At 33.3% G+C, this 83,287-nt stretch carries 72 protein-coding genes; 64 read left to right on the forward strand and 8 right to left on the reverse strand.

All coding sequences use genetic code 11. The annotated features are described in order from the left end of the window. Nucleotides 1-284, reverse strand: a 284-nt coding sequence (locus tag BUA76_RS16125) for a Crp/Fnr family transcriptional regulator (protein ID WP_143149930.1), incomplete at its 3' end; no start/stop codon positions are given. A 447-nt stretch (nucleotides 285-731) separates the two neighbouring features. On the opposite strand from BUA76_RS16125, the gene BUA76_RS16130 reads away from it, so the two are divergent. After that, nucleotides 732-1,103: a response regulator gene (locus BUA76_RS16130; RefSeq protein WP_072885827.1), complete on the forward strand. Its 372-nt coding sequence runs from the start codon at nucleotides 732-734 to the stop codon at nucleotides 1,101-1,103. A gap of 57 nt (nucleotides 1,104-1,160) precedes the next feature. Here the strand turns inward: BUA76_RS16130 and BUA76_RS16135 are convergent, their stop codons facing one another. Next, nucleotides 1,161-1,517, reverse strand: coding sequence for a response regulator transcription factor (locus BUA76_RS16135; RefSeq protein ID WP_072885828.1), 357 nt, complete (start codon nucleotides 1,515-1,517; stop codon nucleotides 1,161-1,163). Nucleotides 1,518-2,053: 536 nt separating this feature from the next. Here BUA76_RS16135 and BUA76_RS16140 point away from each other — a divergent pair. The 21 genes from BUA76_RS16140 to BUA76_RS16240 all read left to right on the forward strand — a co-directional run bounded on the left by BUA76_RS16140 (nucleotide 2,054) and on the right by BUA76_RS16240 (nucleotide 24,438). Then, nucleotides 2,054-2,884, forward strand: a complete 831-nt coding sequence (locus BUA76_RS16140; RefSeq protein WP_072885829.1) for a helix-turn-helix domain-containing protein — start codon at nucleotides 2,054-2,056, stop codon at nucleotides 2,882-2,884. A gap of 317 nt (nucleotides 2,885-3,201) precedes the next feature. Next, nucleotides 3,202-3,747 carry a peptidoglycan-binding protein LysM gene (locus BUA76_RS16145; protein WP_072885830.1) on the forward strand — a complete coding sequence of 182 codons (546 nt, stop codon included), beginning with the start codon at nucleotides 3,202-3,204 and terminating at the stop codon, nucleotides 3,745-3,747. A gap of 546 nt (nucleotides 3,748-4,293) precedes the next feature. Beyond that, entirely contained in the window at nucleotides 4,294-5,313 is a 1,020-nt protein-coding gene (locus BUA76_RS16150; RefSeq protein ID WP_072885831.1) for a PDDEXK nuclease domain-containing protein, read from the forward strand. A 171-nt stretch (nucleotides 5,314-5,484) separates the two neighbouring features. Then, nucleotides 5,485-5,697, forward strand: coding sequence for a hypothetical protein (locus BUA76_RS16155; protein ID WP_072885832.1), 213 nt, complete (start codon nucleotides 5,485-5,487; stop codon nucleotides 5,695-5,697). Between the two features lie 85 nt (nucleotides 5,698-5,782). Continuing rightward, on the forward strand, nucleotides 5,783-7,882 hold the full coding sequence (locus BUA76_RS16160; RefSeq protein ID WP_178337353.1) for a tetratricopeptide repeat-containing sensor histidine kinase: 2,100 nt from the start codon (nucleotides 5,783-5,785) through the stop codon (nucleotides 7,880-7,882). Next, nucleotides 7,879-8,514: a response regulator transcription factor gene (locus BUA76_RS16165; RefSeq protein ID WP_072885834.1), complete on the forward strand. Its 636-nt coding sequence runs from the start codon at nucleotides 7,879-7,881 to the stop codon at nucleotides 8,512-8,514. The genes BUA76_RS16160 and BUA76_RS16165 overlap by 4 nt, the downstream gene beginning before the upstream one ends. Before the next feature lie 131 nt (nucleotides 8,515-8,645). Continuing rightward, the gene (locus tag BUA76_RS16170; RefSeq protein ID WP_072885835.1) at nucleotides 8,646-9,416 is read left to right on the forward strand and encodes a hypothetical protein; all 771 of its coding nucleotides are present in this window, start codon (nucleotides 8,646-8,648) and stop codon (nucleotides 9,414-9,416) included. Between the two features lie 9 nt (nucleotides 9,417-9,425). Next, nucleotides 9,426-9,983, forward strand: a complete 558-nt coding sequence (locus BUA76_RS16175; protein WP_072885836.1) for a TIR domain-containing protein — start codon at nucleotides 9,426-9,428, stop codon at nucleotides 9,981-9,983. 41 nt (nucleotides 9,984-10,024) lie between these two features. Next, complete coding sequence (locus BUA76_RS16180) at nucleotides 10,025-10,993, forward strand: caspase family protein (protein WP_072885837.1); 969 nt, start codon at nucleotides 10,025-10,027, stop codon at nucleotides 10,991-10,993. Nucleotides 10,994-11,016: 23 nt separating this feature from the next. Further along, nucleotides 11,017-11,346 carry a WW domain-containing protein gene (locus tag BUA76_RS16185; protein ID WP_072885838.1) on the forward strand — a complete coding sequence of 110 codons (330 nt, stop codon included), beginning with the start codon at nucleotides 11,017-11,019 and terminating at the stop codon, nucleotides 11,344-11,346. Nucleotides 11,347-11,391: 45 nt separating this feature from the next. Further along, complete coding sequence (locus tag BUA76_RS16190; RefSeq protein ID WP_072885839.1) at nucleotides 11,392-11,802, forward strand: TIR domain-containing protein; 411 nt, start codon at nucleotides 11,392-11,394, stop codon at nucleotides 11,800-11,802. Between the two features lie 153 nt (nucleotides 11,803-11,955). Next, nucleotides 11,956-12,444, forward strand: coding sequence for a hypothetical protein (locus tag BUA76_RS16195; protein ID WP_072885840.1), 489 nt, complete (start codon nucleotides 11,956-11,958; stop codon nucleotides 12,442-12,444). A gap of 370 nt (nucleotides 12,445-12,814) precedes the next feature. Further along, nucleotides 12,815-13,897 carry an NAD(P)H-dependent flavin oxidoreductase gene (locus BUA76_RS16200; RefSeq protein ID WP_072885841.1) on the forward strand — a complete coding sequence of 361 codons (1,083 nt, stop codon included), beginning with the start codon at nucleotides 12,815-12,817 and terminating at the stop codon, nucleotides 13,895-13,897. 914 nt (nucleotides 13,898-14,811) lie between these two features. Next, the gene (locus BUA76_RS16205; protein ID WP_083573251.1) at nucleotides 14,812-17,052 is read left to right on the forward strand and encodes a TonB-dependent receptor domain-containing protein; all 2,241 of its coding nucleotides are present in this window, start codon (nucleotides 14,812-14,814) and stop codon (nucleotides 17,050-17,052) included. Between the two features lie 57 nt (nucleotides 17,053-17,109). Beyond that, nucleotides 17,110-17,781, forward strand: a complete 672-nt coding sequence (locus BUA76_RS16210; protein WP_072885843.1) for a phosphatase PAP2 family protein — start codon at nucleotides 17,110-17,112, stop codon at nucleotides 17,779-17,781. Nucleotides 17,782-17,890: 109 nt separating this feature from the next. After that, on the forward strand, nucleotides 17,891-18,592 hold the full coding sequence (locus tag BUA76_RS16215; protein ID WP_072885844.1) for a response regulator transcription factor: 702 nt from the start codon (nucleotides 17,891-17,893) through the stop codon (nucleotides 18,590-18,592). 15 nt (nucleotides 18,593-18,607) lie between these two features. Continuing rightward, nucleotides 18,608-19,897: a sensor histidine kinase gene (locus BUA76_RS16220; protein WP_072885845.1), complete on the forward strand. Its 1,290-nt coding sequence runs from the start codon at nucleotides 18,608-18,610 to the stop codon at nucleotides 19,895-19,897. Between the two features lie 172 nt (nucleotides 19,898-20,069). Beyond that, nucleotides 20,070-21,929, forward strand: coding sequence for an LTA synthase family protein (locus BUA76_RS16225; protein WP_228408500.1), 1,860 nt, complete (start codon nucleotides 20,070-20,072; stop codon nucleotides 21,927-21,929). Between the two features lie 68 nt (nucleotides 21,930-21,997). Continuing rightward, nucleotides 21,998-22,786 carry a phosphatase PAP2 family protein gene (locus tag BUA76_RS16230; RefSeq protein ID WP_072885846.1) on the forward strand — a complete coding sequence of 263 codons (789 nt, stop codon included), beginning with the start codon at nucleotides 21,998-22,000 and terminating at the stop codon, nucleotides 22,784-22,786. Between the two features lie 10 nt (nucleotides 22,787-22,796). Then, the gene (locus BUA76_RS16235) at nucleotides 22,797-23,855 is read left to right on the forward strand and encodes a sulfite exporter TauE/SafE family protein (RefSeq protein WP_072885847.1); all 1,059 of its coding nucleotides are present in this window, start codon (nucleotides 22,797-22,799) and stop codon (nucleotides 23,853-23,855) included. Between the two features lie 241 nt (nucleotides 23,856-24,096). Continuing rightward, on the forward strand, nucleotides 24,097-24,438 hold the full coding sequence (locus BUA76_RS16240) for a response regulator transcription factor (RefSeq protein ID WP_228408501.1): 342 nt from the start codon (nucleotides 24,097-24,099) through the stop codon (nucleotides 24,436-24,438). Between the two features lie 234 nt (nucleotides 24,439-24,672). Here BUA76_RS16240 and BUA76_RS16245 read toward each other — a convergent pair whose 3' ends face one another. Continuing rightward, entirely contained in the window at nucleotides 24,673-25,857 is a 1,185-nt protein-coding gene (locus BUA76_RS16245) for a GAF domain-containing sensor histidine kinase (protein WP_072885849.1), read from the reverse strand. A 270-nt stretch (nucleotides 25,858-26,127) separates the two neighbouring features. Between BUA76_RS16245 and BUA76_RS16250 the strand changes: the two genes are divergently transcribed. Beyond that, nucleotides 26,128-26,793: a hypothetical protein gene (locus BUA76_RS16250; protein ID WP_072885850.1), complete on the forward strand. Its 666-nt coding sequence runs from the start codon at nucleotides 26,128-26,130 to the stop codon at nucleotides 26,791-26,793. An 833-nt stretch (nucleotides 26,794-27,626) separates the two neighbouring features. Continuing rightward, on the forward strand, nucleotides 27,627-28,262 hold the full coding sequence (locus BUA76_RS16260) for a hypothetical protein (protein WP_072885852.1): 636 nt from the start codon (nucleotides 27,627-27,629) through the stop codon (nucleotides 28,260-28,262). Nucleotides 28,263-28,348: 86 nt separating this feature from the next. Here the strand turns inward: BUA76_RS16260 and BUA76_RS16265 are convergent, their stop codons facing one another. Both BUA76_RS16265 and dinB read right to left on the reverse strand, forming a co-directional pair. Next, nucleotides 28,349-31,405 carry a DNA polymerase III subunit alpha gene (locus BUA76_RS16265; RefSeq protein ID WP_072885853.1) on the reverse strand — a complete coding sequence of 1,019 codons (3,057 nt, stop codon included), beginning with the start codon at nucleotides 31,403-31,405 and terminating at the stop codon, nucleotides 28,349-28,351. A 14-nt stretch (nucleotides 31,406-31,419) separates the two neighbouring features. Continuing rightward, a complete protein-coding gene (gene dinB, locus BUA76_RS16270; protein ID WP_072885854.1) occupies nucleotides 31,420-32,562 on the reverse strand; it encodes a DNA polymerase IV in 1,143 nt (380 codons plus the stop codon). Nucleotides 32,563-32,623: 61 nt separating this feature from the next. Here dinB and BUA76_RS16275 point away from each other — a divergent pair, with 61 nt between their 5' ends. The 11 genes from BUA76_RS16275 to BUA76_RS16325 all read left to right on the forward strand — a co-directional run bounded on the left by BUA76_RS16275 (nucleotide 32,624) and on the right by BUA76_RS16325 (nucleotide 46,850). Beyond that, nucleotides 32,624-33,403 carry an XRE family transcriptional regulator gene (locus BUA76_RS16275; RefSeq protein WP_072885855.1) on the forward strand — a complete coding sequence of 260 codons (780 nt, stop codon included), beginning with the start codon at nucleotides 32,624-32,626 and terminating at the stop codon, nucleotides 33,401-33,403. 479 nt (nucleotides 33,404-33,882) lie between these two features. Then, nucleotides 33,883-34,245 (forward strand): DUF6876 family protein, encoded by a 363-nt coding sequence (locus BUA76_RS19555; protein ID WP_072885856.1) that lies wholly within the window; start codon nucleotides 33,883-33,885, stop codon nucleotides 34,243-34,245. 246 nt (nucleotides 34,246-34,491) lie between these two features. Further along, nucleotides 34,492-34,959 (forward strand): hypothetical protein, encoded by a 468-nt coding sequence (locus tag BUA76_RS16285; protein WP_072885857.1) that lies wholly within the window; start codon nucleotides 34,492-34,494, stop codon nucleotides 34,957-34,959. A 6-nt stretch (nucleotides 34,960-34,965) separates the two neighbouring features. Beyond that, on the forward strand, nucleotides 34,966-41,607 hold the full coding sequence (locus BUA76_RS16290; protein ID WP_072885858.1) for an FG-GAP-like repeat-containing protein: 6,642 nt from the start codon (nucleotides 34,966-34,968) through the stop codon (nucleotides 41,605-41,607). A gap of 8 nt (nucleotides 41,608-41,615) precedes the next feature. Continuing rightward, nucleotides 41,616-42,335 (forward strand): hypothetical protein, encoded by a 720-nt coding sequence (locus BUA76_RS16295; RefSeq protein ID WP_072885859.1) that lies wholly within the window; start codon nucleotides 41,616-41,618, stop codon nucleotides 42,333-42,335. Nucleotides 42,336-42,475: 140 nt separating this feature from the next. Beyond that, entirely contained in the window at nucleotides 42,476-43,168 is a 693-nt protein-coding gene (locus BUA76_RS16300) for a hypothetical protein (protein WP_072885860.1), read from the forward strand. Nucleotides 43,169-43,254: 86 nt separating this feature from the next. Then, complete coding sequence (locus BUA76_RS16305; protein WP_072885861.1) at nucleotides 43,255-43,845, forward strand: hypothetical protein; 591 nt, start codon at nucleotides 43,255-43,257, stop codon at nucleotides 43,843-43,845. Continuing rightward, nucleotides 43,846-44,430, forward strand: a complete 585-nt coding sequence (locus tag BUA76_RS16310) for a hypothetical protein (RefSeq protein WP_072885862.1) — start codon at nucleotides 43,846-43,848, stop codon at nucleotides 44,428-44,430. It begins immediately after the preceding gene. A gap of 7 nt (nucleotides 44,431-44,437) precedes the next feature. Further along, complete coding sequence (locus tag BUA76_RS16315; protein ID WP_143149931.1) at nucleotides 44,438-45,022, forward strand: hypothetical protein; 585 nt, start codon at nucleotides 44,438-44,440, stop codon at nucleotides 45,020-45,022. A 185-nt stretch (nucleotides 45,023-45,207) separates the two neighbouring features. Next, the gene (locus tag BUA76_RS16320) at nucleotides 45,208-45,660 is read left to right on the forward strand and encodes a hypothetical protein (protein ID WP_072885864.1); all 453 of its coding nucleotides are present in this window, start codon (nucleotides 45,208-45,210) and stop codon (nucleotides 45,658-45,660) included. A gap of 959 nt (nucleotides 45,661-46,619) precedes the next feature. Further along, a complete protein-coding gene (locus BUA76_RS16325) occupies nucleotides 46,620-46,850 on the forward strand; it encodes a helix-turn-helix transcriptional regulator (RefSeq protein WP_072885865.1) in 231 nt (76 codons plus the stop codon). Nucleotides 46,851-47,028: 178 nt separating this feature from the next. Here BUA76_RS16325 and BUA76_RS19465 read toward each other — a convergent pair whose 3' ends face one another. After that, the gene (locus tag BUA76_RS19465; protein ID WP_262484281.1) at nucleotides 47,029-47,163 is read right to left on the reverse strand and encodes a hypothetical protein; all 135 of its coding nucleotides are present in this window, start codon (nucleotides 47,161-47,163) and stop codon (nucleotides 47,029-47,031) included. An 884-nt stretch (nucleotides 47,164-48,047) separates the two neighbouring features. Here BUA76_RS19465 and BUA76_RS16330 point away from each other — a divergent pair. From BUA76_RS16330 to BUA76_RS16455, 23 genes are all read left to right on the forward strand, one after another. Further along, nucleotides 48,048-49,001 (forward strand): zincin-like metallopeptidase domain-containing protein, encoded by a 954-nt coding sequence (locus tag BUA76_RS16330; RefSeq protein ID WP_072885866.1) that lies wholly within the window; start codon nucleotides 48,048-48,050, stop codon nucleotides 48,999-49,001. 354 nt (nucleotides 49,002-49,355) lie between these two features. Then, nucleotides 49,356-49,661, forward strand: a complete 306-nt coding sequence (locus BUA76_RS16335) for a hypothetical protein (protein ID WP_072885867.1) — start codon at nucleotides 49,356-49,358, stop codon at nucleotides 49,659-49,661. A gap of 377 nt (nucleotides 49,662-50,038) precedes the next feature. Beyond that, nucleotides 50,039-50,506, forward strand: a complete 468-nt coding sequence (locus BUA76_RS16345) for a thermonuclease family protein (protein WP_072885869.1) — start codon at nucleotides 50,039-50,041, stop codon at nucleotides 50,504-50,506. A gap of 170 nt (nucleotides 50,507-50,676) precedes the next feature. Continuing rightward, nucleotides 50,677-51,426, forward strand: coding sequence for a ParA family protein (locus BUA76_RS16350; protein WP_072885870.1), 750 nt, complete (start codon nucleotides 50,677-50,679; stop codon nucleotides 51,424-51,426). After that, nucleotides 51,426-51,899 (forward strand): hypothetical protein, encoded by a 474-nt coding sequence (locus tag BUA76_RS16355; protein WP_072885871.1) that lies wholly within the window; start codon nucleotides 51,426-51,428, stop codon nucleotides 51,897-51,899. The genes BUA76_RS16350 and BUA76_RS16355 overlap by 1 nt, the downstream gene beginning before the upstream one ends. 114 nt (nucleotides 51,900-52,013) lie before the next feature. Next, complete coding sequence (locus tag BUA76_RS16360; RefSeq protein WP_072885872.1) at nucleotides 52,014-52,556, forward strand: hypothetical protein; 543 nt, start codon at nucleotides 52,014-52,016, stop codon at nucleotides 52,554-52,556. A 103-nt stretch (nucleotides 52,557-52,659) separates the two neighbouring features. Next, a complete protein-coding gene (locus BUA76_RS16365) occupies nucleotides 52,660-53,880 on the forward strand; it encodes a hypothetical protein (RefSeq protein ID WP_072885873.1) in 1,221 nt (406 codons plus the stop codon). A gap of 912 nt (nucleotides 53,881-54,792) precedes the next feature. Continuing rightward, nucleotides 54,793-55,014, forward strand: coding sequence for a hypothetical protein (locus BUA76_RS16375; RefSeq protein ID WP_072885875.1), 222 nt, complete (start codon nucleotides 54,793-54,795; stop codon nucleotides 55,012-55,014). Nucleotides 55,015-55,558: 544 nt separating this feature from the next. Further along, a complete protein-coding gene (locus BUA76_RS16380; RefSeq protein WP_072885876.1) occupies nucleotides 55,559-56,197 on the forward strand; it encodes a hypothetical protein in 639 nt (212 codons plus the stop codon). A 3-nt stretch (nucleotides 56,198-56,200) separates the two neighbouring features. Next, the gene (locus tag BUA76_RS16385; protein ID WP_143149932.1) at nucleotides 56,201-59,311 is read left to right on the forward strand and encodes a DUF5712 family protein; all 3,111 of its coding nucleotides are present in this window, start codon (nucleotides 56,201-56,203) and stop codon (nucleotides 59,309-59,311) included. Between the two features lie 4 nt (nucleotides 59,312-59,315). Beyond that, the gene (locus tag BUA76_RS16390; protein ID WP_083573253.1) at nucleotides 59,316-60,974 is read left to right on the forward strand and encodes a type IV secretory system conjugative DNA transfer family protein; all 1,659 of its coding nucleotides are present in this window, start codon (nucleotides 59,316-59,318) and stop codon (nucleotides 60,972-60,974) included. 53 nt (nucleotides 60,975-61,027) lie between these two features. Continuing rightward, nucleotides 61,028-61,591 (forward strand): GNAT family N-acetyltransferase, encoded by a 564-nt coding sequence (locus tag BUA76_RS16395; protein WP_178337354.1) that lies wholly within the window; start codon nucleotides 61,028-61,030, stop codon nucleotides 61,589-61,591. After that, entirely contained in the window at nucleotides 61,584-62,480 is an 897-nt protein-coding gene (locus tag BUA76_RS16400) for a helix-turn-helix transcriptional regulator (protein WP_072885879.1), read from the forward strand. Before BUA76_RS16395 ends, BUA76_RS16400 begins: the two co-directional genes overlap by 8 nt. Before the next feature lie 446 nt (nucleotides 62,481-62,926). Continuing rightward, the gene (locus BUA76_RS16410) at nucleotides 62,927-63,223 is read left to right on the forward strand and encodes a hypothetical protein (RefSeq protein ID WP_123855574.1); all 297 of its coding nucleotides are present in this window, start codon (nucleotides 62,927-62,929) and stop codon (nucleotides 63,221-63,223) included. A 2-nt stretch (nucleotides 63,224-63,225) separates the two neighbouring features. Next, entirely contained in the window at nucleotides 63,226-63,510 is a 285-nt protein-coding gene (locus BUA76_RS16415; RefSeq protein ID WP_072885882.1) for a hypothetical protein, read from the forward strand. A gap of 16 nt (nucleotides 63,511-63,526) precedes the next feature. Then, on the forward strand, nucleotides 63,527-66,016 hold the full coding sequence (locus tag BUA76_RS16420; RefSeq protein WP_072885883.1) for a VirB4 family type IV secretion system protein: 2,490 nt from the start codon (nucleotides 63,527-63,529) through the stop codon (nucleotides 66,014-66,016). After that, nucleotides 65,997-66,497 carry a hypothetical protein gene (locus tag BUA76_RS16425; protein WP_123855577.1) on the forward strand — a complete coding sequence of 167 codons (501 nt, stop codon included), beginning with the start codon at nucleotides 65,997-65,999 and terminating at the stop codon, nucleotides 66,495-66,497. Before BUA76_RS16420 ends, BUA76_RS16425 begins: the two co-directional genes overlap by 20 nt. A gap of 1 nt (nucleotide 66,498) precedes the next feature. Continuing rightward, nucleotides 66,499-67,311, forward strand: a complete 813-nt coding sequence (locus BUA76_RS16430) for a type IV secretion system protein (protein WP_072885885.1) — start codon at nucleotides 66,499-66,501, stop codon at nucleotides 67,309-67,311. A 6-nt stretch (nucleotides 67,312-67,317) separates the two neighbouring features. After that, on the forward strand, nucleotides 67,318-68,001 hold the full coding sequence (locus BUA76_RS16435; protein ID WP_072885886.1) for a hypothetical protein: 684 nt from the start codon (nucleotides 67,318-67,320) through the stop codon (nucleotides 67,999-68,001). Continuing rightward, nucleotides 67,991-69,067 (forward strand): conjugative transposon protein TraM, encoded by a 1,077-nt coding sequence (gene traM, locus BUA76_RS16440; protein WP_072885887.1) that lies wholly within the window; start codon nucleotides 67,991-67,993, stop codon nucleotides 69,065-69,067. The genes BUA76_RS16435 and traM overlap by 11 nt, the downstream gene beginning before the upstream one ends. A 7-nt stretch (nucleotides 69,068-69,074) precedes the next feature. Beyond that, nucleotides 69,075-69,752, forward strand: coding sequence for a DUF4138 domain-containing protein (locus tag BUA76_RS16445; RefSeq protein ID WP_072885888.1), 678 nt, complete (start codon nucleotides 69,075-69,077; stop codon nucleotides 69,750-69,752). A gap of 11 nt (nucleotides 69,753-69,763) precedes the next feature. Continuing rightward, the gene (locus BUA76_RS16450) at nucleotides 69,764-70,336 is read left to right on the forward strand and encodes a conjugal transfer protein TraO (RefSeq protein WP_072885889.1); all 573 of its coding nucleotides are present in this window, start codon (nucleotides 69,764-69,766) and stop codon (nucleotides 70,334-70,336) included. 11 nt (nucleotides 70,337-70,347) lie between these two features. Next, a complete protein-coding gene (locus BUA76_RS16455; RefSeq protein ID WP_072885890.1) occupies nucleotides 70,348-71,814 on the forward strand; it encodes a hypothetical protein in 1,467 nt (488 codons plus the stop codon). A 1,580-nt stretch (nucleotides 71,815-73,394) separates the two neighbouring features. Here BUA76_RS16455 and BUA76_RS16465 read toward each other — a convergent pair. Beyond that, nucleotides 73,395-74,285 (reverse strand): lytic transglycosylase domain-containing protein, encoded by an 891-nt coding sequence (locus BUA76_RS16465; protein ID WP_072885892.1) that lies wholly within the window; start codon nucleotides 74,283-74,285, stop codon nucleotides 73,395-73,397. Nucleotides 74,286-74,683: 398 nt separating this feature from the next. Here BUA76_RS16465 and BUA76_RS16470 point away from each other — a divergent pair, with 398 nt between their 5' ends. The 6 genes from BUA76_RS16470 (at nucleotide 74,684) to BUA76_RS16495 (ending at nucleotide 82,807) form a co-directional block, all read left to right on the forward strand. Then, entirely contained in the window at nucleotides 74,684-75,691 is a 1,008-nt protein-coding gene (locus BUA76_RS16470; RefSeq protein WP_072885893.1) for a hypothetical protein, read from the forward strand. A 610-nt stretch (nucleotides 75,692-76,301) separates the two neighbouring features. Continuing rightward, complete coding sequence (locus BUA76_RS16480) at nucleotides 76,302-78,233, forward strand: ATP-dependent nuclease (RefSeq protein WP_143149933.1); 1,932 nt, start codon at nucleotides 76,302-76,304, stop codon at nucleotides 78,231-78,233. After that, nucleotides 78,226-80,145 carry a UvrD-helicase domain-containing protein gene (locus BUA76_RS16485; RefSeq protein WP_178337355.1) on the forward strand — a complete coding sequence of 640 codons (1,920 nt, stop codon included), beginning with the start codon at nucleotides 78,226-78,228 and terminating at the stop codon, nucleotides 80,143-80,145. Before BUA76_RS16480 ends, BUA76_RS16485 begins: the two co-directional genes overlap by 8 nt. A 102-nt stretch (nucleotides 80,146-80,247) precedes the next feature. Next, nucleotides 80,248-80,421 (forward strand): hypothetical protein, encoded by a 174-nt coding sequence (locus tag BUA76_RS19315; protein ID WP_178337356.1) that lies wholly within the window; start codon nucleotides 80,248-80,250, stop codon nucleotides 80,419-80,421. A 115-nt stretch (nucleotides 80,422-80,536) separates the two neighbouring features. Next, nucleotides 80,537-81,142, forward strand: a complete 606-nt coding sequence (locus BUA76_RS16490; protein WP_072885897.1) for a recombinase family protein — start codon at nucleotides 80,537-80,539, stop codon at nucleotides 81,140-81,142. A gap of 1,326 nt (nucleotides 81,143-82,468) precedes the next feature. After that, nucleotides 82,469-82,807, forward strand: a complete 339-nt coding sequence (locus BUA76_RS16495) for a hypothetical protein (RefSeq protein WP_143149934.1) — start codon at nucleotides 82,469-82,471, stop codon at nucleotides 82,805-82,807. A gap of 77 nt (nucleotides 82,808-82,884) precedes the next feature. Here BUA76_RS16495 and BUA76_RS16500 read toward each other — a convergent pair. Next, nucleotides 82,885-83,287 (reverse strand): Crp/Fnr family transcriptional regulator (locus tag BUA76_RS16500; RefSeq protein ID WP_143149935.1); only part of this gene is annotated, 403 nt, incomplete at its 5' end.

The raw sequence follows: 83,287 nt of genomic DNA on the forward strand, positions 1-83,287 counted from the left end.
TCTGATTTAGATACCTTCATAACGGTACATTCTGACATTGCAACCGCATTCACTGGATATTTTTCATCAATAAACAGGAGTAATTCGCATACACTCTCACCAGTAGAATGAATACCTTGAATAAGTTCTTTGCCATCTTCACTTAAATGGTTTAGTTTGATATGTCCTGAAATTATTTGATAATAATACTTTGGTATTTGCTGTTCTTGAAATATATAATCGTTTGTTTTAAAAGTAATAATTTCGCCTCCGTAAGAGTTAAGTAAATCATGATTAACGAGCATAGAACAGTGTTTATTTTACTTTAAAATTAGCAAATTTAGATAAATACTTTATGAAGTATTACATTGCTAACTTATAAACAGCTATAAGAAAAATGATATTATAATACTCTAAATTGAATAGGATCCAATCCGTCGAACTTAAGAATTGCGATATTTTCAATTCATTATATAATTTATCACCCTATGTAGAATATTGTGTCTAAATTAGTATTATAATATTTTTTAAATTTGCTTTTTTCCAGCTGTATAATTTATAAAGATAAACAATAATGTATGGATAAAAGTCCTTGGTAATATAGACAGCTATTATTTCAAGCTATTATTAAATAAATAAATCGCTTAGAATATAATCGTCAGCTGGGAGAAAAAATACAATTTCAAGTATGACAAAAAATATCATAAAACAATTTTAATTAGATTTAGCGAGATTAATTAACATATTTAAGTATGAAGGATATAAAAATTATTGTTTGTGATGATAATCAGGACAATATGGACATCCTAAAAATTCTTCTTGAGTTAGGAGGATATAGTGTAATTACAGAAAATGATAGTACTTTGCTTATGCAAAGAATTAAGGAAGAATGTCCTGATATTCTGATATTGGACTTATGGATGCCGAACCTATGTGGTGATGAAATCATTAAAATTATACGTTCAGATGTTAATCTAAAAGAATTACCCATCATTGTAGTTTCTGCAAGCCAGGATGGAGAAAATGTTGCTATAGGGACAGGAGCCGATTATTATCTCGGTAAGCCTTTTGATATTGATATGTTGATTAAAATAATTAAAACAATATCAACTACATTATTATGAAGTCAGATTATACAGTTAGAGTAAGCATATGACTTTATATAATATCTTAAGATGCTATCAGTGAAGAATACCCTGAATCCGTTCCAAAACATCGTCAATATCAAATGGTTTTGCAATAAAATCATCAGGTTGGCAGAGCTCTTTCATTTGAGTTAAATGTGCATGAGCACTCATGATAATGACAGGAATTCCTAAGTTATTCTGATCTTTTTTAACTTCCTGGCATAGATCGATCCCTGACCCGTCAGGAAGCATAACATCAAATAGATAGAGGTCGGGCATTACGGTAACATCTCTGCCAGAAAACTCACCGACAGTTCCAAATGATTTGACTTCATAATTTTCAGAGGATAGAACAATTTCTAAAATTTCCCTAATTGATTCATTATCTTCTACTATATATATTTTTCTCACTTTATAAAATTATTTATGGTCCGTGTACCAGACTAGCGGTAAGTTCTTTAAGATATGCCGCAAATAATTGTTTTATAATAATTACGTTCATTTTATGGATTGAATTTAATTGAAAAAAATTATAAATTCAACCATAATGAAAAAATTATGCTAAACGGTCTATCAACTCTTACAAAGTCATAACTCAATGGTAATGTCATAAAAGTAGTTGTATAATATAAAAAATCTCTTCGAAATAAAGAGATTTATACACACTGCAATTAATATTATGATGAATTGCGTGCTAAAAATACGCCTTTTATTTTTAAAAGTATAGGAATCTAGTCATAAAAATATCGACAAATAAATTGTAATTAGGCAACATAACCAATTCATTTTATGATGTAAGTTAAGTAGTTGATTATAAATAATAAGGAACAATAAAGCAGTAGAAGTATGGCTTATTATTTGATATCAACTTGCGTTCTGAAGATCTAATTTATATTGAGTTAGGATAGAGAGCAGTCTACTTATTAATTATGTAATAGGGAATAAATATGTATGTTATTACTGATCAATTGAAAGAGGATGGATTTAGTACTAACCGCCTCGACTACATTTTTAAAAGAAACAACGGTATTAGAAAGATAAACACCTTAGAGTATTACTCTATTTATATCATTTTAGAAAATGTTAGGATCAATGTTGAGGGTCAGGTCTTAGACATACATGCAGGAAATATGGTATTTGTTGGTCCTCAAAAAAATATTGAATTCAGTAATTGCAATGGCAATAATATCCTTGCTATTGCTTTTTCGTCAAGCTTTTATGAGCGGTCACTAAAGGACAGTTTGCTTTTGAATTCACAAATTTTCTTCAATTACAGATCACAAATTTTTATATCCCCTTTGCTCCATATTGATGAAATGAGGGTAATATTTTTAGACAGGATGGAGCGATTTAAAAACAAAGACAAAACTCTTTATATTTCTGCTGCTCATAATGCGATAGAACGGCTTATCCTCGATGCTTTCTCTCATATTACAGATGAAGATGTGAAAAAGAATGTCCAGTTTGACTATCTATATTACGCTAACAGATTTAAAGTTTTACTACAACGTGATTACAAGGAATTTAAAAAAGTCTCACACTATGCCAACGAGCTGAATATCAGTTCAAGAAAATTAACAGAGATGACTGAATATATATTAGGTAAAACTGCTAAACAGATTATCATCGAAAAAATAGTGGATGAATCCAAAAGACTTTTACAGCATTCTGATTATACAATTTCTCAAATTTCCTATGAATTAGGGTTTACCAATGAAGGTAATTACACCAATTTCTTAAAAAAACATACAGGTAAAAGCCCTTCCATGATACGGTAAATAGATATTTGCCATAAGGTCCTAAGATGGGTTATAAAGATGTTTGAGGCTTCTAATGTTAGAACTCTCTAGCTTTGCACGCTTCTTTCCGTGGCTTTACAACAATATGTTCACTTAGAAGTTTGTAAACTGGAATTCATAAGCATATTATACTGACCTGAAGCTGGAGGTTAAATGTACTTTCGAAATGATACGTGTGGCGATTTCACTACACGAACTTCCATGTTCCACTACAGAGAAACTTTTTTTGCCGATGTACATTTGTAATGTTCAAAAGAGAACAATTAAATAAGAATAAAAAATAAAACAATATCATTATGAAAAAGCAAATTGCCATCGCAGCCTTAACTATCGGAGCATTCGTATTAGGAACCAACACTATTCAGGCTCAGAATACCACCGCAACTACAACGGTAAACATTACCCTGAACGATGTCATCTCCATTGATGCGGGAAGTACTGCAATCGGAAATACGGTTGACTTTAACTATGCTACTGCAGCAGATTATAATTCTGATCAGACGATTACTAAAGCCAACTCTTTAAAAGTTACTTCAACTAAGAATTTCAATGTAAAAGTAAAAGCAGGAGGTGCTAATTTCATGAATGGAACCAATTTGATTCCTGTAAATGTTTTAACCATCAAAGCTTCTGCAGCTGCCGGAACCATGGGAGGTACAAAAAACGCTGTTGTTTTATCTGCAGCTGATCAGACTTTAGTGGCAAATGCTCCGCTTGGAAGTGCCTTGACACTGAATCTGGATTATACTATTCCAGCTGCTAAATCATCTTCTTCTGATATTTTAGGTAAACCGGCCGGAACTTATACGCAAACAGTAACGTATACTGCAACAGCATTATAAATAAATTTTTCATATTAATATTTTGTGATTTGGTGTTCAAAGGCTTCCTACGGGAGGCCTTTGCTCTTATGTATTGATAACAATATAGAGAAAAATCAACATCCGGGAATAATTGTCTATCAGCTGTAATGTAGAACCTATGTTTAGATATTACTATTCATAAAAGGGCGCCATTTTCTATTGAATGGTATTGTACAGGAAAGTCTAATGAAGGGAATAGAAGTGTGAATTATTTGTTTCTATCTCCTTTTATGTCTAAAGTTTAGGAAATTTTTTTAATAAAACCTTATCTTTAAAAATCTCAAAAACGATATTTAAAAAATTTAATAAGCTAAATTAGTAAAGATCTAACCAGAGAATTTATGAAGGGGAAATATAATGGGGGTATTTTACATTAATGGAAATATATACGGGAAATTTTAACCATAAAATATTCTATAAAATTTAAATATCTTTGAAAAGTCAATCTTTGCATACTTCATAACAGGAATTATTTTTCTTTTTATAATTTTATCAATTCTTGAAATTAAAGTTATATAATTAAATATGTCTGTAAGCAAAGCCATAATAAACGACATAAAAAGTATCATTGTAGAGTCAAAGGATAAAGCAATCCGCACTGTTGATCATCATCGCACTATGATGTATTGGCGTATTGGCAAGCGTATTTTTGAGGAGGAACAAGAAGGAAAGCACCGTGCGGATTATGGTAAGTTTTTGACTAAGTATATTTCTGAAGAGTTGGAACCGGAATATGGTAATGGCTTTTCAAAAAGACAAATTGAAATTTTTCGTCAGTTTTACCGCACATTTCCAATTGCGAATACAGTGTATTCGCAATTGAGCTGGAGCCAATACAAAATTCTTATCAGACTTGACAATCAGGACAAAATCGAGTTCTATGTTGCAGAAACAATAAAGAATAATTGGACAGTCCGTCAGTTGGAAAGACAGATTTACAGTAGCTTATACGAACGACTTTTAATAAGTAATAATAAAGAAGGAGTATTAGCAGTAGCAAGAAATGAAAAGCAGCCATCTGAAGCCAAAGAAATCATCAAAGACCCTATGATTTTGGAATTTCTAGGATTAAAGAGGGAGAATTCTTATTACGAAAAAGACTTGGAAAGTGCTATCATTACACATTTGCAAGATTTTTTGTTGGAGTTAGGAAATGGCTTTTCATTCGTAGCAAGACAAAAGAGAATACATCTTGAAGGGGATGAATTCTTCGTAGATTTGGTTTTTTATAATAGATTATTACAGTGCTTTGTCATAATCGAAATTAAAACACGTAAGCTTACACATCAAGATATCGGACAATTGCAGATGTATGTTAATTATTATGACCGCATAGAAAGACTGTCACACGAAAATCCAACTATTGGAATTTTGCTATGTGCTGATAAAAATGATGCCGTTGTAAAATTTACATTACCAGAAGGCGAAAAGCAGATTATTGCTAGTCAATATCAACTCTATTTACCAACAGAAAAACAGTTGTTGGAGGAGTTAAATAAAGAATTAGAAAATTTTGAGGAAAAAGGAGATAAAACACAAATTTAAATTGTGAGATATTCCTCAAGTAACATTAAAAAGTCCCATAAAACGATTTAATATGCCATTCTTATAATAATAATTAAATATCCTCATTTGTGAGGATAAGAAAATACTTTTTTCTAACGATATTATTTAGAACTCCATTAATGACCTTTGTAAAACATAAAACAAATCATTATGGAAGAAAAAAACAATTTAGAAAAAGAGTTTGAAACTAACGAAAACGGTAACAACTCTAATGATTCAAGAGGAGAAAATGAAACTTCAAAAACACAAGAATCAACACCTCCCACAACACATGTAGACCCACCTCCCACAACTTCTCCTGAAGGGGCTGGTGAGATTATTAAACCAATTGGAGGGAGGGAAAGAAATCCTAAAAAAAGATAATTCTTCTTAGAATCTAAAAACTGAGGGTTTTGCTATATTTACATAGTAAAGCCCTTAACAATTTTATATGTACAAGATTTTTGTAATGACAACTATCATTTGCTTTGCTAATGTAAAAAGCCAGCAAAAAAACGTATTAGATAGTTTAATTGCTTTAGCACAATCTAAGACAATACAGGATACAATTAAAGTAGATGCTTTCAATGAGCTCTCTTGGGAATTAAGGAAAACTAATTTTAGTAAAGCAAAATACTATGCTTTAAATGCCTATAAGATTAGTAAAAAAATAAGCTATCCAAAAGGCGTTGTTACAAGCTTGAATAGACTTGGTACCGCTTATATTTTTAATAAACAATTTTCACTTGCCGAAAAAGAATATTTGAAAGTCTTACGCTTAGAAAAGCAATCTGGAAATAAATATGGTATTGGCCGAGCCAACAATCAACTTAGTGAAATATACAGAAATAAAAAAGATTTATCTAAGGCGCTTTCGTATGGATTAGATGCGTTGAATATATTTGGACAGCTTAAACAACTATCATTAGAGGCTTTGGTTTCTAATAATGTAGGACTTATATATCAGAATATGGGATCATATGAACAAGCTAACAAATACCTATTAAAGGGACTTTCACTAAGGGAACAATTGAAAGAGGAAAAAAATATAGCACATAGCTATACGAATTTAGGCATTCTGTATTTAGTAATGAAAAATTATGAAAGCGCTAAAGAATATTTTCTTAAAAGTGAAAATTACTTTATTAAAATCCATGATGATTACGAACTCTCGAAGATCTACAACAATTTAGGAGTTGTATATTTTGAAACCGGAAACAATACTTTATCACATGAGTACTATGATAAAGCAATGAAATTAAAGATTAAATTAGGTTTAAAAGATACAAATTCAGAGATATACAATAATCTTGGTGCTCTTTATTATAAAAAAGGCGATGACCAACAGGCTATTCAGAAGTTTAAAAAAAGTATTGATATACAGAAAAAATATGTTTCTAAAAGTGGGCTTAAAGAAGCGAATATAAATTTAGGACATATTTACTTTCGAAATCAGGAATATGATAAAGCTATAAAATATTATAAAAACACCTTAGAAAGCTCAAAAAACGCACAAAATAAATCAGAGAAATTAAAAGCTTTAGATGGATTGTATCTGGCATATTCTGTGAAACAAGATTATGATTCTGCAATACACTACTCCCAACAGTACAATTCATTAAGAGATAGTTTGGAAACTGACTATAAGAAGGCTGTAGATTATAGAGAAAAGTTTGCGAGAATACAGAAAGAAAATGAACTTTTACAAAGAGATAAGAAAATTTCAATAGTAAATATTAAAAATTTAGAACTTAAAAATCAAAATAATAACATATTGATATACACCTTATCTACCATATTTTCTTTATTCGTATTATTATTTTTTCTTTGGACAAAATGGAAAGTTGAAAGACAAAAGAAAGAAATAGCATTAAAAGATAAAGAATTAGAGGAAAAAAAATTAGAGCAACTAATTAAAAATCAAGAAATCAAATCTTACAATGAAATGTTGAATACACAGGATCAAGAACGTAAGAGAATTTCACAGGATTTACATGACAGGATAGGAAGCATACTATCAGTTGCCAAGGTCTATTACAAATCTGGAGAAGAACAGCTTTTACAAAATAAGAATTTTGATCTTGTGAGTTTCCAGAAAGCAAATGAGTTGATAGATGAAGCTTGCCAAGAAGTCAGAAGGTTATCTTATGAAATGTCCTCTGGTGTACTCACTAAATTCGGATTGCTTTCAGCCGTTGAAGATTTAGTAATTACTATTGAACAAACTAAGAAGATAAAGATAGAATTCATAGCAGGTGATTTAGAAAATAGACTAGAAAACAATATTGAAATCCAAATATATAGAATCATTCAAGAGTTGATGAATAATATTTTAAAGTATGCCGAGTCAAGTCATGTAACTATTCAAATATTAAAGCTTAAAAATAAAGTAAATGTTCAAGTAGAAGACAATGGTATTGGCTTTAACACTAATGAACAATCCAATGGCATGGGGTTACAAAATATAAGGTCTAGAGTCAGCTCATTAGCAGGTGAAATAGATATTGATTCTGTAATTGGACGTGGAACCTATGTGAATATAGAAATACCTATAAATAGTAATATATGATAAAGATTATTATTGCTGATGACCATGAGATAGTTCTTGATGGTTTGGAATTAGTCATTAAGAATGATCCTAATATTGAGATTGTTGGACGTGCACTGACAGGAACGGATGTTATTTCAATAGTTAATACTAAAAATGTAGATATTGTTGTACTTGACATCAACATGCCTATTATGGATGGTATAGAAACAACAAAGTTTCTCAAAAAAAATCATCCTGAAATTAAAATACTTATTCTTAGTATGCATGAGGAAATTAGTTTTATAAGAAGTATCTTCAATGCAGAAGCTAATGGATATATATTGAAAAACAAAGGAAAAGAGGAGTTATTGAGCGCTATATATAGCATTCATAATGGAAAGGACTATTTCTCGGAAGAAGTTACGCAGTCAATTTATGCAACATTAAAATCAAAAGATGTAGTAGGAGAAATTAAACTTACTGAGAAGGAAAAACAGGTTCTTACTTATATTGGGAATGGATACACAGGTCCTGAAATTGCTGATAAGCTAAATATTGCTAAGACTACCTTTGAGACCCATAAAAGAAATCTTATAGAAAAAACGGGTGTTCGGAATTCAAATACTCTTATCAAATTTGCAATTGAAAATGGATATTGTAATCCTATTTAATTTTAAAAGCTGCTTCTCGAGCAGCTTTTTTTATCCTCAAAAGTAAGGATGAAAAATCCTTAAAACTGGGGAAACCAACTGTAATATGGCTATTTAACTTTGCATTGTAATCAAATTATAAAAATATTACAATGTCTTTACAAATAAAATATTCAACAGAAATTGCCAAGGAGCTTGGTAAGATTGCAGTTTATCTGCCAGGTGAAATCATTGAGGTAGGTGATATTATTAAATTTCCATATGGTAAAACCAGTTTTTTAAAAAAAGAAGCTCCACTTGGTACTTTTACAAAAATTTCTTCTCTCAAAAATCTTGATGTTAAGTATTCTGAAGATGATAGTTTAGGAAATAAACATAGTTACAAATTTTCGAGTAAAAACTCTGTCAAGAGTATTACATCAGCAAATTCACAGATTGAAGTTGTAGATGAATTACCGAGTGCATATGGTGAAATAACATTACAATTTACATCGGAAGGTTCTATTTACTTCCATGCTCTTGAGTGCTACAAGAAGCAAATCGGTGACATCACAAAACTTGAAAATGAAATCATTTCAAAAAGTAAGGTTCTAATATGGGATAATACTTATCTCGTAACTTCTGTAACCTATGCATCAAATGCTTTAATAATGCAGTCAAGATCAAAAAACTCTGAAATTACTTTAGCAGGAAACATCAATGGATTAAAAACACAAGGAATCGACATTGGGGTTTCCTCAGAATTAAATATTAAGAATCAGAATGGAGATTTTTTTATAAAAGATTGGTCACAGAATGTTAGTGTTTTTATGGAATTAATGAAGTTTGAAAAAGAAACATTCCAAGTTATCAACAAAAATTTTAGCCCAAAAGAATCTAGAGACAGATTGATTCCTGTCCAAGTAAATAGTTTAATTATATAAGTTAAAAAAATGTTCTACACAAAAAGTTATTTGAGAGATCTCTCAAGAACCGGAAGAAAGGGTACAAAAACCTTTTCTGCAACAGTAAATGAAAGTAAAAATAGTATGTCCTTTGACATTTTCTTGTCTCATAGCTATCGAGATAAGGAGTATATAGAAGGTTTATTTTTAGAATTATCATCAAAAGGATTCAAGGTTTATGTGGACTGGATAGTTGACTCACATCTTGACAGAAAAAATGTAGATAAGAAGACTGTTGCCTTAATACGAAACAGAATGAAGCAGTCAAAATCTCTAATTTATGCAACTTCCGAAAATGCTTCAACATCAAAGTGGATGCCTTGGGAATTAGGCTATATGGATGGAGAAACTAGCAGATGTGCCATTCTTCCAATTACAGATTATGAAAACTCTTCGTTTGAAGGTCAAGAATTTTTATCTGTTTATCCGTATGTCACAAAAGAATCTGTAAAAGGTCTTGTAACAGGAAATATTTCTACAGAAGAAATATTATGGTTAAATGAAAACTCGAGGAGCTATCAAAGTTTAAAAGAATGGTTAAGATAAGAAATGAACAAAAATTACAAATTATTTAAATACTAAATATAATGAGAAGAAGGAGAGCAAAAGCTGTTGTTGTAGGTGTCAATTATTATAAATCCGATAATGTTAAAAATCTTTTTGGGTGTGTAAGTGACGCGTATGAAGTAAAAACCGTATTAGAAAGAGATGCCGATGGAACAAAAAATTTTGATGTAGTATTAGAAACTGCTGTAGATGAAAATTCAGCCATTGATCGAAGAAAGTTAAAAGATCTTATTTTAGATGTATTCAATGAAGATAATCCAGAAATAGCGTTATTCTACTTTTCAGGTCATGGCTATTTAGAAGATTCCGGAGGCTATCTTGTAACTTCTGACTGTGAAGACGGAGATCAAGGACTTTCCATGACAGAAATCTTAGGATATGCTACTGCTTCAAAAGCTTTAAATAAAATTATAATTTTAGATTGTTGTCATAGTGGCAAGATGGGTAGTCCTGGTGCTGAAACATCTGTTACAATCTGTGAAGGGATGACTATATTGACTGCTTCTACAGATAAACAATATGCATCAGAAATTGACGGATCAGGCTTATTTACTAAACTTTTTGTTGATGCATTAATGGGTGGGGCAGCTAATATTTTAGGAAATATTACACCAGGTAGCGTATATGCCCATATCGATCAATCTTTAGGCGAATTTGGACAGCGTCCAATGTTTCGAACCAATGTAAAAACATTTATTAGTTTACGAGAAGTAAATCCTTCCGTTTCACTTTCTGATTTGAGGAGAATCACTGAACTTTTCCCAGCTAGAGAAGAGCATTTATTAGATCCTTCTTATGAACCGACCAGTGATAATGCAGATAAAAATAATTGCGAAAAATTTGAAATTATGCAAAGTTATAACAGAGTTGGGCTCGTAGTTCCAATTGATTCGGATCACATGTATTATGCTGCCATAAATTCCAAATCTTGTAAACTTACAGCATTAGGTGAACATTATTGGAACCTTGTAAAAAATGATAGAATTTAAATTAATATATAAACTAAAATAATATGAAAATTATTTTAAACACAGATTCTGTAGAAGAACTGAATCAGGATATCAGAAATAAAATCTCAAAAGATCTTAAAACTTGGGAAAAGAAAACTGACGGTAATGGGTATACATTGTATTATCATTCAACAAAATCAGGTCAGTGGGATGATGAATTATTTGTGAAGCCCTTTTTAAATATTGAAAAGAAACAAATTAAGTTTTGTATCACTAAATCTGATGGCGAAATAATTGATTTTGAACCATCTTTTGGATACTTACTAGGGAGATTTACGGAAATATTGTTAGTGAATTTTTCTGATCGATTTAGTAGTCTTGAATTTAAATAATCAAATCCTAAAAAATAATTAAACAACTTTTTAAAATAAATAAATATGGCAAACCCAAGAGCATTTATAAGCTTCGATTTTGATAATAACTCCGGTGAAAAAATGTATTTTAGCGGTCAATCAGTAAACTCCCGTACTCCTTTCAGTATTGAGGATTGGTCTTCAAAGACAGCATTAGCACAATCAACATGGCAACAAATCATTGAAGATAAAATGAAAAAATGCAATATGATGATTGTTTTAGTTGGTAAAAACATGAGTACAGCAACTGGTGTTAACAAGGAAATTCAGATGGCAATTAAAAATAATGTCCCTTTTTTCGGAGTATATGTCGATGGAGCAGATTCTTCATCAACATTACCTGTAGGCCTAGCTAGAAATAGAACCATTTCCTGGACATGGGAGGGCATTGCATCTGCAATTTCTCAGATGATGAAGGAAGGTAAAAATCTTTAAATTGGCTTTCAATAAATTCTTAATAACCTCTCCGGAAAATTGAGAGGTTATTGTTTTTTTTCAACTAAATTTCATGAGATATTGTTATGAAATTTTGACAGCATATTTTTGCGACAATTAAAAATGTATTATTAATAATTACAAATAATTAATATGATTCTAGGAATAACAGGTCATCAAGATTTAAAAAGTTTTAATTTAGATTGGATTAAATTCACTGTAAATAATTTCCTAAAAGAGAATGATATTATAAAAGGATTATCCTCTTTAGCAATCGGTTCAGATCAACTTTTTTGTAGACAATTAATAAAAAAGAATATCCCTTATGATGTAATTATTCCATGCGATAATTATATATCTACTTTTAAAACTCTAAAAGATTCGGAGTCTTTCTTAGGTTTATTAAACATGTCAAAAGGTATTTACACACTTAATTTCGATAAGCCTAGTGAATCTGCATTCTATTCAGCAGGTATCGAAATAGTAAATAAAGCCAGTGTAATAATAGCGATATGGGATGGAAAGCCAGCAAAAGGTTTGGGAGGTACCGGAGATATTGTTAAAATTGCATTACAGCAAAAAAAGAGTGTTTATCATATTAATCCAGTAAATGAGCAATCTAAATATTTGATTAGTCCATAAGTTTATAGTAGGAAGGTAAATGTTTTACTTATATTTAAATAAAATTAAAACCATGATAAAGTATCAATTCACAATTATAGCAATATTTTCAGTTGCTGAGGGAGGAAAAAAAGAGATTGCTAAATTTGATTCTACGCAGTAGATAAAATATAGTTGAAATTATTAAGAAAGTTATCTGGAAGCCTATTTTAGTTCAGGTAATTACCTTTCTAACCCTATACAAGCAACTGATTAATTGAACTTTAACTTAAAATAAAAGCGCTCTTTTGAATGCTTTTTATTTAAGTTATTTCTGTTATATTGCCCAATGATCAATATAAATTTTAATAAAGTTCGTCTCAAAAAACGATAATTTAGAAATGTTACCCTTATGAATAATCAGTCCATGAAGTGGAATAATAATCTTACTCGGATATTTGATATAGAATATCCAATTGTTCAGGCTCCTATGTTTGGTGTAACAACTCCTGAAATGGTGGCCGCGGCAGCAAGAGCCGGAGCATTGGGCTCTTTGTCCCTCGGTGATCTGCCGGCTGAAAAATGTCTAGAACTTATTCGTACAACGAAAAGATTAAGCGACAAGCCATTTGCCGTAAATATTTTCGTTAATCCTTTACCGGAAGACACTGAAGAATTAAGGTTGCAATACCTTGAGACCAAAGAATTTCTTAAAACGATTTCTGATAAAAATCAGATAGAGGTCGACTATCCTGACTATGAAGATATTAAGTTAACTGATTATCATGACCAAGTGAATGCAATAATAGCTGAAAATTGTAAAATTGTCAGTTTTACTTTTGGTGTTCTTGATCCGGCAAGTATTGCCCTGTTTAAAAGCAATGGAACCGTACTGATAGGAACAGCCACTTCTATTGAAGAAGCCCTTGTTTTGGAAAAAACCGGAATTGACATTGTTTGTGTACAGGGTTATGAAGCAGGAGGCCATCGGGGGAGTTTCATTGAGGGTAAAATCCCGGAGATCGGCGGTATTTCACTTCTGTCACAAGTATATGACCATGTGAATGTTCCATTAATTTATGCCGGAGGAATTTACGATGCCAAAACCCTTTTGGCGGCCCAGCTGTTGGGTGCACAGGGGTTTCAAGTGGGAAGTCTCTTGTTGGGTTCAGTTGAAAGCGCTCTGCAGGAATTTGAAAAACGAATATTAAATAATGCCTCAGAAAAAGATATTGTACTTACGAAAAGCTTTTCAGGACGCTATGCAAGGGGCTTGCAAAACACTTTTACGAATACTTTGGACAATAGTAGATATATATTGCCTTATCCTTACCAAAACAAGATTACCGGACCACTTCGTGCCACGGCAAAAATCCAGCAAAATCCTGACTTTGTAAGCATATGGGCAGGACAATCAAAATCATCATATAGTACAGCCTCCACAACAGATATAATTTTAAATTTGGTTGAAAAAACAGAGAATTACAATAGATAATAGCCTTTAAAGCCAACAAAGCTTTGAAGGATCGAAATCTAAAGTGACAAACAATCCCACAAAACGATGGCTGGACCAGGACCGCAACTGGCCTGGGTAAATTCCTAAAGTGAAAGAAACTGGCAATGCATCCAGTTGATCAGTCGGACCAAGAACTGCGATAACTTCACGGATGAGTTTTGTAGGAAGTCAAACCGGCAATGTATCCATTTAATTATTTACGGAACGATGGCTAAGTCAGAGTTGCTAATGGCTTCGGAGTTCTTGAAGAAATAGAGTTGCAGTGAATACAAATTAAAATGAATATTAAGAAAGATAATTAATTGCTGAATGTTAGTTTATCTGACTGATGATTTAATTGATTATATTAGTTATTTAACTTGTATAATTAATATACACTTATATGTTTTGATGCCTGATCCAAATTGTTATCTGTTTACATTCTAGAACTTTTGTATATTTAAAACAATCGCTAATTGGAAGTATAACATGTAAAGTTTATTTCAAAGTATTTAGCAATTCTAAAAAATTAAATTATGAAGCTATCTCAGGATAAATGTGCTGTAATTGAATCTATTACTACTAATTATTTTAAAAATCTCAGTAAGATCCAAGATATTAAGATTTATAGTTCATAGAGTTTGTAGATCTCATTTTTTATCCTGAATCATCGATCATTTAAACTCTATTGATATTGAGGAGTTTTCTATGAGATTAGAAGAAAGCATTGTTGAATCAAAACATCCTGATCTGATCATTGTTGAATTTAATGTGATACATAAGTATATTAAGTTTTCAATTAGCTTTTAGAATCTAAGCAGTCATTTATTATTTTATGGAGAAAAGGTAAAACTTTCTGAATTCAAAATTAATTCAGAATTGAGTTTCATTTTTGTCCTTTAATAAACTTCATTGTGAGACAATTGTCAATTCTTTTAGCTTTATTTCCTGCCACCTTTATTAGTGCACAGATTGTAAACCCAAAAACTGCAGAGAAAAAAGTAACGGATACTGTTAAGGGTAATGGGATTAAGAATATCCAGGAAGTTACTATTATCGGTAGGAAAGCAGTTGTTGAAAATAAGGTTGATAAAATTGTTTACAACGTCGCCAATGATGTAACTTCTCAAAGCGGAGCTGCAATTGATGTTTTAAGAAAAGTTCCGCAGATAACGGTTGATGCAGAAGGAAATGTAGAATTACAGGGGAATCCCAACGTGAGATTCCTTATAAATGGCAAACCTTCCAGTATATTTGGAAACAGTCTTGCCGATGCACTGGCTTCTATTCCCGCAAGTCAGATTAAGAGTATTGAGGCTATAACAAGCCCTGGAGCAAAGTATGATGCCCAGGGAACAGGAGGAATTATTAATATTGTCCTGAACGAAAGCAAAGTAAAAGGGATCAATGGACTAGTCAATGCTTCTGCAGGAACACGATTTCAAACAGGTTCTTTAAATTTGAATTTCAGGAACAAGACCTTTAGCCTGAATGCTTTTTTCAGTGGAAATGCCCAGTTGAAATCAAGAACCCCTTTTTCGCAGGACCGCTTTTCTTATGACCATTCACTGCAGACCCAAAGCAGATTATTACAAAACGGTTATACTGATTTTCAGAGGCATGGCTATCGTACGGGACTCGGTTTCGAGTGGTTAATTGACAAATCAAATACATTAAGCGGCTCTGTTTCTTATAATGATTTTGCCAATAAAAGTATTGGGCTGATCAATCAGGAGCAAAATATTAGTGATTTTTCCAATTCAAACCAGCAGTCAATTCTTGGCTATCGGGTTTCGGACAACCGCTTTTTAGTTAATTCCATCGATGCAAATTTAAGTTACAGAAAAATATTTAAAAAAGATGGGCAGGAACTAACCATGGATTATATAATGAGTTTCGGTTTACCTAAAAGTAATTATTTACAAACCCAGAGCCTGGCTGGAGCGCTGATCCCTTACAATGGTATTTCTGGAAGCAATCCGGGAAGAGATACCAATTATAACTTATCAATAGATTATGTGCAGCCTATCACTGACAAGGTTACCTTAGAAATGGGCACAAAAATGATTTTTCAACATATTACAAACAGAACTGGCGTTGATGTGTTAGATGCTTTATCAGGCCAGTATGAATCAGATCCTTATCAATCCTACCAGTTGAAATACGATATGGGGATTTATGCGGCTTATTTTACATCTTCCTTCAAACTATTGGACTGGCTGGATGTAAGAGCCGGTGTCCGTTATGAATATACAACCGTTGGAATTGATTATCAGGATACGGATATTCCTTCCTACAGCCTGCTGGTTCCTTCTCTAATTCTATCCCATAAATACGATAGTGGAGAAATACTGAAACTTGCTTATACCAGAAGGGTAGAGAGACCCGAATATGCTGAACTCAATCCATTTCTAAATTTCAGTGATCCCCATAATATTACAACAGGAAACCCTATGTTAAAGCCTGAAATAGGCGATAATATGGAGCTGGGCTACAATAAAAATTTTGAGAACGGCGCCAATATTTCATTAACGCTCACAGAACGAATCAACAGTCAGGATTTAAAGCAGATCACTACCTTTTACCCTGTATATGCGGTTAACGAAGCAAACTATACCAATGTATCGGTAACTTCACGAAAGAACATTGGTAAGGAATATAATTCCGGTGGTATTTTATCAGCCTCACTACCGATTTTTAATAACAAATTAAATCTGCGGGGAAATATGATGCTTTTCCACCGGTATATTGTCAGTGATTATTTTGGGAATATTGATATGGGGCTTCGCTACCGGTTAAATTTAAACATGAATTACCGATTTACGAAGGACTTTATCATAGAAGTATTTGGGAATTATAATTCAGCGGCAAAAAATATCCAGGGTAAAAATCCCCAGTCAATTACCTACAGCATTGCAGGGAGGAAAGAGTTCTGGGATAAAAAAGCGAGTATAGGTATTACCACGACAAATCCTTTTAATAAATATATCAAACAGGTAACGACTGTGAATACCAGTGATTACAGTTCGTATTCTGTACGAGAGTTGCCTCTCCGCTCTTTCGGAATAAGCTTTAGCTACAAGTTTGGAAAAGATTTCAAAAAGGACAAAGATATCAGTAGTGACTATCTGAATGAGGCTTCACAAGGTAGCTGAATTCAAGAGTTTTTCAGTGTCAGGGGTTTATATTGTGCAATGATTAATTAGTAAAGTATGAAATTGATAAATTTTCTACAGATCAATAAACGGCTTTTGTTCCGGTCTTCGCTTGTTACGCTGTTGATCATATTTACTGCATTAAGCTTTTTCGTACTCCTTGAACCACCGGAATACCTTGACATTCATATTTCCGAGGAAATACAGGAAAAGCAAACTCCGGACCTTGATACAATCATGATCTGGATCAGTTGGTTAGGAAGAATACCGGTATCGGTTGTGATGGTCGTTTTGATTGCACTCTTCTTTTATTTTTTGCATTTAAAAAAAGAGGCTGTACTTATTTTATCGACCCTTCTATCGGGAATATTAGGATTAGGGCTAAAAATGCTGATCAACAGGCCGCGTCCGTCAAAAGATTTGGTTGTTCTTTTGGAAGATACGAAATACCAAAGTTTTCCGAGCGGTCACGTTTTATTTTATACCGTTTTTTTCGGTGCATTAATATTGATTATTCTTCGCTTAAAAAAGATAAAATATAAAATAAAGATTTTTCTTGTGACCTTATGCCTTTCTATTATTTTTTTCGGAGCCGTTTCCAGGGTTTATCTGGGCGCACATTGGTTTACTGATGTCCTGGGTGGATTTATTCTTGGGGTTTTGTGTGTTTTTTTAATGGGATATTTTTACGTTAAAAATGATACAAATGTTTCCCGAAATGTAGATTAACTATTCAGAATTTCTGTGAGATCATCTCTTACCTTTATCATATAATTCATTAAATATTGATAGAGAAAAATTTTACCCTGGATTAAAATTAACACCGTACATTTATGTAATGAAGATTCTAATTATTGAAGATGAAATTGAACTCTCAGGCAGTATTGCCGAATATTTATCCGGCGAGGACTACCGGTGCGAATTTGCATCAAACTTTGCACAGGCTATGGATAAAATCGGGATGTTCGAGTATGACTGTATTGTTCTGGATATTATGCTGCCTGACGGTAACGGCCTAAAAATTCTTGAAGAACTGAAAAGTCAGGAAAAGCAGGACGGCGTAATTATTGTTTCGGCTAAAAATTCGCTGGAAGACCGGATTAGTGGATTGCAGATGGGAGCTGACGATTACCTTACAAAGCCTTTTCATTTATCTGAACTCATGGCTCGTATTTATTCGATCATCAGAAGAAAGCAGTTTAACAACTCGAACATTATCAGGCAAAATGAACTGCAGATCGACCTTCCTGCAAAGACCGTTTCTATCAAGGATCAACCGGTCATCCTTACCAGGAAAGAATTCGATCTTTTAATTTATTTTATCGGTAATAAAAATAAAGTAATTTCTAAAGGTACCCTGGCAGAGCATTTATCCGGAGATATTGCGGATATGCTTGACAGCCATGATTTTGTCTATGCTCATGTAAAGAACTTAAAGAAAAAACTGTATGATGCAGGCTGCAGACATTATCTCAGAACCGTGTATGGGACAGGATATAAATGGGTACAGGATTTTGATAATTCAGAGCAGTCATCTTAAAAAAACATTTTACCCTTGAAACCGCTACTTCATAAAACCACCGGTCCGTTCCTTATCTATGTCCTGATTATTCTTATTATCAGCATTCCTGTTTATTATCTTGTCATCGATCAGATATGGAAAGCTGAACTTGATGAACATAATAAAACGATTGCACAAAAAACAGCTTATGAATTTAATCATTTAAGGCTTAATGATAAAGAACTATTGGCGAGTATCAATCTCTGGAAACGGATACAGCCTGAAACAGATATCAGAGAGCTGAGAGGAAATTCGTTGCAACCGGACATTTATACCACGATAGAGAAAACAAAACCATTTGATCCGGATCAGGAAATTGAAAGGTATCGCTGCTTGCAGACCATTGTCTATCTGAATAATAAGCCTTTTTTATTTACCATACAGACCAATATTGAAGAAACAGAAGAAACAGTGGCAGTGATTGGCCTTATTACAGCTTTTTTCTTTATCATTATTGTTTCAGGCCTATTGATCTTAAATAGAAGACTCTCTAAAAGCATTTGGAGGCCATTTCGCAGTACCCTGGAAAAACTCAGGCATTTTAATTTATACCACCATGATAACCTTTCTTTTGAGAAAGCAGATATCCTGGAATTCGAAGAGCTGCATCAATCACTAAGAGTTCTAATCACTCAAAATGTATCGGCTTTCAAAGCTCAAAAAGAATTTACGGAAAATGCTTCACATGAACTGCAGACGCCGCTGGCGATCATGAAACAGAAGCTGGATCTGCTGTTACAGAGCGAAGATCTTACAGATATGCAATATGATATTGTGGAAGCCGTGCACAAGGCACTTTTACGCAGTTCAAGAATAAATAAAAACCTTCTGTTACTCGCCAAGATTGATAACAGCCAGTTCAGCAAATCAGAAGACATTCCTTTAATTGTTCTTGTTCAACAAAGTCTTGAGTTGCTGGATGAGCATTTCCGGGAAAAAGATCTAAGTATTTATCTCGATGTTAGTGCTAAAATTCATACAACCGGAAACGTTGATTTAACAGAAATACTCATTAATAATCTACTTATTAATGCAATTCGGTATACTCCCAGCCATGGTAATGTATCGGTAATCCTTAATGAAAGAGTTTTAGAAATAACAAATTCCGGTGATCGTGCATTGGACCAACATTTCTTATTTAAAAGGTTTCAAGGCAGTAATGCCCGGGGCGGAACCGGGTTAGGCCTTGCTATCGTGAAGGAAATTTGTATTTATCAAAATTGGACTATTGACTACCGGTTTGAAAAGGGAAACCACATTTTTACCATCACTCACAAATTCTAAATTAATTCAAAATTGAACCTGTTCTTTGCTTTTAAAAAAGAAGACCATGGTTGCACAAATAAAGCCCGGCAAATTTTTTCACCAGATTATTAACGGAAGATTTTCGGCATTTTTTAGTGCTCTGATACTCTATCTCTCCTTATCTTTTGTTATAAGGATTATATTTCTGGTCATGTCTTTCAAGGATATCGATTCAAGCCTCTTGTATATTATAAGGGCATTTTTCACCGGTTTTCTTTTTGATCTTTTAACAGGACTGCTTTACCTATGCATTTATGGGCTCTATTTATTTCTGGTTCCCGGGAGGTTTATAGGCTCCTTGTTTGATAAAACTGCGACGTATCTTTATTTTTTTCTGTTTTTTATCCTGATGTATTTCAGTCTTTTGGCTGAAATCCCGTTTTGGGATGAATTTGGGGTAAGATTTAATTTTATTGCTGTTGATTATCTCATTTATACCTATGAAGTAATAGAAAATATTAACCAGTCTTATCCGTTACCCTTGATTATAATCCTGCTCACAGGACTAGTTGCATCTACATTTTTCCTTTTTGGAAAATTAAAGGCCTTTCAGAGGACTTTTTCCGGTAAGATTTCTTTTACAGAAAGAATGTTTTACTTTATTCCGATTGGTATCATCACTTTACTTCTTGGCATCTTACTAAGGAACAAGCAGGCTGAATTCAGCAACAACCTTGTGATTAATGAACTTGGAAAGAACGGAGCCTTTTCTTTTATTTCGGCCTTCAGATCAAATGAACTGGATTATAACACCTTTTACCCGAAGCTTCCTGATACAGAAGCCTTTGCATTGGTTAAAAGAAATCTGTTACAGAAGAACCAGACCTACAACTCGTCTGATCCCGCTGACTTCTCAAGATTTACCCGGGGCGCCGTTGAAAACAAACCCAACATTATCCTGATCGCCATTGAAAGCTTCAGTGCTGATTTTCTTTCTGCATTTGGCAATACGGAAAACCTTACTCCGAATTATGACAGACTGGCCCGGGAAAGTATTTTTTTTACCAATCTTTACGCTACCGGTACCAGGACAGTAAGAGGAATGGAAGCCCTCACTTTATGTATACCGCCAACACCGGGCAACAGCATTGTAAGAAGACCGGATAACGGCAATTTGTTTTCCATTGCCACCGTTTTGAGAGAAAAGAAGTATCATCCTTATTTCATTTATGGCGGAGATGGATATTTCGATAATATGAACAATTTTTTTGGCGGACAGGGATTTGATATCGTAGACCGGAACCGTGGAAATCCTCTGTCTGATGATATTAAAACTACGAGATTTGCCATCCCTGATAATGAAGTGGGCTTTGAGAACGCCTGGGGTATCTCAGATGAAGACCTGTACAGGCAGTCTTTAAAGTATGCTGATAAAAGCAGCAGGGAAAGCAGACCCTTTTTCCAGTTTATCATGACAACCTCCAATCACAAACCTTATACCTTTCCTGAAGGAAAGATTGATCTTCCACAAGGAGATAGAAATGCAGCCGTAAAGTATACCGACTATGCGCTGGGGAAGTTCATCGCCGATGCAAGACAGAAAGCCTGGTTTAAAAATACGGTTTTTCTGATCGTTGCAGACCACTGTGCGAGCAGTGCCGGCAAGTGGGAAATCAATATTGCAAGACACCATATTCCTGCCATTATTTACAATAGTGGAGAAAAACCTGAGCACATTAATAGCCTGGCCTCACAGATTGATCTGATGCCCACCTTATTCGGCTATCTGAACTGGAGCTATACTACCAGTCTTTACGGCAGGGATATTAACCTAACTGAGCCGCGGGATCAGAGGGCATTTATCGGGAACTACAGAACTTTAGGCATGCTCAAAGACAATCTCTTTACACAGATTGATGACCGGAAGCGGGTAAAACAATTTACGGTTTCGGGAGAACAGCAGGCATTATCGGAAGTTAATTACAAAAATGATGATCTCGTAAAAGAAACGATCTCATATTACCAGACTGCCAGTGAAAGATTTAAAACCGGAAAAATGAAAGAGCATTAATCTGCTGTACAGGCTTTTAATAATAGTCAAATCTAAAAACGATTTCTTATCATTAATCATTTACATTTATGAAATTTTTATCAGCCCTTTTGGTATTTATAATAAGCTTTCAACAATTATTTGGTCAGGATCTTCAGGATCCTAATAAGAGGCAGGATTCAATTCAAGTGTTACATAAGATAAGTTCAAGTCCGGAAGAAGACGGCAGACTCCCTTATAAAAGGCTTATTGTACCTGCGGTCTTAATTTCCTATGGCGTTGCAAGCTTAAGCATCAAAGATCTTAAGGATCTTAATGAGTCTACCCGGTTTGAAATCAGTGAACACCGGCCAGATCATATCCGGTTGGATAATTATACCCAATTTGCACCGGGAGTCCTGGTATATGGATTAAATGCGATTGGCATAGAAGGAAAGCACAACTTAAGAGACCGCAGTATTATTTACGGGACTTCCTTACTAATTAGCAGTGCAGTTACCTTTCCTGTAAAGCATATGGTTAAAGAAGAAAGACCCGATGGGTCCAACAGATTATCTTTTCCGTCCGGACATACGGCAATGGCATTTGCCTCTGCACAGTTTATGTTCAGGGAATACAAGGATACAAATTTTCTGCTGGGTATTTCAGGGTATTCTTTGGCTATTTTTACAGGTATCTATAGAATGCTGAACAATAAGCATTGGTTGGGAGATGTAGTTGCCGGTGCAGGAGTCGGTATTTTATCTACCGAACTTTCATATTGGCTGTACCCCAGGATCAATACTCTTTTATCCGGAAAAAATAAGAAGGGCCAAACGATGATTATGCCATACTACCAGAAAGGTAATGCAGGAATTGGCTTTGTGAAAAATTTTTAAAAGATTAATTATGCTTTTCAATGTTATTTTGCTGTTTGCAGGAACTATTGCGGCTTTCTGGATCAGCGCCATATGCGGCGGCGGAGCAAGCCTGATCCTGATTCCTATTCTCAATTTGCTGCTTCCGGCATCCGTTATCCCATTTTCTCTTACCATAGGAACATTTACCAGCTCTGCTTCCCGAATTGTGGTTTTCCGCAAATCTATTAGGTGGAAAATCTTTCTATGGTTCGTTCCCTTTTCTATTCCTGCAGTACTGTTTGGTGCATGGCTTATAAAATTTGTGAATCCAAATTACCTGCAGATATTCGTCGCGTTTTTTCTGATCCTGAATCTTCCGGAATTATTTAAATCAAAAAAAGCAGTGCAGAAAGAACAAAAAGAATATCCGAAATATGTATTGGTTATTATCGGTTTTTGTGCAGGATTCGTATCCGGGATTACCGGTGCGATCGGACTGCTTTTCAATCGTTTTTATCTAAGATTCGGATTAAGCAAAGAAGAAATTATTGCTACCCGTGCCGCTAATGAAATCTTCCTGCACTTTATTAAGCTTATGATCTATATTGCCATCGGTCTATATTCCTCAACGGCTTTATGGCTCGGGTTAACAATTGCGGTGGCCGCCTTCATCTCTTCCTACACTGTTAAATACATCCTACCTTATCTTAGCGAATTTTTATTTCGGAAGATTGGTTATGGGGCAATGGTCGTTTCAGGTGCCATATTGTTAGTAGGAACTACCCAAAAAATTGTTACTCAGGACAAGATATTTTTTACAAATATCAGAAGAAACCATGAAACGGAATCTATTATTTCCTGGAGGAATACCGATTTTGTCATTGAATTTGCTTTTGATGATGGCTTTGAAGTGGAAAGGCCTATTACATCAAACGAACTTCCCAGGCATTTAAAGGAGAAGTATGATCAGCTGGAAAACCATTATGACCATATTGCACTTGAAAAAGTCTTTACTGTTTTAAAAGAGCCGGAATACGAATTGTATTGCTACAAGTACGGAATTTTATATAAATTTATATGGAGTGGTGAAAAAGATGGTACTAAATGAAAGGTTATTGATCACTCTTATTTCTCAATTGTACTTTTAGATGTCTGTCAAAATCTCAAAAGATGATAAGAAAAGATTCTAGTTAAAAATTCAAAACTACTTTATAAGAGTGGAAAGATTGATTATTATTTATGCTTCCAAATGAAATATCTGATGAAATTGGATTTTATAATCGTTCATAAATATTTTATAAAGCTTAATTGGTAAAAATTGATGACTTACATGACTGAGAAAGATATTCATTGTTGAAGATGATCAAGGAATCAGGGAAATATTAGAAATCTTTTTGACTTCTGAAAATTATGATGTTGAGTCATTTGGCTCGGTAAGTGAATTTATTCATAGGGATAGTACAGTGACTCCTGATCTTTATTTGTTTGATGTCATGCTGCCTGATGGCTCGGGCATTGCTCTATGCCAACAAATTAAATGTAATACACATTATGTAGGCGTTCCTGTAATTATAATGAGTGCTCATGCTCATTTAGGCCATATCAACGATATTTGTCAGCCCGATGATTTTATTTCAAAACCTTTCGATATTGAAAATGTACTGGAAAAAATTGAGAACATTTTTATATAACAGGTTAATTCTATCTACTGAATAGTATGATTTGCTTATATAAGACCTTAATATATTCAGGAATTCTTAATTCATGTTTCGAAATTTAGAGAAATATTTTTTTAAAAGTGTTTCATTTGGGCTATTCTTTTTGATTGAATAGAAAACATTATTTTACTTAAGTGCTTTGCTTCATACATGTATATTGATTGTAATTCAAAGATTCTCTTACTTTATTAGATATTGCAAGATATTTTATTGATTAAATTGAAACGTAAAACAAGTTTCTTTATCCGTTGAGTTAACTAAAATCCGGCCATTATGTGCATTGGCTATTTTGCTTGCAATATATAAACCTAAACCAAGTCCCTCTCTACCTTTATGTACTTTTCCCCTGGAAAAAGGCTTGAATAACTGTTTTTCTGTTTCGGCAGAAATTTTTTCTCCTTTATTGATGACACATAACTCGAAAAAATTTGATTCGCTTTTTGCAATTACATGAATTGGATATGCTTTTGATCCATGGGTTATGGCATTTCCCAAAAGATTAGAAAATAATTGCGCAATGCGTTTATAATCTCCATTAATTGGGTAATTTAAATGGAAATCTGTTAATATTTCTCTTTCAGGATGTACTATTTTGAGTTCGGTTATGATCTGATGAAGCGTTTTTTGAAGATCAGTATCATTCTCATAATTTAATGTAATTCCGCCTCCTAAACGTCCGCTGGCAAAATCAAGGATATTGTCAATTAGGCCCCTCACACGGATAGTGGAATCCTGTATAATTTTGGCTAATTTTAGGTTTCTTTCATCTAAAGATGTTCGTAACATCAGCTGCGATGCATTGGAGATCGCATTTACCGGATTACGAAGGTCATGTCCCAAAATAGCGATAAACTGCTCTCTTATTTCTGCATTGTTTTGCTCTTCTTCCAATTTAGCCTGTGTCTCGCTTAAGTTTTGAATGGATTCCAGATGAAATGTAATTAGCTCAGCAAACAGTTTGAACATATCAATAGTCTTCTCGTTATTGATTAGAGCAGGATTAGGGTCGATGGCACACAGTGTTCCGAAAAAACTTCCGTCTGTAAAAAAAATAGGAATGGAAATATAGCTTTGCAAACCATATATTTTAGGGGTATGGTGATCTGAATACATTTTATCTTTAGCAACATGATCAATAACAATCTCTTTTTGTTCGTCTCTTACCTGCTGACACAAAGTAGTCTCCACTTTAAGTTCTCCTCCCACTCCAAGTCCGAAATTGATTTTATCATTAACTGCACATGCAATCCAGCGGTCTTTTGTAACTCTTGCGACTGCCGCAAAACCCATTCCAGTTGCACTGCAGATCACTTCAAGTATTTTTTTTATAACAGGAATCCTATTAATTTGTTCTATATCATTTTGGAAATGTATATCTTTTATATCATTCATATAATTGATGGATGTAGTCTTATGCGGCTCAAATGAGCGTAATTATTTTAATGATTAAAGATATTAAATAATTTAGGGTTATTTGTGATAGTACAAAATATAGATACTAAATTGGTGAGTTATAAAATTCTCAAAAAAAAATTATAATTATGATAATAGGATTAGATATTGGCGTTTCATCTACGAAAGCCATTGCATTTAACCTGGAAGGTAATGTTTTAGCAACATACAGTATATCTTATTTTAAATCTCACAAAACGATAACTAACAATGCTTCCAATAGATATATTTAAAATCATAAATTCTGATGAATATAATAATTTAAATAATTATTTAATATCAATTGAAAATTTCTTAAATATTGAGTTGAAAAAAATTAGCGATAACCAAGAAAAATTAACAGGAGTGCAAGAAAATGTAGAAAATAATAATTATTCGAACGAAATTGAATTGTTTAATGAATGGCGCTATTATTATGGGACAGTATTCACTAGCAATTTTAGGATTACACTTTTAAGTCTAATAATTTCCTCACTTGAAAATATATTAAAGGATATTTGTTATCAATATAAAATAATTAAATATTCTTCTTTTGATATTAATGACCTAAAAGGAAATAGTGATATTGAAAAAGCTAAAGTATATCTGACTAAAGTTTCAAATAAAAACATTGGAAAAATTCCTAAATGGTCAGAAATAAATGATTATAAATTTATAAGAAATAAATTTATTCATCAAAATGGAAGAGTCTCTAGTAAATCAAGCGATGTGGCTCAACTTAGGACAATTTCAGCTAAATACCAGGGTATCAAACTATTTGAAAAAAATGATGAAATAAGAATTTGGATAAGTGATAAAATTTTTTGTAAGAACGCACTAAATGATTCATATAGTTTTATAAGCAACCTCATTGATGCTTTAAGAGATGATCAATAAGTCCTTATAATTGTACATTTCAGAATCAATCAAGTCTAAAATGATTAAAAATTAGATATTTGTAAGGCTTTTTAATAAATATAAGTAATACCCAATGAAATCATTTTTTATCCCTAATTACACTAAACTTGTTGAGAAAAACTATGAAAATTTAAAAAACTACTTTTTGCATCAACCACGCTATTTTTTCCATTAACAAGTTTAAGAAATGAGATTTTTACAGAATTTACAGCTTGAATGATTTCAAACGGCAATTTTAGGAACAAATCATTTTTTAGAAAGGATGATAAAGTTTGCTTTAATTGAAAAACATACTTTGGGCTTAGATTATTCAAACCATGAAACATATAATCAAAAAACTTTAGGAGCTGTTGATTATGATATCCATTTTTTTGATCCTGTTTTGTGTACTGATTAAATGAGTGAAGAGTATAAACAGTATATGTAATAGTTGCTGAATGTTTGGTGTGTTTTGTAAAATTTAGATATACTAAAAAGTTTCACAAAACGCTTATATGAAATATTAGGAGTAATAATTTTTATTTGATGGTTCAATCAAAGAATAATCATATACTAAAAGAGAATAATCTAAATCTTTAAAAGATCTAAAGATCTGCAAGAAAGTTATCATTGTTTGTTTATTTCAATATCCAAAATATATACTTTTCTGTAATATTATTTTGCTGAATGTTTGGAGTGTTTATAAATAACATTTTTAACTTATTATTTATCAGAAAATATTGATTAAAAAAGTTATATAACCAATATATTCAATTTATTCATTATTCCTTATATCATAAAAAGTATATATATTTGATTAAACTTTATAACCGATGAAAAAAATAATTCATATTAGTACAAGACATGAAGAGCTTGGAAACTGTAATTCAGATGAGTTATGTAAAATAATTTCAATGATCAATCCAGAAGTTATTTTTTTAGAATCTTTAAACAATACTTATTCTGCTTATTCACAAGAGACATTTAAAAATTTTGGAGTTTATCACAATAAATTAGAAATTCAAGCCCTTCAAAAATACAGTAAAATTGGAACTTTTAATTATGTTCCTGTACTTAAAAATGATATGTTGAAAGCATTTGATGAGAAATATGCGTTTGTTTGCAGGAATGTAGAATTTCAGAAAATACTTGATCTCTATAACTTGGAAGTTGAAAATGGCGGATTTAAGTTTTTAAATAGCGAAAATTGTATACAGCTTCATGAAAATATGCGGAAATTTGAAAACAAAATTTTAAATAATTATGAATTGAGTTTAAATGCAGATACAGCTATTGATATTTATGAAAACGAAATGCTAAGCAATATTTATCAGTATTGTAAAAACAATCATTTCAACGATGGTATATTTATATGTGGCTCTGCGCATAGGAAGTCAATTATTGAGAAGACTGTAAATAATTCTCTAAATGAAAAATTTGAAGTTAGATGGGAAACATTGGAATTGTAGATTTATGGATTCCTATCAGCTTATACCCCCAAAACGATAATTATAATTCTAAATAAAATTACACTCACAAAATGATCCGGTTTATTCTATAATCTCATTTTCTGCCTTGGCAGACCAATCTCCTGTTCTTGTGGATAGGGCTTTCTTTGCGTCATGCTTATATCTTCACGAAGCATTCCTGCAACCTCCAGTGATTTGGACCTGTCCATAGAATATCGAGGGTCCGGAATAAAAGGCATCTTGGCCATTTTATGAATGGTGATCGTCGGAAAATGAAAGTCTACTTCGACAGTCCCCAATAGCAGATAGCATCCGCCGCCCTGAAAAGGATATTCTTCCAGACAATTGGGAAAATGCGCCGTGTCAAAATATTCACCTTCAGCATCAATCCAGGTTCCAAAGAACATAGCTCCTTTTTTAGTAGGAACGTGCTTTCTGGAGATCAGATATGCCAGCATCTTAACCTGTTGTTTGTGAAATTTGGTAAGATCTTTCGCCATCACACTGCCCCGGTATTTTGTCTGTAATAAATCAAATGGGCTGAACGATACAGGGAAACCAAGGATCTCAATCTCGTCAAAGGCATCTTCAAACGGATCTCTTTCGATGGCAGGAAGCTGATATTCTTTCGTGGCTTCTTCAAGCAGGGTTAGCTGCCTGTTATCCGGTCTGTGTCCTGCCATCAGAAACCGGGCTTCAATGAGAAGCTCATGCTTTTGTTTTCCGGTAAACCTGAAAGCACCGATAAATATCAGGATCTGCAAGGTTTCAATACCGATAGGAATCCTTTTGAAAAAATTCTCCAGAGAAGTAAAGTTTCCATGATCTTTTCTTTCTTCCGGAATCATCTGTGCAATCCTTCCTTCCAGTCTCTCAATATGCATCAAACCCAGATATACATCTGTACCATACACTGTTGTCTTGAACTCACTGAGGTTAACACATGGATTATGAATGATAGCACCGGACATTTTCGCTTCATGGACATAGACCTCTGTACGGTAAAATCCACCCCCGTTATTAATGGCACAAACCATAAACTCAATAGGGTAGTACACTTTCAGATATAAGCTCTGGTAGCTTTCGACCGCATAAGAAGCCGAGTGTGCTTTACAGAAGGAATACCCGGCAAACGATTCGATCTGCCGGTATACTTCTTTTGACAACTGTTCGGGATGCCCCAATTCCTTACAGGATTCAAAAAAATGGTCCTTCACTTTCTGTAATGCGGATAGTGATCTGCCTTTGCCGCTCATGGCCCTGCGCAGAACATCGCCGTCAGTTGCGGAAAGTCCACCGAAGTGCAAAGCTATTTTGATGACATCTTCCTGGTAAACCATAATACCATAGGTTTCCCCTAGTTCCTGTTCAAAGACATCATGAAAATATTCAAACTTGTCGGGATTATTATGCCTGAAAATATACTCCCGCATCATCCCGCTCTGCGCTACACCCGGGCGGATAATGGAAGAGGCTGCTACCAAAACCTTGTAATTTTTACATTTTAATCTTCTCAAGAGCCCCCGCATTGCCGGACTTTCGATATAAAAACAGCCTATCGTCTTACCTATGCTTAGGAATTCATTGCACCGGGCTTCATTTTTGGAGAGGGTCGTGTCTTTGATGTCCACGGTGATTCCTCTTTTTTTCCGGATCAAATCTACCGTATCTTTGATGGTCCCCAAACCTCTCTGTGAGAGAATGTCAAACTTTTCAAGACCAATGGATTCTGCAGTATGCATGTCAAACTGGACGATCGGAAAGCCTTTCGGCGGCATCTCCAAAGCTGAATAATTCGTAATTGGTTCTTCAGATATCAGGATCCCGCAGGAGTGCATGCTTCTCTGGTTAGGGTATTTCTCCAGCATTTTTCCGTAATAATGCACCGATCTGAAAACGGAATTGTTATCATGCTGATCCATTGGCTTTCCGGCTAGGACATCCAGTTCGTCCTTCGGTAGGCCAAAGGCTTTTCCTACCTCCCGGAAGATCGACCGGTATTTGAATTCTACATTGGTCCCGCAGAAAGCCACATGGTTTTTGCCGTATTTCTTGAAAATATATTCAAGGATAACGTCCCGGGTTTGCCAACTCCAGTCAATGTCAAAATCAGGCGGAGTTTTACGATTGAGATTTAAAAAACGCTCAAAATACAGATCCAGTTCCAAAGGACATATATCGGTGATACCGATACAGTAACTCACAATAGAATTGGCACCGCTGCCACGGCCGACGTGCATAAAGCCCATCCGATTGCTGTATTGGATAATATCCCAAGTGATCAGGAAGTACCCACAGAAATTAAGCTGGTCAATAACTTTCAATTCCTTATTAACCCTAGCGACCGCATCGGAATTTCCATCGGGGTATCTTTTCTTCAGCCCTTCAAAGGCCAATTGTGTCAACAGCTCAAAATCCTGTTCCTTACTGTCGGTAAAATATTTTTTGTTCTTAGGAGTGGAAAAGTCGAAATCAAAACTGCAGCTGTTGACCAGGTATTTTGTATTCTCAATGATTTGGGGATAGGGCTTATAGGAATTCAGAAGCTGTTTTTTGTCGGTAAAGGTTTCTGTGCTTGTACAGTAATCCCTTTCTGAGAGTTTACTGATCAGGGTATTTCCATCGATCGCCCTTAAAATCTTATGCAGCTCGTATTCTTCCGTACCGTCAAAAGTTACGGGGTGTAGGATAACCATCTTTGTAATCCATTTTTTCATTTCAGGTCTTACTAAAAGATTCAGTTCATCCTGTCTGATCCCGATAAACTCATTCTCACGCAATATTTCAGGCATGTTGTTCAAAGGATAGATTATATAGGTATGCTCAAATGATGGGTTTATTCTGGGAATAGCGATGTTGTCACAGTTGTAACCGGTCAATAGCCTGTTAATTTCAGTGATTCCCATAGCATTCTTAGCCAGGCAGATATAATACAGCTCATTTTCCGCTCTGATTTCTGCACCGACGATGGGTTTGATATGATGCTCCTGGCACAGTCTATAAAAATCATATATCCCCGTGACCGTATTGATGTCGGTCAAAGCCAGTACTTTAATATTCAAATCCACGGCCTGCCTCACCAAATCCTCTAGGGAAATAGTGCCGTACCGAAGGCTGTGATAAGAATGGCAGTTGAGAAACATAGGATGAAGATATTTTATTTTAGAAAACCGGATGCTCTTCCCACACTCGATGCCCCGAACCTGTTCTTGATCCTGTCCATGGTTTGGTATAAAGAGATCAGTTCTTCAGTATCCTCGAACAGATCCATTTGATGACAGCCATGAACAAGACCGGTAAAACGGACCCCGATTAACCGGATTCGAATTCTCCGAGTATATACTTTATTGAACAGTTCAAGAACAACACGAAGTAGGGTATGATCGGCAGAGGTATACGGGATCCTGCATTGCTTAGTTTCCGTATCGAAATTGGAATACCTGATCTTAACGGTTACCGTTGAAGTCAGCCACTTTTCCTGCCGCAGCTGAAAGGAAAGCTTTTCCACCATTCCGGAGAGGATGCTTCTGATCTGTTGTACATCGATCGTATCCTCTGAAAACGTATCTTCGGTGGATATGGATTTCCTTTCGGAATAGGGAACTACTGGCGTGTCATCAATACCATTAGCCTTTTTCCAAAGTACCGTTCCATTTTTTCCAATCAGTTGCTGAAGCACTTCCACAGGCATTTCAGAAAGTGTCTGTATGGTTTTTACGCCTAATCTTGAAAAAAGATTAAACGTCTCGGTCCCAACCATCGGAATCTTCTTGATGGACAGCGGATTTAAGAAGTTCCGGATATGAGGAGCACTGACCTCTAATCTTCCTGTCGGCTTTGATTCACCCGTTCCGATCTTGGAAACGGTCTTGTTGGTAGAAAGAGCAAAGCTGATCGGTAGCCCCGTATTTTTAGTGACGGCATCGACAATTCCATTGGTCCACTGATAACATCCGAAGAACTGGTCCATTCCGGAAAGGTCAAGGTAAAATTCATCGATACTGGCCTTTTCCAATACCGGAACTTTTTCCTGAATCACTTCGGTCACCAGATGTGACATATTGGAATAATATTCCATATCTCCTTTAATGACCTTTGCTTCAGGACATAATCTTAATGCCATTTTAATCGGCATCGCACTTCGGACACCGAAATATCTCGCTTCATAAGAGCATGAGGCGACGACCCCACGGTCCCCGCCACCTATAATGACAGGCAGTTTCTCCAATTCGGAGTTCTTCAGCCGTTCACACGAGACGAAAAACGTGTCAAGGTCCATATGTGCAATTGCTCTTTCCATGGTACAAACTTAGTCACGTTTTTAAACAAAAGTTGTATATTTGTTGTCATAAATTATGACAATGTCGATTTTTTCAGATAACATCGTGTTTTTGAGAGGTCAAAAAAATCTGTCTCAGCATAAGCTGGCGGAGGAACTAATTTTGACCCGCTCAAGATATGTCTCTTATGAATATGGGGCAGCAGAACCGCCTATAGAGGTGCTGATAAGGATCTCCAAATACTTTAACATCAGTATTGATCTCCTAGTCACGGTGGACATCAGGAAGTTTCCTTTGGAGGAAATGGTCAATCTTCCCGGAAATAAAATCCTGTTACCTGTTGTAGTAGATCCAGAAGGAAACAATTATATCGAAATTGTCCCTCAGAAAGCATCAATGGGTTATCTGAAAGGATACAGTGATCCTGAATTTATTGAAAGTCTTCAGAAAATGCAGCTGCCCTTCTTAAAGAACGGGAAGTATCGGGCATTTTTAGCGGATGGCGATTCCATGCCACCTTTTGCCGACCAGTCGATTATTATCGGGGAGTATGTTGAAACACTGGAGAACCTGAAGATAAACAAAGAATATATTTTTGTTACCAGAGAAGGCATCACCTACAAAACCTTTCTGAAAAGAACCAAAAAGTCTATTATGGTATCAGCGGACAATTCATTGTATGAGCCGTACAACATTGCCCTCGAAGATATTGCTGAAATCTGGCGTTACGTCAGAGGCATACTTCCCCAGGATTATAAGCCCCACACACTTCCTGACGAGACCAACCTAAAACATCTGGTTGAAGAAGCAAAAAGAAGCATCAGCAACCTGGAAAGCAGCATTCTGAAATTAAATCATTAATACCCCAAACATTCAGCAAAAGATTCTTTGTATTTAACAAGTATAATTTTCCTTATATTTAGAATGATCTGCTTTGCTCAATATATGTTTATTAATTTTAAAAGAAATATTTACTATAACTGTAGATATTGCTTATTAATATTGCTGAATACTTGGTGTTGCATTTTAAAATAAATTAGTTATATAACTAATTTATTCAAAATAATTAATTAGTGTTTTATAGTACAATTAATATTTTTATTATTTATTGATATTTTCATAAATTCGCAGAATAACATTTACGGAAAAATTAAAGCATTTGCTTTTCTTGTCAAGGAAACTGGTAATTTCAAATGAACACAAGAAATATGCAATGCTCATGCTACGGCGTGGGCGTGTTTATTTGTGTTCGGGTATACCAGTGCCTCTTGACAGTAAACATAGCTTCACGCTTTTTTTATTACCCGTTAATAAAAATCTAACTAACCATCAAATCAGGCATGACAAAAAGAATTAAAAGAAGAAATTCCGCGAATGAATTATATGATAATTATACTTTTCCTCAAAAGTTAATTCAATATCGAAATGGGATTCATATAACAGAGGGGATTTATGATATTGTCCACAATGAAAACTTTTCCCAAATCATAGACATTATTTGCCGACATAAGAAGAATTTCGAAGTAGAAATTTGGAAGTTTTCTAGACAACATGAGAACAGGTTTACTTTAATGGCAAGTAATACACTGAATATTCCTTTTCTTAAATTGGAGAATATAGAAGCAGATTTCTATTTTGATGATCTAATCTTAATAAAAAAGAATAGGTTAATATGTTTGCCTATAGAAGAAAATCTGTATTAAGCTGTCTTATATAAAAATATGGGGTTTTTACGGATTGACAAAACTTTACCAATTAATTAGCTTAGCTCCCTTTAAAATAATTTTAGTTTTTAAAAATGGCAAATGTTGATCAAACCAATTATTTTATAATTGATAGAAATTATATTACGACAACTATTGTCGTGGCAGTCAAATACCTTTGTCTTCTAAATACTAATTACTTCCCCATAATAACCATAAAATAATAGTAATATATATAATTTAAACATGAGAAAAAAAGTATTTTCGCTATTATCTCTTTTAATAGCCTTTTTGGGATTCTCCCAGACAACAGTGTATTTCAAATATGACGAAGCAGGAAACCAACGATATCGAGGTCCTGATATTAATGGTAAACAAGCGTCTAAATCAGTTACAAACCCCGAATCGAAGAGCGCTTCTGTAAATCAACCATTCCTGGTTGACGAAAAGACATTCTGGAAAAATGTTCGATTGTACCCGGTGCCGGTCAATGACATGCTTACCATCGATTGGACTGATGAATTAGACCAGCTGATCGAATCAGTTTCGCTTTATCAGCATAGTACTGTGCACTGGAAATTTCAGCAGCAAAATTTACCAAGTTTAAATAAACAGCTTAAAATTAATATGACAGGCTATGACTGGGGCGTTTATGTTATACGCTTCACCTTAAAGGACGGAAGAATTTTCAGCAAAAACATCACCAAAAGATAACACAATATGAAATTATATACTAAAAAGAAATTCCTCTCGTCCATTGTGTTTTTGATTATTTCAATAATGGGCACCGCACAAACAACCCCTTTGCCGAAATTTCATGATACCAAAGGAAATATTGACGTTGATGGAAGCGGGCAACTTCAATTTTCACTACCAATCGCTCTGCCGCCCGGGGTCAAAAACGTTACACCTCAAGTAAGTCTTGTTTATACAAGCGGCGCATCCAATGGCATCGCCGGGTATGGATGGAATATAGCTGGTCTTTCCTCTATTTCAAGAACCGGAAAAAATATCGAAAAGGATGGTGAAATGAAAGGGGTTCAATTAGATTATTCTGATTATTACATTTTCGACGGCCAAAGGCTTGTACTGAAATCGGGAGAGTATGGAAAAGATGGTGCAGAATACGTCACTGAAAAATTTTCAAATACAAAAATTAGATCCCTCGGCACAATTGCCGGCCAGACGTGGAAAGGACCGGAATATTGGGAAGTCACCTTTGCCGACGGTTCACAGGCCTGGTATGGAGCATTGGGTTCCGGTGATAGTAATGGTCGAACTCCTTTGGAATATAATATTGTAAAGTGGAAAGATGCACAGGGTAATTATATTACCTACAATTATATGCAGTCCGCAGCAAGCAATGTGGCGGTAGTATCTTCCATTAAATGGGGCGGAAATGAAGTGTTAAACAAACCACACTTTAATGAAGTTCTGTTTAACTATAATTCAACAACTACAAGAAGTCTGGTAGAGCAATCGTACGTCACTGGCATTTCCTTTATTCAGGATAAGCTATTAAATTCTATTGTGGTTAAAACCAATAATTCTCAATACAAAAAATATGAAGTCATTTACAAATCTGATGACACCAGGTATCAGTTTGTCGATAAAATACAGGAATACAATGCAGATAATGAACCTGCTAATCCGGTAGAATTTACATCACCGCTAAACTACTCTACTCATAGCAATATCAGTTCGCCAGGATGGCCTAACTTCACTAATTTTGTATTGAGTGGTGATTTCAGTGGAAGAAATACTACATCTTTCATTACAAACGGAAATCCGTTAGGAATTGGCCCCAATGGTTATTATTTAAGTTACGACCCTGTTATTTCTTCGACGGAATTCTACCTGGGAACAGAGAATATTTTTACAAATGGTGCTGCGATCACTATAAAAGATGCGAACGGTATTGTAGGCAGCAGACAGGGAATTGTATCATACTCAATTAACGGAACAACGAACGATTTAACCGTAAAATACTATCTTGTTGATTTATCAAAGACTATTTATGGACAATCACAGGCAAATTATCAAAATGCACTGAGCTTGGTATCGACTAAAGTAATACCTGGGAATTTATGGAATGAAGACGAACAGGTTTTTACGCCTAGCCCCTATAATATTCATAGGAAAAAAACAACAATCAAAAGAGTTATCCCTTACGATGTTGATGGGGATGGAGTACAGGAAGTTCTGATTGAAAAAAATATCAAGACCACCGATACATGGTGCTACGGTCAGGATCTGGAGGCTAAGTCAGAAAACTTGCTACCTCCAGCCGGAACCTGCGAAACTATAAGTTTTGATGAGAGTAAATATATTGTTGTTAAACAGCAGGATGATACCTTTCCATTTTTTCAATTTAACCTTGATAAAAGTGAAAACCTTATATTCGGCGATTTTAATGGAGATGGAATAGATGATATCGCAAAATCTTTCCTTACATCAGGAACTGTTGTCAATGGAGAATCTGTGCCCGTCAACATTTTACGTGCCTACAATATAAAAAAGAATGATCAGGGAAATCTTGCACTATCAGAAGTTTATTCTGATGATTACTACGGGCTTTCGTCCCAGGTGCAAATAGGTGACTTTAATGGTGACGGCATCTCGGATTTATTTGTGAGAACGAACACGAACGACCATTATTTTATCAATTTAAGTACCGGGAAAAATTTTGTAAAGCTTCCTTATTTTAATGATTTCATAGCAACTTCGAGTTATACCAGTTCTCAGGCAGGCAATTATTTGACGGCGAAGGTCTTGGATATTAATAAAGATGGAAAATCGGATATTGTAAATTTCAGTACATATTATAATATTTCATCTCCAAATGCTCATACCTCTATTGTTATGTATGTGAGTGAGAACCATGGTTATCTGAACGGAAGAGTTCAATTTGAGTCTAACGAGTTGGTGACCTATGGTAATAGCGGAGCATATATTTACAGAGAGGTTTTAGGAATACGACAAAATGAGTTTTATATTTATTCGCCGTCAAACACACCTGGCGAAGGGACACTCTTTCCGTATGAGCATTACTCAAATCTTCGCAACAAACCAATCGATAAAGTTAAACAGGCAGGATTTACAACATTAATTGGCTATTCTAATTCCTTTTCAGCTACACAAAATGGTTATTACAATACCGTGCAACCCGTACAATATCCTTTAATGGAACTAGGGACAGTAAATTCAAATGTAGTTACCCATCTCAGTGAAAGTGATAATCAGCCAAATGTTTCTAGAATAAAATTGTTCCGCTACCGTGGACTTGTTATAAACCTTCACAATAAAAAGTCTGTTGGTTTCAGACAAATGGCAAGTTCTTCATGGAATTCAAAAATTTATCCTACGAATAATTTCGTTACCACGTATATATGGTCAGGAACAGAAACCGATCCATTAAAAGAGGGGGTTCCCGTTAAGGAATGGTCTATCAGAACCAATGATGAAAGTAAAGTGTTTCCGTCAGATCTCTCTGAAAACAACCCCCAATTGCTAAGCTTTAAATCCACAACCTACCAAATCGATAAGCTCGTGAATGGTCAGGTGATGGCAACCATTCCCGCTGCCGACAAGCCAAAAGTTATTACGGCGATTCTTCCAAAAACAAGCAGAGGGAAGGATTTCCTGACAGGAGCTGTCGCAGAAAACACAATAACATATGGAGACTATTATCTGCCTTCACAATCTGTGGCTAAGATCAATACCTCTTATGGAATAACGACATCCACTTATCAATATAGCCATAATGCGGCAGCGTCAGGTGCAAACTATTACATTGGCCGTTTGGTGTCGAAATCAGATCTTATTCAGGCGTATGGTGATAGCAAAAACAGTAAGCAGGAATACACCTATCAAAATAATCTTATTAAAACAATAAAAACCTGGAACAGGGATAATACTGCCTATAACCTGGATACTTTTTCTTATGACGACTTTGGAAACGTCACTCAAAAGGTTTCAGGTAACAGCATTAATTCGCAAACGATAACTTCAGGTTATGGATACGATTCTAAAGGTAGGTTTTTAATCAAACAAACCGACAATCTAAATTTAGAGACAAACACAATTTATAACGATTTGGGTCAGGTGTTAACGGAGACTGATCCATTTGGTATTACTGTTAACAATACATATGATGCATGGGGTAAAATATTGACTTCCTCAAGCAATGTTGGAGGAACGACTTCCTACCAGTATGAAAGAGAAGACAATTACAATAGTATTTTTACTCAAAATGACCCTGATGGAGACGTTTCGAAGAAGTATATCAACGTGCTTGGACAGAATTATAAAACGTCCGTTAAAGCGTTTGCGCAGGGACAGTATGTCTCTCGCCAGTCGCAGTTTGATGGGATAGGCCGGAAAATAAAAGAATCGGAACCGTATTTTGAAGGACAAAACGTCAGCCAGTGGAATGCCTTTGTTTACGATGATACGGTATATCCGGCAAAAATAACAGCTACCGCATTTAATGGTAAGCAAACGACGACTACCGTTTCAGGTTTAACAACTACCATTAAGGAAATCAACGGATATGCGAGAACCACTTCCAAAACCGCCGATGCATTAGGCAATATCATTTCCACCACCGACAAAGGAGGTACAATACAATTTTCCTATAATGCTGCAGGTGAGCAAATCCAGGCTAAGTACGCTGAAAATGCAGTTACTACCAAATACGATTCCTGGGGAAGAAAAGTCGAGTTTAATGATCCTTCCAATGGTGTGTATACCTATAAATATGATCCGTTTGGCAGATTAAAACTAACCGCCAGTCCAAAAGGTATCAAAGATTTCACGTACAATGACTACGGCCAATTGGTTTCTCAATACGAATTTTCAGAAATTGATGGTGGCCAGACAACCGACAAAACGATTTTGTTCAAATATGATCCTAAAGGATTACTTACTGAAAAATCGGGATTTGTTAAAGGAAAAGCATTCATCTCTGTTTTTAATTATGATGAAAAAGGAAGGCTTATATCATCTGTAGAAGATAGCAATGAAAGAACCTATGCTTATGATAAAGTGCAATATGACAATAAAGGAAGGGTTGTTTCCTATATTAAATCGTTAAAATCTCCGGGCGGAGCTTCCAGCGTTGCAGTGGAAAATGTATATAGTGCCTGGAATGGAGAGCTTTATCAGATCAAAAATCAAAATTCAGGTAAAGCTTTGTGGGAGCTGAAGGAAGCCAATGCAAGAGGCCAGGTACTGAAGTCAAAACTGGGAGCAGCGGAGATCAACAATTCGTATGATGCGAATGGATACCTGACTAACATCAACCACTCATCTATTGCGCATCCGGGAATCCTGCAAATATCATATGCATTCAATGCAATTAAGAATGAACTGGTGAGCAGAACAACCGGCGGCGATTTAAACATCACAGAATCTTTCGATTACGATGATAACAACCGGCTTGTTAACTGGACAGATCCGGTAACAGGAATCAAGCCTTCCGCCAATAGAAATACATACGATGTCAAAGGAAGGATTCTTGAAAATGACCAGGTTGGAACGATAAAGTTTGAAAATTCCGCTACGGTATATCAGGCAACATCGATGGAATTGAATAGCAATGGAGCGGAGAATTATAACAAGGACCTGATCCAGAAAATTGTCTACAATGAAAACAATGATCCGGTTTACATCAACGGGGAGAGAGGAGATGTTCTCTTCCAGTACGGCTTGACCGATATGAGACAAAGGGTAACTTACGGAGGGCAGGCATCATCTGATGTATTTCCTGAAAATGAAGAATGGCAGGGCAAGTTTACCAAGTACTACAATGAAGATGGAAGTTTTGAGGTAATCGTCAATAACGAGGCCGGTGGAACAGAAAAGCATATTTTATATATCGGCGGCAATCCATATGAAGCAAATATTGTATATTTGAAAGAGTACGATAATGAAAAAGGAGCTTTCAAATTCCTGCATAAGGACTATTTGGGAAGTATTCTCGCCATAAGCGATGAAGCAGGAAACAAGCTTGAGCAAAGGCATTTTGATGGTTGGGGAAATCTGACGCATCTACAAGTAGGAAACGGTGGTATAATTGTCGGTAAAGAAAACGTTAGAAATTTCATAGCAGAATCCGGAGGCCTACTTATTGACCGTGGATATACAAGCCATGAACATTTCTTCGATGTCGGGATTATCCACATGAACGGCAGATTGTACGATCCGCTGTTGAGAAGATTCCTGAATGCCGATGAAAACATACAGGATCCTACCAATACCCAGAACTACAATAAGTACGGGTATGTAATGAATAACCCGATGATGTACAGCGATCCTAGCGGAGAGTTCTGGGCGTGGTTTATCGGTGCTGTAGTGGGTAGCTATTTAAGCGGAGTTCAGGCGAACAACGGAAATTTCAACCCTGTTAAATGGGATTGGGGTTCTACCTGGACTGCGGTTGTGGGAGGAGCATTTGCCGGAGCTGCTATTGGTGGTGCGATACAGAATATTAGTGTATCCGGAACCAAGTTTATCCAGAATTCTGTCGTAGGAGCAGTGGGAAGTATTTTCAATGGAGTGGCGACCGGGCAAAATGTTTTTAAAAGTGCATTAGTAGGATTATCGGGAATTAATGCGTCGTTTAGCTTGGGCAGTAATAGCATTGCCTCTAATGACGGAATTAATGCTGGATATAGATATATAATTTCTCCTGAAGAAAGCTTAGGAGGCGGTTGGGAAGATCTAACAAAAAGTATATTACTAAATTATGTACAAACTAATTTTTGTCCAAACTGTTCATATGGAACACTCCAACGAATGGCAGGACTTAAGTTTGAAGCGGCTTTTAATGCTATAATGGGATTAGATTTAGCTTCTTTTAATTATTTGAGTAATGATCAAAAAATTGCAGGAATGTATAAAGGTAGATCAAGAGGAACTATTCCAGACGGAGTATATGATTTAGTGCGAGACGAAGTAGAGTATAGAAAAGATAATTTTAGAATGGGACCTTTTAATATTAGAATTCCAATTCCTACAGGATTGAATACAAAAAGGTATTCTCGTGTCCAATACGCGGAAGTAAAAGCGATGGATGGGACATTATATACCAGTTCCAATCAAGGTCAATTATCTGCAATGATTACTTCTATGCATACCAATAATGGCGTTTATAGTTATGGTGGTCAGTTTTTAATAGGAACGACGTCAGATACGGTTATTTCTCCAAGCATATATACATTGGGAGCCAGTTTTGGAAAAGGCAAAACTATCAGTATTATTCATATGACTAGCCAATATAGAATGATCTCCGGAGGTATGCAAATTAGGTTTACCCAAGGCTGGATGAGTAGCCCAACCAGTACAACTTATCTTAAATAATTTATAGCATGAAGAATATATTCTTGATCCTTTTAATTTTGGAAATTAATATTATGATGGCACAAAACAGTTTTAAGGTTTTAACAAAAAAAGAAGAACAAGCAAATTATAACCTAAGAGACTTAAAATTTTACAAAATGTCTTCTTATAATGAAAGTATTGCACATTTTATTGATGAAAACAATTTACTTGTTCAGCCGAATGTTCCGGCAGCTGAAAATTCTCTTATACTCAGTATTTCTGATTTTGATAATAATAAATTTCCTCTACTTCCAGAAAATGATAATCCATATTACAGATATAGAGAATTTATGAGTAAAGAAGGGTTTACAATGGAGAATATGTTGAAGATGCTGGATGAGTTGAATTTCAATTATCAGCCAGAAACATTTTATACAGATGCAGAAAAATTTGTTAAAACACTTTCTTTAGATGATAAAATGAAATTTTTTATTCCTACACTGTATTTTATTGGCGAAGATTTACACAAACTTTGCCCTAACGCAGAGTGGCAATTTAATACTTTAAACTATTTTCAGCCCTTTTCTGATGTCGGTCTCTATTATGAGAAACGGAATTTTTCTTTCTATGATTTGAATTTATTATTAGAGGAGAAATTTTTAAATAATAAGAATATATCTTTTAAACATATTTATCAAAAAGTCGAGAAGAAACTAATGAAGGATAAAGAGCTATGGTGGGATTATGGAAATGTTAAAGGAGACTAAAAGAAATTTATTGGAATACAACCAAAGCAGGAAAACTCCTGCTTTGGTTTTTTGTGAATATATAAAAATGCCTTATGCTTAAAAGTATCCCAAGCCAGATGCATTAACAGATTATTTAATGAATATTTAAAATTGAAATAATGAGAAATATTTGGTTTACAATATATTCTTCTACTAAAGATGATTATAAATACATTGGATTAAATGATTATAGAACATTGCTTGAAATGTTGCTTATATCTGCAGTTCAGGATAAAATTAATAGAGAAAAAAAAGTACAAAAGATTATGCTTGATCTGTTTCCAGATCTAGAGAATGATAAGGTGGAATATTTTAGAGAGCTTTTCTACAAAAAGAAACCTTATGATGGAATTATTAATATTTCTATTTCTACAAAAGATATAGATTGGAATCGTCTTTTAGAGCAGGAAAGGAAAGATTTTTTAATAGAAAAATGGAAAGTGCTTTTTAATAATCTATCTGATGACTATTTTGTAACGGATAAGTCTGAAGTTATCTCCTCCTTGGAAGAACTCAAAAATAAGGATTGGAAAATTATTAATTCACCATTTAAGAAAAAGCTTAAATATAATAAAGAGAGCTATTCAGTGGTAATAGATATCACAACACAAAGAGCGCAATTAGCCTTAAAGAGGATTTCAGATGAACAGTGGTTTCCACTCAGAGATTACGACGCATCCAAGATTCACACAGATGCTAATTTCAAAGAATTCGAATTAGAGGGAGATAAGTTAACACTTGTTTATAAAAATATTTTCAATACGATGTTCGAATCTCCGGCTGTGTTTGACTTAAGAGAAATTATAAAATAGAAATTTGTAGAACAAAGTGGGATTAATCCTCCTTTGTTTCTTATTTTGAAAGATCAAAATAATGTATAGTAAAAAAACTTTAAACCATGAGTTGGAAAATTTATTTAGTAGTTATTACTAACGCTGTGTACTCGAATTTGGCAGAACTGCCAGAAAAAATTGGTGTCGGACATTTAAATCCGAAGAAAGAAGTATCTATAATGGAAGCTCAATACCTAGACAAAGGAATGTCAATAGGAAAATATGAAGACAAGATCATTATTGTAAGTTCTCCGCTGGTATTTGATTTATTGGAGAAGAAAGATTCGGAGGTTAGAAATAAATTATTTAAAATATTTCCTAAATCAGAGATTGCTGTACTAACAACAGGATATGTTAACGGTTATAGTATTATAAAAGATGGCATAACATTAAGAACCTATGTGATAGCTGACTTAAAGAGTTTTGTCAATTATGGTCAAAAATTGGCTGAAGAGATTGAAGCTTATAATGAGATCTCTAGTGATAAGGATCTAATGAATATGATAAGGGAAGAATCGCCTGAAGATCTAGAAGCTGTCATTAATGAAAATGTAGGAGAGTCAACCGTTTTTAAATTAACAAAAAGATACTTTAATCAACGAATCGATGAAGAAGGTTCGGCATTTGAAAATATAATCTTAACACATTATGAATAGATGAAGAAATTAGTTAGCTCATTATTTTTTCTTAGTGCGATTTTCTTTAGCAAGGTATTTGCACAAGGGACGTTAGAATGTCCGGAGATTGAATGGAAAAACGGTAGTGCAGCAGCGAAGCTGATAATGAAAAGTGATTTTTACTACGATGCGCTCGATGCGTGGTCTCCCTTTGGAAGTGATACTGGCAGTGATACTTACTATTTATATTGTGACTGGAGGAAAAAGAATCCTAATGAAAATGTTCGCAAATTTCTGGATGAGGAGCTGATTAGCTTTGAATATCCAGGATTTGATATTTATTTGGATGGAAGCAATACCGAGCGATTAAAAACTATAGTAAGTACTATGCGTAATAACTATGTTGATTTGAATTATATTGACGAGATAGTAATTTCTTTGGCCTTTTCTCAATTATTTTTAGAAGGTCGGATTGAACCAGAAGTAAAAAAATGGGCTGAAGCAGCGTTCAGCAGAGAAGCTGTATTTCTTGATTTTTGGGGCGAGGGGAAAGATGACGCAAAGGAGAGAAAAGAAAGAGAACAGAGGATGAATCAACTTTTAAATGATTTACATAAAGGCTAAATATAATATGAAGAATATAGCAATAATGGTATTTTCTTTTGTTCATCTTGCCTTATTCGGACAGACATCAAGTGAACAATTGAAGAAGTTGTTTCTAAATTTAGATCTAAAAGGAAACTTTCATGATGTAATAAAAGGTTCTCCCTTAGCTTTTGAATATGGAATTAGTCGAGGCGTACCATTGCATGATGCAAATGGTAAGATCTTTTATAATGATAAGTCTAATTATTTTGCCAACTTCGCTGAAAATCCAATAATTGAATCTAAAATTAGGTACGGGATCATTTCAATTGCGCAACAAAGTCAAGAAATTCAATCCGGTCATTTCTCTATACATGAAACAGTTTGTTTTTCTAGTGAGGATGCTATGATGAAGGAATATTATAAGTTAACCGGCTTGTTTGAGGAGTTTGCATATAGGGTGAAGACATCAATGATTCTCAAAGAGAATGATGATATAAAGCTTGAAGATACTGAGATTTTGATAAAAACAGAGACTGGAAAAGCAACATTGCATATCAGCTACCATTTTCCTGACGGATGGCAAGAAAGAGAGGAATATCAACTGGTGTTTATTTATAGTAATTATTGATTGATCTAACAAATAGATGTTCACACAACTCATAAAACCGGTTCTGAAATTTCTTCCATCCTTTACGAGAATTTTTTTGTTTCTAGGATTCTTGACCGATACCAAATAAAACTATTCTAGAACAGCATTAATTTAAAACGAAGCAGTATTTTGCCTGCACTATCTTTCTATTTAAAGATGAGTCTATGAGAAATATATTAACAGCGGTGCTTGTTATTTTAAGTTTGGTAATGTGCGGCCAAAAAAATTTTAAAAAGGCACCAGCACGAAGCAAAGAAGTAAATATGGAAACAACGGAAAATATAGAAATTGATAAACTGATTTCACAGCTACGAAATTCCATGAACTTGTATATGGAGGAAGCTTCTCCAGGATATTCTGAAAAGGATATTGATGAATGCATATTAATATTATCAGAATATTCCAAAAAGATGATTAAAACTCATTCAAAAGAAGAAGCTATGTTACTTGTAAGGAGAACGGTATTACAACTCAATACATTGAATCAGAAATGTGGCAACTCTCTGATTGAGACAGATGAAAGGGAGCGGATTGCAGGGATAATCATTTTAGTTAGTCACAAAATGGGATATAATTCAATGGATGACGATATTACAGAAGAATGGAGAGAATGGTAATAATTATTTTATAACATAATAAGGAGCCTTTGGTAATGGTTTGTATTTTACTTAATTGCTGAATGTTTGGTGTTTTTTTAATTTAGTTATTTGAATATATTGGTTATTTAATAATATATTTTAACAAAATCAGATTAAATGATCTGAGTGCCAATTCTAAATTTAGAATTAGTACATTATTCATATAGACTAATTACCGGACTGAAATAATAACATTTGTATTCGAATATAAGGGATAAATTGATGCAAAACAAAATGTCCCATTACCACAGAACGGGTCGTATTTTCACGAATAATGTTTAAAAAATATTTAATCGCATAAAATATTTTTTAAGTTTTTTAAAAAAATAATTGTATTTTTGTATCAGAAATCGTGACAATTGCAGTTGCCACGATTCTGAAAACAAAGATATTACACAATAAATGGTAGTATCAAAGTTGCAAGAGTTCCAATAAGTGCTAAAGTTGTTTGAAACTCTTTAAATACATAAATTTTTCTTAAGTTTTTTAAAATTTTCATTTTATATGAATTTTTAATTTGAGGAATATATACACAGAGGGGTGCTTAAATCTCTGGATAGATTCAAATAATATACGGTCTATTTTCAATATGATCACGTCATGTTGAAAGCACAAAAAGTTTAAATCATAACTATTTATGGTTTTACAAAATTTAAAACTACCATCAGTTTGGCGACGACGGGTAGTTTTTTTACTTATACAAAGATACGAAATATTCCCCTTGGCTATTTTTGGCTAGCTTTGATTTTGCAAAGATAAGAAGCGTTTTCCGGGTTTGCAAAAAGGTGAAATTTTCTATTAACTTTACAAAGATAATCCGATTCATTCTGAAATCAAAAAGCATTAATTTTTAAATTAAGCTTCTCATGAAACCAGCTAACGTAGCGTTTTATGGTATCCCATAATTTTTTTTCCATGATCTGTTTTAACTTTATAGCATGGACATTACAAAGAAAATTCTTAGATTGCTGAAAGAAGGAAATACACAACAGCAGATTTCAGATATTTTTAAATACCAAGGTATAAAGCCGAATAGTTTATGTACGATAGAAAAATATTTGAAGCAAATAAGGGAGGATTATAAAGCAAAATCGTTATTTCATTTAGCATATATTCTCATTGAAGAGCAATACAATTTCGAAGATGATGAAGAAGAGACAGAATTTTGAACTTTTATGTCTTTTTTCTTTTGATATTCCCTAAAGGCCAATCTACAATTACCCATTTTTTGTTTGGATTTTGTTTTAAAGGTATTTGATACGACGGAATCTCTAACGTTTTAATGTATGAATTTTAAAGAGCAGCTCTCCGGTTATGAAGAACTGCTCCTGGACAGATTTATTTGTCCTAATCTTCTGATTCCATTCCGAAATTAAATCCGAAGAAATTAAGATTGGCTTTAAACTTCCTTTTTTTAAGGATTCCCATACCCATCAGTACTATAATTCCTGCAAAGCCGAGTGCTAAAAATGAACTGGTCATATATTTATAATTAGTATTAATATTTTTTAGAAGTAAAGTATTCTTTATTTATTCGTTGTAATAATACACTCATATGATAAAAAAGTAATGCATTCCCGCATAAAATAAAAAAAGTCCCCCGCTTAGCGAGAGACTCTGTCTTCACAACGAAGGTAATGTTTTTTAATATACCAACCATCTTCATTTTTAGCATTAAGATATTTTTAAGATTATAATGTTATTAATATGTAAGATCTAAAGGTGGTTTTTGGTCCTCTTTTGTACAAATTAGTCCGGGAGAACAATTCTTTTTCCTGATCAGTTCCTGCACCGGGGAAAACTTCTTCCGGCTCCCAATCGGACAAAACCTAAAACGTCCTCCCCTACTCACAACAGTTTAAGTTTTGGAGTTTATTTATGTGATGGCAGTCCCGGTTAAAAAGCGAAATGCAAGTATATTGGCATTCCTTCCCGTTGATAAAGAACATTGCTGCGCTTTAAATTCGCTTCTATTATTACTGATGGACGTACGATTTTCTTGGTGCAAATTTGAAAAATTCTATTGTTAAAAATTCTTTGCTAATCGTTTTTTTGGGAATCCATTTTTTTGCAAAAATAAACCCACCACAAAAAAGCGACCCCGACACCCAGCGGTAGAACCTCCCTATTTTCATCACTATAATTTTTCACGAGACATTGGCACAGAAAAGCGAATCCTCAGTAACGAAGCAAATTAAATGATCAGCGTTCTTTGACATCACCGGGAATAGACACCAAAACACAGCATTTATTATGCTTTTAATCAGAACTACCATCTTAGAGAGAAAGCAAATTTTCCTCGAAAACAAATCAAATTTATATTAAATAAAATAGTTATTTAACTAATATAATTTAAAAAAATCATTATGAAAACAGCAGCAATCAAAAACAGAGAAAATGCAGCGAATGAGCCTAAACAAGATAAGTTCATTGCTAAAATTTTAGAGAATATTGATAAAGTCAATGTAAATGAATGGGAAAAATACACAAACTTAGAAGAAGCTTATCCATCAAACCTTTTTACTGGTCATCATTATAAAGGCTTCAATGTTTTAGCTCTTTTTTTTGATACAATGGCCAACGGATTTTCTACTTCCAGATATGCAACATTTAATAGTATATCTAAAGCAGGTGGAAAACTTAAAAAGGGAGCAAAAGGATGCGTGATTGAATTTTTCAGCTTTATTTATAGGCACAAAGAAACTAAAAAAAACTATGATATTGAGCAGGTCAATAATATGACCCCTGAACAGAGAAAGGAAATAGACAAATTACCTTGTTTAAAAAATTATGTCGTATTTAATTCTGAGTTAATCGAAAATCTCCAAGAACTTAATTTTACTGTTGATCTGGACGACGAATCTCAATTTGATGAATTTGGCGATCTTGCCAACTGCGAGTATTTTATTTATCAAATTATTGAAAACGGAAAATTAGATATTAAATACAGCAAATCCTCTATAGCTTTTTATTCGCCAGCAAAAGATTATATTTCAATGCCTGAAAAGAGATATTTTGTTTCTGTAGCAAAATACTATTCAGTTTTGTTTCATGAAATTATACACTGGACTGGACACCGTGACAGACTTAACAGAGACTTAAAAGGAAGCCAGAACTACGAAAGCTATTCATTTGAAGAACTAATTGCTGAAATGGGCGCGATGCTCAATTGCTTGCAATATAATGTAACGGGCGAATTTATAAACTCAGTTCGCTATTTGAAATATTGGTGTGACAGAAATAGTCATGACAGAGAAAATGCGATAAGAAAAGCATTCACTGAATCAAAAAGAGCAAAAAAATATTTAGAAAGTCTCTAACAACAGGATATAAAATGATTTATATTAGTTATTTAATTAATATAACTAATATAAAATTTAGAAATTCGTGCATTAAAGTTATAATTATTACATTCTGAGAACTGCAGAAAAAAGAAGATAGAATTAATAATGCCCCTTCGGGGGCATTCTATTTCGAATGTCTTTAGCAGCCCTTCACATCTACTAAATAATCTTTCGGGACAAACGGATTGCATTATGTCATAACTTTTGAGAACAAAATTTTCGCCATTATGCAGGGTTTATATTGCTCTTCCTAGCAAATTAGCAAGCAATATAATTATACTAGTTAAAATAGTTATTTAATCATTATAACCAAATAATAAAATAATCATTATGGATCAAATATTTTTTAAAACCGGTTTTATTTTTACAACTAACGCAGTGAATGAAGCAATGAAGGAATTTCCTCAATTTGCAGAATTCTGCATAAATTCATTAGAAAGACACAGAAGTCAGGATTGGGGAGACTTAAATGACGAAGATAAAGAAATCAATAATTACGCTCTTATAAATAAAGAAAGAGTTTTAAGCAGATATGATTTACCGGCAAATAACCAATTTCCTAATCACGTCAAAATTTATATTATTACTGAGTGGCATCAAAGTGAAACAATAATTCTTTTCCCTTGTGAATACTAATAGTTATATAACTAAAATAACTAAATATTTTTATGAAAGTCAATATTAAGTCATTAGAAGATTTCAAAGGTATGGTTTGTAACCATAAGATTACGAATTCATTTATGATTATACAAAGCGTATCCAATTATAAAGATTCCATACTTTTAAATTGTTTGGTAAAGGTAAAAGAAGAAAAAGAAACTTATTTTGCTAACGTATCTTATTCTGTTAGCGAAGTAATTCTAACTTACGTCTATATTCAAGATATTATAAAGGAGAGACAGCAAATTATAGGTGTCCAATTGGAATTATTTTAAAGCTATATGCAGTTTTTTCATTTCATAAATTTCTATCTAAATAACAAAATATTAAATTTATAAAATCAAAATCAAACTATGAACATTAAAAAAGGATTTTATTTTTCTGCATTGATCTTTTCAAATTTATTTTACGGACAGATCGTAGCTAAAGTAATAGGCATTAAAGATGGAAATACAGTTGTTGTGCTGGATGATAATAACATTCAGAATACTTTAAGACTTGCAGAAGTAGATTGTCCTGAAAGCGGCCAGCCTTTCGGCAAGAATGCAAAACAGTTTACAAGCTCACAAGTATTTGGAAAATCTATAAAATATTATCCGATAAATTTGGATCGCTACGGTAGAACTGTAGCTAAAGTTTATTATGAAGGAAAATATTTATCTGAAGAGTTAATTAAAGCAGGTTTAGGCTGGTGGTATTATCGTTATTCTGATGATATGAATCTTGGAAAACTTCAAGATATTGCAAAAAATAAAAAGATAGGTTTATGGTCAGATACTAAAATTGTACCTCCATGGGAATTTAGGAAGTCAACAAACTAGCCTTTCATCTTATAAAAAAAATTATTAATTAAATTAGTTATATAATGAATATAATTAAATAATTTATTTAACTTTAACCCATCAAAGAAAGAAAATGGTCATTAAGAAATAGTACAAAAATAAAACGCACTAAATAATGAAATCAATAAAGAAAAAATTGATATTAATAAATGAAAATAATTAGTATAATCACAGAGAAGGGCGGAGTAGGAAAGACAACCACTTCTATACATTTGGGAGCCTCATTTGCCGAATTGGGCTTGAAGGTTCTCTTAGTGGATTTTGACGAGCAAAGAAACTTGTCAAAAGGTTATAAAATCGAAAAATCGTTTCCTTATAATGTAAAAAACTTTCTTGATAAGACAGGGCAGTTTCGATTAACTCAAAAATTGGAAAGCTTATTTATTCTTTCCGGAAGCAGAGAAATAGCAGCTGATGATTATGAGAGAACACAATTAAGAGAACGCCTTAATTATCTGAACGAAAGATTTCCAATTGATATAGTAATTATTGACTGCCCACCCAGCCCACTAAGCGGAAAAATGAAGTTAGGAGAAATTGCATTGTCCAGTAGTGACTATGTCATTTCCCCTATTGAAGCAGAAGAATATTCTATTGATGGGATTAATGAATTACTACCCGAAATATTGAGGATTAAAAAAAATTACAATTCTAATTTGAATTTTTTGGGTTTTTTCTTTAATAAAGTAAATACATGGAGTAAAAGGTATAAAAAATATTCACCATTGGCCCATCAAGAAGGGAAGGGCTATTTTCTTAACACTATTGTAAGAATTGATGAAAGTGTTGAGACAGCAAAATCTGAGGGAAAGACCGTTTTTCAAGTTGCCCCGAAATCAAGAGCAAGTGAGGATTATAAAAGTCTTGCAGAGGAAATTAACACTAAAATATTTTTATAATGAGCGGAAATATATTTCAGTTAGATGATTTTGATGATGAAATTAAAAATATCAAATCTAATGATACAAAAAAACAGTTCTTAGAAGATAATGAGATTCAAAAAATTTCATTGAATATGTACAAAGATGATTGGGAGGATCTTCTTAGATATCGTACATATGTTATTACTGATCAGAAAAAAGATTTTTCACAAGCAGAAGCATTTATCTATGGCCTTAAATTACTTGATAAGAAATATAAAATCAAAAGAGGGCAGGAAAAGATTTCTTTGGATAGAGGACGAAGAGAGGGAGAAAAACGGGAAAAAAAATCCAGTTCTATAGACTTGCCGTCGGAATGGTTAAATTTTATAAATGATTTTCTTTATCATAAAAAAATGAATGAGGGGATAATCAAATATTCCAGATTAGATATGATTTCAGAAATGATTAGTCTGATCAAACAAAAAAACAAAGAAATTCCTTGGAATTAATTGATAGCAGAATTAAACCTGAAGATCTTTTGTAGACCTGAGATATTAACCAATAAGTTAACGAATAAAAAAGTAAAATAATGTTAACTAGGGAGAGATTTTAAATTAATTATCATGGCCAATAAAAATTTTAGATACGAAGCCGTTATAAAGCTTGCAAGTGGTCCTGCGGTACAATATCATAATATTAACACTGGACTGAAAAAATTTCATGTTTTTGTAAAAACCACATACAAGGATCAGTGGATTTTTTGGAAAGCCAGGAGAATTGCTACAAAAGAGATTGTAGGCACTTTTACTAACGATACAGACATTCAAATAAAGGCCGTTAGGGTTTATCTGCCTAAACAGAGAAACAATGGAAATTCTGGCTTTTTTATGCGTGTTCCATTTTCAAGATATAATGCAATAATTAATCGGAATTTATTTTTCTCAGATAAAGTTATTGTAGAAGCTGCAGAAGACTATTTAGTAATTAATGAACTAATTTTTAATAAAGCTATTAATAATGCTATTACGGAATTAACTGCTTATTTTGCTGAAAAAGGTCATAAAATAGCTAATGGAGAAATAGCTATTTCAGAAATTCAGATTGAAAAATTATTAATTTCAAAAGGTAAGAATAAAGGTACAGAACCAATGATTGATTATCCATAAAAAAACCCAATCACAATAAATATGATCAGGCTTTTTGTTGAGATTATTATCTCTTTGCATTACAAAGATACAAAAAATGGTAAAATAGATCACAAGAAATATAATGAAGAAAAACTTTTTAGATAAAATAAAAGCAATAGACAATAAAGAAAGTAAAGAGCATAAAATCTCTGGTAAAAATATTATCTATTATGACGGGAGTAAGCCTAAAAATGTAGTTAAAAATTTTGATGCAAGTAAAGATAAGCCGGAGTACGTAAATCTTTCAAATTTACTGTATAATGATATATTTAAGGATTCTCCTGACTTACTCAATGTTCCCATCGAAGCAATTAGGGTTATTTTTATTTTGATTCATCAATCAAAATCTGTCAGTTTTAATCAACCACGAGCGCCATATACTCCTTCTTTGTTTGAAGAGGAATTTCTTACGAAGGATAATAGTTTTGCAAGCTTCGACATACCTACTGGGCTTATCTCGCCATCAAGAGACACAAAAAGAATTGAAAAGGCTTTACTTTTATTGATGCAAAATACAATAAGAACTGTAGTATCAAAGAATGCAAAAAACGAAGAAGTTAAAAGCTTAATATCATTTATTGAAAAGCCAAAATTTACCCGGGGAAGAGTATATTTAGAGGTTAGCAGTTATTGGTTAGAAAAAATGGCAAATATCGAACATTATAATCCTATTATATTTGATCTTGCGTATAATATTCCAAATACTCAGCAAATATTTTTTGCGATTTGGCTTCGCTCTATTCCAATGTATCAGGAAGCTGTATTTAAAAAAGAAACCTACAAGAGTTGGACACAAATAAATATTGATACTTTACAGAAAAAATTTGGACTGGAGGGAAAAGATAGAGATTACATTAGTGAAAAATTCTTAAAGCCAATACAAGCAAAGCTTTTTGAATTTAATGATCGGAGTTTTGCATTTCAGTATGATAAAGGTAGTTATTATATTACTGCTTTGGATGTTAAAGCTAACAAAATCATTGAAAATTTAAAACCGGAAAATGCTTACAGAACGAAGGTAAAATATGCAATTAACTATTTACAGCGTAGACATAAAGTAGATAAAGACAGTTTAGATCATATTGAAACCATATATGCCAACAGTATTTTAGATAAAGAGTTAATGGAGACTGCTTATTCCAATTTAAAAAAAGTGGTTAAAAGAGAGCAGATGAAAATGACAGACTTAACAGGACTGAAGTTTTTGGCAAAGTGGCAGGAAGAAATTATAACGAGCTATAAGCAAACAGCTAATTATAAAAACTTCCCAAAAGGATATCCTAAAGTAATTACGTCTGAGTAATGCTGAATGTTTGGGGTGTTTTAAAAAAATAGGTTATCCGTCCGAGTTAATATGCTGAATGTTTGAAGTTTTTTTGCTGAATGTTTGGGGTGCAATTACTGAATGTTTGGGGTAAAATGCCATAATTTCATAAAAAATGTTAAAATATCAAATTGGTTGCTGAATGTTTGGTGTGTAAAAATGGATTTTCAAAACATTTCTAATGATATGAATATAAAAAACTTACAATCTCCCTTAATGTGAATTTTATTTACTGAATGTTTGGGGTATATATACTGGTTTTTTGCTGAATGTTTGGAGTCTAATTGCTGAATACTTGAAGTTGATTTGCTGAATGTTTGAGGTGCGAATCTCTTGAAATGCCGATAAATAAAGGCTTTGTGACGAATCTAAAAGTATTAATTAAAGATAGTTTATAGTTTATAATAAAAGGAAAGATAGTGTATAGATATAAATAGTCATAGATATTTACAAAAAAGTCCAAAGAGATAATAGACCTTCTTGCGAAATCCACTGAAAAAATAATTTGGCTACTGTGTAAAATTAAGAGCTGTTGCAATTATTTTAACTACATAAGAAATATTTAAAATATTAAACTTTTTCAGCAATTTATCCGTTATAATTTTTAAATTTGAATGAAATATGTTTAAACTTTTTAATAATTTTTCCTCGTCAATTTTGAGCGACTTTAAAGAAATATTAAAAGAATATGTTAAGAGATTTCAGGAAAACCGCAATAGAAAAAAAGGACAGTAAAAACTTGGAAAAGTTTTTGGGGAAAAAGTCAAGAAAATTTTATCTTGAGACACATTATGAGAAAAATCAATTGTACCAATATTTATATTTTTTGCGATCAAAAGGAGCAGACATAAATTCTTTTTTTGATCAGAAAATTGAACAAAAAAAAGACCTATGAAAAAAATACTAGTGTTATCAGTATTGAGTCTGTTTATGGTTTATACAATTCTCTCATTATTCATTGAAATCCCGGAAGTATTTAATAATATTTTCTACGCAATGGTTACTATTTTTGCAGGTTATTTTATAGTTTTTCATTCTGATATTGGAAGAGGGATAAAAGAAAAATTTCAAGAAAATAGCAGTAAAGTAAATTCTAAAAGATATAAAAACTAGCTTACCAAATTTTTTAAAAAAAAGGCAATATTTTTATATAATTCTTAATATTTAAATTTTACTGTTTAAATATTTTTTTGCTGAATGTTTGGTGTCTTGTAAGATATTGTAAAGCAGGAAAAAATAATTAATAAAAGCATTTTTTCTTAAAGCCTGTTGCTTCTGCCAGCATTTTGAGCAAATACAAAGCTATTTTAGTCCTTGGTTAGACTTATATGCAAAAGAGAATTGTAGAAAGCTTCAAGTTCCATGTTGATTATCTCTTTGGACTTTATAAAACTATTTATCCCGAAATTTTTCGGGTGTGCATGGCATAGCCATGTTCCAAAAATTTTGTTAAACTATTTGTTTTTTGATAAGCAAGAGGAAACCACGATATAAAAATCGTAGTTTGTATCTGTTTGTTTTATAGGTAGTTATGTTGCTGCATATTAGATAGGTATACTGAAAGTATACTAAGTTATTTATTAAATCGTTATAATATATATAAATTATTGTAAAATAGCATTTTAATAGTATATTAGTAGTACTAAAAACTTACACTATGCTTAAAAATACAATAAAATTATCTGATGATACAAAGGATTTATTAGACCAAATTCAATTAAAATTTGGGCTTAAAACTTATGATACAACCGTAAATACATGCTCACTTTTTATAATTAGAAATGAAATAAATCTGAAAGAAGATTACATCGGTGATTATAGAAAGGGCCTTGTTGATCTAGAAAAAAGATTAACAGTAAGTTTCAAAGAGCATGAAGATAAAATGAAATTAGATAATGCATCTGTAAGGAAATGGATGGGTGGAATTGAAAAAGATTATCTTAAACCGTTAATACAGAAACTTAGCATATTGGATAAAATTTCAGATTTAGGAATTAATAATATTTTACAAGAAAAACAAAATATTCCTAAAATTGAAAACCCCTTAAATTCTCATTTAGAGAAGCCTTTTTCTTCCAGTTCCGAAGACCAGGAAAATACTGAGAAATTGAAAAATGAATTGCAGGATAAAGATCAAAAATTTAGGGATTTATACAATAAATATGAAATCCAAAAACAGGCACTGTTTAAAATTTTTAACAACTCAAAAGTAGAGTCTGGGGGGATGCTTTCAAAGGAAAGGATTGTTATAAATTTGACATATGACGAATGGGAAGAATTAAAAAGAACACAGTAAGAAATGCATGTTAAAATAGTTTCTCACGATGCAAAGAAGTCACAATCTGCATCTAATATAATGCAGTATCTGGATAAGGAAAATGAAAATGAAAAATTAAAAAATGAACACCTTATTTTAGAAGGCAAAGAGAATGAAATCAATCCTAATTCTGTAGAATATTTTTTCAATCAAGACTACAATCCGTATGATCTGGAAGACCCAAATTCAAAGATTAACGTATTTGAAGCTGCAGACAATTTAGACAAAAACAGAGGCACTCAAAATCTTTCTTCCAGTAATTTTTATATGCTCAATATCAGTCCTAGTCAGCAGGAATTGGAGCATATGGAAAAGATAGCCATTGAAGAGCTAACAAACCGGGGACTGATCTTTGAAGATATCCGAAATATTGAAACCGCATTAGATTTTTATAATGAGCAGAAAGATCAATTAATGAAGCTGCAAATGAAATTATTTACTCAGGAGGTTATGGAGCAATATGCTTCTCAGATGGATAGAGAGATTTACGCCAATCAGGAAGCGCTTCCGACAGATGCAGAACGAAAATTAATGAAGGCCGAAATTGAAGAAAGATTTACGAAATTTTTAGAAGATAAAGCCATAAAAAGTGAAATCCTGCAACCGGATGTAAACTATCTGGGAGTGAGTAAGTTTAATGAAAAACAGGAATATCCACACGGCAAGATATTTACTTTTTATTCTTCCGATATTGAGAAAAAAATCGATCTGTTTGTGCCAGAAGGAAAGTATAAAATTGAAGATGAACAGCTTTTTATTGACGAAGAATATTATTCAGATAAGTATAATACAATAGTTGAAAGAGAAAATTTCAGGAATGAAAAAATAGAAATTCCAGGTATAGCAGCCAAAAGTACTGACTATTTTACAGATTATGTGAAAGAAGATAAAGTGTATCTTATGCATCAATGGGATGAATTTGATAAGGAACTTAAACTTTATTTTGATAGCAATGAAATACAAATGCGTGATGGTGTTTGCTATATTCCTGAAAGTATTTATAACGATAAGCTTTATGAGGCAAAAAGCCAGTTTCTGAGTAAAAAATTTGCAGAAATTAAGAAATCCATGCAGGAGGAAAATATAAAAGAATCGGGTTTTGATATTTCAAAAGAAATCGATCAAAATGGAGAAGAATTTTATTTGAATCCTGACAAAGTTCCTTCAAAGGATGATCTGAAAAAAATCAATATTAAAACTTCTGTATATTTCAATAATTACCTTGTTGAGAAGAAATATATACCCAAGAAAGAAAGTTTTAAAATTTCGGATTGGGAAACTAAAAAATCCATTAAAGCAGAAGTCCTGGCAGAAAGTGAGAAAGCAAAATTATTGAAGATAACTGATGAAAGAATGCCGGAACCAGTTCAGGTCTGGGTTGGGAATTTCGCCATTGTAGATAAAGAATCTAATGATCTGGTAAAAGATGAAAATGGAGATATTCAGATCTTATCTGATTTTTACGAGCATAAAATACAGGAAATATTAAAATTAGAAACAGCACAAAAATTACAGTTCATTGATTTCAAGGAGATTGAAAGTCAAAAACCAAAGTTTGTTAAGAACGAAGAAAGTATTTCTTTTACATTTGATAATACGGGATTAAAAGACCCGTTAAAATTTAATATCCGGACAGAAGAGCTAACTGTTTCAGCGAATGGCAGCTATACTATTGAAAGAAATCTTTTTGATCATAAATATGAAAAACATCTAATCTATCAGGCCCAGAAGGAATTTTCTAAGGATTTCGAAAAAATTAAAGAATCAGTACATAAAGAAATGATTCAAGCTAAGGATTTCCAAAAAGATAAGGAAATAGAACAGCGATTCAAAAACTTTTTAGTGGAGAAAAATGTTCTTAGGGAGCAATCTAAGAATGATAATTTTAAAGTTGATGCTAGGATATTGGAGACTAAATATCAGTCTACATACATAGCTTATAAGCGTGAGAACAGTCTCGAAGAAATAAGGCTTTGGGTAAATAATAATATCATATGCAAATCAGAAAAAGACGGTATTTATTTTAAAAACGAAGCCGAGATTACTAAAATATTAGATAAAGCAATTCAGAGAGACACTGCCCGCAAACAGCTTGTAGAGATTTACTTTTCCAAAGTTGAAACTGAGGATAAGAAACATAAAGAAGAGAGCTATAAGAGTTTTAATTTTTATAATGATGTCCCTGGCCTTAGTGAACCCGTTAAAATTTCCTTTAAAGAATCTGATCTAAAACAGGATGGCGGTAAGTATTTTGTTGAGAAACATAAGTTGGATTATAAATTGGAAAATGCCGTAAAATTTGGCATTACAAAAGAGTTCGGGAACGTCAAGGACGATATCAAAAATGAAGTCTGGAAAGAGAAAGGGTTTGATACTACCAAACGCAAGATCACAGGCGAAGACCTGATGTATTATGCAAAAATTGAGACTGAAAGAAAATACAGCCATAAAGACAAGGCAGTTATCAAGAACAAGCCTATTCTTACTAAGATCAAAGAATATCAGCAAAGCAGGAACCCATTAAATAAAATGAAGATTGCAGATTTGGAAAGCCAGCTTTTACGAGATAAATATACAGGAGAAGTTGTCAATGAAGGTGTAAAGAAAGGAGGAATGAACTATCATTCCCATATTGTGGTCTCCCGGCACGATAAGACTAGTATTAATCCCAAGGATAAAGTTTCCATGTCACCGAATGCCAATCAAAAAGACGGACAGATTAACAATGGAGCTAAGGTTGGATTTAACCGTGATGAATTTGCCAAAATTGTTGAAAAGGTTTTTGATGAAAAATTTGAATACGAAAGACCGGAAAAGGAAAAATACGCAGTTCGGAACCAAATGAAAAAAGACCTATCGAAAAAAGTGGCTGACCGGACCCGGGGAGAAATCAAAGGAAGGATTAAACAGGAGATTATGAAACAGACAGGCATGAACACGGTAAGAAATGAACTTAATCCTTCACAGAAGATTAGGAATGAACTTAAGCCCCTGCCAATTCCAACGAGTTTTCCAAAAAGCAAGTTGGATGCAGTAATTAAAATCGTCAAAATGGCAAAAAATTTAATCGTAGACAAAGGAATGCACTATTAATAATATGAATTTACCAGAGTTTTTAAGCAAAGAGATTATTGTCATATTTCTTATAATATACGTAGTTGTAGGGCTGTTAGGCTATATTATCTCGTCATTTCGCGGGAACAAAGGATTAATAAGCTTTTCGCTTATTTTGATATTTGGGGCAGTGATACATCATTACTTCCCATATTCATTTATTGAAAAACTTCTGCCCTTCGGTTTTGCTCCGGCTCTAATATTGGGACTACTCATAGGTCTTTCCAATTACGAACCTAAAGCACAGCCTATAGTTGATGTAGAATTAAATCTTAGAGGAAGAAAGAGGATTATCCGAAATATTTTCGCAGGGATTGGAGTTTTCGGAGCTTCCCGAAGTGGTAAAACGGCTTCTGTGATTTATTCGCTTTTAATTCATTTTGCAAAGTGGGGATTCTCTGGTTTAATCTATGATTATAAAAATGGAGAACTGACAGAAATATGCGTTCCCCTTTTTGGAAAAAGGTTAAAGATTTTTGCTATACACCGTCCTGATATCAGTGTCAGGCTGAATCCTATTAACCCGAAATATTTGGATGATGAAAAAGAGGTGTCTGCTGTTACGCAGGTAATTTTAGATAACCTTGCCGGTTCAGAGAAAGGGGAGAACGGTTTTTTTTATGATACTGCAGGAAGTTTATTAAGTGCCATAATCCTTAGATTTTCACTGCACTATCAACACTACTGTACTATTCCCCACGTTATTGCTTTTATCCTTTCTGTTGATTTTTCTTTAAAAAAAGAGGAACAGCAAAGCAAAGGTTTGCAGGAAGAGGCCTATGACACGTTTTTAGGATTGAAGAACTTTCTTATTGCTGATAAAAGAGTAAAAATCCAGGCATCATCATTTATTTTAGGGCTTGCATCTGAAAAACAAACTGCTGCAGTTGTTTCAACTTTGGCCAATGCTTTAAGAAAAATTTCCTTCCCTGAATCTTTTTGGGCATTGACTGGTAATGATATTGACCTAAATCTTAATTCAAAAGAAAATCAAACCGTTCTTTCAATCATGAATGATCCAAAATCCGAAGAAGTAATCACTCCTTTTTTGGCCACAATTATTCATACCATTACTAAACAAATGATGGTCCGACATCAGGAACCTGCATTCATCCTTTTGGACGAGGCTCCAACCATCAAATTAAGAAATATGGCCCGAATCTCTGCTACAATGGCCAGCTTTAAGATAGCAACTATCTATTGTGCACAGGACATTTCGCAAGCTGTAATACAATATACAAGGGATGGATTTAAAGCGATCCTGGCCAACTTATCGACCTTGTTCTTTGGTAGAGCCAATGATCCGGACACGGGTAAATTTTATGAGCAATATTTTGAACCTAAGAAAATTAAGACTCATTCAAGAACTACAGGACAATCTTCTTCCTCAAAAACCGTCAGTGAAAAAGAAGTTCCGAAAGTTCGTTCCCATGAGTTCACCAAATTTACACCGGGTAAATTCGCATTTATATCTGGTGGTAAGGCTGAACTGATTAAGTTTCCAAAGTATAATATCGAAGTAGAACAACTTCCGGAGAAGGAAAACTTAAAGTCAAAAATGATTGATAATTACATGCATATCATTGATGAGATCAACCTTTTTGCTGAACAAATAGGAATTTCAAGAGAAAGAAAAGTTTAATATATTAAACTTTTATATATTTGTTTACCAAACATGAAAGAATAATTATGAGAATGGCTGAAAAAAAAGACAAAATTGATGTTGTTAATATATTAACATCTGCTTTTATTAATGTCTTAATACCGAATTCAATAAATTTTGTCGTCAAGAATGATAAAAAACGCCGGGAGAGATTAAGATCTTTAATGGAGTTTCAGTTTGATATAGGTTTAGAACTTGGTCATATCTTTATTAGTGATGATTCTAAAGGCTGCATTATATTTATCGATAAATGGAAATCAACGCTTAAACGTATCATTTTAGAAGTTAAGCTCTTATTTGCTGTAATTGGAATCGAAAATCTTTTTCAGGTATTGAAAAGAGAAAATCTTATTAAATCTTATCATCCGAAACAAGACTTTATACATTTATGGCTGATGGGCGTTGCACCAGAAGCCCAGGGAACTGGAGTAGGTAGTAAGCTGCTCCAGGAAACTCTTCAATTTTATGAAGGAAAACTTATGTATCTGGAAACAACGACGCCGGAAAACCTAAGGTTTTATAAGAAAAACGGCTTTATTATTTTCCATGAAACTTTTGAATTAGATTATCCATTATATTTTTTGAAATATGTTTAATACTCAAATTGAAATCAGTACTTTTATTTATATCCTAATATTTGCAGGACTATTAATTGTTGCTTTTATACAATTGATTAATGTATGGAACAAACGAGATCGAAACTATTATCTTAATTTTTGTGCATTATTATTTTCAGGAATAGTTTATAATCTGATCGAAGGTCTACTCCCGGATCATCAATTTGGTATTGATATCCTGGCACAAAATATCCTGGCTTTTACCGTTGGTTTAGTCGTAGCCTTCCATTATCTTTTTTATTTAAAGAAGATCTACAATCTTAAGTTTTACGAAAAAATTTCTTTTGCATCCATTGGGATGGCTGCATGCATGGCCCTTATTGTATTATTTATATTACCCTATACGGTAACCAAATCATTAGAGGTTTCAAGAGTATTTTTTCTAGGATTTTTCTTCATCGTTCTTTTATTGATGATAATTGTTGTTATTAAAGATCAAATAAAAAAAATTAAAGAAGAAAAATCTGCAGTATTAAAAATTCATTATTTCATAGGAATCATTGGATTCTTAGGGCTGCTATCACTACCATTTAATATACTTGTTTTCGGAGATAACCAAGTAATAGAGCAATCCTCTTTTAGTGTTGGATTTTTCTTCCTTACAATAGACTTTTTCCTATATGGATTAAGAAAAAAAGAACTGAAAAAAAATATCCCTATTGCAGAGCTTTCAGCACGAGAAAACGAAATCTTAAAAATTTTGTTAGAAAATCCGGAATTGAAATATGCCGAGATCAGCGAGCGATTAAATATTTCAGAAAAAACGTTATCTACTCATCTTAATAAGATTTATAAAAAAATCGGGATTAGAAGTAAGAAAGAAATCAATGAAATGAGTAAATCTACGCGAGAAAGTATAATTTCTTAAATTTCCACAATATATATTAAAGCCTGATTATCAGGCTTTATTTTTTGTAAAATAATCCTTATTCAGTACCCTTATTTATTTAAGGAGAAGAATAAGGGTTATTTTTTTTCGTCTGCTTTTTTTATGCTATAAGTTTGAAAATCGAAATTCAAATCAGGTAAAAATTATAGTTAGATGGAAGAATCAAGAAATAAAATTGACAGAGTATTATTGATTATTTTCTTATCAATAGCATCCTCAATCTTATGGGGAATATTCGTAATGCTTCTATTTTATCTAGTTTTTAATTCTCAATTTTTTTCCAGTCTTATCCAGGATTTTAATCGAGAAAAAACTGCATTATTTTTTATTGGAGTAGGACTCTTATTAATTTCAGCAATAACCACTACATCTATTTTACTGAAAAAAATCAAAAATTATAATGACTAAAAATAAAAATTATGAAAATGTTGAACAAAAATTTTTGTCAAAAGGCAAGTCTGACTTTGTTTTTACTTTCCGCAAGTTTTATGAATGCACAGGATTTAGGTCTTGCTTCCGGAGGGAATAAGATTTTAGCTGAACTGGTTAAGGCATTCCCTATTGTTGCCGCTATCGCTTTAATCTGGGTCGGATGGAAGGCGTTGAATGAGTACAACGACAGTAAAGATGTTTTGGCAGCTTTAAAGATTGTAGGATGGTATTTACTGGCAGTATTCTTTATTATTGGGGCTTATCAGGTAGTTAAAAATGTGTCTTTATAACAATGAAAGAAATCAGGAATTATAAGAACATCAGGAGAAAGCCACAAATACATGGCTTTTCTCCTAATGCTTTTTATTTATTCATTGGGATTGCAGGGATGTCTCTAATGACCCTTACCATGGGTTTTAGTTGGGTTAAGATTATATGCATTTTAATTATCAACGCCTTAAGCCTTGTGTTTACAAAATTGGTGATGAGTAATGACCATATTATGAAAAAATTATTCAATGAAAAGTTTCCTAAAGAAATTTCACCATTGACAAGAGACAGATCAAAGAAAAAATAATATTAAAATACATTCTATGGAAAATTATGTGTTAGGGGAGCAAGGAAATTTCGCATTAGGTTTTAGGTTCCAGATGCCGGAGAAATATTCCCTGGGAGAGAATGATTTTGACTTATTAAATGATTACTGGAATAAGGCACTGAGAGATTTGCCAACCGGAACAATCTTTTTTAAGCAGGATATTTTTTCAGAAGATAAATTTGATGCAAAGCAATTTCCGACAAGAAATTTTTTAGAGCGAAAAACCAAGGAATATTTTGATGGGATGGACTACATTTCCCATCAAACGAATGTATTTTTTATCCTGCCCAACACTTCTATACAGTTGTCTAAATTAAAAAATCCTATCCGTCCGCCACAGAAACGAATGTTTGCGGAATTTGACGATAAGATTAAAAATTTTATTGCTTCGGTTGGCCAGGTAATAACTTATCTGCGGTCTGTTAAATTAAGTGGTAATAATCATTTTAAGATTCAACCCCTTTCAAAGGAATATCTGAATACGTACTATGAATACATCAACAGTGGATTGAACAAGGATTATAGTGTAGATATCCGCAATGAATGGGATTTTTTGAAAATAGGAAGCAAATATGCGTCTATCCTTAAATTTCCGCAGGAAAACAAGTTTCCTGAGAAACTAAGATCCTGCAGAGCTGATGCCGACCTGAGTAATGACAAAATCAAATTTTTCAGAAATTACGGTGATAATTTCAGCCATGATTTAGGATTTACCCACATCTACAATCAAATAGCAGTACTGGATGATAACAAGTATCACTACAACCAGGCCCAGAAGAATCATGACGACCTGTATAAGTTCAGGAGGTTTGATAAGACGAATGAATATTGGGCTGAACAGACGGGTGATATGCTTAAAGAAATGGCAAAACATTCTGATACGGAGAGAATTGTCCGGGCACATAATAACATCGTAATTTTTGCCAATACTGAAAATGATCTTAATAACAGAATTGATACTGTTACTGAACGCTTTAAAGATATTGATATTAAGCCAGAAAGGCCTTTCGGGGATAACCTTACCGCCTTATATGAATTTTCCTATCCATTAAATTCACATTTATTTGTTGATGATCATTATTACATTGCCAATTTAGAAGTGTTTTCGTCTTTTCTTACCTGTACAGGAAAATATAACAATGACAAGGAGGGCTTAAGACTCAATTCAAGATTGGCCGGGATGGTTCCGGTAACCGTGGATGTTTGGGATGAAGATAAAAATTATGTTGACGCAAGAAACTTTTTTATACTGTCGCCAACAGGCGGTGGAAAGTCTTTTACAGCCAATCATATCATTTCACACCATTATTCAGATGGAGCGAAACAGGTCATTATTGATTTAGGGGGTTCTTACAGAAAACTCGAAGCCTTATTCCCTAATGATATTGCCTACATCACCTACAAAGAAGGAGATAATTTAGGGGTTAACCCTTTCGAATTGCGGTCAAATGAAATCCTGACTACTGCCAAAATCGATGAATTGGTCGAATTCATCGGGGTACACTTCCGCAGGGATGGAACATTGTCAGAACAGGAAAGAGCTGTCCTGAGAAGAGTGGTAGAATTGTATTATAAGAACATCAAAAGAGGACATTCCCTGCCTTCGTTTATCAATTCATTCATCATCGACAAGAACGATATCATAGAACATCTTGAAATACAAAAGGAATTCTTTAATGCAGATGAATTTGTATTGCTCATGAGTGAATTTGTGGATGGCGGAGCTTACTCCTTTTTATATGACGAGAGTAAACCAACGTTTGGAACTGAATTGTACGAGAAAAACATTATTGTCTTTGAGTTGGATGCTATCCGGGGAAATAAATTATTGCTGTCTATCATGCTGCAGCTTATTTCGACTACGATTGATAAAATGATCTGGCAGGACAAATCTACCCGGGGCGTGATTCTATTTGATGAAGTTGCGGAGCAATTAAAATGGGCTGGAATGTTACGGCGAATCCAATGGTTTTACCAGGCTATCAGGAAGCAGAACGGGAGTATTGGAATTGTATTGCAATCCATTGCCCAGCTACCTAAAAATGAACTTTCTGATGCTATTATTGACAATACTCAGATCTTATATGTTTTGGGAGCCAAAGACTATAAAGCCATACAGGAAAGGTTTAATCTTTCAGATCACGCCTATTACCAAATGTCTTCAATTAAAAAGAATTTCAGCGGAGAAAGGAAATATTCACAATTGTTCCTGCTTCGTGGCGACACGCACCAGGTTTATAACCTGGAGGTTCCCCCGGAGGTTTTTTGGGCCTACCAAACCGACGGAGCCATGAACACTCTGCTGATGAAAGCTTATGATATCACAAAAGATATGGAAACAGCCATTAAGATTATGATTGAAAATCAGCCAAAATTTGAGCAGATCAGAGACGATTTAAAGGGAAGAAAAATAGACGAGGAAGAATCCATCAATATTATTAAAAGAATTACAAAAAATTATGAATATGAAAAAGAAACTTTTTAATCTGGTTTTGATCTTACTGCCGTTTTTGGGTTTTGCCCAAATCGGAGGGAGCGTTGTGTTTGACCCTACCCAGGCATCAAACATGAGTACTCAGATTGCCAATACTACCCAGCAGATCGGCCAGTTGGAAAAATCGTTGGAATATATGAAGAAGGCATCTGAGACCCTGAATAAAGTAAACGGGTACGTACGTGATGTATCTACTGTTACGGAAATAACTAATATGTACAAAGAATCTGTTTCCATCGCTTCAAGAGTTCGTACGGATGCCCAGAGGATTAAAAATCCCAACACAAGAAAAAGAGTGTTAACAAACGTTTCGCAACTCCTAACATCGCTTACGTCCGGAGTTGCTTTTGTAAACAAGATTCTCACGAACGATTTTTTTAAAATGACTGATAAGGAGAGGCTTGAACTGCTTAATACTGAGCGTAGAAAGATACTAATTAAGAAATCAAAGTTAACCTCTTATCTCAATTAAAATGGACTTTGCATTTATAAATGAACTGACTAAGCAGCTATCAAACTCTAATATTTTTCTCTATTCATTTTCAGGAGCAAAAGTGTTGGCCTTTGCCTTACTGATGTTTAAAATATTAGAAGCTTTTACCAAAGATTTTGATAGCAAAGACCCCAAAGTTGGCAATATAATGACTCTTTTCGGGTACGGATTAATCGTAATGAGTTCTGATTGGATTATGTTATCCATTGAAAATGTTTTTGCTTCTGTAGATACTACTATGGACGCCACTTCATCTGATTTATTTGAGAATCTGAACAACCAAGTCTCTACAAAATTGGATAATATTTTCGCAGGGTGTGAGGATGTTTTTGACTATATGGGAGCTTTTTTCGCCAATATTATCATTATTGTTACCCTGCTATTCACCTGGTTAATAGGTGGATTATGCAAATTGGCAGATATGAGTATTACAGCTGCATACTTGATTCAGCGGGTATTTATATTAAAATTATTGCAGTTCCTGTTTCCTTTGGCCGTAGCATTCTCAACCTATAGTGAAACCAGTAAACTTTTCTCAGGATGGATATTGAGATACATCGGGATTTTTATCCTGGGTATCGGCTACATCGGAATCATCAATATTACCGAATTGCTGCAATCAACTATTCTTGCGCAATTTGATACCGGAGGGGGAAATTATGGAATGATGGGGAACACGGTAGACGGAACAGTTTTCAGTGCCGGAATCTTAGTGGCTATGATCGTCACCTTTACCGTTAAGATCAAACTTTTCGGAGTGGTTACAAGTTATATAACAGGAATGTTTCAATAATTAAATATGAAAACAGGAGAAGATTTTTTTACGGTTTTAAAGAAAAACAATACTACCGTTTGGGTAGTTGGGTTTGTGGCCATACTAAGCATTTTAGGCTCGCTTTTCTTTGCTTTTACAGTATATAAAGACAGCACCAATAATATTTACAGCATCAATGAAAAAGGAGAACTCATTCCTTTAAAAAAATTGGAAATACAGAATGCTGAATTGATTCAGGCCAAGGCTAATCTTGAGCTTTTTGTAGATCAATATTATAATCTAGACGCATTTTCCATGAAGCGAAAACGGGAGCGTGTTTTATGGTTAGTTGGAGATCAGCCGACAATAATAATTAAAGACCGGGCGAACAAAGGCTATTTTGATGAATTTTTATCCATAGCCGGACTTACTCAAAATGCTGAAATTCTGCAACAAACTTTAAAAATAACTAAAGAAGTGCCTTATACTGCAGAGTTTGTCGTAAGAATCCAAAGAGTTAATGGAGGGGTATCGGAATTTTATAACAGTACGATAAAATTGAAAATGGAGAGAGTAAATAGAAATTTTCCTTATAACCCTTATGGATTGTTGATCACCCAATTTTCCGAAAGTCTGCAAAAAGTAGATGTAAAGTCAGAACCTGCCGTAGAAGAAATTAAAGCGTCAGAGGAAGAAACCAACCAAAACCCTAAAGAAAATGGAAAGTAAAACGGAAAATATTAAGAAAAAGAGCAAGTTTGATCTGAAAAATATTTCTACGGAAGATAGAAACAAATATTTTGCTTATGGAGTTTTTGGCCTTGCCATCTGCGGAATTCTAGCCTATGGAATTTCCAATTATACTTCGGATGATACAACAGAAGAAGTGGTAGAGTTCAGTAATCCGGAAGCTGAACAAAGTAAGTACAATTCAAAGTTAGAAGCTATCAACCCGAAAAGTCCGCAGCAAACTTCAAATGCTTTAGAAAATACTTTTACACCCTCGGAAGAAACCCAGGCAAATACTGATGTTGATTTTCAAACTTTGGATAGGCAACTTTCAGAACTGGGGAGCGGAAAGAATGTAATTAATAATGAGCCCAAACCTACTCAATCAGGAGCAACTTTAGGTCCATCCAATTCGCATGATGTATATGGAAATTATAGTATGTGGCAGGATAAGGAGCCTTCAAACAGTAAAATTGGGTATTCTTCAAAGAAAAATACAGTATCGTCATCACCATCACTCAGTTCAACATCTAAGCCGTCTTATTCAGAAGTTACCAGTTATCAGCCGGAGCAGACCTATAAAGAGCCTTCGTTTTCAACGTATACAGAAAAGCAGCCTGTCAGTATAGCCCAGGTAAAATCAAAGCTTATTTCACAAGGTGAGGCATCAAATAACAGAAGTATTTCTTTTGTGATTTTAGAAAATTTCATTTTGAAAGGTGAGACTATTTCTAAAGGAAAATCATATGCAGTCGGTTCTATTCAATTGGAAAATAATAGGATATATGCTAAAATACATACCATTAGGGCAAATGGTAAAATGTATAACGTTTCCGGAAAAATCGTAGGATATGACGGAGAGGACGGTTTGCCATTGTCTGTAAATGAAGGAAATGGAGGAACCAATGCCGGAGAAGTTTTAAAAGATGAAGCCGGACGGTTAATAAATAGTGTGCCCGTTGTCGGCGGTATGATCAGCAGGGCAACGAGTGGAGGAACAAGAAATAAATCGAACAAAATCTCCCTTTCAGGGAATATCGAATGCCAAATAATAATTTATAAATAATAACAAGATGAGAAAGTTTGCAATTTCAATTTTCATTGTAGGTAGTGTTTTATGCTACTCTCAAACGAAAAGGAAAAAAAGCTACAAAAAGCCTATAAAGAAGACTTATGTAAAGAAAAAGGCTACTACTAAACCTGTCGCCACTGCTGTAATAGATATACCAGTACAGGAAGAAGTACAACCCGAAATAGTTACAGAACCAGCAGTCGTTGAAGAACCAAATGTAGCTGTCGTTACAGCTGAGAAATCGGATTATGAAAAAACAGCAGAAAAGCTGTTGAAACAAAAAGGATGGATTAATAATAGAAATTCATTCTTAATACGGGGCGTTGAAGGATTTGTAAAGGGTGTTTATTCAGGAAACGGAAAGATTTTCGTAATGCTTGAAGTCTCAAACCGTAGTAATATTAATTATGATATTCAAAATATTTCATTCATTACAAGTCCAATAAAAAAGAAAGGAATCGATTTCGATACCGAAGAAAAAATATTTCTACCGATCTGGTCAAACCAACCTGATTGTATAGGAAAAAGAACAAAGCAAAAGTTGGTTTTTGTCTTCGATAAGTTCACCATTGGAGAAAACAAAACGCTTAATGTAGTTATTAATGAAAATGAAGGCGAACGAAACTTAAAACTTGAAATTAAGCCAGCTTATATTTTATCAGCTGAATATATCAACTAAAAAATCACATTATGGAAAGACGAATTTTAATAATACTATTCCTTTTTGTAGAGCTTTGTTATAATGCCCAGGGAAGAAAGGCTAACCAATCAGGAGTTCACGCTCAGTATGGCTATATTGCTTCTAACGACACCATAAAAAGAGGTTCTTTCATGGCCATTGCAGGATATAATCATGTTTTCGGAGATAAAGGATTTTTAGGCAAAGTAGAAGGTTTTTACCAAGATACAAAAGTGGGTTATACGGATGGTCAGGTTTTACCTTATCAAAAGTATGGACTTAACGTTTCGGCAGGCTATAGCTATGAAGGCTTATATCCTGTTTTTCTAAATGCTTATGTTGGAGCTTTTGGGGCCTATGAAAATGTAAATGATGGAAATCAGAAAGATCCGAAGTATAATGCTCAAATCCCGGCCAAGGTAAAAGGATTTGTGTATGGACTTTCGGGATCTGCAGAAATTGAAGTAGTCCTGGCAAGAAAACTATCTCTATTAGTGAACTACACTCAGTTTTATGATCTTAAGAGTGATTTTTCAAAATCAAATTATGCCTTTTTTGGAGGAATCAAATATTACATCAAATAAAATATAATATTATGAAAAATTTATTGTATTTAATCATTGCTTTTTTCAGCATAACACTGAGTTTAACTTCCTGCGAAGATGATGGAGAGTGGAACGATATCAATGGTGGGCAGTTCGGATTTAAAATCGAAAGAGACGATTATTTCATAGAAAAATCCGTAGGAGAAGCCAACCAAATGAAATATAATGTTGTAACTAACTATGACTTTGCATCAGTTCCAATAAAAATTAAATATACATCTTCTTTAAATGGCACCCTTAAATTAGGCTCTGAGATCTTGCAGCCTAATACAGAATATGCGTTGACGACTAAAGAGAATATCTTAACGTATGTAGGAAACGTTGCGGGAACCCATGAGGTAAAAGTTACAGCAATCAATGATAAAGGAGTTAGTAAGGAAGAAATTTTTAGCCTTAAATACGGAGTTTCTGAATTTACCCATACTTTCACCGGAGGTACAGCAGATATTTATCAGTCAGATGAAACACCTTACTTGATGAAAATTGTTCCGAGTTCAGGCCAGCCCAATACAGGATATGAAATAAGATTCAATTCCTATAATGGAAACATCAAATTAAATGGAGTTGCTGTTCAGACAGGACAGTTTTATCCTTTGCCGAACATTGATAATTTTACTGTTATTCTTGCAACAAACCAGGTAGGACAAGGAGCATTAGATTATACTATCAAGAATGCAACAGTTCAGTCGAACTATAATATTCAACAAACTGTAATTGCAAGAAAAATTGTTATTGAATCTATGAATATTAATTCTTTAAATGTCTTACCAAATACTCAAATGAGCTTAATCGGAGTTATCAAGAAAACGCCTGTTACTGCAAATACCACCATCAAATATAAAACATGGATTAGTGCATCAAGCAATAATAATACAGGCGGTATTCAAAATACAAATAATGCTTATACTTCATATGCATTAGGAGCCAATGGTGCGTTTAATATTAATTTCAACGCAGTACAGACAGGAAATTATACCTATAATATCCAGGTACAGGACGAATACGGGAATGAAAGTGACGTGAAATCATTTAATGTTGTAGTAGCCCCCGAAATTACCTTTGTAGGTGCATTAGCAATGGAGGTTGATTACAGATATCAATTAACAGGATTTAGCGACGTTAAAACATATCTGAAAGGGTTCAAACGATCATTTAAGGCTGTAGCCGGAGGAAATGCTACTATAATAAAAATAGAATATAATATTACTTTTAACCATGCGGGTCAGCTAGCTTATAATTACAATTTTTCAGAGAATGTAACCAATGGAACCAATACCTACGAAGTTACAGATGCTACATTTAGCACAGGTAACGTACAAATGGCTTATGTTTCATCAAATCAAATTGGAAATCCACCAATATCAAATTTACAGGGGAAAATAAAAGCCACTTCATCTACAGGGGCAGTACTTGAACAAACAATAACCCCTACTTATACTTTCAATCAGGGACTATAATCCACTGCTTTTGAATAGTAGAGGCTGTTGCATTTTGTGACAGCCTTTTTATTTATTATTAAAATTAGAATACATCTATTTGGCACCGGTAGAAAAGTGCCAATTATTAAAGTTAATTTTTTTAATAAAATGTACCAATTTATTATCCTAGATGAAACTTAAACCAATGAAAACAACATTAATCACAGTAATGATTATGGTATCCAGCGATAGTCAATTTTTCGGCCAGTTTAGTTATAGAAGCAGTATCTGAAAATATTTTGCCCAAATATGAAAATCAATTCACAGAATATCAACATTTATTAAAAAACATTGATAAATATTTAAATATAGAGTGAGCATTGTATTATTCTTAATCCGATGCTTTAAAAATAAAATAATTTGGTATTTGAACTTCTACTCTCTTTTTCAATGTTACTGAGTACATAATTACGGCTGCTAATACAAGTAGCGTTCCCACTATTACGACAGGGTGGGGTTTGAATTGTTTAATAAAATCTTTCATATTATATAATTTCTTTTTTAATAAATAGTTCCATTTTTCCAAAAGTACAATCAGCTTTTACGAAAATCGTTTTTGCTTAATTTCTTCCAGAACAAATAGAAAAAAACTTCAGCTCTTTCGAAAGGACACCTTTTTTCACTTCTCTTTAAATACCATGAATAAAGGATTTGCAAGTATATTGCATAGTTTCTAATAAAGTTGTGACGCACTCAAAGCATAGTCATGAGTTATAGATAAATTTTCAAATTATAGCCTGCTCCGCAAGATATCTCCACCTTTGAAACGTCTGTTATATTAAAAATATCTTGATGTATAACACAAAAAAAAGCCCCTCGCTTAGCGAGAGACTTTGTCTTCGTAACGAAAGTACGAAATCATCCAATACGAACCAAAAGCATTGATTTTAAAATTAAATCCCACTATAACACTAATTAACTCTTCTCTACTTTTTGCTTATGTTCTAATACCTTCAAGAGAATATTTTTTCACTTTTAATAAAAAAGAGTAGTAGAACTACTCTTTCTTCTCTTTTCTCAATTTAACAATAATAGTAATGAGTTCTACTACTTTCACTACTATATCTAATAGTTGATCAATTTGTTCTAAGCTGTTGTTTTGCATAATTTTTATATTTAAACACTGATCAGGTTTTAGCCCTCGCTAAAAGCTGGATGCATTACAGGGTTTAAGACGTCCAAAACAATCACGCTTTTATTCATCGGTGATACAACCATTCTTTTGGCCCAATTTTGTGTACGACTTTCCGCAAAATTTTAAACTAAGGAGCAACGAACGGCCAGCGTTTTGAAAAAACGAGGAGACTTAGGAAGTGACGGCCGGAAAATTTCACCGGAGGACAATACGATAAGAGTTTAAGATAAAATGAATACCTTTTTAATGGGTGAATGCATTTTAAAGGTATAATGGCTTATCGCTTATTGAAAAAAAAATTTGTTAAACAACAAATTTTTTTCAGATGTGATTTTATTTGCATTACAAAACAACGCAATATTTGCGTACGAAGTTCTTTTAAAACCAGGAGTAATAAATTTTGGAAAACTGTACTTAAATGATTTTATTTATTTATAACATATACAACTGAACCTTTAGGCACCAATGAAGTAGTAAATTGTGGATTGGCAAATTTTAGTAAATCATAATTAAAATTCTTTCCTAAAGCTTCTAATGTTGTAGTTTCATTAACTTTTATGATCTGCATATCTTCAAAAGAATAGCGGAAATAGGAGGGCTTAATATTATGATATTTGTAGAAGTTAAAAAGGTAGTTTACAGCAATGAATGAAGGTACGTATGCTTGTGTTTCTTTTGGTAAAAATGGTCTAACCTTCCAGTAATTTTTACTCCCGGCTTTTTTAACTGCTTTTCTCACATTCCCCAGCCCACAATTATAGGCAGATATTGCCAAATTCCAATCGCCTAATTGTAAATATAAATCCTTTAAGTATCTAACTGCAGAATCTGTATTTCCTACTGGATCGTAAAAAATATTAATGTATTGATTTTGTTTAATTCCATATTGTGAACCGGTACTGGTCATAAACTGCCAAAGGCCTTTAGCTCCTGCCCATGATTCTGCTCGTGGATTTAATGCGCTTTCAACAACTGCTAAATATTTCAATTCTAAAGGCATTCCATATTGTGCAAGTTTTTTTTCAAATAATGGAAAATAATAAGCAGACAGTCCAATTATTTTTCCTGTCCATTTATAAGACAAATATTTTTTTACGTATGTATATGTTATAGTATTATATTCAATAGGCAATGGAGTATTTAGATTTAAGTACTCAAATCTGTCCTTAAATACTTTTTCCTCCACATTCTCAGTTATATCATTATCATAACCTAAACCTTTTAAATAAGATTCATCATATCTAATAAACTTTTCCTGGGATTTAAAAGTTATAGTAGTAATTAGCAATAACAATATGATTTTTGATAATATCATAAATAAATTTTTAAATCTTTTGTAATAATGCTTTAAGATAATTGATATTTTGGCTTTTAAGCTTTATTATCTATTGTTTCTCATATTTATTAACCGATCATTTTGCGAAAAGAAAAACAAAAATACTCTTCTGGTTGCTTTCTCTTTTCTAGAGCTTAATCTAATACTTATAAAATGCTATAGTAGATCCTCTATTTTATTATGTACCGATGATCATGCTTTACTTTTTCTCCATATACTTCATTTTTCAATATTATGAATGATCGTGGGAGCTTTCATGGTTATTTTATTTATATATTAATAACAAATAAATTAATAATTTTATTTTTTAAAGAAATATTAATAAATAATTTTATACAAAATTGTTATCGCTAAGTTTTTAATATTAACATATAATAATGTGTGCAATCTATTATAAAATAACCTATACAAAAGTTCCTGGACTTCCGAAAAATTTTCATGATGATTATGGTTTAGGATACGCTTATGAAACAGATGAATATTACGTTCATTTCTATGGCCATAATAAAAATTTTTATTCGATTCAGGCGTCACTTGCTTTAGCAGAAAAGAAATCTACATCGCAATATCATAGTTTATCAGAATGGGTTACATATTATTTTGGCGCGACAGATATAAATCCAATAAAAAATTCAATTGGACGAACAATTCAAGGTGTTTGGAGACCTGCATTGTATTATACCAATGATATACATCAGGGATTAAAAACAAACGAATCTGAAAGACGTTTATCACAACAAGCTTTAAAAATACTTCTTGAAAAATTAGATGATTTATTTTTATATATTGAGCCAACTGAAAGCTCAATGAGTACTTATAGCCATAAAACAAGAGAATTATTAATTTTAGCTTGTACAGAAGTGGAAAATTTTTGGATGTATTATATGCAGATTTCTAATAATCCTTCAGAAAGAAAAAACTATAATACCAAAGACTACGTTAAATTAAAAGAAAAATTACATTTAGGGGATTATAATTTTACTTTAAAAAGTTATCCTCATATACATGATATAAATCCATTTAAAGATTGGAATGAAAATTCACCAACCAATAGTTTAATATGGTATGATGCCTACAATAAAACAAAGCATAATAGGACTAATAATTTTTGTCAAGCGACCTTACTTAATGCTTTAACCGCAGTAATTGGAAATATTGTTTTATATATTGTTAAGTACGGTCCATTTTCGATTCTAGAAGAGAATGGTACTTTTAATAGTATTATAAATCAGCATTTTAGTTTTGAATTAAAAAATCCCTTAATCGAAACTTTCTATATACCCAAAATTAAAGATTTTGCAAATGGTGGAGAAGGAATATTTCCTTTAGATGCTTATAATTATAAAATCATATTGCCATATGAAATGAAGCAACTTGTTATTTGATAACACTATTTCCCTGTAGAATTTTATTATGATGTCCAGATATTGGTATTTCATTAACCATATAGGCATGACAGGTTTTTATAACTGCATTTAAATAATCTTCTCCATTCAAACCTTTAAAAAAATGACAAATAAAGGGAGAAAACCCTTAAAAAGCCAAAAAGACCTGGAAAAAATTTATTTTTTCTGCTGTTATTCTTATGCAAATGGGCTGATTTATGCATTTTACCCTCCCGACACTTCCGTCCTGCGCCCACTTCTTATGTATTCAGCAAATTGCTTTGGGATTTCGTTCCTCTCTCTTTTCTTTAAATAAGTTTATGCAGCTCCCCGTTGTCAAACCAAGACATTGCGGATTTTTAGAGAGAGCACTCCGGGATAACTAATTTTATTTCTATTTACATTCTCTTTCACCTCTATTTTTCTGATCCTACTTTTGTCTATCGGATAACTTCGACTTTCGTCTAATGATGTACGAGGAAAACACCGTTGAGTAGTAAATAAAAAAGAGCCCTTTTCTATAACAATACAAAGATAAGTAATTTAAATTTGTATTGTGTTCATTAGATTTCTTTAAATCGGTTTTCTTAAAAACAATCTTAATATTATCTTGAGTACTAAAATATTAGTACATTTATATGAACCATTTAGACTAATAATGTATTTGAACACTCTCACAATTAGCAATTTCAGGAAAATTCAGCACCTTGAGATCTGCTTCAATAAAGGGGTAAACCTTTTGATTGGTGAAAATGATGCTGGTAAAAGCTCAATTTTAGATGCAATACGCCTAGTCACGGGTGTACACAGCAACGATTATTTCAGGGTATCAGATGATGATTTCTTTACAGACGGCAAAATAAGGAGTAATGACCTGGAGATCATCTGTGAATTTCGGGGTTTATCTAATACAGAAGCAGCGGCATTCCTAGAATGGATTAGTATTGATGAAACGGAATACTATTTAAAAGTTACGCTACGAGCTAAGAGGAGGGATAAAGGCAATTCTATCTACGATATATATAGCGATGTACGAGCAGGCGAAAATGAGGAAAGTGGTAGTTTAGGTTGGGAAGCAAAAAATAAACTTAGAGTTACCTACCTAAAACCCCTCCGTGATGCTTCCTACGAACTTGCAGCAAGACGCGGTTCTAGGTTATCCCAGATTTTAGGTGCACATGAAATATTCCAGCAAAAGCCAAACGTTGTACATGCTCTTGTCGATTCCATGAACAAGGCAAATTCAGAAATTACAGACTACTTTAAGAATCAAGAAGGCAGAATCGTTTCTGACACAATTAATAAAACCTATTTAAAAGAAATATCTTTAGAAAATAACCCTCTAAGTGCAAAATTCAAAATCACTGATAGTGAATTGGGTAGAATCTTGGAAAAACTTGAACTTATCGGATCATCGATTTCAGAGGAATCAAATATTGGTCTTGGTAGTAGTAACCTATTGTTTATAGCGGCAGAGATGCTATTGTTAAAAAAAGATAGCAGTTACAATGGTCTAAAACTTTTGCTGATTGAAGAAATTGAAGCTCATATCCATCCACAATCGCAGATTAATTTAATTGATTTCTTGAATAGACATTGTGATGAACTTAAGTTTCAAAACATCATCACAAGCCACAGCAATTCGCTTGCGTCAAAGATTGACCTTAATGATCTTATTATCTGCAAAAACGGAAAAGCCTATTCACTTCACAATTCTAATACGAAACTGGAAAAAGGGGATTATGCTTTTTTATCCAGATTTCTGGATGATACAAAAGCTAACCTATTCTTTGCTAATGGTGTTTTGATGGTCGAAGGGGATGCAGAAAACCTGATTCTTCCAACTTTGGCAGAAAAAATTGGCTTACCATTGCATAAGTATGGTATTTCGATTGTAAATGTTGGGAGTACAGCATTGTTCAGGTATTCCAAAATATTCCAAAGAAAAGATGGAGAACAGATAGGAATTAGGGTGTCTTGTATAACCGATCGGGATATTCCGCCTAAAGCGGCAGGCCGATACACCTATGAAGTACAACGAAGAACAGGTGATTTAGAAGTTATGAACTTACTTAGAGATGGCAGAAGAACTGAAGAGGACTATTCACCTGTAGAACTTGAAAAGAAGATAGATGCTAAAAAAAATAAATATAGAGGTGGCGATGTTGATGTCTTTATTGGTAACACTTGGACATTGGAATACGAACTTGCCAATAGTGTATTATCAAGTTTAATCCATAAGTCTATTAAAATAGCGATCAAGATCGGAGATGGAGGAAAACCATTTTCTCACATAGATTATCTTAATGTATGTAGGTTATGTAAAACAGAGATAGAAGAATGGAGACGGAACGATTTATCTGATGAAGAGATTGCAGTTGAGATCTATGCTCCATTAGAAAGGAAATTAGCATCAAAAGCGGTTACCGCACAGGTATTTGCATTTCTACTGCGCCGGGACAAGACCGATAAGGCAGTCATTTGTGCTGATCCCTATCTACAATATCTTGTTAATGCGATTAAATACGCTGCCCATGTTTGATATTACAAAAATCAAATTAACAGATGAAGAAATTCTTCAAGTTGAAAAGAAGTTTGGCTTCAGCTTTAACGAGGGACAGCTCAACTTTTTGAAGCATTGGAATAGTGTGGACATTCAAGCGTGTCCCGGAAGTGGCAAAACAACAACCCTTGCTGCTAAGCTGTTGTTGCTATCACAAAAGATCCCAGCGACATTTTCTCAGGGGATATGCATCATCACGCATACGAATATTGCAGCTGAAGAAATCAAAGAAAAACTTGGGGATTCGGCGAGGATCTTTTTTCAGTATCCTAACCATTTTGGCACAATACAATCGTTTGTTGATAAATATCTTACTATACCTTACTATAAGAAGCTGTATAAAGCTTCACCTAAAATTGTTGATGAATATGCTTATAATGACGTTATATCTAATCTGCATGAGTTAGTAGTTTCGGGAGCGGTAGATTTACTGGAGAAAAAAAATATTTTCTTAGGCGATTTGGTTTATAATAGGCACAATTTTGATATTTCAAAAAATATTAATCAGCTAGAAAAATTTTCAATAAAAGGTCTTAAACCCGATACGTGCGAAAAGTATTATCAGAGGATGCTTTCTGCAAAAAACAAAGTGTTATCTTATGGATATTTAACTTATGAAGAAGCTTATTCACTTGCATTTAAATATATAAGAGAATTTCCGTTGATCTTGGATGTCCTTAGAGAAAGGTTTTCAATAGTTTTTGTGGATGAAATGCAGGATATGGAGGATCATCAAAGCGCATTGATAGCTACACTATTCGAAAAATCAACGACAATTCAGAAGATCGGGGATACAAACCAGTCCATATTTAGTGCAAAGGCTAGTGAAGATGAAAATCAATGGCAACCAATAATCAGCAACGATATTCAACTAAAGATATCTAACCGTCTTCCTACAAATATTGCTGCCTTGGTGAAGGATATCTGTTGTAAACCACAGGAAATGATTGGTCGGCCGACTCTAGCACCTATCAGACCAATTGTATTTGTATATAATGATGAATCAATTCTGAACGTAAAGGATGAATTTGCGAAAAGAGTTCTAAAAGATGGATTGGCATCTTTCGGTAGTATTAAAATTATTGGCTCCCGTGTAGGTCCCTCCAGGTTGAACATATCTTCATATTGGCCTGACTATAATAAGGTTTATGAAAAAGTCCAATTTAAAAACCTTGATTCCTATCTTAATTTTCTATCTGTGAACTTACCTTTTGAAAAAAATGTGAAAAAGTTAAGATTAATGTTTTTGAATATAATCTGCGATTGCCTTAAAATTTGTAAAATAAAAAATCCTATAAACGAGAGTTATTTCACAGCACTTTCCTTTATAAAATATATTAATGATATAGGTCATGAAGACAAAATCTTAAAAATGGACATGAGATTTGCCGACTGGATTATTAAGCTTAAGCAATCAATTTCGATAAAAAGAGAATTTATTGCTGTAATAAAAGGAATTATTAAATTCTTTAACGGGACTATATGTGAGGAAGTTATTCAGTTTTACAGGGATAGTGAGATTGCTGTAAATGATGCAAAGCCTGAGAATAAAATATATAATTATGTTCAGGGTAACAGTTCAGTAGACATACATTTTGATACCATACATGGGGTGAAGGGTGAGACGCATTCTGCAACTCTATATCTAGAAACTTATACCCGCGCCTATGATATAGGAGGAAAAATTCTCAATTTTATTATAGCCGATGAAAGAGCTAAAAACAAACTGCGGAGAGACAAAGCCTGTTACAGAAGGTTGCCACATGCTTACGTAGCATTAACAAGAGCAACACATTTGCTCGCAATCGCAGTTCATCAGGATAGGTTTCTCCAACAGCACCAGGAGTATTTTAAGGTTGAAGCAAATGGATGGGAACTTGTATTTGTCTGATTCCTTAAAAGTATCATATTCTAAAAGATTAGAAACGATCTAAGTATTAAACTATCAGATTATGTTCAGCTTCTAAAAAAGATTAATATTCAATTTTTAATTATGGACGATGGACAAACCTTAGGAAGATCAGGTATCGCAACACAAGGTCAGACCATGATCACCGGCTACAGATTCAGTATCAGGGGAGAATTATGTAGCTTCGGCAGTAAAGTAAATTTACAGAAAGAGAATAAAGTGTTAAAGGATTGGTTTATAAAAACGGTAGTATTATGAGACTTTATAAGTGATCGAGTCCGATCACTATATTTTTATTTTTATTTTCTCAAAATCTCATATCATTAAACAAAGTTTCATAAATTTATAAAGTATGAGTTTAATGTAACTAATTATGAAAATAGGATATGCCCGGGTTTCGACCAAAGATCAAAATTTAGATTTACAAATTGAAGCTTTAAAAAAAGAAGGTTGTGAGAAAATTTATCAAGAGAAAATTTCGGGTGCAACAAAGAATCGCCCTGAACTTGATAAAATGATTGAGCAATTTAGAGAAGGTGATGAATTGTATGTTTGGAGATTAGACAGATTAGGTAGAAGTTTAAAAAACATTATTGAGCTTGTATTAAGTCTAAGTGATAAAGGAATTATAATAAAGGGGCTCGTAGATGGTGTAGATACATCTACAATTAATGGTCGTCTATTTTTAAACCTCATGGCTTCCTTGGCTGAATACGAAAGAGAATTAATCAGAGAGAGAACTAACGCTGGATTGCAATCTGCAAGAGCAAGAGGAAGACTTGGAGGAAGACCTAAGGGTTACACAGCAGAAACAATATCAAAACTAATACTTCTACGTTCAATTTACAAAGATCCAACAATGCGGCCAGAAGATATCTATAAGCCTTTGGGACTGACTAGGGCGACATTTTATCGTTATGCTAAAATTCTGGATCATCATACGGATGAAGAAATAAAGAATATGAAAGCTAAAAAATAAATATTTCTTTGAATGTTTTAAAGTCTATTATAATTAAATATTATTTTCTATCAACTGATTTAAAAAATAATGATAAAAAAAAATATATTATTTTCAATGAAAAATATTGTTTAACAATATAATGTAAAAAAATAATCTCAATAAGCCCTTAATATACAGTGGTTTTTGAAAGATTTTGAAAATCAATTATAATACACTGTTTAACTAAAAGCACAAGTATAATGCATTTTATTTTTTTTAATGTATTGAAAGCCTTTATATAAGCAGGTTTGAAGTTAATGTGGAAAACTATTATTGTTTAAATACAGTATATTATGATTTTGCACTTTAATTTACAGTCCGAATTAACTACTTTTACAATTACAAAAAAAGCCAGGAAAGCCCTGGCGGTAACTTAAAGCAGATGTTATGACTATATCAGACATCTGTGAGCTTTTAAAGGCTTTTTCTCCCATTCTTATTGTAGTGCTACCAACACTGATAGGAAGAAAGAAGCGATAGCTTACAGAGAACCTCCTTCGGGAGGTTTTTCTTTTTGGCTTATTTTAGGCTCATTTAATACGTCAAATTTATAATATTTTCGTGCATGCGAAAACTTTTTTACTACTTTTTTACTATTTTATTATTTTGAACTCTCTTGTTAAATTGTTTATTTTCTCATAAATACTTTAACCATAAGCCATACATAAGTTTTTAAGACATTAAAAAAGTTATCCACATTAAGTTTCAATATTATTTTAGTAAGTCCACCATTTAAATTTTCCTATTCATACACTTAAAATAGGTCTGATTTCGTTGCAATATACGACGGTAATAATCTGTTTTTTTGTATTATTTTGTTTAACTATACAGTATTCATGTTTTTATCTAAATACTTCTTGATTCATTCTATCATAAGGTTACACTAAAGAGACAATTTCTAAACTTCTGCTTTTACATACTATATATAAAGATGTCACGAAACGCCCAGAAGATATTTATAAGCCTTTTGGATTAACTAGGGCTACCTTTTACCGGTATGCTAAAATTCTGGACAATCATACAGATGATGAGATTAGAAAAATGGGTATTAAGAAGTAAAAAGTTCGCCAATCTAAAGATAAATTTGACCGAAATATGACTTTATAAAATTAATAATCAATTCATCAAAATAATATTTTATATTAGTAGCATAAATGGCTTTACGGATATCATATAGTATGGATTGACGCAATGCGTAAATCTGGAAGTTACCAGCAATTTTACAGAAAATGTTAGACTTAAATAATCCGAGAACAGAAATAATTTTTAAAGCCTCAAGTTATACCGACAAACTGAAAAATTGTTGTGGGAAATACACTATTGAAAATTTTGAAAAGACAAGATATTTTCATCAAAATGTTATTGATTTGTGACGAATTTGAACAATTTTATAACATAAATCATTCTGACAATCAATGGGAAGCTAAAGTAATACTTGATACTATAAGAAAAGAAATCGCAAAATTGAGTTTTATTAATATAGAAACTGAACCTAAAAATTGTAAAGTTTGCAATAGCGAATTATTCATTTACAGGTCAGAAATAAAAGAATTTGGAACATTTTATTATTGCAACAAATGTCCAAAACTAATTGTTGAAAAACTTAATGAACTTGAAAGTTTAACAGGTGCAATATTTATCTAAGGATTTTAAAAAGTGTCGAATTGATTAATAATAAAGAGCATACCCTCAGCCAGATTGCTTATTTGGTTGGTTATTAATCAGTAATAGACTTTGCCATTTTGTATTTTAATAAGCTTGTCTTTTTCAAGCTTCTTTAATCTTCTTATAACCGTTTCGACCCTCAGACCACTTAAACTGGCAAGCTGTTGACGAGTCAACTTGATCTCATAAGAGTATAAAGACTTATCAGTACTAAAATTTTTAAAATATTGAAGAATACCTATAATACTTGTTTCAGCAGAATGAGCTGCAAGATTCTGCATCATAATAAATTTTTCATACAACCGGTAAGAAATATATTTATGTATATCCTCCGATACATCGCGATGATCTTCCAGCATTCTTGTAAAATCTGATTTAGATACCTTCATAACGGTACATTCTGACATTGCAACCGCATTCACTGGATATTTTTCATCAATAAACAGGAGTAATTCGCAT

It is taken from the genome of Chryseobacterium takakiae, assembly GCF_900129385.1.
Classification (GTDB): Bacteria; Bacteroidota; Bacteroidia; order Flavobacteriales; family Weeksellaceae; genus Chryseobacterium; species Chryseobacterium takakiae.

Bases quoted from the DNA above. Each gene is read 5' to 3' on its own strand.
- BUA76_RS16130 (WP_072885827.1), top strand. From the start codon at position 732: ATGAAGGATATAAAAATTATTGTTTGTGATGATAATCAGGACAATATG.
- BUA76_RS16140 (WP_072885829.1), top strand. From the start codon at position 2,054: ATGTATGTTATTACTGATCAATTGAAAGAGGATGGATTTAGTACTAAC.
- BUA76_RS16145 (WP_072885830.1), top strand. From the start codon at position 3,202: ATGAAAAAGCAAATTGCCATCGCAGCCTTAACTATCGGAGCATTCGTA.
- BUA76_RS16150 (WP_072885831.1), top strand. From the start codon at position 4,294: ATGTCTGTAAGCAAAGCCATAATAAACGACATAAAAAGTATCATTGTA.
- BUA76_RS16155 (WP_072885832.1), top strand. From the start codon at position 5,485: ATGGAAGAAAAAAACAATTTAGAAAAAGAGTTTGAAACTAACGAAAAC.
- BUA76_RS16160 (WP_178337353.1), top strand. From the start codon at position 5,783: ATGACAACTATCATTTGCTTTGCTAATGTAAAAAGCCAGCAAAAAAAC.
- BUA76_RS16165 (WP_072885834.1), top strand. From the start codon at position 7,879: ATGATAAAGATTATTATTGCTGATGACCATGAGATAGTTCTTGATGGT.
- BUA76_RS16170 (WP_072885835.1), top strand. From the start codon at position 8,646: ATGTCTTTACAAATAAAATATTCAACAGAAATTGCCAAGGAGCTTGGT.
- BUA76_RS16175 (WP_072885836.1), top strand. From the start codon at position 9,426: ATGTTCTACACAAAAAGTTATTTGAGAGATCTCTCAAGAACCGGAAGA.
- BUA76_RS16180 (WP_072885837.1), top strand. From the start codon at position 10,025: ATGAGAAGAAGGAGAGCAAAAGCTGTTGTTGTAGGTGTCAATTATTAT.
- BUA76_RS16185 (WP_072885838.1), top strand. From the start codon at position 11,017: ATGAAAATTATTTTAAACACAGATTCTGTAGAAGAACTGAATCAGGAT.
- BUA76_RS16190 (WP_072885839.1), top strand. From the start codon at position 11,392: ATGGCAAACCCAAGAGCATTTATAAGCTTCGATTTTGATAATAACTCC.
- BUA76_RS16195 (WP_072885840.1), top strand. From the start codon at position 11,956: ATGATTCTAGGAATAACAGGTCATCAAGATTTAAAAAGTTTTAATTTA.
- BUA76_RS16200 (WP_072885841.1), top strand. From the start codon at position 12,815: ATGAATAATCAGTCCATGAAGTGGAATAATAATCTTACTCGGATATTT.
- BUA76_RS16210 (WP_072885843.1), top strand. From the start codon at position 17,110: ATGAAATTGATAAATTTTCTACAGATCAATAAACGGCTTTTGTTCCGG.
- BUA76_RS16215 (WP_072885844.1), top strand. From the start codon at position 17,891: ATGAAGATTCTAATTATTGAAGATGAAATTGAACTCTCAGGCAGTATT.
- BUA76_RS16225 (WP_228408500.1), top strand. From the start codon at position 20,070: ATGTCTTTCAAGGATATCGATTCAAGCCTCTTGTATATTATAAGGGCA.
- BUA76_RS16230 (WP_072885846.1), top strand. From the start codon at position 21,998: ATGAAATTTTTATCAGCCCTTTTGGTATTTATAATAAGCTTTCAACAA.
- BUA76_RS16235 (WP_072885847.1), top strand. From the start codon at position 22,797: ATGCTTTTCAATGTTATTTTGCTGTTTGCAGGAACTATTGCGGCTTTC.
- BUA76_RS16245 (WP_072885849.1), bottom strand. From the start codon at position 25,857: ATGAATGATATAAAAGATATACATTTCCAAAATGATATAGAACAAATT.
- BUA76_RS16250 (WP_072885850.1), top strand. From the start codon at position 26,128: ATGCTTCCAATAGATATATTTAAAATCATAAATTCTGATGAATATAAT.
- BUA76_RS16260 (WP_072885852.1), top strand. From the start codon at position 27,627: ATGAAAAAAATAATTCATATTAGTACAAGACATGAAGAGCTTGGAAAC.
- BUA76_RS16265 (WP_072885853.1), bottom strand. From the start codon at position 31,405: ATGTTTCTCAACTGCCATTCTTATCACAGCCTTCGGTACGGCACTATT.
- dinB (WP_072885854.1), bottom strand. From the start codon at position 32,562: ATGGAAAGAGCAATTGCACATATGGACCTTGACACGTTTTTCGTCTCG.
- BUA76_RS16275 (WP_072885855.1), top strand. From the start codon at position 32,624: ATGTCGATTTTTTCAGATAACATCGTGTTTTTGAGAGGTCAAAAAAAT.
- BUA76_RS19555 (WP_072885856.1), top strand. From the start codon at position 33,883: ATGACAAAAAGAATTAAAAGAAGAAATTCCGCGAATGAATTATATGAT.
- BUA76_RS16285 (WP_072885857.1), top strand. From the start codon at position 34,492: ATGAGAAAAAAAGTATTTTCGCTATTATCTCTTTTAATAGCCTTTTTG.
- BUA76_RS16290 (WP_072885858.1), top strand. From the start codon at position 34,966: ATGAAATTATATACTAAAAAGAAATTCCTCTCGTCCATTGTGTTTTTG.
- BUA76_RS16295 (WP_072885859.1), top strand. From the start codon at position 41,616: ATGAAGAATATATTCTTGATCCTTTTAATTTTGGAAATTAATATTATG.
- BUA76_RS16300 (WP_072885860.1), top strand. From the start codon at position 42,476: ATGAGAAATATTTGGTTTACAATATATTCTTCTACTAAAGATGATTAT.
- BUA76_RS16305 (WP_072885861.1), top strand. From the start codon at position 43,255: ATGAGTTGGAAAATTTATTTAGTAGTTATTACTAACGCTGTGTACTCG.
- BUA76_RS16310 (WP_072885862.1), top strand. From the start codon at position 43,846: ATGAAGAAATTAGTTAGCTCATTATTTTTTCTTAGTGCGATTTTCTTT.
- BUA76_RS16315 (WP_143149931.1), top strand. From the start codon at position 44,438: ATGAAGAATATAGCAATAATGGTATTTTCTTTTGTTCATCTTGCCTTA.
- BUA76_RS16320 (WP_072885864.1), top strand. From the start codon at position 45,208: ATGAGAAATATATTAACAGCGGTGCTTGTTATTTTAAGTTTGGTAATG.
- BUA76_RS16325 (WP_072885865.1), top strand. From the start codon at position 46,620: ATGGACATTACAAAGAAAATTCTTAGATTGCTGAAAGAAGGAAATACA.
- BUA76_RS19465 (WP_262484281.1), bottom strand. From the start codon at position 47,163: ATGACCAGTTCATTTTTAGCACTCGGCTTTGCAGGAATTATAGTACTG.
- BUA76_RS16330 (WP_072885866.1), top strand. From the start codon at position 48,048: ATGAAAACAGCAGCAATCAAAAACAGAGAAAATGCAGCGAATGAGCCT.
- BUA76_RS16335 (WP_072885867.1), top strand. From the start codon at position 49,356: ATGGATCAAATATTTTTTAAAACCGGTTTTATTTTTACAACTAACGCA.
- BUA76_RS16345 (WP_072885869.1), top strand. From the start codon at position 50,039: ATGAACATTAAAAAAGGATTTTATTTTTCTGCATTGATCTTTTCAAAT.
- BUA76_RS16350 (WP_072885870.1), top strand. From the start codon at position 50,677: ATGAAAATAATTAGTATAATCACAGAGAAGGGCGGAGTAGGAAAGACA.
- BUA76_RS16355 (WP_072885871.1), top strand. From the start codon at position 51,426: ATGAGCGGAAATATATTTCAGTTAGATGATTTTGATGATGAAATTAAA.
- BUA76_RS16360 (WP_072885872.1), top strand. From the start codon at position 52,014: ATGGCCAATAAAAATTTTAGATACGAAGCCGTTATAAAGCTTGCAAGT.
- BUA76_RS16365 (WP_072885873.1), top strand. From the start codon at position 52,660: ATGAAGAAAAACTTTTTAGATAAAATAAAAGCAATAGACAATAAAGAA.
- BUA76_RS16375 (WP_072885875.1), top strand. From the start codon at position 54,793: ATGAAAAAAATACTAGTGTTATCAGTATTGAGTCTGTTTATGGTTTAT.
- BUA76_RS16380 (WP_072885876.1), top strand. From the start codon at position 55,559: ATGCTTAAAAATACAATAAAATTATCTGATGATACAAAGGATTTATTA.
- BUA76_RS16385 (WP_143149932.1), top strand. From the start codon at position 56,201: ATGCATGTTAAAATAGTTTCTCACGATGCAAAGAAGTCACAATCTGCA.
- BUA76_RS16390 (WP_083573253.1), top strand. From the start codon at position 59,316: ATGAATTTACCAGAGTTTTTAAGCAAAGAGATTATTGTCATATTTCTT.
- BUA76_RS16395 (WP_178337354.1), top strand. From the start codon at position 61,028: ATGGCTGAAAAAAAAGACAAAATTGATGTTGTTAATATATTAACATCT.
- BUA76_RS16400 (WP_072885879.1), top strand. From the start codon at position 61,584: ATGTTTAATACTCAAATTGAAATCAGTACTTTTATTTATATCCTAATA.
- BUA76_RS16410 (WP_123855574.1), top strand. From the start codon at position 62,927: ATGTTGAACAAAAATTTTTGTCAAAAGGCAAGTCTGACTTTGTTTTTA.
- BUA76_RS16415 (WP_072885882.1), top strand. From the start codon at position 63,226: ATGAAAGAAATCAGGAATTATAAGAACATCAGGAGAAAGCCACAAATA.
- BUA76_RS16420 (WP_072885883.1), top strand. From the start codon at position 63,527: ATGGAAAATTATGTGTTAGGGGAGCAAGGAAATTTCGCATTAGGTTTT.
- BUA76_RS16425 (WP_123855577.1), top strand. From the start codon at position 65,997: ATGAAAAAGAAACTTTTTAATCTGGTTTTGATCTTACTGCCGTTTTTG.
- BUA76_RS16430 (WP_072885885.1), top strand. From the start codon at position 66,499: ATGGACTTTGCATTTATAAATGAACTGACTAAGCAGCTATCAAACTCT.
- BUA76_RS16435 (WP_072885886.1), top strand. From the start codon at position 67,318: ATGAAAACAGGAGAAGATTTTTTTACGGTTTTAAAGAAAAACAATACT.
- traM (WP_072885887.1), top strand. From the start codon at position 67,991: ATGGAAAGTAAAACGGAAAATATTAAGAAAAAGAGCAAGTTTGATCTG.
- BUA76_RS16445 (WP_072885888.1), top strand. From the start codon at position 69,075: ATGAGAAAGTTTGCAATTTCAATTTTCATTGTAGGTAGTGTTTTATGC.
- BUA76_RS16450 (WP_072885889.1), top strand. From the start codon at position 69,764: ATGGAAAGACGAATTTTAATAATACTATTCCTTTTTGTAGAGCTTTGT.
- BUA76_RS16455 (WP_072885890.1), top strand. From the start codon at position 70,348: ATGAAAAATTTATTGTATTTAATCATTGCTTTTTTCAGCATAACACTG.
- BUA76_RS16465 (WP_072885892.1), bottom strand. From the start codon at position 74,285: ATGATATTATCAAAAATCATATTGTTATTGCTAATTACTACTATAACT.
- BUA76_RS16470 (WP_072885893.1), top strand. From the start codon at position 74,684: ATGTGTGCAATCTATTATAAAATAACCTATACAAAAGTTCCTGGACTT.
- BUA76_RS16485 (WP_178337355.1), top strand. From the start codon at position 78,226: ATGTTTGATATTACAAAAATCAAATTAACAGATGAAGAAATTCTTCAA.
- BUA76_RS19315 (WP_178337356.1), top strand. From the start codon at position 80,248: ATGGACGATGGACAAACCTTAGGAAGATCAGGTATCGCAACACAAGGT.
- BUA76_RS16490 (WP_072885897.1), top strand. From the start codon at position 80,537: ATGAAAATAGGATATGCCCGGGTTTCGACCAAAGATCAAAATTTAGAT.